Annotated in this window: 117 protein-coding genes, 3 tRNA genes, 4 pseudogenes and 1 riboswitch; of the genes and pseudogenes, 92 read left to right on the top strand and 32 right to left on the bottom strand. The window is 40.3% G+C overall.

Features of this window, described 5'->3' with window-relative positions:
- Positions 1-34 precede the first annotated feature (34 nt).
- From cotE to mutL, 3 genes are all read left to right on the top strand, one after another.
- Positions 35-571 carry an outer spore coat protein CotE gene (cotE, locus tag LQ216_RS11615; RefSeq protein WP_230129463.1) on the top strand — a complete coding sequence of 179 codons (537 nt, stop codon included), beginning with the start codon at positions 35-37 and terminating at the stop codon, positions 569-571.
- A 244-nt stretch (positions 572-815) separates the two neighbouring features.
- Positions 816-3,449: a DNA mismatch repair protein MutS gene (mutS, locus tag LQ216_RS11610; RefSeq protein WP_230129462.1), complete on the top strand. Its 2,634-nt coding sequence runs from the start codon at positions 816-818 to the stop codon at positions 3,447-3,449.
- A 24-nt stretch (positions 3,450-3,473) separates the two neighbouring features.
- The gene (gene mutL, locus LQ216_RS11605; protein WP_230129461.1) at positions 3,474-5,372 is read left to right on the top strand and encodes a DNA mismatch repair endonuclease MutL; all 1,899 of its coding nucleotides are present in this window, start codon (positions 3,474-3,476) and stop codon (positions 5,370-5,372) included.
- Between the two features lie 781 nt (positions 5,373-6,153).
- Here mutL and LQ216_RS11600 read toward each other — a convergent pair.
- Positions 6,154-6,339 carry a DUF4083 family protein gene (locus LQ216_RS11600; protein WP_230129460.1) on the bottom strand — a complete coding sequence of 62 codons (186 nt, stop codon included), beginning with the start codon at positions 6,337-6,339 and terminating at the stop codon, positions 6,154-6,156.
- A 638-nt stretch (positions 6,340-6,977) separates the two neighbouring features.
- Here LQ216_RS11600 and LQ216_RS11595 point away from each other — a divergent pair.
- The 5 genes from LQ216_RS11595 to LQ216_RS11575 all read left to right on the top strand — a co-directional run bounded on the left by LQ216_RS11595 (position 6,978) and on the right by LQ216_RS11575 (position 11,002).
- Positions 6,978-7,961, top strand: a complete 984-nt coding sequence (locus tag LQ216_RS11595) for an HD domain-containing protein (RefSeq protein WP_230129459.1) — start codon at positions 6,978-6,980, stop codon at positions 7,959-7,961.
- A 103-nt stretch (positions 7,962-8,064) separates the two neighbouring features.
- A complete protein-coding gene (gene miaA / locus LQ216_RS11590) occupies positions 8,065-9,012 on the top strand; it encodes a tRNA (adenosine(37)-N6)-dimethylallyltransferase MiaA (RefSeq protein ID WP_230129589.1) in 948 nt (315 codons plus the stop codon).
- Between the two features lie 33 nt (positions 9,013-9,045).
- On the top strand, positions 9,046-9,279 hold the full coding sequence (hfq, locus tag LQ216_RS11585; protein WP_117305699.1) for an RNA chaperone Hfq: 234 nt from the start codon (positions 9,046-9,048) through the stop codon (positions 9,277-9,279).
- Between the two features lie 503 nt (positions 9,280-9,782).
- Positions 9,783-10,727 carry a stage V sporulation protein K gene (gene spoVK, locus LQ216_RS11580; protein ID WP_230129458.1) on the top strand — a complete coding sequence of 315 codons (945 nt, stop codon included), beginning with the start codon at positions 9,783-9,785 and terminating at the stop codon, positions 10,725-10,727.
- A gap of 26 nt (positions 10,728-10,753) precedes the next feature.
- Positions 10,754-11,002: a glutaredoxin family protein gene (locus LQ216_RS11575; protein ID WP_230129457.1), complete on the top strand. Its 249-nt coding sequence runs from the start codon at positions 10,754-10,756 to the stop codon at positions 11,000-11,002.
- 26 nt (positions 11,003-11,028) lie between these two features.
- Here the strand turns inward: LQ216_RS11575 and LQ216_RS11570 are convergent, their stop codons facing one another.
- A complete protein-coding gene (locus LQ216_RS11570) occupies positions 11,029-11,637 on the bottom strand; it encodes a trimeric intracellular cation channel family protein (protein WP_230129456.1) in 609 nt (202 codons plus the stop codon).
- Between the two features lie 186 nt (positions 11,638-11,823).
- Here LQ216_RS11570 and hflX point away from each other — a divergent pair, with 186 nt between their 5' ends.
- The 6 genes from hflX to zupT all read left to right on the top strand — a co-directional run bounded on the left by hflX (position 11,824) and on the right by zupT (position 18,527).
- Positions 11,824-13,077 carry a GTPase HflX gene (gene hflX / locus LQ216_RS11565; RefSeq protein ID WP_230129455.1) on the top strand — a complete coding sequence of 418 codons (1,254 nt, stop codon included), beginning with the start codon at positions 11,824-11,826 and terminating at the stop codon, positions 13,075-13,077.
- Between the two features lie 13 nt (positions 13,078-13,090).
- Positions 13,091-14,359 carry a methionine gamma-lyase family protein gene (locus tag LQ216_RS11560; protein WP_230129454.1) on the top strand — a complete coding sequence of 423 codons (1,269 nt, stop codon included), beginning with the start codon at positions 13,091-13,093 and terminating at the stop codon, positions 14,357-14,359.
- 141 nt (positions 14,360-14,500) lie between these two features.
- Complete coding sequence (locus LQ216_RS11555) at positions 14,501-14,905, top strand: MerR family transcriptional regulator (protein WP_230129453.1); 405 nt, start codon at positions 14,501-14,503, stop codon at positions 14,903-14,905.
- Between the two features lie 50 nt (positions 14,906-14,955).
- Positions 14,956-16,290 carry a type I glutamate--ammonia ligase gene (gene glnA / locus LQ216_RS11550; protein ID WP_230129452.1) on the top strand — a complete coding sequence of 445 codons (1,335 nt, stop codon included), beginning with the start codon at positions 14,956-14,958 and terminating at the stop codon, positions 16,288-16,290.
- A 143-nt stretch (positions 16,291-16,433) separates the two neighbouring features.
- Positions 16,434-17,249 carry a nucleotidyltransferase domain-containing protein gene (locus tag LQ216_RS11545; RefSeq protein ID WP_230129451.1) on the top strand — a complete coding sequence of 272 codons (816 nt, stop codon included), beginning with the start codon at positions 16,434-16,436 and terminating at the stop codon, positions 17,247-17,249.
- 468 nt (positions 17,250-17,717) lie between these two features.
- Positions 17,718-18,527, top strand: coding sequence for a zinc transporter ZupT (zupT, locus tag LQ216_RS11540; protein WP_230129450.1), 810 nt, complete (start codon positions 17,718-17,720; stop codon positions 18,525-18,527).
- A 134-nt stretch (positions 18,528-18,661) separates the two neighbouring features.
- Here zupT and LQ216_RS11535 read toward each other — a convergent pair whose 3' ends face one another.
- Entirely contained in the window at positions 18,662-18,802 is a 141-nt protein-coding gene (locus tag LQ216_RS11535; RefSeq protein WP_230129449.1) for a hypothetical protein, read from the bottom strand.
- A 266-nt stretch (positions 18,803-19,068) separates the two neighbouring features.
- Here LQ216_RS11535 and LQ216_RS20375 point away from each other — a divergent pair, with 266 nt between their 5' ends.
- Positions 19,069-19,203, top strand: a complete 135-nt coding sequence (locus LQ216_RS20375) for a hypothetical protein (protein ID WP_290369266.1) — start codon at positions 19,069-19,071, stop codon at positions 19,201-19,203.
- 564 nt (positions 19,204-19,767) lie between these two features.
- Here the strand turns inward: LQ216_RS20375 and LQ216_RS11530 are convergent.
- Together LQ216_RS11530 and LQ216_RS11525 are read right to left on the bottom strand one after the other, a co-directional pair.
- Complete coding sequence (locus tag LQ216_RS11530) at positions 19,768-19,956, bottom strand: hypothetical protein (protein ID WP_230129448.1); 189 nt, start codon at positions 19,954-19,956, stop codon at positions 19,768-19,770.
- Positions 19,957-20,091: 135 nt separating this feature from the next.
- On the bottom strand, positions 20,092-20,469 hold the full coding sequence (locus tag LQ216_RS11525) for a DUF2294 domain-containing protein (protein WP_230129587.1): 378 nt from the start codon (positions 20,467-20,469) through the stop codon (positions 20,092-20,094).
- A 235-nt stretch (positions 20,470-20,704) separates the two neighbouring features.
- Positions 20,705-20,845, top strand: a riboswitch (cyclic di-AMP (ydaO/yuaA leader).
- Positions 20,846-21,219: 374 nt separating this feature from the next.
- Between LQ216_RS11525 and LQ216_RS11520 the strand changes: the two are divergent.
- The 3 genes and pseudogenes from LQ216_RS11520 to LQ216_RS11510 form a co-directional block, all read left to right on the top strand.
- Positions 21,220-21,736: pseudogene (locus tag LQ216_RS11520) on the top strand (SLC13 family permease); the annotation flags it as partial.
- Positions 21,737-21,817: 81 nt separating this feature from the next.
- Positions 21,818-23,158, top strand: a complete 1,341-nt coding sequence (locus LQ216_RS11515) for a TrkH family potassium uptake protein (protein ID WP_230129447.1) — start codon at positions 21,818-21,820, stop codon at positions 23,156-23,158.
- Positions 23,159-23,185: 27 nt separating this feature from the next.
- Positions 23,186-23,842 carry a TrkA family potassium uptake protein gene (locus LQ216_RS11510; RefSeq protein ID WP_230129446.1) on the top strand — a complete coding sequence of 219 codons (657 nt, stop codon included), beginning with the start codon at positions 23,186-23,188 and terminating at the stop codon, positions 23,840-23,842.
- A gap of 195 nt (positions 23,843-24,037) precedes the next feature.
- On the opposite strand, the gene LQ216_RS11505 is transcribed toward LQ216_RS11510, so the two are convergent.
- Positions 24,038-24,111 (bottom strand) — tRNA-Arg (locus tag LQ216_RS11505).
- 206 nt (positions 24,112-24,317) lie between these two features.
- Between LQ216_RS11505 and LQ216_RS11500 the strand changes: the two genes are divergently transcribed.
- Positions 24,318-24,869, top strand: a complete 552-nt coding sequence (locus tag LQ216_RS11500) for a GNAT family protein (protein WP_230129445.1) — start codon at positions 24,318-24,320, stop codon at positions 24,867-24,869.
- A 123-nt stretch (positions 24,870-24,992) separates the two neighbouring features.
- Here LQ216_RS11500 and LQ216_RS11495 read toward each other — a convergent pair whose 3' ends face one another.
- The gene (locus LQ216_RS11495; RefSeq protein ID WP_230129444.1) at positions 24,993-25,211 is read right to left on the bottom strand and encodes a DUF378 domain-containing protein; all 219 of its coding nucleotides are present in this window, start codon (positions 25,209-25,211) and stop codon (positions 24,993-24,995) included.
- A gap of 199 nt (positions 25,212-25,410) precedes the next feature.
- On the opposite strand from LQ216_RS11495, the gene LQ216_RS11490 reads away from it, so the two are divergent.
- Positions 25,411-25,833: a hypothetical protein gene (locus tag LQ216_RS11490; RefSeq protein WP_230129443.1), complete on the top strand. Its 423-nt coding sequence runs from the start codon at positions 25,411-25,413 to the stop codon at positions 25,831-25,833.
- A 76-nt stretch (positions 25,834-25,909) separates the two neighbouring features.
- Here the strand turns inward: LQ216_RS11490 and lexA are convergent, their stop codons facing one another.
- Positions 25,910-26,533, bottom strand: a complete 624-nt coding sequence (gene lexA, locus LQ216_RS11485; protein WP_230129442.1) for a transcriptional repressor LexA — start codon at positions 26,531-26,533, stop codon at positions 25,910-25,912.
- Between the two features lie 160 nt (positions 26,534-26,693).
- Between lexA and LQ216_RS11480 the strand changes: the two genes are divergently transcribed.
- From LQ216_RS11480 to LQ216_RS11430, 11 genes are all read left to right on the top strand, one after another.
- Positions 26,694-27,002: a LysM peptidoglycan-binding domain-containing protein gene (locus LQ216_RS11480; RefSeq protein ID WP_230129441.1), complete on the top strand. Its 309-nt coding sequence runs from the start codon at positions 26,694-26,696 to the stop codon at positions 27,000-27,002.
- Positions 27,003-27,020: 18 nt separating this feature from the next.
- Positions 27,021-27,677 carry a recombinase family protein gene (locus tag LQ216_RS11475; protein ID WP_230129440.1) on the top strand — a complete coding sequence of 219 codons (657 nt, stop codon included), beginning with the start codon at positions 27,021-27,023 and terminating at the stop codon, positions 27,675-27,677.
- A gap of 66 nt (positions 27,678-27,743) precedes the next feature.
- Positions 27,744-27,980: a DUF896 domain-containing protein gene (locus LQ216_RS11470; RefSeq protein WP_117305737.1), complete on the top strand. Its 237-nt coding sequence runs from the start codon at positions 27,744-27,746 to the stop codon at positions 27,978-27,980.
- A 188-nt stretch (positions 27,981-28,168) separates the two neighbouring features.
- Positions 28,169-30,175 carry a transketolase gene (tkt, locus tag LQ216_RS11465; RefSeq protein WP_230129439.1) on the top strand — a complete coding sequence of 669 codons (2,007 nt, stop codon included), beginning with the start codon at positions 28,169-28,171 and terminating at the stop codon, positions 30,173-30,175.
- Positions 30,176-30,425: 250 nt separating this feature from the next.
- A complete protein-coding gene (sirA, locus tag LQ216_RS11460) occupies positions 30,426-30,866 on the top strand; it encodes a sporulation inhibitor of replication protein SirA (RefSeq protein ID WP_230129438.1) in 441 nt (146 codons plus the stop codon).
- A gap of 79 nt (positions 30,867-30,945) precedes the next feature.
- Positions 30,946-31,167 carry a YneF family protein gene (locus LQ216_RS11455; protein ID WP_230129585.1) on the top strand — a complete coding sequence of 74 codons (222 nt, stop codon included), beginning with the start codon at positions 30,946-30,948 and terminating at the stop codon, positions 31,165-31,167.
- Between the two features lie 356 nt (positions 31,168-31,523).
- The gene (locus LQ216_RS11450; protein ID WP_230129437.1) at positions 31,524-31,736 is read left to right on the top strand and encodes a hypothetical protein; all 213 of its coding nucleotides are present in this window, start codon (positions 31,524-31,526) and stop codon (positions 31,734-31,736) included.
- Between the two features lie 162 nt (positions 31,737-31,898).
- Positions 31,899-32,111, top strand: a complete 213-nt coding sequence (locus LQ216_RS11445) for a hypothetical protein (RefSeq protein ID WP_230129436.1) — start codon at positions 31,899-31,901, stop codon at positions 32,109-32,111.
- Positions 32,112-32,153: 42 nt separating this feature from the next.
- Positions 32,154-32,336 (top strand): hypothetical protein, encoded by a 183-nt coding sequence (locus LQ216_RS11440; RefSeq protein ID WP_230129435.1) that lies wholly within the window; start codon positions 32,154-32,156, stop codon positions 32,334-32,336.
- 297 nt (positions 32,337-32,633) lie between these two features.
- Entirely contained in the window at positions 32,634-33,581 is a 948-nt protein-coding gene (locus LQ216_RS11435; RefSeq protein WP_230129434.1) for an MBL fold metallo-hydrolase, read from the top strand.
- A 127-nt stretch (positions 33,582-33,708) separates the two neighbouring features.
- On the top strand, positions 33,709-35,241 hold the full coding sequence (locus LQ216_RS11430) for a long-chain fatty acid--CoA ligase (protein WP_230129433.1): 1,533 nt from the start codon (positions 33,709-33,711) through the stop codon (positions 35,239-35,241).
- Between the two features lie 221 nt (positions 35,242-35,462).
- Here LQ216_RS11430 and LQ216_RS11425 read toward each other — a convergent pair whose 3' ends face one another.
- A complete protein-coding gene (locus LQ216_RS11425; RefSeq protein ID WP_230129583.1) occupies positions 35,463-35,636 on the bottom strand; it encodes an aspartyl-phosphate phosphatase Spo0E family protein in 174 nt (57 codons plus the stop codon).
- Positions 35,637-35,831: 195 nt separating this feature from the next.
- Between LQ216_RS11425 and LQ216_RS11420 the strand changes: the two genes are divergently transcribed.
- The 5 genes from LQ216_RS11420 to psiE all read left to right on the top strand — a co-directional run bounded on the left by LQ216_RS11420 (position 35,832) and on the right by psiE (position 39,283).
- Complete coding sequence (locus LQ216_RS11420; protein ID WP_230129432.1) at positions 35,832-36,539, top strand: cytochrome c biogenesis protein CcdA; 708 nt, start codon at positions 35,832-35,834, stop codon at positions 36,537-36,539.
- A gap of 190 nt (positions 36,540-36,729) precedes the next feature.
- Complete coding sequence (locus tag LQ216_RS11415; protein ID WP_230129431.1) at positions 36,730-37,089, top strand: response regulator; 360 nt, start codon at positions 36,730-36,732, stop codon at positions 37,087-37,089.
- Between the two features lie 178 nt (positions 37,090-37,267).
- Positions 37,268-37,747, top strand: a complete 480-nt coding sequence (locus tag LQ216_RS11410; RefSeq protein ID WP_290369265.1) for a cytochrome c biogenesis protein CcdC — start codon at positions 37,268-37,270, stop codon at positions 37,745-37,747.
- A gap of 323 nt (positions 37,748-38,070) precedes the next feature.
- Positions 38,071-38,271, top strand: a complete 201-nt coding sequence (locus LQ216_RS11405) for a cold-shock protein (RefSeq protein ID WP_230129430.1) — start codon at positions 38,071-38,073, stop codon at positions 38,269-38,271.
- Between the two features lie 586 nt (positions 38,272-38,857).
- Complete coding sequence (psiE, locus tag LQ216_RS11400; protein ID WP_230129429.1) at positions 38,858-39,283, top strand: phosphate-starvation-inducible protein PsiE; 426 nt, start codon at positions 38,858-38,860, stop codon at positions 39,281-39,283.
- Between the two features lie 84 nt (positions 39,284-39,367).
- On the opposite strand, the gene LQ216_RS11395 is transcribed toward psiE, so the two are convergent.
- Complete coding sequence (locus LQ216_RS11395) at positions 39,368-39,922, bottom strand: XRE family transcriptional regulator (protein WP_230129428.1); 555 nt, start codon at positions 39,920-39,922, stop codon at positions 39,368-39,370.
- Positions 39,923-40,186: 264 nt separating this feature from the next.
- Here LQ216_RS11395 and LQ216_RS11390 point away from each other — a divergent pair, with 264 nt between their 5' ends.
- Together LQ216_RS11390 and LQ216_RS11385 are read left to right on the top strand one after the other, a co-directional pair.
- Positions 40,187-40,927, top strand: a complete 741-nt coding sequence (locus tag LQ216_RS11390) for a MerR family transcriptional regulator (RefSeq protein WP_230129427.1) — start codon at positions 40,187-40,189, stop codon at positions 40,925-40,927.
- 425 nt (positions 40,928-41,352) lie between these two features.
- Positions 41,353-41,793, top strand: a complete 441-nt coding sequence (locus tag LQ216_RS11385; protein WP_230129426.1) for a peptidylprolyl isomerase — start codon at positions 41,353-41,355, stop codon at positions 41,791-41,793.
- Between the two features lie 94 nt (positions 41,794-41,887).
- Here the strand turns inward: LQ216_RS11385 and LQ216_RS11380 are convergent, their stop codons facing one another.
- Positions 41,888-42,328, bottom strand: coding sequence for a hypothetical protein (locus tag LQ216_RS11380; protein ID WP_230129425.1), 441 nt, complete (start codon positions 42,326-42,328; stop codon positions 41,888-41,890).
- Positions 42,329-42,340: 12 nt separating this feature from the next.
- Positions 42,341-42,679: an ASCH domain-containing protein gene (locus LQ216_RS11375; RefSeq protein WP_230129424.1), complete on the bottom strand. Its 339-nt coding sequence runs from the start codon at positions 42,677-42,679 to the stop codon at positions 42,341-42,343.
- A gap of 179 nt (positions 42,680-42,858) precedes the next feature.
- Here LQ216_RS11375 and LQ216_RS11370 point away from each other — a divergent pair, with 179 nt between their 5' ends.
- A complete protein-coding gene (locus LQ216_RS11370) occupies positions 42,859-43,383 on the top strand; it encodes a type 1 glutamine amidotransferase domain-containing protein (protein ID WP_230129423.1) in 525 nt (174 codons plus the stop codon).
- A gap of 24 nt (positions 43,384-43,407) precedes the next feature.
- On the opposite strand, the gene LQ216_RS11365 is transcribed toward LQ216_RS11370, so the two are convergent.
- Positions 43,408-44,220, bottom strand: a complete 813-nt coding sequence (locus LQ216_RS11365) for an exonuclease domain-containing protein (RefSeq protein ID WP_230129422.1) — start codon at positions 44,218-44,220, stop codon at positions 43,408-43,410.
- A gap of 140 nt (positions 44,221-44,360) precedes the next feature.
- Between LQ216_RS11365 and LQ216_RS11360 the strand changes: the two genes are divergently transcribed.
- A complete protein-coding gene (locus LQ216_RS11360; RefSeq protein ID WP_230129421.1) occupies positions 44,361-44,510 on the top strand; it encodes a hypothetical protein in 150 nt (49 codons plus the stop codon).
- A gap of 51 nt (positions 44,511-44,561) precedes the next feature.
- Positions 44,562-44,947 (top strand): annotated as a pseudogene (locus LQ216_RS11355) (VOC family protein).
- Between the two features lie 136 nt (positions 44,948-45,083).
- On the opposite strand, the gene LQ216_RS11350 reads toward LQ216_RS11355, so the two are convergent.
- Positions 45,084-47,477, bottom strand: coding sequence for a PBP1A family penicillin-binding protein (locus LQ216_RS11350; RefSeq protein WP_230129420.1), 2,394 nt, complete (start codon positions 47,475-47,477; stop codon positions 45,084-45,086).
- A 490-nt stretch (positions 47,478-47,967) separates the two neighbouring features.
- Between LQ216_RS11350 and LQ216_RS11345 the strand changes: the two genes are divergently transcribed.
- The 6 genes from LQ216_RS11345 (at position 47,968) to LQ216_RS11320 (ending at position 54,318) form a co-directional block, all read left to right on the top strand.
- The gene (locus LQ216_RS11345; RefSeq protein WP_230129419.1) at positions 47,968-48,723 is read left to right on the top strand and encodes a sugar phosphate isomerase/epimerase; all 756 of its coding nucleotides are present in this window, start codon (positions 47,968-47,970) and stop codon (positions 48,721-48,723) included.
- Positions 48,724-48,732: 9 nt separating this feature from the next.
- Positions 48,733-49,236 carry a hypothetical protein gene (locus LQ216_RS11340; RefSeq protein ID WP_230129418.1) on the top strand — a complete coding sequence of 168 codons (504 nt, stop codon included), beginning with the start codon at positions 48,733-48,735 and terminating at the stop codon, positions 49,234-49,236.
- Positions 49,237-49,516: 280 nt separating this feature from the next.
- Positions 49,517-50,731, top strand: a complete 1,215-nt coding sequence (locus LQ216_RS11335; protein WP_230129417.1) for a D-alanyl-D-alanine carboxypeptidase family protein — start codon at positions 49,517-49,519, stop codon at positions 50,729-50,731.
- A gap of 608 nt (positions 50,732-51,339) precedes the next feature.
- The gene (locus tag LQ216_RS11330) at positions 51,340-52,149 is read left to right on the top strand and encodes a YwqG family protein (RefSeq protein ID WP_230129416.1); all 810 of its coding nucleotides are present in this window, start codon (positions 51,340-51,342) and stop codon (positions 52,147-52,149) included.
- A 75-nt stretch (positions 52,150-52,224) separates the two neighbouring features.
- Complete coding sequence (locus LQ216_RS11325; protein ID WP_230129415.1) at positions 52,225-52,578, top strand: VOC family protein; 354 nt, start codon at positions 52,225-52,227, stop codon at positions 52,576-52,578.
- 210 nt (positions 52,579-52,788) lie between these two features.
- Positions 52,789-54,318 carry a long-chain fatty acid--CoA ligase gene (locus LQ216_RS11320; RefSeq protein WP_230129414.1) on the top strand — a complete coding sequence of 510 codons (1,530 nt, stop codon included), beginning with the start codon at positions 52,789-52,791 and terminating at the stop codon, positions 54,316-54,318.
- A gap of 259 nt (positions 54,319-54,577) precedes the next feature.
- Here LQ216_RS11320 and LQ216_RS11315 read toward each other — a convergent pair whose 3' ends face one another.
- Complete coding sequence (locus tag LQ216_RS11315; RefSeq protein WP_230129413.1) at positions 54,578-55,486, bottom strand: LysR family transcriptional regulator; 909 nt, start codon at positions 55,484-55,486, stop codon at positions 54,578-54,580.
- A 202-nt stretch (positions 55,487-55,688) separates the two neighbouring features.
- On the opposite strand from LQ216_RS11315, the gene LQ216_RS11310 reads away from it, so the two are divergent.
- Positions 55,689-57,506 (top strand): assimilatory sulfite reductase (NADPH) flavoprotein subunit, encoded by a 1,818-nt coding sequence (locus tag LQ216_RS11310; RefSeq protein ID WP_230129412.1) that lies wholly within the window; start codon positions 55,689-55,691, stop codon positions 57,504-57,506.
- Positions 57,507-57,533: 27 nt separating this feature from the next.
- Positions 57,534-59,252 carry an assimilatory sulfite reductase (NADPH) hemoprotein subunit gene (gene cysI, locus LQ216_RS11305; RefSeq protein WP_230129411.1) on the top strand — a complete coding sequence of 573 codons (1,719 nt, stop codon included), beginning with the start codon at positions 57,534-57,536 and terminating at the stop codon, positions 59,250-59,252.
- 711 nt (positions 59,253-59,963) lie between these two features.
- Here cysI and LQ216_RS11300 read toward each other — a convergent pair.
- Positions 59,964-60,809, bottom strand: coding sequence for a YihY/virulence factor BrkB family protein (locus LQ216_RS11300; protein ID WP_230129410.1), 846 nt, complete (start codon positions 60,807-60,809; stop codon positions 59,964-59,966).
- Between the two features lie 374 nt (positions 60,810-61,183).
- On the opposite strand from LQ216_RS11300, the gene LQ216_RS11295 reads away from it, so the two are divergent.
- The 7 genes from LQ216_RS11295 to LQ216_RS11265 all read left to right on the top strand — a co-directional run bounded on the left by LQ216_RS11295 (position 61,184) and on the right by LQ216_RS11265 (position 67,423).
- A complete protein-coding gene (locus LQ216_RS11295; protein WP_230129409.1) occupies positions 61,184-61,465 on the top strand; it encodes a hypothetical protein in 282 nt (93 codons plus the stop codon).
- A 214-nt stretch (positions 61,466-61,679) separates the two neighbouring features.
- On the top strand, positions 61,680-62,069 hold the full coding sequence (locus tag LQ216_RS11290; RefSeq protein ID WP_230129408.1) for a hypothetical protein: 390 nt from the start codon (positions 61,680-61,682) through the stop codon (positions 62,067-62,069).
- 343 nt (positions 62,070-62,412) lie between these two features.
- Positions 62,413-62,661, top strand: coding sequence for a GlsB/YeaQ/YmgE family stress response membrane protein (locus LQ216_RS11285; protein WP_230129407.1), 249 nt, complete (start codon positions 62,413-62,415; stop codon positions 62,659-62,661).
- 250 nt (positions 62,662-62,911) lie between these two features.
- Positions 62,912-63,451, top strand: coding sequence for a general stress protein (locus LQ216_RS11280; RefSeq protein ID WP_230129406.1), 540 nt, complete (start codon positions 62,912-62,914; stop codon positions 63,449-63,451).
- Positions 63,452-63,868: 417 nt separating this feature from the next.
- Positions 63,869-64,957, top strand: coding sequence for a DUF1611 domain-containing protein (locus tag LQ216_RS11275; protein ID WP_230129405.1), 1,089 nt, complete (start codon positions 63,869-63,871; stop codon positions 64,955-64,957).
- Positions 64,954-66,036: an alanine/ornithine racemase family PLP-dependent enzyme gene (locus LQ216_RS11270; RefSeq protein WP_230129404.1), complete on the top strand. Its 1,083-nt coding sequence runs from the start codon at positions 64,954-64,956 to the stop codon at positions 66,034-66,036. Before LQ216_RS11275 ends, LQ216_RS11270 begins: the two co-directional genes overlap by 4 nt.
- 259 nt (positions 66,037-66,295) lie before the next feature.
- Positions 66,296-67,423, top strand: a complete 1,128-nt coding sequence (locus LQ216_RS11265; protein ID WP_230129403.1) for an FAD-binding oxidoreductase — start codon at positions 66,296-66,298, stop codon at positions 67,421-67,423.
- 23 nt (positions 67,424-67,446) lie between these two features.
- On the opposite strand, the gene LQ216_RS11260 is transcribed toward LQ216_RS11265, so the two are convergent.
- The 3 genes from LQ216_RS11260 to LQ216_RS11250 form a co-directional block, all read right to left on the bottom strand.
- A complete protein-coding gene (locus LQ216_RS11260) occupies positions 67,447-68,355 on the bottom strand; it encodes an NAD(P)-dependent oxidoreductase (protein ID WP_230129402.1) in 909 nt (302 codons plus the stop codon).
- A gap of 1,105 nt (positions 68,356-69,460) precedes the next feature.
- Positions 69,461-69,661, bottom strand: coding sequence for a cold-shock protein (locus tag LQ216_RS11255; protein WP_230129401.1), 201 nt, complete (start codon positions 69,659-69,661; stop codon positions 69,461-69,463).
- Positions 69,662-70,102: 441 nt separating this feature from the next.
- A tRNA-Sec gene (locus LQ216_RS11250) sits at positions 70,103-70,199 on the bottom strand.
- Between the two features lie 212 nt (positions 70,200-70,411).
- Between LQ216_RS11250 and LQ216_RS11245 the strand changes: the two genes are divergently transcribed.
- The 5 genes from LQ216_RS11245 to selB all read left to right on the top strand — a co-directional run bounded on the left by LQ216_RS11245 (position 70,412) and on the right by selB (position 78,029).
- Complete coding sequence (locus LQ216_RS11245) at positions 70,412-70,840, top strand: DUF2621 domain-containing protein (protein ID WP_230129400.1); 429 nt, start codon at positions 70,412-70,414, stop codon at positions 70,838-70,840.
- 114 nt (positions 70,841-70,954) lie between these two features.
- Complete coding sequence (locus LQ216_RS11240) at positions 70,955-72,100, top strand: exonuclease SbcCD subunit D (protein WP_230129399.1); 1,146 nt, start codon at positions 70,955-70,957, stop codon at positions 72,098-72,100.
- Complete coding sequence (locus LQ216_RS11235) at positions 72,097-75,234, top strand: AAA family ATPase (protein ID WP_230129398.1); 3,138 nt, start codon at positions 72,097-72,099, stop codon at positions 75,232-75,234. Before LQ216_RS11240 ends, LQ216_RS11235 begins: the two co-directional genes overlap by 4 nt.
- Before the next feature lie 84 nt (positions 75,235-75,318).
- Positions 75,319-76,131, top strand: coding sequence for a type II pantothenate kinase (gene coaW, locus LQ216_RS11230; protein WP_230129397.1), 813 nt, complete (start codon positions 75,319-75,321; stop codon positions 76,129-76,131).
- A 17-nt stretch (positions 76,132-76,148) separates the two neighbouring features.
- Entirely contained in the window at positions 76,149-78,029 is a 1,881-nt protein-coding gene (selB, locus tag LQ216_RS11225) for a selenocysteine-specific translation elongation factor (protein WP_230129396.1), read from the top strand.
- Between the two features lie 127 nt (positions 78,030-78,156).
- Here selB and selD read toward each other — a convergent pair whose 3' ends face one another.
- Positions 78,157-79,209, bottom strand: a complete 1,053-nt coding sequence (gene selD / locus LQ216_RS11220) for a selenide, water dikinase SelD (RefSeq protein ID WP_230129395.1) — start codon at positions 79,207-79,209, stop codon at positions 78,157-78,159.
- Positions 79,210-79,343: 134 nt separating this feature from the next.
- Between selD and LQ216_RS20370 the strand changes: the two genes are divergently transcribed.
- Positions 79,344-79,583, top strand: a complete 240-nt coding sequence (locus tag LQ216_RS20370) for a SelT/SelW/SelH family (seleno)protein (RefSeq protein ID WP_290369264.1) — start codon at positions 79,344-79,346, stop codon at positions 79,581-79,583.
- Positions 79,584-79,609: 26 nt separating this feature from the next.
- Here LQ216_RS20370 and LQ216_RS11210 read toward each other — a convergent pair whose 3' ends face one another.
- Positions 79,610-80,011 carry an Hsp20/alpha crystallin family protein gene (locus LQ216_RS11210; protein WP_230129394.1) on the bottom strand — a complete coding sequence of 134 codons (402 nt, stop codon included), beginning with the start codon at positions 80,009-80,011 and terminating at the stop codon, positions 79,610-79,612.
- Positions 80,012-80,110: 99 nt separating this feature from the next.
- Between LQ216_RS11210 and selA the strand changes: the two genes are divergently transcribed.
- Positions 80,111-81,523: an L-seryl-tRNA(Sec) selenium transferase gene (selA, locus tag LQ216_RS11205; protein ID WP_230129393.1), complete on the top strand. Its 1,413-nt coding sequence runs from the start codon at positions 80,111-80,113 to the stop codon at positions 81,521-81,523.
- Between the two features lie 113 nt (positions 81,524-81,636).
- Here selA and LQ216_RS11200 read toward each other — a convergent pair whose 3' ends face one another.
- A complete protein-coding gene (locus LQ216_RS11200; RefSeq protein WP_117305847.1) occupies positions 81,637-81,795 on the bottom strand; it encodes a small acid-soluble spore protein P in 159 nt (52 codons plus the stop codon).
- 158 nt (positions 81,796-81,953) lie between these two features.
- Here LQ216_RS11200 and LQ216_RS11195 point away from each other — a divergent pair, with 158 nt between their 5' ends.
- Complete coding sequence (locus tag LQ216_RS11195; RefSeq protein WP_230129392.1) at positions 81,954-82,205, top strand: hypothetical protein; 252 nt, start codon at positions 81,954-81,956, stop codon at positions 82,203-82,205.
- Between the two features lie 55 nt (positions 82,206-82,260).
- Here the strand turns inward: LQ216_RS11195 and LQ216_RS11190 are convergent.
- Positions 82,261-82,650: pseudogene (locus tag LQ216_RS11190) on the bottom strand (VOC family protein).
- 101 nt (positions 82,651-82,751) lie between these two features.
- On the bottom strand, positions 82,752-82,901 hold the full coding sequence (gene sspO / locus LQ216_RS11185) for a small acid-soluble spore protein O (RefSeq protein ID WP_230129579.1): 150 nt from the start codon (positions 82,899-82,901) through the stop codon (positions 82,752-82,754).
- 123 nt (positions 82,902-83,024) lie between these two features.
- Between sspO and LQ216_RS11180 the strand changes: the two genes are divergently transcribed.
- Positions 83,025-83,885 carry an STAS domain-containing protein gene (locus LQ216_RS11180; RefSeq protein ID WP_230129391.1) on the top strand — a complete coding sequence of 287 codons (861 nt, stop codon included), beginning with the start codon at positions 83,025-83,027 and terminating at the stop codon, positions 83,883-83,885.
- 378 nt (positions 83,886-84,263) lie between these two features.
- On the opposite strand, the gene LQ216_RS11175 is transcribed toward LQ216_RS11180, so the two are convergent.
- From LQ216_RS11175 to LQ216_RS11160, 4 genes are all read right to left on the bottom strand, one after another.
- Positions 84,264-84,431: a hypothetical protein gene (locus tag LQ216_RS11175; protein WP_230129390.1), complete on the bottom strand. Its 168-nt coding sequence runs from the start codon at positions 84,429-84,431 to the stop codon at positions 84,264-84,266.
- A 436-nt stretch (positions 84,432-84,867) separates the two neighbouring features.
- Positions 84,868-84,955: transfer RNA gene (locus tag LQ216_RS11170), tRNA-OTHER, on the bottom strand.
- Between the two features lie 458 nt (positions 84,956-85,413).
- Positions 85,414-85,518, bottom strand: a complete 105-nt coding sequence (locus LQ216_RS11165) for a YjcZ family sporulation protein (RefSeq protein WP_230129389.1) — start codon at positions 85,516-85,518, stop codon at positions 85,414-85,416.
- 417 nt (positions 85,519-85,935) lie between these two features.
- On the bottom strand, positions 85,936-86,448 hold the full coding sequence (locus LQ216_RS11160) for a DUF3231 family protein (protein WP_230129388.1): 513 nt from the start codon (positions 86,446-86,448) through the stop codon (positions 85,936-85,938).
- 211 nt (positions 86,449-86,659) lie between these two features.
- On the opposite strand from LQ216_RS11160, the gene LQ216_RS11155 reads away from it, so the two are divergent.
- Positions 86,660-86,836 (top strand): hypothetical protein, encoded by a 177-nt coding sequence (locus LQ216_RS11155; protein ID WP_230129387.1) that lies wholly within the window; start codon positions 86,660-86,662, stop codon positions 86,834-86,836.
- Positions 86,837-86,907: 71 nt separating this feature from the next.
- Here LQ216_RS11155 and LQ216_RS11150 read toward each other — a convergent pair whose 3' ends face one another.
- Positions 86,908-87,525 carry a hypothetical protein gene (locus tag LQ216_RS11150; RefSeq protein WP_230129386.1) on the bottom strand — a complete coding sequence of 206 codons (618 nt, stop codon included), beginning with the start codon at positions 87,523-87,525 and terminating at the stop codon, positions 86,908-86,910.
- 420 nt (positions 87,526-87,945) lie between these two features.
- On the opposite strand from LQ216_RS11150, the gene acnA reads away from it, so the two are divergent.
- The 13 genes from acnA (at position 87,946) to LQ216_RS11085 (ending at position 101,931) form a co-directional block, all read left to right on the top strand.
- Positions 87,946-90,657: an aconitate hydratase AcnA gene (gene acnA, locus LQ216_RS11145; protein WP_230129385.1), complete on the top strand. Its 2,712-nt coding sequence runs from the start codon at positions 87,946-87,948 to the stop codon at positions 90,655-90,657.
- A gap of 227 nt (positions 90,658-90,884) precedes the next feature.
- Complete coding sequence (locus tag LQ216_RS11140; protein WP_230129384.1) at positions 90,885-91,400, top strand: redoxin domain-containing protein; 516 nt, start codon at positions 90,885-90,887, stop codon at positions 91,398-91,400.
- Between the two features lie 125 nt (positions 91,401-91,525).
- Positions 91,526-91,654, top strand: a complete 129-nt coding sequence (locus LQ216_RS11135) for an FbpB family small basic protein (RefSeq protein WP_230129383.1) — start codon at positions 91,526-91,528, stop codon at positions 91,652-91,654.
- A 70-nt stretch (positions 91,655-91,724) separates the two neighbouring features.
- A complete protein-coding gene (locus LQ216_RS11130; RefSeq protein WP_117305864.1) occupies positions 91,725-91,868 on the top strand; it encodes an acid-soluble spore protein N in 144 nt (47 codons plus the stop codon).
- Between the two features lie 110 nt (positions 91,869-91,978).
- The gene (gene tlp / locus LQ216_RS11125; RefSeq protein ID WP_230129382.1) at positions 91,979-92,218 is read left to right on the top strand and encodes a small acid-soluble spore protein Tlp; all 240 of its coding nucleotides are present in this window, start codon (positions 91,979-91,981) and stop codon (positions 92,216-92,218) included.
- Positions 92,219-92,353: 135 nt separating this feature from the next.
- Positions 92,354-94,723, top strand: a complete 2,370-nt coding sequence (locus LQ216_RS11120; protein WP_230129381.1) for an AAA family ATPase — start codon at positions 92,354-92,356, stop codon at positions 94,721-94,723.
- Positions 94,723-95,142, top strand: coding sequence for a thioesterase family protein (locus tag LQ216_RS11115; RefSeq protein WP_230129380.1), 420 nt, complete (start codon positions 94,723-94,725; stop codon positions 95,140-95,142). The genes LQ216_RS11120 and LQ216_RS11115 overlap by 1 nt, the downstream gene beginning before the upstream one ends.
- Positions 95,143-95,201: 59 nt before the next feature.
- The gene (locus LQ216_RS11110) at positions 95,202-95,495 is read left to right on the top strand and encodes a hypothetical protein (RefSeq protein ID WP_230129379.1); all 294 of its coding nucleotides are present in this window, start codon (positions 95,202-95,204) and stop codon (positions 95,493-95,495) included.
- A gap of 264 nt (positions 95,496-95,759) precedes the next feature.
- On the top strand, positions 95,760-96,749 hold the full coding sequence (locus tag LQ216_RS11105; RefSeq protein ID WP_230129378.1) for a LacI family DNA-binding transcriptional regulator: 990 nt from the start codon (positions 95,760-95,762) through the stop codon (positions 96,747-96,749).
- Positions 96,750-96,776: 27 nt separating this feature from the next.
- Positions 96,777-98,081 carry an ABC transporter substrate-binding protein gene (locus LQ216_RS11100; protein WP_230129377.1) on the top strand — a complete coding sequence of 435 codons (1,305 nt, stop codon included), beginning with the start codon at positions 96,777-96,779 and terminating at the stop codon, positions 98,079-98,081.
- A 162-nt stretch (positions 98,082-98,243) separates the two neighbouring features.
- The gene (locus LQ216_RS11095; protein WP_230129577.1) at positions 98,244-99,524 is read left to right on the top strand and encodes a sugar ABC transporter permease; all 1,281 of its coding nucleotides are present in this window, start codon (positions 98,244-98,246) and stop codon (positions 99,522-99,524) included.
- Positions 99,525-99,540: 16 nt separating this feature from the next.
- Positions 99,541-100,368 (top strand): carbohydrate ABC transporter permease, encoded by an 828-nt coding sequence (locus LQ216_RS11090; protein ID WP_230129376.1) that lies wholly within the window; start codon positions 99,541-99,543, stop codon positions 100,366-100,368.
- A gap of 630 nt (positions 100,369-100,998) precedes the next feature.
- Entirely contained in the window at positions 100,999-101,931 is a 933-nt protein-coding gene (locus tag LQ216_RS11085) for an LD-carboxypeptidase (protein WP_230129375.1), read from the top strand.
- 210 nt (positions 101,932-102,141) lie between these two features.
- Here LQ216_RS11085 and LQ216_RS11080 read toward each other — a convergent pair whose 3' ends face one another.
- On the bottom strand, positions 102,142-102,747 hold the full coding sequence (locus LQ216_RS11080) for a TetR/AcrR family transcriptional regulator (protein ID WP_230129374.1): 606 nt from the start codon (positions 102,745-102,747) through the stop codon (positions 102,142-102,144).
- 194 nt (positions 102,748-102,941) lie between these two features.
- Between LQ216_RS11080 and LQ216_RS11075 the strand changes: the two genes are divergently transcribed.
- The 5 genes from LQ216_RS11075 (at position 102,942) to LQ216_RS11055 (ending at position 106,750) form a co-directional block, all read left to right on the top strand.
- The gene (locus LQ216_RS11075; protein ID WP_230129373.1) at positions 102,942-103,700 is read left to right on the top strand and encodes an SDR family oxidoreductase; all 759 of its coding nucleotides are present in this window, start codon (positions 102,942-102,944) and stop codon (positions 103,698-103,700) included.
- 339 nt (positions 103,701-104,039) lie between these two features.
- The gene (locus tag LQ216_RS11070; RefSeq protein ID WP_230129372.1) at positions 104,040-104,489 is read left to right on the top strand and encodes a LytTR family DNA-binding domain-containing protein; all 450 of its coding nucleotides are present in this window, start codon (positions 104,040-104,042) and stop codon (positions 104,487-104,489) included.
- Positions 104,486-104,908, top strand: a complete 423-nt coding sequence (locus LQ216_RS11065; protein WP_230129371.1) for a DUF3021 domain-containing protein — start codon at positions 104,486-104,488, stop codon at positions 104,906-104,908. The genes LQ216_RS11070 and LQ216_RS11065 overlap by 4 nt, the downstream gene beginning before the upstream one ends.
- Positions 104,909-104,942: 34 nt before the next feature.
- The gene (locus LQ216_RS11060; protein WP_230129370.1) at positions 104,943-105,878 is read left to right on the top strand and encodes an ABC transporter ATP-binding protein; all 936 of its coding nucleotides are present in this window, start codon (positions 104,943-104,945) and stop codon (positions 105,876-105,878) included.
- A complete protein-coding gene (locus LQ216_RS11055; protein WP_230129369.1) occupies positions 105,875-106,750 on the top strand; it encodes an ABC transporter permease in 876 nt (291 codons plus the stop codon). Before LQ216_RS11060 ends, LQ216_RS11055 begins: the two co-directional genes overlap by 4 nt.
- A gap of 146 nt (positions 106,751-106,896) precedes the next feature.
- On the opposite strand, the gene LQ216_RS11050 is transcribed toward LQ216_RS11055, so the two are convergent.
- Positions 106,897-107,229, bottom strand: coding sequence for a helix-turn-helix domain-containing protein (locus LQ216_RS11050; protein WP_230129368.1), 333 nt, complete (start codon positions 107,227-107,229; stop codon positions 106,897-106,899).
- 132 nt (positions 107,230-107,361) lie between these two features.
- On the opposite strand from LQ216_RS11050, the gene LQ216_RS11045 reads away from it, so the two are divergent.
- The 7 genes and pseudogenes from LQ216_RS11045 (at position 107,362) to LQ216_RS11015 (ending at position 113,263) form a co-directional block, all read left to right on the top strand.
- Entirely contained in the window at positions 107,362-108,420 is a 1,059-nt protein-coding gene (locus LQ216_RS11045; RefSeq protein WP_230129367.1) for an LLM class flavin-dependent oxidoreductase, read from the top strand.
- A 12-nt stretch (positions 108,421-108,432) separates the two neighbouring features.
- Positions 108,433-108,999 (top strand): NADPH-dependent FMN reductase, encoded by a 567-nt coding sequence (locus LQ216_RS11040; RefSeq protein WP_230129366.1) that lies wholly within the window; start codon positions 108,433-108,435, stop codon positions 108,997-108,999.
- A gap of 333 nt (positions 109,000-109,332) precedes the next feature.
- Complete coding sequence (locus LQ216_RS11035; RefSeq protein ID WP_230129365.1) at positions 109,333-109,812, top strand: DinB family protein; 480 nt, start codon at positions 109,333-109,335, stop codon at positions 109,810-109,812.
- A gap of 437 nt (positions 109,813-110,249) precedes the next feature.
- On the top strand, positions 110,250-110,396 hold the full coding sequence (locus LQ216_RS11030; protein WP_230129364.1) for a hypothetical protein: 147 nt from the start codon (positions 110,250-110,252) through the stop codon (positions 110,394-110,396).
- Between the two features lie 648 nt (positions 110,397-111,044).
- Entirely contained in the window at positions 111,045-111,821 is a 777-nt protein-coding gene (locus LQ216_RS11025; RefSeq protein WP_290369263.1) for a potassium channel family protein, read from the top strand.
- A 237-nt stretch (positions 111,822-112,058) separates the two neighbouring features.
- Positions 112,059-112,849, top strand: a pseudogene (locus LQ216_RS11020) (phosphotransferase).
- Positions 112,850-113,053: 204 nt separating this feature from the next.
- Positions 113,054-113,263 carry a hypothetical protein gene (locus tag LQ216_RS11015; protein ID WP_230129362.1) on the top strand — a complete coding sequence of 70 codons (210 nt, stop codon included), beginning with the start codon at positions 113,054-113,056 and terminating at the stop codon, positions 113,261-113,263.
- A 298-nt stretch (positions 113,264-113,561) separates the two neighbouring features.
- Here the strand turns inward: LQ216_RS11015 and LQ216_RS11010 are convergent, their stop codons facing one another.
- Positions 113,562-114,410 (bottom strand): DUF1206 domain-containing protein, encoded by an 849-nt coding sequence (locus LQ216_RS11010; RefSeq protein WP_230129361.1) that lies wholly within the window; start codon positions 114,408-114,410, stop codon positions 113,562-113,564.
- Positions 114,411-114,850: 440 nt separating this feature from the next.
- Here LQ216_RS11010 and LQ216_RS11005 point away from each other — a divergent pair, with 440 nt between their 5' ends.
- Positions 114,851-115,045 (top strand): hypothetical protein, encoded by a 195-nt coding sequence (locus LQ216_RS11005; protein WP_230129360.1) that lies wholly within the window; start codon positions 114,851-114,853, stop codon positions 115,043-115,045.
- Positions 115,046-115,343: the final 298 nt, after the last annotated feature.

Raw genomic sequence — 115,343 nt, 5'->3', positions numbered from 1 at the left:
ATGAATGGAAACTGTATGAGGAGGGTTCGCTAGCATGTCACAGTACAGAGAGATAATTACAAAAGCGGTGGTTGCGAAAGGACGAAAATATACAAAGTCCCAAAACACCATTAGCCCGGCTCATCGTCCTTCGAGCATTCTAGGTTGCTGGATCATCAACCACAAGTACGAAGCAAAAAAAGTCGGCAAGAAAGTGGAAATCCGCGGGACATTCGAGATTAACGTCTGGTATTCTTCCCAACAAAATACAAAAACTGAACTTGTATGTGAAAAAGTTCAATATTCAGATGTTGTTTCATTGAAGTACCGCGATCCAGACTGCGAGGATGATGAAGATATCGTCGCAAAAGCAGTCCAACAGCCGAACTGTATTGAAGCCAGCATCTCGCCATGTGGCCAAAAAATCATGGTACATGTGGAAAGAGAGTTCTTTGTAGAAGTGGTCGGTGAAACGAAGATTTGCGTCGCCATTAATCCGGATGGATGCGATGACGATGACTGGGATCTCGACTCGGATGATGAATTCGAAGATTTGAATCCAGATTTCCTTGTTGATTTTGAAGACGAGTGAGAAGCTTACAGTACCTTAGCTTCGATTTGGAGAGCAGCCTAAACTCCGGACCGGGTAATGAATGGACTCGAATATGTTTTTAATCACCGGATGAGACCCGTCTTCATCCGGCTTTATTATTTTGTTCCGCACTTTACTTTCACCAAGGTAAGGGCAGTAACAGGCATGAAACTATACTTCTGAATATGTTATAATGGATACCAATTACATAGATTTTATTTTTGCAAGAAAGGTTTTGGAAACTATGGCTGCATATACACCAATGATACAACAATACTTAAAAATCAAGGCAGAGTATCAGGATGCCTTTTTATTTTTTCGTTTAGGCGATTTTTATGAAATGTTCTTCGAGGATGCTTTAAATGCTTCACAGGAGCTTGAAATTACCCTGACCAGCCGGGAAGGCGGCAGTGAAGAACGGATACCGATGTGCGGGATTCCCTATCATGCCGCAGCAGGCTATATTGATACTTTAATAGAAAAAGGGTATAAAGTAGCGATTTGTGAACAGACGGAGGATCCGAAACAAGCAGTAGGAGTCGTGCGGCGCGAGGTGGTCCAACTGATTACCCCAGGTACCAAGATGGAAGGCAAAGGCTTGGATGAAAAGGAGAATAATTTCATCGCCTCGCTTACCGATTTTGCGGATGGAACATTCGGTCTTGCCTATAATGATTTATCAACAGGCGAAAACAAGGTCACCATCCTTGAGGGAAGCTTTGATGACCTGTACAATGAGCTTTCCATTCTTGGGGCGAAAGAGGTCGTGATCGCTCAAGACTTTCCTGCTGATTGGCAGCAGAAAATGAAGGAACGGGGAGTCGCTGCACTTTCCTATGAAGATTCAGTGGATGCAGATGTGCAGTTTGAATCTGTGCTCAAATTGTTGCAGGAGCAAAAGCAACGTGCCGCTGTCTCCAAGCTGCTGCATTATCTGTTCAGGACGCAAAAACGCAGCCTGGATCACCTGCAACCCGCTCAACCTTATGAAACAAACTCCTATATGAAAATCGATTATTATTCCAAGCGTAATCTCGAGCTGACGGAAACGATCCGTTCAAAGGGAAAAAAAGGTTCCCTGCTTTGGTTGCTTGATGAAACCAAAACAGCGATGGGCGGAAGGCTATTAAAACAGTGGATCGAAAGGCCGCTGATTGATAAAAAAACGATTGAAAAAAGACAGTTGCTTGTCGAGACATTGAAAAACCATTATTTCGAGCGCCAGGACCTTCGGGAACGCTTGAAAGAGGTATATGATTTAGAGAGGCTTGCAGGCCGGGTCGCATTCGGAAATGTGAATGCCCGGGATTTAATCCAACTGAAACGATCGCTGCAACAAATTCCCACAATTCGGGAGATCGTCTCATCCTTGGATGTGGCTGCATTAGCCGAAAAGCTCGATCCATGCATGGATGTAACTGACTTGCTGGAACAGTCATTAATTGAAAACCCGCCGCTTTCTGTCAAAGAAGGGAACATCATTCAAGATGGTTACCATCCCGACCTGGATACATACCGGGATGCCAGCCGCAACGGAAAAACGTGGATCGCCCAACTGGAACGCCAGGAGCGGGACAGAACAGGGATCAAGTCATTGAAAATCGGCTACAACCGCGTGTTTGGCTATTATATCGAAGTGACAAGGGCGAATCTCCACCTCCTTGAAGAGGGCAGATACGAGCGGAAACAGACGCTCACAAACGCCGAACGCTACATCACGCCTGAATTAAAGGAGAAAGAAGCACTCATCCTCCAGGCAGAAGAAAAAAGCATCGGCCTTGAATATGATTTGTTCCAGGAACTCCGTGAACAGGTGAAGTCGCACATTCCACGACTGCAAGCTCTCGCAAAGGCAGTCAGTGAGCTTGATGTGCTGCAATGCTTTGCGACCATCAGTGAGGAGCGGCATTATGTAAAACCGCTCTTTTCTAATGAACGAAAAATCGTTTTAAAGGATGGGCGCCATCCGGTTGTCGAAAAAGTGCTGCAAACGCAGGAATACGTTCCGAATGATTGCGATATGGATAGCGAACGGGAAATGCTGCTTATTACCGGTCCGAATATGTCAGGAAAAAGCACCTATATGCGCCAAATTGCACTCACTTCTATTCTCGCTCAAATTGGCTGTTTTGTTTCGGCAAGCGAAGCCGTTCTGCCTATTTTCGATAAAGTGTTCACAAGAATCGGGGCCGCGGACGATTTAATTTCCGGCCAAAGTACGTTCATGGTCGAAATGCTCGAAGCAAAGAACGCCATCGTGAATGCCACGGAAAACAGCCTAATTCTGTTCGATGAAATCGGACGCGGGACTTCCACTTATGATGGTATGGCTTTGGCTCAGGCGATCATCGAGCATATCCATGAAAAAATCGGTGCTAAAACACTTTTCTCGACTCACTATCATGAGCTGACTGTTTTAGCGGATGAGCTCGCCTGCTTGCAAAATGTCCATGTCAGTGCCGTTGAGCAAAACGGGAACGTCGTTTTTCTTCATAAAATCAAGGAAGGCTCCGCCGATAAGAGTTACGGCATCCATGTTGCCCAGCTTGCAGAATTGCCAACGTCGTTAATCAACCGGGCGAATGCCATTTTAACTGAGCTAGAGAAGGATAGAGTCACTGTAAATGCAGATTCAACCAGTCCATTGGCTCAAACCGAATATACAGAACAGAAGTCATTACACCAGAATGTGGAGACGGCTGCAGCAGCAAGCGACTCCCAACTGTCATTCTTTGGAGAAACCGCCAATCCTGATAGAAGAGCGCCTGCATCGAAAGAGAAAAAAGTGCTCGATGAGTTAAAGGGGTTAGAGGTGCTTGAGCTGACACCGCTTGATGCACTGAATCTTTTATATAAACTGCAAAAAAAGTTGAAATAAGCAAGTAAAGCGAGGCGACAGACCGTGGGGAAAATTGTTCAGCTTGATGAAGCATTATCCAATAAAATAGCAGCCGGAGAAGTGGTTGAACGACCAGCCTCGGTTGTAAAGGAGCTTGTTGAAAATGCCATCGATGCCAACAGCTCCATTGTAGAAATTGAAATTGAGGAGGCCGGACTGACCAAAATCCGCATCATCGATAATGGCGACGGAATCATGCCCGAAGATGTCGAAACGGCTTTTCTGCGGCATGCGACGAGCAAGATTAAAGACGAAAATGATTTATTCAGAATCCGTACCCTTGGATTTCGGGGAGAAGCGTTGCCAAGTATAGCTTCCGTTTCGCGGTTCGAGCTCAAAACGAGCACCGGAGATGCTGGGACGAGGATTGAGCTTGAAGGCGGTAGAATCAAAGAGCACGAACCGGCTTCAAGCCGCAAGGGGACAGATATCACTGTATCGGATTTATTTTTCAATACACCGGCCCGGCTGAAATATATGAAAACGATTCATACGGAACTTGGAAAAATCACCGATTTGGTTAATCGGCTTGCCCTTGCTCACCCGGAGGTATCCTTCAGGCTAACGCATAATGAAAGAAAGCTGCTTCATACGAACGGAAACGGCGATGTACGCCAAGTGCTCGCCGCGATCTATGGAATCAACATCGCGAAGAAAATGGTGCCGGTCGAGGGAAGCTCGCTTGATTATACGGTCAAAGGATTTATTGCTTTGCCCGAAATCACAAGAACATCACGCAATTATATGTCAACGATGATTAACGGACGATTTATCAAAAATTTTGCTTTGACTAATTCGATTTTAGATGGATATCACACACTTCTTCCGATTGGACGATTTCCGATTGCTTTGCTTTCCATCGAAATGGATCCGATCCTGGTGGATGTGAATGTCCATCCGTCTAAATTGGAAGTGCGGATAAGCAAGGAGCAGGAACTGACCCAGCTTGTCACAGAGGCCATTAAAACTTCGTTTAAGACGCGTGAACTGATTCCAAGCGGAGCGGGAGCTGTCCGAAAAGAACAAGCCAGGACGGAACAGGCATCCTTTGAACTCGATCATGTCGTCAGGGAAGAGAGTACTGTTCGGGCAGACGCTGAACAACAAGCTTCCTGGTTCATCGAGAATTTGGTTAGGGAGCCTCAGGTTCAGGATTTGGAACATTCCCAAGTGATCAATAGTAGCAGGGATACGGACATACCTGATAAGGAAAATCAGAATTTCCAACCATCGATCACTGTACCAGTAGTGAAACAGGAGGACCCGTTCGCTTTTAGTACGGTTCATGCAGAGACTCCGGTTTCCGGTCATGTCACGACAAGAGTACCGCCCATGTATCCAATCGGCCAAATGCATGGAACGTATATTTTTGCGCAGAACGAAAAAGGGTTGTATATCATTGATCAGCATGCGGCACAGGAGCGAATCAAATACGAATACTTCTCTGAAAAAGTGGGCCGGGTGGAAAACGAACTCCAGGAAATGCTCGTTCCGATCACGCTTGAATATTCAACAGATGAATGCATCAGAATCAACGAATATAAAGAAGAGCTGGAGAAGGTCGGAGTCTACCTCGAGGAGTTTGGCCTCAATTCCTATATCGTTAGGGCCCATCCGCAATGGTTCCCGAAAGGCATCGAGCAGGAGGTCATGGAGGAAATGATTGAACAGCTTCTGTCGATGAAAAAGGTTGATATCAAGAAGCTCCGGGAAGAAGCTGCCATCCTCATGAGCTGCAAGGGCTCAATCAAAGCCAACCACCATTTGCGAAACGATGAAATCCAGGCCCTGCTTGATAAGCTACGGCAAACAACCGACCCCTTCACCTGCCCGCACGGCCGTCCGATCATCATTTCCTACTCGATTTATGAAATGGAAAAGATGTTTAAGCGGGTGATGTAAGTGGAGAGCTTAGAATGGGCTCTTTTTAATAATAATGTTGATAGATCATTTATAAACAAAAGGACTTCAAATTGAAGTCCTTTTGTTTAATTTCTTGTTCAACTAAAGCTACTTACTATTTTGCAGTTTTAAATACTTTTTGAGCGAGAAAATAGGCAGTTGTAGCAATAAGCAATGATACAAGTAATGGTATTGAAGAAGTCTCACCTAACACTACTTCTTGACTAAGATTACCCGTTATTGTATATAGATCTGGAGTATAAAAAGCAGTTATAATGGCACCTGAAAGTATTTGAAATACCGTATAGAGCAATATAAAACTAATAATAAATACGAAGTACTTTTTCAAAATCATCACCCTTTTGGATTTTTTTGTAATTTAGCATACCCTAAGAGCCTTCGTTAGTTGAAAAATGGAAATCCTAATATTGATACGTTCTTAATGAGTGATAGGTTTCATTAAATGGAAATAAACAATGTTCTATAATCATTTTACTAATAGAAATGTGGTTGTGTGTGTCGAATTATAAGAGATATTGTCGAGAAATCGATATATGAGCTAAGTTGATAATATATGTGCCAAAGTTGATAATAAAACCGAAAACTTGATAATAAATATGCCAAAGTTGATTATAAAACCGAAAACTCGAAAATAAATGAATTAGTCTAAAAATTGGACACGGGAAAAGTGGTATTTTTGTGTACTTTATTTAGTACGCTATTTTTATCACTCAAAAACAACAACGTATACAAAAATCCCTTATTAAAAACAGTATTAATGTTAGTGTTTTTTATCTTTCTCAAGTAAGTCTATGACCCTATCAAGTTTTTGTTCGATTCGTACCGAATGATCGGGCTTTCTCTTAATTAGATATTTTATAAATAAGAAAATAGCAATAACAATTCCAATCAATACAATGAAACAAATGATTTGAAAAATGATATCTCCAATATTGAAACTGCCCATGTGCTCTTCCACCTTTTAGATTAAATATTCCTCGATTTTTGATTATGTAGCTAATAGGGATTGCCACTATGTTTAAACAATAAAAGTAAGAGTTGAGGAGAACTCTTTCGTTCAAAAAATCTAAGAAGCATGATTATTCTTCGTATCCATTTTATCAGATATTTTTTTAAGGATGGCATTCTGTTCAGTTTGGATTTTCAGGAACCTTAGTGCAAACCAAACTGAAAATACTAAGGGAGCTAACGCAAATAACATAGTTAAAATCGGAATAAAAGCAGCGAATACCTCCAAAGATAAAAACTACTAGCACAATGGTTAATAGTAACAAAATATAAAGCTATAAAAAGTATAGACTATCTAGTTGATAATTGAAATATGGACGAAAAAGAATCTCTATCCGATCTTTCAAACTTATCATCAGCTTAGAATAATGGATGTAAAGAAGCCTAAAACACCTCGGTATAGCGAGTATTTTAGGCTTTTTACTATCTGGGAAATATGAGTTTTAGTCACCTAATAGATTTTTAGTCTATAATGCGATACCATTTTATCATAACCATATTTAGAGAGAAAAAGATTAAGCTGAAGAATTTGGAAATAGTCCTTTTTCTAAAGCATTATCATTGGAGGTAATCACCTTGTTTCTACTAGACCCGATTTACGGAGAACATCAAGTTGAGGGAATACTGGAAGAGTTAGTAAATAGTCAGTCAGTTCAAAGATTGAAAGGAATACATCAAGGAGGGGCAAGTTTCTTAGTTAATCCGAAATGGAGCGTTACACGGTATGAGCACTCAATTGGTGTGATGCTATTAATAAAAAAACTTGGGGGCTCCCTTGAGGAACAGATTGCGGGATTGCTTCATGACGTATCGCACACTGCCTTTTCACATGTTGTTGACTTCGTTTTTGATAATAAAGAAGAAGACTACCATGAAAAAATAGTACATTCCTTTCTGAGAAAATCTGAAATTCCCGGCATTCTGAATAAGCATGGGTACGATTATGAAGAAATCCTTTTCAAAGATGATCAGTGGACATTACTGGAGCAGCCGGCACCGGAATTATGTACGGATCGAGTGGATTATACACTGCGAGACATGTATCATTATGGAAAAATTACGCTTGATGAAGCCCATGAATTTTTAAGCCATTTACATGTAGTCGAAGGGAAAATGTACCCAACTACGATCGAAGCTGCCGAATGGTTTACAGAAATTTATTATAAAGAAGTGATCGATTTCTTCATGCATCCTCTAAATATTTATGGATATGATCAGTTGTCAAAAGCATTAAAACTTGCTTTGGAGAATTGCATGATCACTCAAGACGACCTGCTTGGTACTGATGAAGAGGTATTATCCATGCTGAGTACATCCAATAATCAACAAATCCAAAGTATCCTCAAGTCCATTCATGAAAACGTGAAGGTTATGGAAGATAGCGATCAATATGATCTGCATCGCAAAAACAAACTTCGACTTATAGATCCTTCCGTATTGTGTGAAAGCAAGCTCGTAAAATCATCTTCGCTATCAAGAAAGATTAAGATGATGGGCGAGGAAGCTTCGAAGAAATCTTCCAAGGGTGTGTATGTGAAAGTTATTTCCAATAGCAGGTGAATAAAACGATTCGGTTTTGTTTATAATGAGTAGAGTTTAGCTGCTTTAGAGAAAATTATGGTAAGATAGGAAAAAAAGAAATAAGGCAGTGAACGTATTGAATATAAATAAGGCGAATCTTTTGGTGATTATTGGCCCTACAGCTGTTGGGAAAACCAAGCTGAGCATCGAGCTTGCAAAAAGGTTCAATGGTGAGATTATCAGCGGGGATTCCATGCAAGTATACAAGGAGATGGATATAGGTACCGCAAAGATTACGGAAGCCGAAAAAGAAGGCATCCCTCATTATCTGATTGATATTAAGGAACCAGATGAACCCTTCAATGCCGCTGAATTTCAAGAAAAAGCGGATGCAATCATTCGGGACATACATAATAGAGGAAAACTTCCCGTCATCGTCGGTGGAACCGGTTTGTACATCCAATCTGTCATTTATGATTACCACTTTTCTGAAGCGCCATCAGACCCTGGCTACAGGGAAAAGCTTGAAAGACAGGTTAAGGAAGAAGGAATAGCGCCTGTTTACGCAAAGCTGATGTCCATTGATCCGGAAAGTGCGGAGCGGATACATCCTAACAATGTCCGACGTGTCATCCGTGCCCTTGAAATCCATCATTGCACAGGTGCAACCATGAGTGAGCAGCTGGCAGAGCAGCCAACAGAATTGAAATATAATACCGCGTTAATCGGGCTGACAATGGAACGGGAGAAGTTATACGAAAGAATCAATCAGCGGGTTGAGATGATGACCTCGCTTGGTCTGGTTGAGGAAGTCCGTTCATTTTACGATAAGGGATTAAGGAACTGTCAATCGATACAGGCGATCGGCTACAAAGAGCTTTATGACTATTTTGATGGCAAGAAAACCATGGAAGAGGCACTGGACTCCTTAAAGCAAAATTCACGCAGGTATGCAAAACGTCAGCTTACCTGGTTCCGCAATAAAATGGACGTTACGTGGTTCGATATGACAGAGGTTGGAAATTTTCCAAAAAAACTTGAGGAAATATCCGTTTTTATTGCAGGAAAGCTCTTGGGTAAAAGCGAATAAATAACAAATAGAGAGATTAGAGGAGGATTTAGAATGAAGCAATCCGTAAATATTCAAGATCAATTTTTAAACCAATTAAGAAAAGATGGGACGTATGTCACCGTGTTTTTATTAAACGGCTTTCAAATAAGGGGACAGATTAAAGGTTTTGACAACTTTACGGTTCTTTTTGAAACAGAAGGGAAGCAGCAGTTAGTCTTCAAACACGCCATTTCTACATTCGCGCCGCAGCGAAATGTTCAAATTGATTTTGAGGCAAAAGAATAAGACGAAAAACAGGCATGAGTATGAACTGCACCCCAATTGTTAGACACAACTAACAATTGGGGTGCAGTTCAGTAAGCCATGCCTGTTTTTTTAAATGAAGATTTGTTTTTTTCATCGCTTCTGCAGGTAGTGCAGGTTAAAATACTGCCGAAAGCAACCTCTCTATCTGCCCTTACAATATGGAATCCCTCCAAATAGTTTCATACATTCACTTTCCAATATATAACCAGAGATCATCCCGTAAGTATACAAATTTTTCACACCATACTTTTTTCAACAAAGTATACTGACTTCCGGCTTTTTTGAATATACATAAACTTAGGAATTATTTCTTGGGAAAGCGCAGGATATGACAACACAAAGGTTTCCTTTGTAGAAATAATGAAATATTTGTCAGAAAATTGCGTGAAGTTTAAAATTTATGTCTAGTTATGTAGTCAATCTATAGCCTCCATACAGGCTTATAAACAGAGCAGATTGTTTTGAATGGAGAGGTGGATGCTTTGGAACAGCCGATCCGTATGAAAAATAACGGACAAATTAATGTGGTTTTACACGGACAAAAAAGCAGAACTATCAAAAAAGATCTTCCAAGGGAAATTCAAGAGAAAGAAATTCCTCTCCAGCACATCGCCTTAAAGGAAATCGAAGAGGAATTAGGAACCCTTGTCGGCATGGAAGAAATGAAACGGATGATAAAAGAAATATACGCGTGGATCTACATTAACAAAAAGCGTGAAGACCAGGGCCTCAAGGCAGGCAGGCAAGCTTTGCATATGATGTTTAAAGGAAACCCGGGCACGGGTAAAACAACAGTAGCAAGACTCATAGGTAAGCTATTTCTCAAGATGAATGTTCTCTCTAAAGGGCATTTGATCGAAGCCGAAAGAGCGGATTTAGTCGGGGAATATATCGGCCACACCGCACAGAAAACGCGCGATTTAATTAAAAAGGCAATCGGCGGAATTCTATTCATTGACGAAGCTTACTCCCTTGGCAGGGGAGGCGAGAAAGATTTTGGAAAAGAAGCCATCGATACTCTCGTTAAGCATATGGAGGACAGACAGCACGAATTTATCCTGATATTAGCCGGTTATTCCCGGGAGATGGAACACTTCCTGACCCTTAATCCGGGATTATACTCGCGTTTTCCTATTGTCGTGGATTTTCCCGATTACTCGATTGACCAGCTCCTCGAGATTGCCGGAATGATGCTTGATGAACGGGAGTATGTCATGAGTAGGGATGCCGAGAGAAAGCTAAGGGATCACCTCACGTTTCTGAAAAATGTGATCGGGCCTTTGTCCTTTTCGAATGGCCGCTATATCCGCAATATCATCGAAAAATCGATTCGCTCCCAGGCGATGAGGCTATTGATTGAAGATGCTTATGAAAGAAACGACTTGATCACTCTAAGAAGCCAGGATTTAGTTTTTGAAGAAGACTAAAAATTGCTGTCCAAGGAGGTTTAAAAATGGAAGACAATCAGATTACCGTTTATACAACCAACACATGTCCTTATTGCGTTCAGGCGAAAAACTTTCTTGAAGAACAAGGGTTGGATTATGAGGAAGTCAACGTTCAGGAGGATTACGGGGCAGCCGAACGGCTCATTCAGGAAACCGGTCAAATGGGAGTGCCCCAAATCAATGTGAATGGAAACTGGGTACTTGGTTTTGATCGTGAAGCTATCTTGACGTTTGCCCGACAAGATATAGGTTAAGAAAAAACGGCTTTTGGCCGTTTTTTCTAATGGTTGATTTTAAGCTGTTTGTGTGGAAGCTTCCATTTATATGTGTAGGATAGGATGCGCATCGCTGTAATGAGAATGAACAAAGCATATAGCTGCCAGGCATCCGTGGCTATTTCCATACCGACGGCAAGTCCGCACAATATCGCCCAGACCGCATAGATTTCTTCCTTAAAAACGAGCGGCTTTCTCCCAGCAAGCAAGTCGCGGATAATGCCGCCTCCGCTTCCTGTCAGAACAGCCGCCACGATGACAGCGCTGAGTGGCAGCTCCATGCTCATTGCATATAAAGACCCCTGAATTGCAAAAGCCGTAAGGCCGATCGCATCTGAAAAGTTTCCCCATATCTTCCAATGTCTAAGCAAATTATTTGGAAAAAGAAACACGGCCGTAATCGATAAAAGGGCAATCGTAAAGTAAAGACCCTGATTCCAAAGAGCTGAAACAGGTACGCCAATCAGCAAATTCCGTAAGGCTCCTCCGCCAAATGCCGTAACGATTCCCAAAATATAAACTCCTAATATATCATATTCCTCTTCCATGGCGACGATCGCTCCGCTGACAGCGAAGGCAATTGTACCAATAATCGTTAGTACTTCCCACGTCATTGTCCATACCCCGTTGTAATATAATAAAGTTATCAAGCCAAATTTGATTCTAGCATGTTTACTAAAAGATTCAACTCTTTTTCTTTTAGTCGGAGTTTATGTGGAAAACAAGACAGGAATCATTTTGGAAACCGCTCCTTATTTGGTATCATGTGTGATAGAGAACTCTAAAGGATGGTGCGTTTTTTGGAACATAAGGAAAAAGAAAGCGTCATTTTGGTCGGCTGCCAAACATCAGATGATGACCTGCGCTATGAATACTCATTGGATGAGCTTGCGTCGCTTACAAAAACAGCAAATGGAGAAGTATTGATTACAGTTACCCAGAAAAGGGACCGGGTTCATCCCTCTACATATATCGGAAAAGGAAAAGTCGAAGAGCTGAAAAATCTTGAAGAGGAACTCGAACCTGATTTACTAATCTTCAATGATGAACTATCTCCAAGTCAAATTCGGAATCTTTCCCAGCATTTCAACGCGAGGGTGATTGACAGGACCCAGCTTATTCTCGATATTTTTGCCCAGCGCGCCCAGTCAAAGGAAGGAAAGCTTCAGGTGGAACTAGCCCAGTTGCAGTATTTACTGCCGCGGTTAATGGGGCAGGGTACCGCTCTCTCTAGACTGGGAGCGGGAATCGGAACTAGGGGGCCGGGGGAAACGAAGCTTGAGAGCGACAGACGCCATATTCGCCGCCGGATTGATGATTTCAAGAATCAGCTGAATGTTGTAGTCAAGCACCGGGAAAGGTATCGCGATAGAAGAAAACGCAACAAAACCTTCCAGGTAGCTCTCGTAGGCTATACGAATGCTGGGAAATCGACCTTGTTCAATCGTTTGACAGAGGCGGCAACATTTGAAGAAAACCTGCTGTTTGCGACCCTTGATCCAATGACAAAAAAATCGATCCTTCCGAGCGGTTTTACCGTCCTGTTGACGGATACGGTTGGATTCATCCAGGACCTGCCTACGACACTGATCGCGGCATTCAGGTCCACTCTTGAAGAGGTAAGGGAAGCGGATCTCCTGCTTCACGTCGTTGATTCTTCAAGTCCCGATTATTTTAATCATGAAAGGACGGTTCGCGAACTGCTTTCAGACCTTGACGTGACCCACATTCCACAGCTTACGTTATATAATAAGAAGGATTTGAAGCACGTAGACTTCATGCCTGCCTCAAGCGAGAAATCAATGTTGATCAGTGCCTTTGAGGAAAACGATCTTGAAGCGGTTCTGGCGCAAGTCGAAGAGAATGTCATCAGTGAAATGCAGGCTTACCATGTTTTCCTTCCCGCTAATGAAGGAAGGCTCCTGTCCCAGCTGAAAAATGAAACCATTTTGCGCTCATTATCCTTTGACGAAGAAAAGGAACAGTATGAGTGCAAGGGCTTTTCCTTAATTGACCATCATTTAACCGGACAGCTAGAGAAATATACCAATTAAAAGGAGAAACAAGATGTACGAGAATTTAACGAACGGAGATCAATTAAAGGTTCTCGCCAGTTCCGTCGAGGATATGATTGCACCGTTACATAAAGAAATAGATGAGAGAATCGAAGCTAATCAATACCGGGTATTGCAGAGCTTCCAGAACTATAAAGTGAGCGACTCTCATTTTATCCCAACAACTGGGTACGGATACGACGATATCGGCAGAGATACGCTCGAGATGATCTATGCTGATGTACTCGGCGGGGAAGCGGGGCTTGTCAGGCCGCAAATCATTTCGGGGACGCATGCGATTTCCATCGCGCTGTTCGGGATTTTGCGCCCGGGCGATGAGCTTTTATACATAACCGGCAAACCCTATGATACGCTTGAGGAAATTGTCGGGATCCGCGGAAGTGGGGTCGGCTCGTTAAAGGAATTCCAGATCGGATACGGAACCGTGTTACTCACTGACGAAGGAAAAGTAGATTATAAGGCTGTGGAAAAAGCAATCACACCAAAAACGAAAATGATCGGGATTCAGCGCTCTAAAGGCTATGCAACAAGACCATCCTTTACGATTGTTGAAATCAAGGAAATGATTGCTTTTGTAAAGGAGATTAATCCCAAAATTGTTGTATTCGTAGACAATTGTTATGGGGAATTCGTTGAAACGCTGGAACCATGCCATGTCGGGGCCGATTTAATAGCCGGGTCGCTTATTAAAAATCCAGGCGGGGGTCTGGCCAAGACAGGCGGCTATATCGTCGGGAAGAAAGAATATGTCGAAGCATGCTCGTTCAGATTGACCTCACCTGGAATTGGCGCAGAAGCGGGTGCTTCCCTATACAGCCTCCAGGAAATGTATCAGGGTTTTTTCCTTGCTCCCCATGTCGTCGGACAAGCTTTGAAGGGTGCCATCTTTACTTCAGCGCTTCTCGAAAAACTAGGGATGAACACCTATCCAAAGTGGTATGCCGAAAGAACCGATTTGATTCAGTCCGTGCAATTTGATGACCGTGATAAGATGGTCGCTTTCTGCCAGGCGGTTCAGTTCGCCTCTCCAGTCAATTCCCATGTTACCCCGTATCCTAGCTATATGCCGGGCTACGAAGATGATGTCATCATGGCGGCGGGGACATTCATTCAAGGGGCGAGCATCGAACTTACGGCAGATGGACCGACGCGAGCTCCATACGTGGCATATGTCCAAGGGGGGCTAACCTATTCGCATGTGAAAATAGCGGTGCTTACAGCGGTGAATTCGTTAATTGATAAAAAATTAATTACATTCTAAATGTAGATAAAACAGCTAGGAAACTAGTTGTCTCATTTATTTAAAAATATTTATGTTATAAAACCTAACGTTAATTTGACAACAAACATAACATGAGATATAGTTAAAACAGGATAAGAAAATAAAAGGAGGACGTTGCGGATGAGCGGCAACAATATTCGTCGTTCGATGCCTCTTTTCTCAATCGGAATCGTGATGCAGCTGACAGATTTGACAGCTCGCCAGATTCGATATTATGAAGAGCATCAATTGATAACTCCTGAACGAACAGAAGGGAACCGCCGTCTTTTTTCATTAAACGATATCGACCGGCTCCTAGAAATTAAAGATCTGATCGAGCAAAGAGTCAATCTTGCAGGGATTAAGAAGCTTTTCTCCGTAAAACAAGAATCGCTCGAACCAGTCTCTGAGAATTTTGAAAAAAAACTAGAAAAACCTGATTTAAGTGATGTCGAGCTGCGAAAGCTACTAAGGAATGAACTTTTGCACGGCGGTAAAAACCGCGCATCGCTCCGTCAAGGAGATATGTCTCGTTTCTTTCATTAGTAAGCTTCAACAAATATATACTTAACTAATTTGGGGAGGAATTATCCACTATGGCAAAGTACACTCGTGAAGACATTACCCGTTTGGCTAAGGAGGAAAACGTTAAATATATTCGCCTTCAATTCACAGACATCCTAGGCACAATCAAAAACGTTGAAATCCCAGTAAGTCAGCTTGAAAAAGCACTTGATAACAAAATGATGTTCGACGGATCTTCAATTGAAGGCTTCGTTCGAATTGAAGAGTCTGATATGTATTTATATCCTGACTTAAATACATGGGTCATCTTCCCGTGGACATCTGAAAAGGGGAAAGTGGCGCGATTAATCTGTGATATCTACAACACAGACGGAACTGCGTTTGAAGGAGACCCACGCGCAAATCTTAAGCGTATCCTGGCTGAAGCGAAGGAACTAGGCTTTACAAGCTTCAATCTTGGGCCAGAACCTGAATTCTTCTTATTCAAGCTTGATGAAAAAGGAGAGCCGACATTAGAGTTAAATGATAGAGGCGGATACTTCGACCTTGCGCCGACTGACCTTGGCGAAAACTGCCGTCGCGACATCGTGCTTGAACTTGAGGAAATGGGCTTTGAAATCGAAGCTTCCCACCATGAGGTTGCTCCGGGCCAGCACGAAATTGATTTTAAGTATGCAGATGCTGTCACTGCGTGTGACAATATCCAGACTTTCAAACTAGTCGTTAAAACAATTGCCCGCAAACATGGTTTGCACGCAACATTCATGCCAAAGCCTTTGTTCGGTGTGAACGGATCTGGAATGCACTGTAACGTTTCCCTTTTCAAAGGAAGTGAGAATGCATTTTATGATAACAATGGGACATTAGAGCTTAGTGAAACAGCAGAGCAGTTTATTGCAGGTACGATCAAACATGCACGTGCTTTCACAGCAGTAACGAATCCGACTGTGAATTCTTACAAGCGCCTGGTTCCTGGCTATGAAGCACCATGTTACGTAGCGTGGTCTGCTAAAAACCGCAGCCCGTTGATCCGTATCCCGGCTTCCCGCGGTGTGAGCACCCGTGTTGAAGTCCGCAGCGTGGACCCTGCAGCTAACCCGTACCTTGCAATTGCGGTATTGTTAAAAGCAGGTCTGGATGGAATCAAGAACAAAATGACTCCGCCAAAACCAATTGACCGCAACATCTATGTGATGGACAAACAAGAAAGAGAAGAAGCAGGTATCAGCGATCTTCCGGCAACATTAGCCGCAGCCCTTGATGTTTTACAATCAAACGAAGTCATCTGTTCTGCTCTTGGAGACCACTTGCTGGAACACTTTATCGAAGCGAAAGAGATTGAGTGGGATATGTTCCGCACGCAAGTACATCCATGGGAGCGCGAGCAGTATATGACGATGTATTGATTTGGGAATAAATTAAGTCCCTGTTTTGGCAACAAAACGGAATTTCAGCCCCTGGACACTATTGGTGTCCAGGGGCTATTTGCATTACAATGAATGAAATGGCTGGGCCGGAAGAAGACCTTACAAGCATAGGAGAGATATGTATGAAAGTAAAGATCATGGAAGAATTGAAAAAGATTGAAAATACTTATCATGTTAAGGTTCTCTACGCATGCGAGTCAGGAAGCCGTGCCTGGGGATTCCCGTCAAAGGATAGTGATTATGACGTTCGCTTCATTTACATCCATCTAAGGGATTGGTATTTATCAATCGATCAAAAAAGAGATGTCATTGAACTGCCCATCAATGATTTGTTAGATATAAATGGCTGGGAATTAACAAAGGCATTGAGGCTGTATAGAAAATCCAATCCTCCACTGTTGGAATGGCTCCATTCAGGAATTGTCTATTATCAGGCCTTCTCCGTTATTAAAGAAATGAAGCAGCTTAGCGATAAGGTGTATAAACCAGCAGCTTGCCTTCACCATTATTTGAATATGGCGAAGGGGAATTATCGTGACTATCTGCAAAATGAACAAGTAAAGATCAAAAAATATTTCTATGTGCTTCGCCCAATTCTTGCATGTAAATGGATCAAAAAATTTAACACGATCCCGCCGTTGGAATTTCAATCTCTGTTAGAGGAGATTGTCCCGGACGGTTTATTAAAAAAAGAAATTCAAGAATTATTGGAGCGAAAGAAAAGGGGGGATGAGTTAGATTTTGAACCGAGGATAGATAGCATTAATCAATTTGTAGAAACGGAAATCGAACATTTAACACAATATGCGAAATCATTAGATATACAGTTAGAAGATCCTACCCAGTCGTTAGATCAGTTATTTAGAGACGCCCTCCATGAAGTTTGGGGGAATGAAGACGTTCAAAAAACAAAAATGAGGAAAGCTGCACCTAACTGAAAAGTGGGTGTATTTTTTTTGAGAAGGCTCTGTTAAATTCCATTGTTGATTTTCAAATGGTCATGGAATCTACTCGCTTTCCGCGGACGAACTGTCAAGCCTCCTCACTCGTACCTCGCTGCGGGGTCTTGCCAGCCCGTTTTTCCGCAGGAGTCTCGCAGATTCCCTTCCCAAAAACAACATTATCGTTTAACAGAGCCTTTGAGAAAGTAGTAAAAAAGATGTCCAATATTTCTTCCTTACTGTTTAATAGGAAAATTATCAAAACGATATGGACATTATAATGAAATCAAGTGTTTTTACCACACAGGATAGAATCGCCTTAAGCTGAAACTAATACATTGTGAATTAGTTTGCTTAGGTGTAAAATGTTTCTCATAGGAAACATTTATTGAGTTGGGCATAATGTGTAATTAGAGCTGATAAATGAAATTTTACGTTTCACGTTTATAGAGGAGGAGAGATATTTTGGATGAAAATCTGTTATTGGCATTTGGATTAACTTTATTTGCAGGTCTTGCCACGGGAATTGGAAGCATTCTGGCGTCTTTTACATCGAGGACAAATACAAAATTCCTGTCCATCTCCTTAGGGTTTTCTGCGGGTGTCATGATCTATGTATCCATGATTGAGATCTTTGTTAAGGCAAAGGACGCACTTACTGCTGCCAAAGGAGATGTAGTAGGAAACTGGCTAACGGTTGCCGGTTTTTTTGGCGGGATGCTTGTAATTGCGATGATTGACAAATTCATTCCTAAGCAAGGGAACCCTCATGAACTTAAGAAAGTAGAGGATATGAAGAAGGCGGGAAATGGAGGCAAAGAGGCTGATTTATTAAAGATGGGGACGTTCACAGCCCTAGCCATCGGTATCCATAACTTCCCTGAAGGAATTGCTACTTTCACTTCAGCTTTACAGGATCCCGCCCTTGGCATTGCCATTGCTGTAGCGATTGCCATCCATAATATTCCGGAGGGAATTGCCGTATCCGTACCCATCTATTTTGCAACTGGCGACAAGAAAAAAGCGTTTAAACTTTCCTTCCTGTCCGGATTATCCGAACCAGTCGGTGCGATTGTGGCCTATCTTTTCTTAATGCCTTACCTGAACGATTTAATGTTCGGCATCATCTTTGCAGGTGTCGCGGGAATTATGGTGTTTATCTCCCTTGACGAATTACTCCCAGCTGCCCAAAAGTACGACGAAGCCCATTTATCCATTTATGGGCTGATTGGCGGGATGGTCGTCATGGCGCTAAGTTTATTATTGTTTATTTAAAATTCGCTATCTAATTGAAGCATTCAAACACACAAAAGCCAGCAAATTGCTGGCTTTTGTGTGTTTGAATGCTCGAAAATATGAGGCAGTTACGTCAAAAAATGAAGAAGCAAAAAGCTAAGATCTTATTAAATTTAACTTTCTACTTGATCCATGTGTACCAAAATGATTTGATCCAGAATACCGTTTTGTTTCTTTTGAATTTCCCAAAAACCAGAATCATATTTATAAATTACGATATAGGGAGTGCCATTATAAAATACTTCTTCCTGCATATATGATCACCCTTTGTAGTTAGTATTACCTATTTTACATCGGAATTTAAAAGTATGCTTTTGAGCGGACGGGGGAAAAATAATCAATAACAACTATATTTTGAAGAAAAAGTATGAATTCTTTAGAAAATATAACTATAAGTATATTTTTTAAAACAGTGGACTAAGAACTAGGCGCATTTTTTATGATGGAGCAGCATAGATGAGTATTAGAGTAGGAAAGTACGCTAGAGAAATATGTAGCGTTTTGGAGGAGTAGAAGCATTATGCTAAGTGTTATACAGACACGGTATAGAGTTAAATATTGCATCGCCTTCTACGATTCATGGGTACATGAAGAACCTGAAAAGAAAGGGACACGTTACTTGGGAGGAAGAGGGGCGGCCGCGGACTTTACGTAAATTGGAAAAAAAGAAATCGACTGATTATGGCGGTTTTTTCTTTCAAAGTTCCTTTTTAATACGAAGCAAAAAAATACTCAATTGTTCTACTAACTCCCTAACAATTGCCGACAGAAAGGTGGAATGTTACACATGATATAGGGAAAGACAATACTTTTGAAATTTATTACAGGAAATAGTGTGGGAAAGCATAAGAATCCTTTCTTAAAAGGGTGGGAGAGACTATGGGTATTCCACATTGTTCAGTTTGCATGAAAGAACTCAAAATAGGTGAGCAAGTAATCATGGAGGGTATATTTAATGGAATCTTACATGCCGATTGCAATTACCTGACAGAAGAATACATTGAAGTTCGAGGCAGATATGAGGATGTAGTAATCAGGAACCAAAAATGGTTTAGTGGTTTTATTTCTACATTGAGTAGGAAATGACTCAGAAAAGGAATATCATACATACACTTTAACATTAGAGTTTCTTCAATCTGGCGCTTTAGTTAGGAGTAACAAATGAAATAAAAATACGCCCTTTCAATTGAAAATGACGTACAAATGCGAAGAAATTATATCATTTGAAAAACCAATTTAAAAACGGATTTTTTTTCCTATCAATTACTTTTAACTCATTCATAATTAATTTATCCTCATGATCTGCTATCCATTTATTTAGCGCATGTTTATCTTCAAAATGGTTTAAGTAAATTTGTCCACTTTTTCCTATAGCGTTAATTACGTATCTACAAGAGGAATTCCCCATAATTGTCCACCCTTACAAAATAGTTAACTTACAAAAGGGATGATATCCCGACCTATTAAAATATATTCATATCTTATCTTAATATATTACTCCTTTATAAATGATAAAGTTGTTTCATTATATCTAACAAATTATTTATTTGATAGTTTCTAAACATTTTTCTAGGTCTTTATCAACAATGAAGACCTCAATTCTTTCCCCAGTTTTTGTGCTAATATCACTATGAGATGAAAGAACCTTACATCCAGTATATTGTTCTACAATATCTTCATATTCTTTGCTGTACATTTCACGAAGGACTTCACGCATTTGTTTTACAAGTTGTCTCCCGGTATCGCAATTAGCAAGATGCTTTTCTTCTACTGTGAGGACTCCTTTGAAACGAGTGATCAGCATGTCACTAATAATATAAGTTTTAGCCTCCTGTGGTCCCCGGCCTATTAATTCACGCTGGAACTTAATGAAAGCTGCACTAATTTCAGCCTCAAGTTTCTTTTTAGAATTTAACATAATGCCTCCATTGCATTACTGATTTATGGAACTTATCATAATTCCGAATCAAAGTTGTTGTCAATGATAATTTTAAACCTTTAGAAAAAAATAAGAAATTTAATAAAACAGTGTAATATTGAGTAATTGTATCAAAATATAAACATAATGAATGATTTTGGTTTATTTTGGGTGAAAACCGCTGTTTTTACTGTTTTACAATATTTGAAAGGCAGGCGTAGAATATCCTCATAAATCAATTTGATATCGGTCAAATCTCAAGCAATTGAGAACGGAGGACCCAATCTTTTGGGGTTAATTCTGCATTCGCAGAAGGGATGAGAAACTCTTTCGCCATCCTACCCGTCAGCTAACTTCGTCGACTAAAGCGAAGGAGGTCATAAGACCGCCTTATACAGGGGGCTTTTTTTGTTGCTTTCATACAGCAAAATAGCAGCCTGTCATTTCCGTAGGTCTTTTTGTTATGCCTATTATGAGAAGGTTTCTTGGAAGACAGAACGCAAAGGGAGCTTTATAGCTTGCTGGGCGTTAAGTAGACCAATGAGTACTTTTTCTCCATTTATGTATTTGTCTATTGCAGACTAGTTAAAGTTCAATTTTGGTGAATCGAATTGTTCACCTGTGGAACTTTGATAGTTATTGCATCACTGCATAAGGAGGAAAGTAAGCATTGGTCTTTTTGCGTCTTATGGGGTGAATGGAACTAAATCAAGGGTGAAACAATAATTTAGATTGTTCATGTTCAGGAGGGATATCATGTCGGAAGCTTTTATTGCTCTCAGTATTTTTATCATTGTGCATGCATCATTTCAGAAAAAAAAATCGGACAATCATTGCGTTGGCTGGTGGCGTACTAATGATTTGTTTTGGAGTCCTTAATCAAGAAGAGGCACTTCATCATATTGATTTTAATACTTTGGGTTTATTAATCGGAATGATGATTATTGTAAATATTACTTCTCTTACAGGAGTATTCGGGTACATAGCCATTTGGTCTGTAAAAAAAGTAAGAGGATATCCCATCCGGATACTTGTAGTTTTGAGTTTAGTAACCGCGTTTGCTTCTGCATTTTTAGATATTGTTACTACTGTTTTATTGGTTGTACCAGTAACTCTTAGCATCACTGCCCAACTGAAAGTTGACCCGATTCCATATTTAATTGCTGAGATATTTGCAGCGAATATAGGTGGAACAGCTACAATGATTGGGGATCCACCGAATATTATGATTGGCAGTGCCGTTGAAGAATTAACGTTTCTTTCATTTATCGAAAAATCCACAGTTTATGTTACATAAGATACCTTTAATGATGAAAATCCACAACAGACTTCTTTCAGTTAGGAGATAACTATGAAAAAGATAAGAGACTTCCTTGATCCTCCAAAAATCCTTGTATTGGGCTTCGCGACCTTGATCCTTCTAGGAGCCTGTTTGCTAACCCTTCCAATTGCAACACATGATGGAAATGGTCTCGTGTTTTTAGATGCGTTATTTACCGCGACATCGGCAACATGTGTAACAGGACTAGTCGTAGTGGATACCGCGGATACATTCACCACGTTTGGTGAAATAGTCATCTTAACCCTCATCCAGATTGGTGGATTGGGATTTATGACATTCGCTACGTTTTTCTTTTTCCTCTTGGGTAAGCGGATATCTTTAAGAGAAAGATTACTGCTCCAGGAGACTTTGAATAACGTTTCCTTCGCCGGAATCGTTAGGTTAGTAAAAAGAGTGCTGATATTTACTGCAATTATAGAGCTAACGGGTGCTACTATCTTAGCTATTCGATTCTCTTTTGATATGCCTATTGGAAAAGCGATTTATTGGGGAATATTTCACGCTATATCGAATTTCAATAATGCCGGGTTCGATTTAAACGGGGAATTCCGAAGCCTAACCCCGTTTGTTGACGATCCAACCGTAGTACTTACCGTCTGTGCGCTTATTACTTTAGGCGGAATTGGTTTCATAGTAATGAATGAACTGTATGAATACCATGATACCCGCCGTGTCTCAGTGCATACTAAGGTCGTTTTGCTAATGACGCTGATTCTAACGCTCGGTGCCACGATTTTGATTTTTACTTTTGAATTTGGAAATGAAAAAACTCTTGAGCCATTATCTTATACAGGAAAGGTATTGGGATCCTTATTCCAAGCGGTCACACCGAGGACTGCTGGTGCCAATACACTACCCATAGGGGACTTAACGCAATCAACCTTATTTCTAATCATTTTCCTTATGTATGTTGGAGCTGGTCCCGGTTCGACGGCAGGAGGCATTAAAATCACAACGTTTGCTGTTCTTTCAGCAACCTTATGGTCCCAAATTAAAGGGAAGGAAGATGTGGTGTTGTTCCGACGTCGAATAGTTATGGAAACTATTTTCAAGGCACTTACCGTGGCCGCAATGGGAATGTTTCTTGTGATGTTTATCACCATGTTGCTTACAATAACGGAAGGGGAACGACATAATTTCATCATGTACCTGTTCGAAGCCACCTCTGCGTTTGGCACGGTTGGACTTTCAATGGGATTAACTCCTGAATTGTCACCTATTGGGAAGGTACTCATTATCTTTACTATGTTTGCAGGACGATTAGGCCCGCTTACCCTTGCGTATGCTGTATCTATGAGAAGAAAACCTAATGCTTTCCATCATCCAAAAGGAAAAATTATGCTAGGTTAATTTGAAATATTAGGAGGGAATTGATAAATGGCCACACGTCAATATGCTGTTATTGGATTGGGCAGATTTGGAATAAGTGTTGCACGAAGATTACACGAAGCTGGGCAACAAGTCTTGGGCATTGATATCAATGAGGCACGGGTGGAAGATGCGGAATTATTCGTTACTCATGCGGTTGTTGCCGATTCGACTGAAGAGGACGCGCTTAAATCAGTTGGCATCCGTAATTTTGATCGTGTAATTGTTGCGATTGGCAATGATATGCAATCAAGTATTTTAACAGTCTTACTGTTAAAGGAACTTGGAGTTAAAAAAGTAATAGCAAAGGCTCTAGGAACACACCACGGCAAAGTTTTAGATAAAGTAGGAGCTGATTGGATCATTTATCCAGAAAGAGATATGGGTGAACGTGTTGCTAATCAACTTTTATCACCAAATATGTTGAACTATATAGAACTTTCAACAGAATACAACATAGAGGAGATAATAATCCCTGAGAGTATGGCGGAAAAAAGTCTGAGGGAGATTGATATCCGCGCCAAATATAATGTCAGTGCTATTGCCTTAGTTCGCGATGGAAATGTCGTTATATCTCCTTCTCCTGATGAAATCATAAACAAAGGAGATATGTTAGTATTAATTGGTAGCAGAGAAGATCTAACAGAGTTTTCTAATATAGAATAACAATCTGAGGACAATAGTAAGTCAAGCAGGGAAAAATCTTGAAGGAGATTGAAGGCGCATTTAAGTTACTTTTTTGAATCCGACCCCAATCCGACCCCAAAAATAATTTTTAATCGTCTATGTGGAGAATATTAATGAACGGAGCAAATAAGAAAACCCCTTGATACACAAGGGGTTTTCACTGTTTCATATAAGCGTCCCAGATAGGAATCGAACCTACGACCTACAGCTTAGGAGGCTGTCGCTCTATCCTGCTGAGCTACTGGGACATTATAAGTTTCACAGGGAGTGTATAGTTCCCTATAAAATATGATAGCAACTTTTATATAATAACAATGCGCGGGTTATTTATCAATCATTTTAGCCAAAAAAATTATGTCAGAGATGGTTGTATAGAAAACAAGAAGGAATAAATGAAGCGCATCTAGAAAAGATTAGCGATCGGCATATGTAATAATATTCAAAGGAGACTAACATGACGGTAACTACTTCAAATCTTTTTCAAGGGGAATTTGTTAAACTATCAGCGGTAAGAGAGGGAGACGCTGACATAATGGCTAGGTGGGGAGAGGATTCGGAATATCTCCGTAATGTGGATACAGATATTGCTCTGCCAATCTCTAAACAGCAATATGAAAATGAAGGCGAGTCTGATCCGAATGAGGCCTATTTTCGTTTAAGAACGATTGAGGATGATGAATTAATTGGGTTTGGTGTCATTCACAGCATTGAATGGAATAATCGTGCCGGGATTTTATCAATTGGGATCGGAGAAGCCACATACCGCAATAAGGGCTTTGGAACGGATGCCTTAAAGCTTATTCTTCGTTTTGCCTTTCATGAACTGAATTTGAACCGTGTGGGCCTTTATGTGATTGAATACAACAAACGAGGAATACATGTTTATGAGAAGTCGGGCTTTCAACATGAAGGCAGGAGAAGGGCAGCTGTCCATCGCGACGGGAAAATGTACGATGGAATCATGATGGGGATTTTGCGATCGGAGTGGGAAGCCACTCAGAAGTAATACAATAAAAAATATAGAAGAGAACGTGCAGGAAACCAGTCCATTCTAAGTTGATGGACTGGTTTCTTTTGATCAGATCACAGGGCTTCGTGCCGGTTTTGCTTTGAATCAAATGGCAATAATTCATTCTGACTTAACGAGATCCCGCTCTCCGACGGAATTAATAAAGGTTAAGGCATACAGGGCGCAAATTCCGACAACAACATAGACGATACGCGAAAGAATCGCGTCCTCTCCGCCGAAGATTGACGCAACCAGATCAAATTGGAATAATCCAACCATTAACCAGTTCAACCCGCCGACAATCAACAATATCATGGCAATCGTATTGAGTGTTCTCATCTGGAAATCCCCCTCCTTATTTGCAGACTTTGTTTAAATGATACCCTTCCTAAAATGCCCTAAACAAACCGAAAAAATAAAGGGAGAATCAAGATATTCATTTAAACAAATCATAATAATATTATGTAAACATACATCGAATTTTAAAAATATATATAAACGTAGTATGATAGAGGTGAGCAAAATCTAAGGAGGAAATATGAAGGCTATAAAAATTTTACTTTCTATTGTGGTTATCCTTGCCATTATAGGAGTCGGACTTTATTATTTCGGTACAAATATGGCGTCTGACAGGTTGGTTGATGAAGTTTCGAATCAGCTTGAGAATAGCGGCGAAATGGATGAAATTAAACAAGCCATCGAGAGTGACCCAGAGCTTATGGCATTTGTAGAGGATGGCAAAAATGTCGACGAAAGCAAATTGCCTTTCACAACGAAAGAAGAGGCTACTAGGGTTCTAATCAATAAATTTGGTATTAATGGTTTAATGGAAATTCAGGAAAAGGTCCAAGATGGAACGATTTCCAGAGCAGAGCTGATGCAAGATGCGGAGAGCAAGCTGACAGAAGAGGAAATCCTTGCCTTAAAGGTGATTACTTACAAAGAACTGTATGCGCAGTAGCATTAGCTGAGTGAAACCAAAACAAAAAGCCCGTTCTGGGCTTTTTGTTTTGGTTTGAGTAAAGACAACTTGTGCCTTAATGAATCGTCCTGTATAAGCCGACAACTTTCCCGAGGATCGATACATTTCTAAGGATAATCGGGTCCATATTTGAATTCTCCGGCTGGAGGCGTACATAATCTTTTTCTTTAAAGAACCTCTTAACAGTTGCTTCATCATCTTCGGTCATCGCAACAACTATATCCCCGTTATTAGCGGTTTTTTGCTGTTTAACGATTACATAGTCACCATCCAAAATCCCAGCTTCAATCATACTTTCCCCCATAATTTCCAGCATAAATATCTGCTCATCCTGAGGAGCCATGTTTTCAGGAAGCGGAAAATACTCTTCAATATTTTCAATCGCAGTGATCGGAATACCTGCTGTAACTTTACCTAATAAAGGTACATTAATGACACCGTTCTTCGGTATAGCTGAAGCTTCTTCAAGTTCCAAAATCTCGATGGCTCTCGGCTTCGTCGGGTCCCTTCTAATGAGGCCCTTGCTTTCCAATCTCGATAAATGTCCATGGACTGTTGAACTTGACGCAAGTCCGACAGCTTCTCCTATTTCACGCACGGAAGGAGGATATCCTTTTTTGCGAACTTCCTCTTTAATGAATCCTAGAATATCTTGTTGCCTTTTAGATATCTTTGTCATTTTTCACCCACCCCATCTCAAATTCCTTAGCTTCATTATAGCATGTACATCTACAAAATACAAACATAAGTTCGAATATTTTTGTTGACTTGAAACAAATGTTCGTATTATACTTAATGTATCAAAAGCGAACAAGTATTCGATAATGGAGGAAACATATATGAAAACATTGTTACAAAAACACTCTTATACCATTCTGCTTCTTAGCGTCGTATTTATATTCTCTCTTTTCTTTTCTTTGAAGTCTGATAAAGAAAATGTCGAGAACTATCTTTCGGTCACGGTGTCTTCGGGTGAAACTCTCTGGGAGTTGGCAGAGCGTTACGAAAACGGCGATATGACAAGAAGCCAATTCATTGATTGGATCGAAAAGCACAATGAATTGCAAGCCGAGTCCCTGAAACCGGGAGAGGAAATTGTCATTCCGATTGCAAAATCGGAAAATGTTAACCAGTTAGCCAGCGAATGATAAAGGGTTGGATAAAAAATGAAAGCTATTATTTATTGCCGGGTAAGCACTGAAAAAGAATCACAGGAAACCTCATTGGCAAGACAGGAAGCTGAATTAAAGCAGCTCGCTGCCAAAATGGGGCTTGGTGTAGCAGCGGTTATCAAAGAGCAGGCAAGCGGCTATGAACTGAATAGAGACGGTATTTTTGAAATGCTTGATCTATTGAAGGAAAAGCAGACTGAAGCTGTATTGATTCAGGATGAAACCAGATTGGGGCGCGGGAATGCCAAAATCGCGCTTTTTCATGTGATCCTCAAGAATGGTGCCAGAATTTACTCATTGTCACATGACGGAGAAATAGAGATATCCGAATCAGATTCAATGGTTCTGAAAATAGTCGGAATTGTCGAGGAATATCAGAGAAAGCTGCATAATCTGAAAATCAAAAGAGGCATGCTTCGGGCGGTTGATGATGGATATAAGCCGCAGAAAAACCTTAAAAATCAGGGAAACCCAGGAGGAAGAGAACGGAAGAAGATCCCGGTAGAAGAGATTGCCCGATTGAGAGCCAACGGCCTGACCTTTGAAGAAATAGCAGCTACCCTAAGGGGATTTGGTTATTCCGTATCAAAGGCAACCGTTCATCGGAGATACTTGGAGTACGAAAAAAGTGAACTTAACGGCGAATCCTAGAACTTGTCTTTTTTCTTGATTTTATATAATATTGGCAGTATCAAAAATGTTGGAAGGAGCGAAATGATGCTGTCGAAAGAAAAAATGGCCCGAATTAACGAACTTTCCAAGAAGTCCAAAGAAGCCGGACTGACTGAGAAAGAAGCGAAGGAACAAACAAAGCTGCGAAGCGAGTATTTAGCTACCTTTAGGAATTCCATGGCAGATACATTAGAAAATGTAACGATAATCGATCCCGAGGGTAACGATGTTACCCCGGACAAAATAAAAGAAATCAAAAAAAATAAAAAACATTTGCATTAATGATTTTCATTATGCCCATAACCACGAGAGAATGCATGAAGAATGTATTCTCTTTTTTTGGTTAAATATAAGAAAAGTCTGTGAAGCAAGTATGTAAAAATCTTGAGGAACAAAAAGGATTATAGTTGTCTTTATATAGAGCTACCTATAAAATATAAGAGTAATTATCAAGGAAGGGATGTTTTTGCATGTTTGATAAGATTGATGCACTTTCCATCAGTACCATTCGTACTTTATCGATTGATGCTATTGAAAAAGCTAAATCCGGCCATCCGGGGATGCCAATGGGGGCTGCTCCCATGGCTTATACATTATGGACACGGTACATGAACCATAATCCTAAGAATCCTGATTGGTTTAACAGAGACCGTTTTGTTTTATCCGCCGGTCATGGTTCGATGCTTCTTTATAGTTTATTGCATTTATCCGGATATGATTTATCCATGGATGACATAAAGAATTTCCGCCAGTGGGGAAGTAAAACTCCAGGGCATCCTGAACATGGCCATACGGCTGGAGTTGATGCCACAACCGGTCCCCTTGGACAAGGAATTGCAATGGGAGTCGGGATGGCAATGGCTGAGCGTCATTTAGCTGCTGCTTACAACCGTGATTCTTATAATGTCGTCGATCATTTTACATACGGGATTTGCGGTGACGGAGATCTAATGGAAGGTGTGTCTGCTGAAGCTGCTTCACTTGCGGCACATCTTAAGCTTGGAAAACTCGTGGTCTTATATGATTCCAACGATATTTCATTAGATGGAGATCTCCATAAATCCTTCAGTGAAAGTGTTGAAGGTCGATTTAAAGCTTACGGATGGCAGTATATCCGGGTAAACGACGGGAATGATTTAGAGGAAATCGCAAAAGCGATTGAAGAAGCGAAGACTGTTGATGACCGCCCTACACTGATTGAAGTCAAGACCATTATCGGCTTTGGTTCACCAAACCGATCAGGAAAATCAGCCGTTCATGGCGCTCCGCTCGGTGAGGACGAACGTAAGCTTACTAAGGAAGCCTATAAATGGACCTTCGAACAGGATTTCCATGTGCCAGATGAAGTGTACAAGCATTTCGAAGAGACTTGTGTTGGAAAAGGAAATAAAAAGGAAGAAGAATGGAATAGCCTTTTCAATGATTATAAAAAGGCATATCCTGAGCTTGCGGCACAGCTTGAGACCGCAATAAAAGGTGAGCTTGCAGATGGCTGGGATAAGGAGATTCCTGTATATGAAGAAGGGAAAAGCCTTGCATCCCGTGCTTCAAGCGGTGAAGTCCTTAATGCAATCGCCAAAAATCTGCCAAGCCTTATCGGAGGTTCCGCTGACCTGGCAGGTTCAAACAATACAATGCTTAAAGGCTACGCTGATTATATGCCTGGTGAATATGAAGGCAGAAACATTTGGTTTGGTGTGCGTGAATTCGCGATGGGCGCTGCACTGAACGGTATGGCTCTTCATGGGGGCATCAAAGTGTTCGGAGGAACATTCTTTGTCTTCTCTGATTATCTGCGTCCAGCTATCCGTCTGGCAGCATTAATGGGCTTGCCTGTCACTTACGTATTCACTCATGACAGTATCGCGGTAGGGGAAGATGGCCCAACACACGAACCGATTGAACAATTGCCTGCGCTTCGCGCCATGCCGAATCTTGGTGTGATCCGTCCGGCTGACGGAAATGAAACAGCCGCTGCATGGAGGCTCGCACTTGAATCAACGGATAAACCAACGGCCTTGGTATTAACCCGCCAAAATCTGCCGACACTCAACACTACAGCTGAACTGGCTTATGAAGGCGTATCAAAAGGTGCGTACATTGTTTCTTCATCAGGTAAAGACCAGGATGATGCGCTCCTGCTCGCGAGTGGATCTGAAGTCAATCTTGCAGTAGAAGCTCAAAAGGCTTTGGCTAATGAAGGAATTGCTGTTTCGGTTGTAAGCATGCCTTCATGGGATCGTTTTGAAGCTCAATCCAAGGAGTATAAGCAAAGTGTAATTAATCCTTCTGTTAAAAAGCGATTGGGGATCGAAATGGCTACACCATTCGGTTGGGATCGTTATACAGGGGATGAAGGCGAAATTCTTGCGATTAACCATTTTGGCGCGTCGGCACCAGGAGCGAAAATCATGGAAGAATTCGGCTTCACTGTAGAAAACGTAGTAGCACGTGTTAAAGCGATGCTTCAGAATTAATACTCAATACTACCAAACCTGCCCTAATTTTCGGGCAGGTTTTTTTGCATGAACCTCGGTTGCAAGCTGTCGAAAAACTTGAATCGAGAATCTTCAACAAGCAAATTAGTATAGAATCTAATAAAATCAAACAGCAAATTTCAGAAAATTGGTATTTCGACAAAAATAGAAGGGATTTTCACCATCAAACAACATAACTTTTTATTTTTCCAATATATAATGGCAAAAAGGAGTGCAGGAGGCAGCTGGCATGAGAAATTATCGAATTTATCTGATTGAGGATGAATTTGCACACCACTATTATGGAAGAGAGAAATTATTTTTCAATTTGTTTTTGGAGTATATTAATTCATCCGGAAAACAAAAAGGTATTTTGCAAAAACAAATCGAATATATCACAAAACCGGTTCCTATCGAAGCTTTGGTGAATATATTAGAAATCCAATCTTTGAAGAAGAAGGATTTCACCTGCAAAGATGGGGTATATTATTTAGAAAAGAGTCATGGAAGAAGTAGAGCGGCCCTAAAACTCGATCGTGAATATATGGTTTTACAGGCTAAGGGAGACTTCGAAGCGGAAACATCCTTTTTTGAGTGTATACGAAAATACGATTCCGACTTTCTCGCCATGGATTTGGAAAATAACCGTTACGGCTGGTTACAGCCTATTAAAGAAAGAAAGTTTGTGTAAAAGAGGGACAATTACAGCATGAATATTGTATAATATCCCTTGGTCTAGTACACTGTTGATAGACAACACGAAGGAGGAAATTAGTATGTGGCAGTTAATTCTAGTTGGTGTTCTGGCATTGCTCGCTGGGATAGCACTAGGATTTTTCATTGCTCGCCGTTATATGATGAGCTACTTAAAGAAAAATCCGCCGATTAATGAACAAATGTTAAAAATGATGATGATGCAAATGGGGATGAAGCCATCCCAAAAGAAAATCAATCAAATGATGGCAACCATGAACAAACAACAAATGAAATAAAAGCGTAGAGAACGCTTGTCATAATGAGTTTAAGCGATTGATTGGTAGCGATTAATGAGCAAGTTGACTAGGAAATAACTGTCTGAAATAATCGTGGGTTAATCTTTCCTAGTCATTGCTCTATAGTTGCATAGTTTTTTCAAATTTCCAAAACGAAACCGTTTTTTTTGCTGAATGATTTACATAAAAGGTGTTTTTTTGTTGGAGTTATAAGATGTGGTGTCAAGGAACGCTGCTGAACAGCGTAAGCTTGAGGATATTATTAAGGTAGAGTTGTAGGATGAAATTGTTAATGGCAGCAGGTAATCAACTCCTTTATGTAGAACATTATAGGTAACACAGAAGGGGATGACCCAATGAATAAAGATAAGTTATTAAAAAAGCTTCAGAATGCAAGTCGTGGTAATTTTTTTTCATTGGAGATTGCAAAGGCTACTGAGGATGATGAACATCAGATTGAAGAATTGGTGAAAGAATTAGAAAGAGAAGGAAAAATTAAATTAAGAGAATGTGTACAGCGAGAATACTCCGTTTATTTATATGGAATCATTAAGTATGCATCCGAATAATCGGGTGCTTTTATTTACATTGGACCATATAATAAGCTTAAATTTGGAGATAATGGTAAGATAGAAGTAGAAAATTAAATCCTTGGACAAAATTGCTAAAAGTGGACTAGAGGAAAGGTGTTCATTTTTGTCTAAATATAGATGTAAAAGGAGTGTTTATTAATGACTGAAATGACAACAATCACTTTCGCCAATAACCAGAAGGAATTAGATCGTAAAATTGAGCAAATTACGCAAAACCATGAACGTTGGAATCCTGAAAAAAGAGTCGAGATTTCTTACTTAGATCCAAAATTACACGATATTCATTTCATACCACACCAAACTACTCAATTACTCATCGGAATAAATATATTTGATAAACTGGATGACTGAAATAAGCACCATAAAACGTACTTTTATTTGGAAAGGAGTCTAATGTTGGCAGATAAAAACAAATACCACATTGGAGATATCGTAAGAATAAAAACAACGGATGAATTAGTAACAATCAATAAATGGCAGTATGTGAAGAACATGAAAAAGTATTCTTATACAATAAAAGAACAACCATCTACTTTTTATTTCGAAGATGAATTTCAAAGTAGAAATGATAAATAAACAGTTAAAGTAAAGCAGACAAGTACTCAGGTGACCAATGAGTGCTTTTTTCTTTTGCCATACAGTTTAAGAAAATTTATGGCATGAGTGGATGGGAGGACCCGTATATTTATAGTAACCAGAAAAAATGAACGTTCATTCAGTGGGGGATCTTCGTTCATCCATGAGATTATGAATAATAGCGAGATATGAAATTTATAGCAGGAATTCCCAAGACACTACAGAATATTGAATACTATAGACAGAAAAATCTGATTTTTTAACATAGCCAGTTTTCAAAAGAAAGGAGAAAAAGAGTTGGCCAATATTATCCCGATCACGGTTGAAACGCCTTTTGCAAATGGCTATGTTAACGCCTTTATAGTCGCCGGAAAAACCGCTACACTAGTTGATGCCAGCAATCCGGGGCAGGAATCTTTCAGACAGTTAAAAAGCGGCATTGAAATGAAAGGATTCCGTATCAGTGATCTTGATCAAATTGTCCTGACTCATATGCACACGGACCATAATGGTGGGGTCACATTTTTACAAGAAGAAGCAGGTCTGCCTGTATATGTGCATGAGAAGGGACAATTCATAATTGAAGTAGCTGAAACTGAATCGCGTAGAGTGGAGGAGTTTTTTAATCAGTTTGTCCATCAATGTGGTGCAGATTTACATAGTCATCAACCGATACGTGAATACATACCCGAGAATTGGAAGGATGTTCACTATTTAAGAGATGGAGACAACCTATCAATAGGCGGCGTGGACTTCGAAGTGATTTATGTTCCCGGTCACAGTCAAACAGATGTGCTTTTTTGGGATCCTGTAAGCAGGAATGCCATTGGTGGTGACCATATAATCGCTAATATGTCTATAAACGCTTTCGTGGAACCGCCTTCTCCTAATGAAAATCAGCGCCCCAAACCTTTGCTGCAATATCGGAAGTCGCTAAAAAGAGTCAAGGAGTTGCCGATCAAGACGATTTATCCAGGTCATGGGGAGGCATTTGGAGACCATGTTTCCTTAATAGATAAACGTCTGGAAGAGCAAGAGATACGCTGCCTCCAAATTCATGGAATACTCCAAAAGGGCGCGAAAACGATTTATGAAATTTCAATGGAAGTATTTCCGCGCTTACGAGATCGTACGGTTTTTCTCGGCCTGTCACAAATCCAAGGTCACCTGGACTTGATGGAGTCCAGAGGCCAGGTAGAGGTATCAGCACGAAATTCCATCCTTTTCTACAGGCTGGTTAAATAATAGGTTGTTAGAAAATAACGGAGGGAGTGGATGATCCCTAGGGAATCACATAAAGTGTATGGGCTTAAAGATCAATTTGAGGCATAGCTTTCTTTAACAAAATAAACGGGGAAAAGGAGAGGGGTCTATGAATCTTAAGCAGCTGCTGGAAACGAACATTGAAAACTTTGGTGAATATCCGTTTCTTTACTACAACGAAAAGCAGTATACCAATACGGAAACGAAAACCTATGCGGACCAGATTGCGAGAGGCTTAAAAGATCTTGGGATTCGAAGTGGTGACCGGGTTATGGTCTGCATGCCTAACTGTCCCGAGGTGATTTTTTCTTATCAGGGAATCGTGAGGGCAGGTGCGGTTATCGTGCCGGTCATGTTTACCCTGCATCCAAAAGAAATTCATTACATTGCCTTAAACTCAGGAGCTAAAGCGATCATCACATCATCACTTATGAAAGAAAAAGTAGGGGAAGCGCTTGACGGTTTACCCATTCGGCCGTATATCATTTCTGTTGATGATTCACGAAATGAAAGCGCATACAATTTATATGATTTAATGAAAACCAGTGAAAAAGAAAGCTATGAGGACGAGATGGAGGCAAAGGAGGACGATACCGCCGTCATCCTTTACACATCTGGAACGACGGGCAGACCAAAAGGTGTGTGTTTAACACATAAGAATTTGTATTCCAATGCCTTGAATTCATTCAAGCATAATGAAACGGAACGTAATACGACGTTGGGTGTCCTGCCCCTGGCCCATGTGTTCGGCCTGACTGTCTCTAATATTTGTTTTTTAACAGGAAGTTCAATCGTTGTTTTTCCAAAATTCGATCCAAAGGAAATATTAGCGGCGATAGAAAAGTATCAAGTAAAATCATTCTCTGGGGTTCCCGCGATGATTCACGCACTCGTTTCCTATCCGTTGGCTGATCAATATGATTACTCAAGCCTTGAATTTGTGGGATCCGGATCCGCACCACTTCCAGTAGCCTTGATGGAGGCTTTTAGGAAAAAGTTCAAAGCGGATGTATTTGAAGGGTATGGCTTATCGGAGGCGGCACCTGTTGTCACCTCACACCGCAGGGATCTAGCTTATAAACCTGGTTCAGTAGGAGTACCTATTCCAGGAGTAGAAATAAAGATTATCGATGAATCGGGGAAAGAACTTCCACGCGGGCAGGTTGGAGAGCTTTTAGTCAGGGGAGAGAATGTCACACCGGGTTATTTTCAAAATGAAGAGGAGTCAAAACGAGTCTTAAAAGAATCATGGCTTCATACAGGGGATTTGGCAAAGATTGACGAGGAGGGCTACTTATTTATCGTCGATCGAAAAAAAGATTTAATCATCCGGGGAGGCTTTAATGTATACCCACGGGATGTAGAGGAAGTTTTGAATGCCCATGAAAAAGTATCGGAAGTGGCGGTCGTCGGACTGCCGGATGAAAGCATGGGGGAAGAAGTAGTAGCGTGTATCGTCAAAAAACCCGGTGTTGAATTGAGCGAGAGTGAAGTCATTGAATACTGCCAGCAACATCTCGCCAAAAATAAGACCCCGAGAAGGGTATTATTTATAGAGGCACTGCCCAGAAATGGCGTCGGAAAGATTTTGAAAACGCATTTAAGAAAAGCGGCAGGAGATTTAATAGTTCAAGGAAAATAACTACTGGTGAGGAAATGTAATAAGAGACAGTAAAAATGATCGAGCACGATAGGAATGGATAATAGGCAGATTAATTCCCCATTGGTGAGTTAACTGCTTTTTTTTGCGGTTGTTAAAGATAGAAGAATGCAGAGAAAAGGGTTTTCCGATAGGATATCTAGGATTTAGGGGTAGAGATGGCGCAAGACGAATATAGACTTACGATAGCTTCAAGAATTCTTTTAATCGTACTGGTTGAGCAGTTGATCTAGCTCCTGACTTGTTTTAAGAGTTGCACTAGATGATAAACCGTACTTGGAAACGATTTGGACTAACTCTAATCTTTTCTTTTCAATTTGTGCAAGAAATTCGCCTTTTGTCACAACAACCTGTCCTTTCCCGTGGGACTTCTTCATAGAATGATAAAAAGGTGCATAGATATAGTAGAAGTGTAGGTATATCAAAATTATTATAAATGCTGATGGAAATTAATTCAAATACTTTTCTGCTGCATTTCAAGGCTTAAGAATAATCACAAATGATTCAATATCTTTTTCGTAGGCGGTTTGTTAAAATAATGATAGATTTTAGAAGCATAGGAGTTGGCTTACTTGAATGATGTGAACGTTTTTCTTGCTTTTGGGGCGGGGTTTTTAAGCTTCATTTCCCCGTGTTGTCTGCCGCTTTATCCGGCATTTCTTTCATACATAACCGGTATGAGCGTAGGAGATATTAAATCGGAAAATGTAATGCTTCAGAGACGAAGCTTGCTGCATACATTGTTTTTTCTACTGGGTTTTTCCATTATATTCATTGCCCTAGGTTTCAGCGCCTCTCTGTTAGGACGGTTTTTTGAAAACTATCAAGACTTAATCAGGCAGATCGGCGCTCTTCTTATTATCTTTTTCGGTTTGGTCATTATCGGTGTGTTCCAACCGAAATTCTTAATGCAGGACAAACGCTTCGAATTTAAAAACCGTCCAGGCGGATATTTCGGCTCGGTGCTAATAGGTCTGGCATTTGCTGCAGGATGGACTCCGTGTATGGGGCCAATTCTTGGTGCCGTGGTTGCTATGGCAAGCACGAATCCGGAATCTTCGATTGTTTATATGATCGCGTATATATTGGGATTTGCCATCCCGTTTTTTATCCTTTCCTTCTTTATCGGTAAATTAAAATGGATTAAGAAATACAGTCATAAAATTGTCAAAGTTGGCGGGTATTTGATGATTGTGATGGGTGTCGTTTTGTTCTTTGGCTGGATGGAGAAGATCATTTCTGTTTTCATGAAACTTACTGGAGGCTTTACCGGATTTTAGGCATGTCAGTATTCCCAAGTGTTTCTCAGCTAAAAGGCGAATTAGCACGAAATTTGTCTTACGCTTTTGTTTGATATCACGACTTAAGTCCGATATATTTAAAAATGCGTCTAGCGTTCTTACAATAATTGAAAGAGTTATAGGATAAATCTCTCAATTAAGTATTGTTTGGTGCGAGGAGGACTGGGAAATGGCGAGAATACTGATTGTCGATGATGCAAAATTTATGAGAGTCACCCTTTCTTCAATTTTGCAAAATGCGGAGCATGAAATTGTCGGTGAAGCAACAAATGGAAAAGAAGCGGTAGAGCAGTTCCGTAAATTACAGCCAGATCTGGTTACGATGGATATCACGATGCCGGTCATGAACGGGCTGGATGCGATAAGAGAGATTAAGCATGAGTTTCCCAATGCTAAGGTGGTTATGTGCTCGGCGATGGGCCAGCAGAAAATGGTAGTGGAAGCCATTGAAGCGGGAGCAAAGGATTTTATCGTAAAGCCTTTTGACGAAAACACTGTCTTAGAAGCGATAAACAGAGTACTTGATTGACCGTTTAGCATAGCTAAACGGTTTTACTTTTCTTTGAGAAGTATTTGCTATATAAGTTGAACTAAAGATTACGCATTAATTCAACTTATATAGTAAGATTAAGAAATCTTTTTATTAGCACTGTGATAGGGTATAATTGGGATAGAAATTTACCTTATGGATTAAGGAATGGTTATAGGTGGTATATATTTCATCAGCTTTTGCGATATTAATGGCAATCATGGCGCTGATCATTAGGATGAAAGCCTCTGCACGGCCAGTCAGCACAAAGAAAATCATTTTACCACCTCTTTTTATGAGTACGGGAGCGTTGATGTTTTTGTTTCCAGTTTTTCGGGTAACTCCGTTGGAATTGCTTGAAGCAGTAACTGTAGGTCTAATATTCTCGATCTTTCTAATCAAAACTTCTAATTTTGAAGTACGTGATGATCAAATATATTTAAGGCGTTCGAAGGCTTTTGCCTTTATTTTGATTGGTTTGTTAATCATTCGTATTGCAGCGAAATTAATGTTGAGCTCATCCATTGATTTAGGGGAGCTGAGCGGAATGTTCTTCCTGCTCGCGTTCGCAATGATCATTCCATGGCGCATCTCGATGCTTTTGAAATACCGTAAACTAAAAAACGAGTGTAGCGATGTGAATTTCAAACACATATAAACATCCGACAAGCTTGCTCTCCTTTTTAAGGAGAGTTTTTTTTGGTAGAAAAGAAATTATAAGCATTCCTTTCTGCATGAGTGCAACTTCGTCTAATCTCCGTCTTAAAAGGTTCGTCAATCGACGTGTTTTCTTTAACTGTAATAATAATGTAACAAGCCAGAGTCCCTATTTTACTTGCTTCTTGCAGGAAAAGCTGTTATTCTAAGAAAGAATTATTTTTGTTCGGGATAAACGATAGTAAATGCTTTTTACCGTCTTCATATCACTTAGAGCAAGGATAGTAATACATTGTGTGTTTACACACTGGGAGGCAATTTTAAATGGAACAAGGTAAAGTAAAATGGTTCAACGCAGAAAAAGGTTTTGGCTTCATCGAACGTGAAGGTGGAGACGATGTATTCGTACACTTCTCAGCTATTCAAGGCGACGGATTCAAATCTCTTGAAGAAGGCCAGGACGTGACTTTTGAAGTAGAACAAGGCCAACGCGGACCACAAGCTTCTAACGTTCAAAAAGCATAATTACTACTCGTTTTAAAAACAGATCCGATGAATATCGGGTCTGTTTTTATTTTGGCTGATATTATAGTACATACTTCCTTATCTGCATAAGTACTCCGTCTCCTGAGGCTCGCCAAGTCGGCGAGTTTTCTTTAAAAGATAAGAAATTATATAATTTTCAACATGTATTGATGTCTAGCGTAAGCAGCCCAGCCCCGACGCACAGGACGTGCTAGTGCCGACGTCGCCACAGGACGTGGCGGTTTTAGTCGGCCTCGAGGTCATAAGAGGCAGGTGTTCTTCCTGCCCCTCTCCGGATTCCACAGGATGTGGTGACGTCAGCGTTCGTCACAGGACGTGACGGATTTTAGCTGATGGTCCTTACTTGGCCCTCCTACGAGGTGCGCCTTATGCTTGTCGGAGGTCCACAGGATGTGGGTCAGAACGACGAAGACATAACGATGTGGCGGTCTTAGTCGTTCTTCTTTACTTGCAGGACGCTTGCGCTTTTCTTATGTAAAAATGACAATTTTCAGCAGGTCTTCTTATTTTCTTAGTCATCTGGGTAGGATAAAGGGGATGGTAATCGGAAGTCTGGAGGATTTTTATGAGATTGAAAAATAAAAAGAAATCGTTGAATGTGCAAGTTTCCGTAATTCTTCAGTATGCTCTTAATACTGCCTTGATTCTACAAGCAATTATTTTGTGCATATTGCTTGGTGAGGAAATTGGATACTTCATTCATTTTGCTTTTAACCATGAAGGAATCGAAGTTCATTATGAGCATTTGGAACGCATCCTTGTTTTTTTCTTGTATTTTGAATTCATTGCCATGATCGTGAAATATTTTCAAGAGAATTATCACTTTCCAATTCGTTACTTTCTTTATATTGGTATTACAGCTTTGATCCGTTTAATTATCGTATATCATGAGAATCCGATCCATACATTTTTATTCACATGCGCAGTACTCGTGTTAGTCATCAGCTTTTATATTATGAACTCCGTGACTGCACGAAGGGGAAAGCTGTGAGTAGCCAATTATCAATTACAGTAAAGCGGATAAGAATTAAACATGGAGCGTTTTTAATTTATCTCTGAACTCTCAGGAACCGATCTATACTTTATATGAATCAATAATCAGGTAGTAATGACAGTCATAATCGCTCAAATTTACAAAACGACTTTCGGTGTCGGCTTCAAAGAATATTGAATCTCCTTCATTCAATACATGGACATCCTGACCACTGCCCAACTCAATTTTCAGTTTGCCTTGTGCTACAAATATGTATTCCTCTATCCCTTGTCTTTGAGAAGGAAGAGGCCCGGACTCCTTTAGTGGGGGTAAAACATGAAAAATAAACTCGATTCCGTTTCCAGAAAGCGAGGGTGACAGGAGATGTCGTTCAAACCCTGATACTTGGTTTCTTTGAAATGGCCTTTGATTTTTCCGGATAACGATAACCTCTTGCTTCTTATGTTCCCCCAACAATTGAGACAGCGTTACACCTAATCCTGCCGCTATTTGAGCGGCTATTTGAATAGTGGGGTTTTTTTCCTCTCGCTCAATCTGAGATAACATCGATTTGCTCACATTGCTCCGCTTTGAAAGTTCCTCTAAAGTTAAATTCTTTTCCTTACGCACTTTTTTCAAACGCTGGCCAAATTCCATGTCGCAAACCTCCAGATTATCTTACAATTCACTATAGAGAAACTTTTATCTTATATTTTATTTTATCAAAAAATAGCATGGAATTAAATTCTATAATAAAAGGAATGCAAGTTATCGGAATTGTAATTGAATTTCCCCTGTTGCTAAGTAGGCCCAGTATATGATTTTATATGGTAAAAAGCTTTATAAAAAAATTATATTTTTTTATTGACTCTGACGTTACGTGATACTTTAAAGTGATCATTAAGGGGAGGCGAGTAAATTTTGAAAGTGAAAGAAGTTGCGGATTTAGTTGGCATTAGTGTGCGCACACTGCATCATTATGATGAAATCGGGTTATTAACCCCTGAGGAGACAACTGAGTCTGGATATCGGCTTTATTCAGATGTAAATCTCGAAATGCTGCAGCAAATTTTATTTTTTAGAGAACTTGGCTTCCCTTTAAAGAAAATAAAAGAAATCATCAGCAGTCCCGCGTTTAATCGACAGGAGGCGATGGAGCTGCACCGGCAAATGTTGCTTGAAAAACGCAACCGGCTCGAAAAGATGATTACGACTATTGATAAGACGATTCAACACTCGAAAGGAGAAATTATCATGACAAATCAAGAAAAATTCGAAGGGTTTGACTTCAGCCATAATCCGTATGAACAAGAAGCGCGAGAACGTTGGGGAGACGAAGCCGTCGACCGCTCGAACGCCAAAATTGGGAAGATGTCCAAAGCGGAACAAGAAGCGATGTCACAGGAAATGAATGCAATTTATAGAAAACTGGCGACCCTTCGCAATGACGCTCCTGAATCCCAAGAATCACAGGCCGCAATTAAAGAGTGGTATGACTTGTTGAACAAGATGGGTAATTACTCGCTCGATGCTTTCAAAGGATTGGGGCAAATGTACGTGGATGATGAACGCTTCACGAAAAACATCGACAAATTTGGTGAAGGCTTGGCGAGGTTCATGCGTGACGCTATGGCCATCTATGCGGATAATCATAAAAAATAATGTGAGAATTTCATGAAAAGCTTTGGAGCCAGTCTCCAAGGCTTTTTTTAGATGGGCAAAGTTGAATACCTTTGGTAATAATTGAATAAACACGAAAGTCCATTAAATGAATCAAAAAGGCTCGTAAAGCGGCCTTACGATATCAGGGCATTTATTATAAGTAAAGAGGAGGTTGCGAACGTTTCAGAAGTACATTCGAAATCTGTTCGAAATCTGTTCGGAACCTGGCTCCGAACTCTTCGGAAGGCTTCGAATGATTCAGAAGTCAGTTCTGAACCTCTTCGGAAGTTGCGAATGAATCGGAACGGGGTTCTGAATGCAGACCTTTTGGAATCAAGTTATTAATATGAATGCAAAAGTTATTACTTAGATACAGTTTTGTGTTATTATAAGGTCTGTTTATCAAATAAAAGGAGATGTTTTACATGGCCAAAAAAGGATACATACTTATGCAAAATGGAGAAAGAATCGAGTTTGACCTTTTCCCTAACGAAGCTCCTAATACAGTAGCGAACTTCGAAAAATTAGCGAATTCAGGATTTTATAATGGTGTTATTTTTCATCGGATTATCCCTGGATTTGTAAGCCAAGGTGGCGATCCAACCGGAACAGGAGCGGGTGGCAGCGGTACGACTATTAAATGTGAAACTGAGGGCAATCCTCATAAGCATGAAGCTGGCAGCTTATCAATGGCCCATGCCGGCAAAGATACAGGCTCTAGTCAGTTTTTCATTGTACATGCGCCTCAACCACATCTTAATGGAGTTCATACTGTGTTTGGACAGGTCACTTCAGGCCTTGAAACAGCTAAAGCAATGGAAACCGGTGATGTCATGGAGAAAGTAGAAGTATTTGATGCTGAGTAATGTAAATGGAGGGAGCAGTAGTGCTCTCTCTTTTTTTGTGTAGATTGGAATTTAAGAACCCCAGCCATTCATCGAATAAGGCTGAGGCACTTTCTTACCATAAAGCCGGTTTAACCACCATAAACCAAAGCATAGCCAATAATAGGACGATGTAAATCCAAATGGATCGATTTAGTTTAGCAGCGAGCTCTTCTTTATTCTGGCCGTCTTCTTGAAACTTTCTGAGGGTTGGCGAAAACGCCCGAGCCAGAAACAGCAATGAACAAAACAGGATAATTAGGGTCGTTACAATCCACGGAGTACTCCAAGTCCAAGGACCTGAGATAACGAGCAAGATACCTGTAACGACCAGCACATGACCTGAATGCTTTGCAAATCGGACGGCAAACCGAAATGTCTCCAGGTACGCATTCATTTCAGCTTCTGTTGCCATCCTAAGTTTTTTTACAACTGGCAATAAAATAAAAAACGGTCCAATTGAGGCGATCACACTGAGAACATGTATGTATATGATGATGCGGTACAAATAATCCATCTCTTCTGCCTGTTAACCGTTAACCGGGCTGAACTCATGCACCCAAACCTTCATGTGAGGAAGCCAAGGCATTCCCGGATGATAGGACAATATAGATTGTTTATATGCCTCTACTGTGTCATAACCCTCCTGCCTTGCATGTTCATCTGTTAATTCGCCCAGAGATTGAGAGTAGACCCGGTCTACAACGTATTTTTTATCCTTTAATATCATGACTTCGCCAACATCAGCATATCTTCCATTTCGGCGTGTCGCGGTTTTTTTGCCTTCGATTACTTTATTAACATCTTCCGCCATCGTTACGAGCCGGTCAATGGTACATGTCTTTGCCGGCAGATCCTTGTTAGTCATTAAAAAAGCCCCCTTCAAAACGTATCTTCTTTAAATGTATCATATTTCGAAATAGACTACGAAGATAGATTTTTTGTCAGGGCATTAATCTTGCATGTCACAATAGTAAGTGCTAAATAATGTAGAATAGAAACATAACGAAAAGTCTGAGTTGAAACTTAACAGAAGGAGGAACTTACATGCGTTTAAAAGGAAAAAAGATTGTCAGTCTTGTTCACCATGACTTTGAAGACCTTGAGCTTTGGTATCCCATTTTACGATTGCAGGAAGAGGGGGCAGTTGTTCACCTTGCCGGTGAGAAAGCGAAAGAAAAGTATATCGGAAAATACGGGGTACCGGCCGAATCTGATGTTGCTTATGGCGATATAAATGCCGAAGAATACGATGCTATTCTTGTGCCGGGCGGTTGGGCCCCTGATAAAATCAGACGCTTCCCAGAGGTTATCTCACTTGTGCAACATATGGAAGAGAACAAGAAGCCGATCGGGCAAATTTGCCATGCAGGCTGGGTTTTAATATCAGCAAAAGTATTACAAGGGAAAAAGGTGACAAGTACACCGGGTATAAAAGATGATATGGAAAATGCGGGTGCGACCTGGTTTGATGAGCCGGTTGTTGTGGATGGTCATCTTGTATCAAGCAGACGGCCGCCGGATCTGCCAGATTATTTACGAGAGCTGATAAAGGTTATCGAACAAAAATAATACACTCAAAAACAGGTGAAGTCATTAAACGGACTTCACCTGTTTTTGTATAATGCTGTTTATTATATTGGTTTTGTATTTCTCGAACTGTTTTTCATAATTTTTTTCAAGTACGCTGTCGATTTGAAAATCGTCTTTGAATTCGACCCATTTAGGATGCGATTTAAATTCAAACCAGGAAAGATGCAAATTTCCGGTTTTTTTCATGACAGAATTAATTAGTTTCACATATTTCTTTTTTCCAGAACGATTGATATTCCCATCGATAAAATAAAGTACTTTAGCATCCCGCTTTGGTTTTTGAACCGAATGAATATCGAGCATATTGTTTAATGCGATAAAAATTTTCGCCGTACTTTCAGCATCACTAAGTGCTCTGTGGGAATTCGCGTTTTCATCTATCTCTAACGCCGTAAGTGCTGATGAAAGACTTGGTGTATTGAACGTCTTGAGAACACCATACATAAGCACTTCCTGGATATCCATAAAGCTAGCGGGAATAAAGATATCTGTATCGTTTCGAATGCAATCGACCTCAAAAAAACGGTAATCTTCTTTGCCCCAAGAGACAAAAATATAATCTTCCCCTAAAAAGGTAACAAAATCGCGATAACATTCTTTAAAAGTCGGGGCGTCTTTGATCATATCTTCATTGATTTGCGTAAGTTTAATGGTGAAACGTGAAAGGGCACAGGAAGGTTTAATAAACGAGGAAAAAGAGTCTATCATTTCGCCATCTTGGTTTAATTTAACGGCGCCAATTTCAATTATCTCACTGGGCTTGTCCGTTTCATAATTGAAGCTATTTCTCTCGACATCCACAATAATATAATTCATTATCATCACCTTTTTCTATATAAGTTTAAATTATACCAGAAAAAGGTGAGTTTGTTTTGAGAAAATAACATTGCTGGCTAACAAATAAAGGAAATTAAGTGAGCTTATAGAATTTAATAAATCAATAAGGAGTGTTTATTATGATCTATGAAATAACTATACAAGTTCGAGTTTCTAATATAAAGGCTCTGTTAAACGATAATGTTGTTTTTGGGAAGGGAATCTGCGAGACTCCTGCGGAAAAACGGGCTGGCAAGACCCCGCAGCGAGGTACGAGTGAGGAGGCTTGACAGTTCGTCCGCGGAAAGCGAGTAGATTCCATGACCATTTGAAAATCAACAATGGAATTTAACAGAGCCAATATAAAAGAAGGACAAAAATGGTATCAAACACTACTTCAGAGAGAGCCGGATTTTATTCCTCATGAAGGATTCATAGAATGGGAGCTAATACCAGGCAGCTGGTTGCAAGTCGCAGAAGGAACGCCGTCAGAGGGGAGCGGCCCGTTACGTTTCGGTGTTACTGATGTAGAAGCAGAAAGGGATAGAATGATAAAAGAATTAAACATAGAAAGTTTTTAAATTTATTCAAGAGAAGAAGTTCCAGTCAAATGGGCACCTTCACCGACCCTTGAGGAAATCAAATTGGTTTTTTTGAATATTTAAGTGAGACTGAAATGAACGAAAGAATAAAAACGATTTTAGGAGATGTTGAAAAAGAGATATAAAACATGGCAAATAAATAAACGAAGAATTTTGTTAAAATTTTAGGTTATTAATTTTATATAGCATCGAAAACAGCTATCACTCTGATTCAATACAAATAAAGAAAACTCGTCAATCGGCGAGTTTTCTTTATTCTTTTTACTGCTTCGGCTTGTCATTCCCTTGTCCCGGAGGAGGCTGTTGCTTTTCTTTGTTCCGCGGAACACTGCTTTCGCCCATAGTCCCGGCTCCATCCGTGTCGTCATCTTGACCATCATCCGGTGAATCTTCATCTGGTGGATTATCATCTGGCTCTTCAACTGGCTCTTCATCTGAGCCATCACCGTCATCACCTGCATCACTATCGTCATCATCATTTTTGTTTCCATCGCCTTTATTTGGATCGTTCTTTTGTCCAGGAGGTTTAATATCGGGTTTATTGGCTTTTTTATCATCTTTTTCTTCTTCTTCTTTGGTTGCTTTAGGTGCTTCTTCTGGCTTTGAAACCGGTTCACTTCTTTTTTTGACTGGCTTATCATTTTTCTGGGCGACCATGACCGGCTGATGCCCTTTTACATAATACTCACCGGAACTGGCAACTACACTGTCTGGCTTTTTGAAGTCCGCGGTTGCTACGTCCTTTGATACGTATTCCATTAGATTCTTAAATAGATATTTAGGAATTGTCTGGGATTCCTTTCCTAAATATTCTTTCTTGCCATCCTCGGGATCATAACCAGCCCAGATGGCAACAGTGTAATTCGTTGTATACCCGGCCATCCAGCTATCTGGCACTCCTTCCGCAGGGATATTGTGCTGTATCCTGACTTTTTCCTCAAAATTCGACGAACCAGTTTTGCCGGCAATAGGCAGCGCTGATACATTTGCAAGACGTCCGGTCCCGTAGCTTTCTTTAAGAACGCTCTTTAGCATATCGGAGACGATGAACGCGGTTGAATCCTTCATCACTCTTTTTGAAGCTACTTGATTATTAAAAGCAGTCCCGTCTCTTAGCACAATTTTTTTGACTGTATGAGGCTTCGTATACGTACCGCCATTTCCAAAGGCGCTGTAGGCACCCGCAAGCTGCATGGTTGAAAAGCCGTCACCAAAACCGCCGATTGCATAAGATTCATAGATTTGTTTAGGCAAAGGAATGCCAAGATTTACCGCGAAATTTCGTGCTTTATCAAGTCCCACTGCCTGAATCGTTTTCACAGCAGGAATATTCAAAGAGCGGCCAAGCGCTTCGCGGATTGACATCGTCCCGTAATAGCGGTTGGCTGCATTATTTAAAGGGACTCCATTGGTATACTGATATTCTTCATCTTTTATAGGATGAGAGGATCCCCAATTCAAATATTCAACGGCTGGACCGTAATCAAGAATCGGCTTGATTGTCGATCCGGGCTGGCGTTTTGAATCGACGGCGTAATTAAAACCACGGGATACCTTTGTATTCCGGCCGCCGCCAATGGCCCGGATTTCGCCGGTTTTAGTATCCAGCAACGTAATGCCGGCCTGGAGCTTTTCACTTGGATACTTAACGATTTCATCGGTATTCAGCATTTTGTAGATATATTCCTGCGCATCACGGTCAAGTGTCGTATGGATCTCCAATCCATCGGTATATACATTGTAATCGCCGATGCTCTCGACTTCTTCAATCACGGTATCGACGAAAGCGTCATACGGGCTCATATCCTTTTTTGTTTCCTTTTTCACAAGTCCTTGGACAATCGGCACGTTTTGTGAGTTTTCCATTTCCACTTTACTGATAAAACCATGTTTATTCATCAGATGAAGAACGACATCACGTCTTTCCTTGGCCTGTTCTGGATTATCATAGGGATTAAAGCGGTTGGGGCTTTGCGGCAAACCGACGAGCATCGCTATCTCATTCGTCTTTAAATCCTTTAATTCTTTTCCGTAATAGACATTTGAAGCTGTGGCAATACCGTTTGCACGTTCCGAAAAGAAAATTTTATTCACATACATTTCGAAAATTTCTTTTTTCGTATATTTCTGTTCAAGCTGGAAAGCAAGCCACATTTCCTGTACTTTTCGTTTCACCGTTTTATCTGCACTCAAATAGGAACGCTTTACCACTTGCTGGGTCAGCGTACTGGCACCCTGGGAACCAAATCCGTCCGTGAAGTTGGCCATCACTGCTTTTCCGAGGCGGAGCGGATCTATCCCGTGATGTTCATAAAAACGGACATCCTCGGTTGCGAGCACGGCGTCTTCCACATGTTTAGGTATGTCCTCATAAGCGACAAAATCACGTTTTTCTAATTCGACCCGTGTCAAAAGCTCGCCATCGCCATAAAAAATCTTTGAGGAGACGGGGTCTTTTAACAGTTTTTCATCCAGCCTGGGAGCATCACTGATAAAATAGGCAAACGTTGCCCCGCCAGCAATTATACCGATAATACCGAACGCCAAAACAATAAGAGCAATCCGTTTGATAAGTCCGCCTTTGTTGCTCTTTCGTTTTTTTTGAGTTTCTTTTTGTTTGCGGCGTTCCTCTCTCGTTGTATAGTTTTCAGCCATTTTTAATAGACCTACCTTTCTTGAAGATAAACTTACAGTGAAGATTAGAATTAAGAATGCTCGTTTTCAATGAATCAAGAGTAGAAGGAAACTAATGGTTATAGCTGAAAGTCATGTGTAGAAGAAGTAATGGATATCCATGTATTAATGAAAATCTAGAGGATTAAAACTAAGTGATGAAAAATGCGATATAGTGGGTCAAAAAGATACTATTGTTTTAAAATAATTCGATACTTAATGTTGTTTTACCTTTTTTCTGAGAGTGATCTGTATGATAATAAATATATTAGTAGTGAACCATACCCGAATTTACGGTTTGTAATGCCTATTTTTAAAAATAATCTTGATTTGTATGATAGCAGGATTTCCAGATTACTTCCATTCATTTAGTTTTATTTTTTAAAAATAAACTTGGTCTTAAACGGCTATACCGATAATCCATGTTAAAATTATTTTATATAGGTCAAATCCGGAAAAGGAGCTTGCTGTCATGAATCAAATTTCGATTGCCGTACAAATGTATACCCTTCGAGACGAAAGTAACAAAGACTTCGTAGGGACTTTGGAAAAAGTAGCCGAACTTGGATTCCAGGGAGTGGAGTTTGCAGGATACGGTGACATTCATCCAGGTGAATTAAGGAAACGGATGGATGAGTTCGGTTTACGCACTGCGTCCAGCCATGTTCCCATTCATGACCTGGCATCAGATATTGAACAGGTCATCCATGATCAGCAAATATTGGGTAGCAACTATGTCGTTTGTCCTTATATTGAGGAGCGATCAGAAGCTGATTATGTTAGCCTCATCCACACATTAAATGCAGCAGGCGAAAAATGCTATAGGGCAGGAATTTCTCTATGTTACCACAATCATGATTTCGAACTGGAACGATTGGGCGACGGACGTACGGCATTGCAAACGATTTTGGACGAAACCAATCCCAAATGGGTGAAAGCTGAATTTGATATTTACTGGCTGACATATGCCGGAGAAAATCCTGTGGAATGGATGAATCGATACAAAGGAAGAACACCGGTCGTTCATTTGAAAGATATGACTACGGATGGTGAGAAGTTTTTTGCTGAACTAGGGACGGGGGGAGTCGATATTTATTCTGTACTTGCTTTGGGAGAAAGCTCCGGTGTAGACTGGTGGATTGTCGAACAGGACGAATGTAGAAAAGATCCTTTTATAAGTGTCAGCGAAAGCATGAATTTCTTAAAAAAACATAGGGAATCAATCTAGGGCGGTTTAATGATGGCAAAGGTTAAATCCGTAAAAATCGATGGTGAACGTATTTATATATTTAATAGTGCGATTTATATTTTTCAGTCAACGGCAGGATGCATGTTAGAACTGGATATGATTGTAAGTGAAATTATTCTGAACAAATATGGCCATGAGGAAAATTTAATACTAGAGATCGAACTAGAGGACGGCGCAGTGATACATACAATTATGCATCCGCAGAGTTTGCCGGGTGGGTTGCCACAACTACATTTGTATTGTGAACTTGGTGATATTGAAGAGTATCAAAATATAAACATCGTACATGAAAACGATTCTTTTCCGAAAATAGGTGAAGGCATCACGATACAGGATATTAGAAAAGTTGAGATGCCCAATGAAAAGGTGGTCTTGAAATTAAAACTGCCGATCGACCAGGCTGAGTGGCTGCGAAAGAATAAAGCAAAGCTAAATGAGATTTGTAAAGAAGCGATATATGATTATTGGAGAAAAAAGGATGGCGGAGAATGATAATTTTTGTATAATCGCATCGTTTACGGCGATTGTCTTGTTAGCAGCCACTCCGGAAAATTAATACCAGAAAATTCATCCTCCTGAAATACCTATTTTCATGGTAACATTAAATGAATTAGTGGATGTTCACAACTCAAATATAAAAAGTATGGCAAAGAAAATGGAGATTACGTATGTTAGGTACTTAAAAACTCTCTCTTCTGCGGGAGTCTTTTTTAATGCATGAATCCTGCACTAACAACAATTTTCAGTTTTGTTTATTTATGGGGGTACATAAATGAGGAAGTTAGTAAAAATAATTATAGGAATTTCAATATCGCTGGGCGTTGCCCTTCCTCCCGCAGAAACGGAAGCAGCAACGGTACAGCCCGATATTAAAGGCGAATTTGGGGTGGCAATTGACGCGACTACCGGTGAAATACTTTATGATAAGAAGGCAAACCAGCAAGGGTATCCCGCCAGTATTACCAAAGTGTTAACGGCTATCGTATTAGATGAGAACATAAAAGCAGATGAAAAAATTACAGCATCAGCAACTGCAGTGAAACAAGATCCCAGTAATCAGGCATTTTTACTGAAAGAAGGAGAACAATTCTCTAAAGAAGATGCCTTAAATGCGATGATGATCAAAAGTTCAAATGATGTTACTTATGCGGCTGCGGAAAAAGTGGCTGGCAGCGTAGAAGGCTTCGCTGTATTAATGAATAAAAGAGCGAAGGAAATAGGAGCAGTAAACAGTCATTTTGTCACTCCCAATGGTTTGCACGATGACCGTCATGTAACTACACCATACGATATTGCTCTCATTACCAAAGAAGCGATGAAATATCCTACTGTTATTCAAGCAATGGGAACCAAGGAAGATGTCATTCACACGAATCAACGTGAAGTGAGAATTGTGAATAGAAGTGAAATTCACGATAATCCACTGGCCCTGGGCGGAAAAACAGGGTTTACAAATAAAGCCCGAAACACACTTGTAGAAATCCTTCAAAAGGATGGAAAGACTGTCATAGCGGTTGTCATGAAAACCTCAAGGGCTGAAGAATATAATGATATAGCGATTATGGGGAATTATGCCTTTGATAAGCTGCTTACAAAGCAGATTATTACGACTGATCAAGTTATGGATACGAAGGAAGTAGAAGGTCAAAAAGTATCTTTATTAGCTGCAGAAGATTTCGTGCTTACTTATGGAAAAGATGAAGAACCTGAGTATGAAACAAAAATTGAAACGATTGATTTAAAACAAGGATTCAAAGAAGGGGACTTTATCGGTAATTTAAATATCTTAAAAGATGGCAAAGTTATTAAACTAATTCCTCTTAAATCTGATACGACGATTACTGTTGTCAAAAGTACGAATATGAACGAAAAAGAAGATGAGTCAGGGAGTAAGGTCGTTTTTATGGTACTGGTTGGATTTTGCTTATTGTTAGCCGTGTATCCTAAAAAAAGAAACAGAAAGTCTGGAAAAAGGTATTTGGGTTAGTGGCAATTCGTTAACTTATTTAAATGAATTTGGTGCGCCTCTATAGTTAGAATATGTGAATATTTTTATCATCATACATATTGCTACATTCGGCTATCTTTTTGAAATGAACAAGTTGACAAAAAGGAAAGCTTTCTAAAGCTGTCATAAACGTTTCGGAAGTTCTGAATCATTCGGAAGGTTGTTCTGAAGGTAAGTGACGAAAAACTAAAGCCCAGGGGGATCCCTGGGCTTTAGTTTTGATAAGATCCGAGGCTCTACAGGATTTTACCAAGAGGGAGAACTATATATTTTGTCCAATCTAATTTTCCTCCACCTAATAATACGAGTAATAATCAACACATATTCCCAATGAGTTAATAACAATATCGAATATAAATAGTTATATAGCTTAAATCAGCTACTATTTATAAATCTAAAGAAATAAAGAACAGTAATCATGTTGAAAGAAATAATAGGCACTCTTTTCCGCATTAATCATGTATTTTTATAAATCGAATAATTGGGGGAAGGAAAAAATAATTGTGTAGAGAATCTAGTTAATATATATCGATCATTTGGCTAGCGTGAGTTATAGAATCGTTTAACCTAATAATGAGGAGGTTTCCATGGATCATTACAGGAAGATTGCATTGCCTAAAGAATTAGAAGCGTATCGGAATGAGATCGAGAAACAGGTCAAGCCTTTCATCAGGATAACAGGAAACAAAGGAGATACATCTTTATTACAGAGCAAGTTCGGAGGTGCCCCTTATTTGCCTAAAACAATGGACCATCCAAAAGATGAATCAGGACGGGCAATGAAACTTTTAGCGCAAATCAACTTCGAAGAGGTGCCAACATTGCAGAGTTTTCCTCCAAAAGGCATGTTACAGTTCTACTTATCCATAGATGACGACGGGTACGGTCTTGATTTTGATAATCCGACGAAACAAAAGAACTACAGAATCATGTATCACCCGGAAATTCTTACTGATGATGATCTGTTAGTTACCGATTTTTCCTATATGGACGATTTTGATGAAGACTATTTTCCATTAGAAGAAACGGCATTATCCTTTGAACAAGATTATGAAACGGTATCGGTCGCTGACTATCGTTTTGAAAATGTTGATATCGACCTGGAGCAGGTTGTCGGTGAAGGGGAAGACGGAGAAATCACTCTTTGGGAAGTATATGCTGAGGAGCTATCAAATGAAGGCCATAAAATGGGCGGGTATGCTTTTTTTACCCAGGTTGACCCAAGGGAAGATGAAAAAAAGTATAGAAACCATACGATTACTCTTCTGCAGATTGATACGGACGACGATTTGGATATCATGTGGGGTGATGCCGGGGTGGCGAACTTTTTCATCAAGGAAGAAGACCTGTTAAAATTGGATTTCTCTAATGTTCTTTACAACTGGGACTGTCATTAAATCATCAGCAGCTGCATGGGGAGTGGAGCCGCTTTTTCAATGGAATATTAGAATTAGTGTCAGGAGGTGGACAAAATGAAGATTAAGGGTTTTGGAGGCATATTCTGGAGAACGAAAAACATTAAAGCTTTAAAAAAATGGTACTTCGAGGTTTTCGGAATATCGATGGAGGATGCTTGGAATGGTACCGTGATCAGACCTGAACAGGGCAATGAAACCATCTTTTCATTCTTTACAGAGGAGAGCAGCTATTTTCCGAAAGAACAGGCAGTAATGCTTAATTTCCAGGTGGAAAACATGGAGGATTGTTTAGCTCATCTGCAAAAGATAGGAGTTCCACTTCTTAAGGAGCCTGAAAAACGTCAATACGGTACATTTATTTGGATTTCTGATCCGGATGGCAGATGGATAGAAATATGGGAGAAATGAAATTTTCATCCAAAAAATGTTGAGTTATTTCACGAAAGACAGTAAATTCCAGTCGTATGAAGAGAATTCTGTATCGCTCGTAAATTAATTACCTGCTCGTTTCTACACAGATTCTCTTTTTATAGAGTTATTATTGAAAACGCTTTCAAAATAATTCGGAATAATGATTAATGCTAAAAAATAATAACGAAAGAAAGGGAGGAAAAAGCTGTGAATTTGTTTGAAGGATTAGAACGAAACGCACGAAATAATGGGAGGAAACCAGCAATTATCTTTAACGAAGGGATGCATACGTATGCAGAGTTCAATGGAGAAGTGAATCATATTGCAAATGCTTTAATTAATTATGGCGTAAAAAAAGGCGACAAAATTGCCATCATGATGAAAAATTCTAACCAATTTCCTTTTGTTTATTATGGAATCTTGAAAGCTGGCGGGGTTGCCGTTCCCATTAACTTTCGGTTAACGGCCCATGAAGTAGGTTATATTTTAAATGATTCTGATTCCATGATTGTTTTTGCTGATGACAATCTATCGGAGACGATTAATAAAGCATCTGAAGGAATCGAAAAGCTTCGATTGCAAGTCATGATCGGTTCGGATAAAAAAGATCATCAATTACTATTATCCGAGTTTCGTAGTTCAATATCACAAAACCCCGATATCGGTGTCTTAGAATCTGATGATGCTGAAATCCTTTATACATCTGGTACAACGGGCTTACCTAAAGGAGTAGTTCTGGATCATCATCGTATTCTCCACGTTGCTCTTGGAACCATTATGACGATGAAGATGGGCACTGAGGATCAATTGCTACATATCGCACCATTATTTCATTCAGCCCAACTGAATTTATTTATGGTCTCTGGTACTATACTCGGTTGTACACAAGTGGTACATCAAGAGTTTAACCCTGTACAAACCTTAAAAGATATTAACCACTATAAGATAAGCCTGTTTTTCGCTGTTCCGACAATGTATAACTTTTTGCTTCAGGTTCCTGATAGGAATCAGTATGATTTATCGAGTGTGAAGCGATGTGGATATGGAGCGGCACCTATGCCTGTTGCCTTGCTAAAACAGGCAATGGATCTGTTTGGAACCGATCAATTTTATAATATGTGCGGACTGACAGAAGGCGGTCCTGGTGGAGTCTTTTTAATGCCGGAAGATCATAAAATAAAGCTCGGAGCCAGCGGTAGAGCCTCCCATTTAACGGATGCGAGAGTCGTCGATGGAAACGGAGATACCGTAAAGCCTGGGGAGGTTGGGGAGTTTATTATCCGCGGTGAAACGATCATGAAGGAATATTATAAAAAACCGGAAGAAACGAAAAAAGCCCTAAAGGACGGCTGGCTCTATACAGGTGACTTAGCCACAATAGACGAAGACTGTTATATTACACTAGTGGATAGGAAAAAAGACATGATCATTTCTGGTGGGGAGAACGTCTACTCAACCGAAGTCGAACAGGTCCTTTATAAACACCCAGATATTTTAGAAGTAGCCGTCATTGGAGTTCCCCATGAGGTTTGGGGTGAGATAGTAGCAGCTGTCATCGTATCGAAACCAGGGAAACAGGTCAATCTTGAAGAGTTACAACAATTTTGCCGGCAAGAACTGGCTGGCTACAAAATTCCGAGAGTTTTCCATGAACAAGACCAACTACCAAGGAACGCATCTGGGAAAGTATTGAAGTATCAGTTGCGTAAGGGATATAAGGAAATGCCTGCAAGGTAGAAAAGCAAACCCTCAATTAATAAATTTATTGAGGGTTTGCTTTTTTACGTTTATGGAGTTCCGAGTCAAAAGACATACAGGTAGTTTTGAGTTTGACTGCTACGGTAACGAGGTAGTTATCACGCTCCTGAGCCCGGTTTGGATCATTCATACAGAAAGAGCGGAGATCCTATATGTATAAGGATTTCCGCTCTCTTTTTGATTGTAACAGTGCTTGTTAAATGACTTATACAGGGAATTGGAACAATAAATAACAAGCTTAATTTTGGTTTATATTCCTACTGTCAGGCCACTTTTTGTTCAATGCACTTATAAAAGTCTTCACGTTCTTTTTATCTTGCATAATCGGCGAATATACATAAGAAAGCGTTCTGTTAAAGGACTGATTTTTTAACGGAATAATAGAGAGATTTCCATGCTGTATGTCTCTTTCAATGACACTACGGGAGAGGAGAGATAGCCCCATACCATTTATAATAGTTTCTTTAATTCCTTGATTGCTGCTTATGGTAAGAAATGATTTCACTTTCAAACCATTTGAACGAATGACGTGGTTAAGATATTCACGGGTACCTGATCCAACTTCTCTGGTTACCCAAGCTTGATTCTGCAGGTCAGCAATCGTCACTTCATCTTTACAAGCAAGTTCATGATTGTTTGAAGAAACAATAAATAACTCATCTTCCATAAAAGCGTGGACGGAAAGCTCCTTTTCATTTGTTTGACCTTCAATTAAGCCGATATCCACTTGAAACAACCGGACGGCTTGAACGATTTCTTCAGTATTTCCAATCACAACTTGAAGTTCAAGTTCAGGGTAGTCTTTCTGAAGGTCGTAAAGTAAAGAAGGCAAAATATACTCGCCGATTGTAAAACTTGCGCCTATCTTTAATTCGCCTTTTATGGAGTTATGGTGCTCGAGAATGTCTTGTCTAGTCTGTTCGTAAATCGTGATCATTTGCTTTGCACGATCGTATAAAATCTCACCGGTTGGGGTGATTTTTAAGATTTTAGGAGAACGTACAAATAATTGCGTTTGGAATTCTTTTTCTAAATTTTTAATATGCAAACTAACACTCGGTTGGGACATGAGAAGAATTTCGGCTGTCTTTGTAAAGTTTTTAACTTCTGCTAAGGTCACAAATGTTTTTAACGCATCATAGTACAAAAGAATCCCGCCTTATTATTAGAAATCTTAATAGCTGTAATCATTTATATATATTTTACTAATGCTTTGTCTTCAGGTAAAGTTCTTATAGAAACTTTTTTAATCGCTTATATCTTTAAAACCGACTTGATTTATAAGAATAATAGAGATATAACATAATTAATGAATGTAAAGTTTATAGTCCTTTGTGAGGTGGATATTGTTGCAACTTCAGGTAATGAACAGTCCGTTTAATCAGGAGCAGGCAGAGCTCCTTAATCGCCTTCTGCCAGCTTTGACAGAATCACAAAAAGTCTGGCTGAGCGGCTATCTGGCAGCAAGCCAGTCCGCTTCTGTTCAGGGAACACCAGAAGCGCCGGTGGCAGAACTTCCTGCCGGGAGCACTGGGCAGACAATTTCAAAAGAAGTGACCATTCTTTTCGGATCACAGACCGGCAACGCCCAAGGGCTTGCGAAAAATGCGGGCAAGATGCTTGAGGGACGTGGTTTTCAAGTAACCGTCTCATCGATGAGCGATTTTAAGCCAAATAATTTGAAGAAAGTCCAAAACATACTTATCATTGTTAGCACACATGGAGAAGGAGACCCGCCAGATACCGCGCTGTCTTTCCATGAGTTTCTTCATGGCAGACGAGCGCCGAAGCTTGAAGATCTCCGCTTTTCTGTTTTGTCGCTGGGAGACAGTTCGTATGAGTTTTTCTGCCAGACGGGAAAAGAATTTGATGAGAAGCTGGAAGAACTCGGTGGCACTCGGCTTTATCCGCGCGTTGACTGCGACCTTGACTATGATGAGCCAGCGGCCGAATGGCTTGAAGGAGTTCTTGGAGGCTTAGGTGAAGCGCAGGGTGGAAATGCTCCAGCTCCGGTCTCAGCAACTCAAGCGGGTGAATCGGTGTATTCTAGAACAAATCCGTTTAAAGCGGAAGTGCTTGAAAATTTAGATTTGAACGGACGCGGTTCGAATAAAGAAACGCGCCACCTCGAGTTGTCGCTTGAAGGATCTGGTCTCACATTTGAACCGGGAGACAGCCTTGGCATATATCCGGAAAACGATCCGGCTCTTGTAGGCATGCTTCTTGAGGAAATGAAATGGGATCCTGAAGAAATTGTAACGGTCAATAAACAAGGAGACGTTCGACCGCTTAAAGAAGCGCTCACCTTTCACTTTGAAATTACCGTTTTAACAAAACCGCTTCTTGAGCAGGCAGTGCAGCTTTCAGCGAATGAAGATCTACGCGAGCTTTTATCGCCGGACAATAAAGAAAAATTAAAAGCGTATCTTGAAGGGCGCGATATACTTGATTTGCTCCGTGATTTTGGTCCGTGGGGTGTATCGGCGCAAGAGTTTATCTCCATTCTCCGGAAAATGCCGGCCCGACTTTACTCGATTGCGAGCAGCTTATCCGCAAATCCGGATGAAGTGCATTTAACAATCGGCTCCGTGCGGTACAATACACATGGACGCGATCGTAGTGGCGTTTGCTCCATTCTATGCGCGGAGCGTTTGCAACCGGGGGATACGTTGCCGGTTTATATTCAGAGTAACCAAAACTTTAAGCTGCCACAGAATCCGGATACACCGGTCATCATGGTTGGACCGGGGACAGGGATTGCGCCGTTCCGCTCGTTTATGCAGGAGCGCGAAGAAACCGGGGCGGAAGGAAAGTCATGGCTGTTCTTCGGCGACCAGCATTTCGTGACGGATTTCCTTTACCAGACCGAATGGCAGAAGTGGATCAAAGATGGCGCACTGACGAAAATGGATGTCGCATTTTCGCGTGATACGGATGAAAAGGTGTATGTGCAGCATCGCATGCTTGAACACAGCAAGGAATTGTTCGAGTGGCTCCAAGAAGGAGCGGCGCTATACATTTGCGGCGATGAGAAAAACATGGCCCATGATGTCCATAACACATTACTTGAGATTATCGCAAAAGAAGGCGGCTTGAGCCGTGAAAAAGCGGAAGAATATATAGGTGAAATGCAACAGCAAAAACGATACCAGCGCGATGTATACTGAGTTTGGATTGAAAGGAGTTTTTTCAACATGGTGAACCCAATTTTAAAAGCGCCGGATGGCCCGCCCAGCGACGTTGAGCGTATAAAAAAAGAAAGTAACTATTTACGCGGTACACTGAAGGAAGTAATGCTGGAACCGATCAGCGCCGGAATACCCGATGATGATAATCGCCTGATGAAGCATCACGGCAGCTACTTGCAGGACGATCGGGATCTCCGCAATGAGCGCCAAAAGCAAAAACTTGAACCTGCCTATCAGTTCATGCTGCGCGTCCGTATGCCTGGCGGTGTAGCAAAAGCTGATCAATGGCTTGTCATGGATGAGCTTGCCGAAAAGTACGGCAACGGGACCTTAAAACTGACTACACGAGAAACATTTCAAATGCATGGCATTTTAAAATGGAATATGAAAAAAACGATCCAGGAAATCCATGCGTCCATGTTGGATACGATTGCGGCATGCGGCGATGTGAACCGGAATGTTATGTGCGCATCAAATCCGGATCAATCTGAAATCCATTCAGAAGTATATGAATGGTCGAAAAAATTGAGTGATTATTTATTGCCACGCACAAGAGCGTATCACGAAATTTGGCTGGATGAAGAAAAAGTGGCCGGGACGCCGGAAGTGGAAGAAATCGAACCAATGTACGGACCAATTTATTTGCCACGAAAATTTAAGATTGGTATCGCTGTCCCGCCATCAAACGACATTGATGTCTTCTCGCAGGATCTCGGCTTCATCGCTGTTGTTGAAGATAGCAAACTTGTCGGTTTTAATGTGGCAATTGGCGGCGGCATGGGCATGTCGCATGGTGACAAAGCGACGTACCCGCAGCTCTCCAAAGTAATCGGCTTCTGTACGCCGGATCAGATTCTGGAATTAGCGGAAAAAGTCATTACGATTCAGCGTGATTATGGAAACCGTTCCGAACGCAGTAATGCCCGGTTCAAGTACACAGTTGACCGGCTCGGGCTGGAAACAGTAAAGGCAGAACTCGAAAATCGCCTCGGCTGGAGCCTGGATGAAGCGAGAGCCTATCATTTCGAAAGCAACGGTGACCGCTACGGTTGGGTAAAAGGCGTTCAAGGCAAATGGCATTTTACGCTGTTTGTCGAAGGCGGCCGCATCGCGGACTTTGATGATTACAAGCTGAAGACCGGCTTGCGTGAAATCGCCAAGATCCATAACGGCGATTTCCGCCTGACGGCAAATCAAAACCTGATCATTGGCAATGTATCAAGCCAGACAAAGAAAAAGATTAGCGAACTGATGGAACAATACGGTTTGACAGATGGTAAGCATTATTCAGCACTCCGCCGCAGCTCAATGTCGTGCGTCGCGCTTCCGACTTGCGGACTTGCGATGGCGGAAGCAGAACGCTATCTACCGGTTCTCATTGATAAAATAGACGCCATTGTTGACGAAAACGGCCTGCGTAACGAAGAAATTACGATTCGCATGACCGGCTGCCCGAACGGCTGTGCTCGCCATGCGCTTGGGGAAATCGGCTTTATCGGCAAGGGACCCGGCAAATACAATATGTATCTCGGCGCAGCCTTTGACGGCAGCCGCCTAAGCAAAATGCACCGCGAAAATATCGGTGAAGAAGAAATTTTGAACGAACTGCGCGTGCTTTTACCGCGCTATGCGAAAGAACGGCAGGAAGGCGAGCACTTCGGTGACTTTGTCGTCCGCGCAGGCGTAGTCCAAGCGACGACAGACGGCATGAATTTTCATGAATGATTAAGAAGTATCAGAGGCAGGGAAGGATCCCTGTCTTTTTTTTATGGTTGAAAATAAAAAATACAGCTTGATTATTCATTATAATGTGAAATAATTTTCTGAAACATATTTAAGTGAAAAAGAAAAGGCTTGCCCAGATTCTCCCGAAACGGACAGGCCCAAAATATAAAACTTTGATGTATATGTGTGCAGTTGATTTTCCGAACTAAATTGCTTCGTCATACTTGTAAAGCTGAACAAATGGACCGCGATACCGGCTAGGCTCACTGATACAACCTTTCTTTTAGGCTCAGCGATACAACCTGCTTTAAAGAGAATAGTTAGGGATTCTGATGGACAAGGGTAAGAAAAGGCATGGAAAGTTCCAGGTCTTACGAAACCCTTTCGAATATCAGAAATGCTGATAGACTTTCAAGAAGCCGCTACTCTATTTTGCACTCTGTGCTTCGCAATCAGCAGAAGATGTGACTGATCTGAAATAAAGAATAAGAAGCAATAAATTGTAACGATTTGGCTAGGTTCACCGATACAACCTTCTCTTAGGCTCGGTGATACAGCCTGCCTTGTGACATTTTAAAGATTTGGCCTAGCTGTGCGGATACACGGCTAGGTCTTGTTTATAGTTATATATTAACATTTAGAACGTGCGTTCGCAACAATAGTATACTAAAAATATATCAAAACATTTCGACATTATTACCTAAGAAAAACCTATTTTTTCACAAATGATAATGTGTTTTTCGGACCATGGGAGCCCCTATAAAACAGGGAGTTCACTTCTCCGCCTAGAACTAAAGCAAGCCCGGTAAAGTACAACCAGAGCATAAGTACAATGACCGCTCCTAAACTTCCATATGTCGCAGAGTAATGGGCATAATGATTTACATAATAAGAAAAGCCCACAGTTATGATCAGCCAGACAACCGTGGCGGCAAATGCACCGGGAATCACTTGTTTGAGGCGATAAGCTTTATTAGGGGCAAAACGGTACAGAATACTGATCACCACTGCGATAACTGCCACGGAAACAAGCCATCTTATGATATGAAGAATTACAACCACTCCATCAGGGATCGTTATTACTTCTCTTACTGCTGACAAAATCATATTTCCAAATATAAGGAGCAACAATCCTATAAGAAAAGCAAAAATCAAGCAAAAGGTTAGTAAAATTGAAATGCATTTCGTTTTAATGAAACCCCTTGTTTCCTCCACATCAAAGGCAATATTCATCGAGTGCATAAAGGCATCCATCCCACTCGAGGCAGACCAAACCGTCCCGATAATCCCAAAAGTCAGCAAGCCTTCATGCTGCTTCCTGAATATCTCCAAGATATTGTCATGAATGACAGTGGCTGTTTCGGAAGGAAGAAAGGTATTCATAATCTCCAGTGCCCTCGATGATTCAATCGATAAATAAGGGAGAATGGAGAGTAACAGAATCAACAGAGGAAAGAGGGCGAGCAGATAATAATAGGCCTGTTCTGAAGCTAGACCCGTTGCTCTGTCTCTTTTTACTTTCTTGTTCAGCTCTATTCCAAAGAAAATTACATTCATCTTATTTCACTTTCACACCCATTTTAGATATTATGCAACTTAGACCATTTTCCCCAATGTTCTGATCATTCATTCCAATAATCACCTTGATTGCAAGTTAGGCCAGCCTTCCACGTTGCTTAGGACATTATATTAGACAGGCTATTTTTAGAGAACAAGTATTAGAGGGTATGTCATGAAAATTCGGTCTCCTGTTTAAATTACTTCTGAATAATTAATGGAAATAGCCGGAGGAATAATTATTAGAATTTACAATAAATATAGGCAATACATTTGAATTTATCTAAACGAATTAGTAATTGGGCTAATTACCCAGTTTTACCATTTTGAATGGGTATTTAACAGACATAACCTTATTTAAGGAGATGGTAACGATGACAAGAGTTAAAAACGTTACACCTTATGTATTCTTCGGAGTCGGAATTGCCGGAGTTACATTTTTGACTAAGGACAGCCATAAAGAAAAAATCATTACCACCTTTCACACTCTTAAGGAAAAAGCAATGAAGTATAGAGAAAAGAAACAGCAGAAAGTATGCCAGGATGTATTGATAAAAGCGGGTCATCCGGACCCATATGATATCGAAGATTCCCGTATGGTGGATGAAGGGGGAATATACTGCGTTCATTATTATAATCAAAAGATGCATGGATAGCTGAATAATTTATCTAGATGTCCATCCTGAAACTAAATGAATCCTTATCAATTCTGTTTTTAAATATGCAGAATATATGAGATTGACCATACTGTTTGTAGCTTCAGGAAAAGGCTGTAATGGATACGGCCGGTGTATTTCAAAAATAAAATGTTAAGTGAAGTCACGAAAGGAAATAGTGAATTTCGTGACTAATTTGAAGGAGGCAACAAATATGAATACTAAAAGCAAAGTGATCGGCACAATAGCACTGGGAGCAACCGCATATTTCATGCGAAATAAAGAATCACGCGAAAAAGTGGTGAAGGGAATACAATCCTATACAAAGCCGGAAACGATTGGTAAAGTCCAGTCTCGGGTTCAAACCTTTGTTTCTCCAGAGACAGTAAATAAAGTAAAGGACGGGGTTCAAACGTATATAAAGCCTGAAACAGTAGATAAAATAAAGAACAGTGTGCAATCGTATGTAAAGCCGGACACGGTTGATAAAATCAAGAATGGCGTACAATCCTTCATCACGTCGAAAACGAGCAGCGATTCAAAAGATCAGGATTCATCGATGGAAACCAGCGATAGCATGGAAAACAATACAAAACCTCTTTAGGAAATAGACCGCCAAAAAACCAGGATGATGATCATTCTTTTGGGCGAACAAAAAAAGAAGAACCATAAATTGAGATTATTAGGGTTAGAGTACTCTAAAAGAAACTTTAGTGGATGCATTTCGATGTGTCCGCTTTTATTTTGGATTACATTAGTGCCAATATTTTGAACTGTGTCCCCAAAAAACATTTGTAATAAAGGAATCCTACGATGAATAAGATGTAAAGGGTTGTACTGTAAGCCAAATGGTGGTTTTCCAGCATAATCTCTAAGAAAGCATTATCCTGCACTACCTCGTTAGGTTTTATTCTTTACAAATTTAATCTAGAAAGGGGCAGAGGTAAATGGAATTTATTTGGATGTTGATTGTTGGCGGGATTATCGGATGGCTTGGCGGTTTGATTATTGGGCGTGATGTACCAGGTGGGATCATTGGTAATATCATTGCTGGTTTTGTTGGGGCCTGGCTCGGTTCAGCACTATTGGGATCTTTTGGACCTGTCATTGGTGGCTTTTATATTTTCCCGGCATTAATCGGTGCAATCATTGTCGTTTTTCTAGTAGGTTTGATCTTGAGAAACATAAGGCGATAATCTGAAATTGTTCTTTACAGGGACTCATTACATCATTTAGTAAATTGATAACCATTTTGGGGGAGCCGGCAGTAGTGAACTTGTCAGATTTCTATAGTGGTGCCAGGCTCTCCATTTAGTCGTCTTGTAGCATATGAATTCCCAGCCATCTATTTTCATAACGAATGATTATTGCTTCAAGTAACCGGCACTCTGCCACAACGGGAAAACATGCATCGTCTAAACCTTAACTGAGTGGAGGTATTCAGCTATGGAAAAGAAAGTAGTTGGAGTATATAACAATGTGGATGAGGTAATCCGTTCCATTAACGATTTGAAAGATCAGGGCTATACTTCCGATGACATTTCGCTTATAAGCAAGAACAGAAAGGAAAATGAATATATCGCGGAAGAAACAGAAACAAAAATGGAAAAAGCCGGAATCACGGGAGCAGCCGCTGGTGGGTTTGTCGGTGCGGCCGTAGGACTGCTCGCCGGCATCGGTGCTTTTGCCGTCCCAGGAATAGGCCCAATTATTGCGGCTGGACCTATAATTGCCACTCTTGGGGGAGCGACAGCCGGAGCAGGTGTCGGCCGTCTAATTGGGGCATTGATTGGAATGGGTTTATCTGAGAAAGAAGCAAATGAATACGTAGAAAATATAAAAGAAGGCAAAATTCTCTTACTCGTTAATCGAGACGAGAATAAGCAGCCAGGTATTCAGGTAACCCTCCGCCCTAACAAGGCATTAAATACCTCTGAAAATGTTAGTGAAGCAACTGTCAGGCAGGGCAAAAACTTTGATTCGTGATAAACCAAATCTTTAGTTAAATAATTGCCTACCAGAGGGAGTCTCAAAAGGTCATAGATCAAGCCTTTAAAGAGACGCCTCTTTTTTATATCGTTTTCTTTTGGATATTTGTGGATAATGTGAACGGTAAGAAGTCTTTTTTTATGGCTTCTTTCCTTATTTATTATCTTCTATCTTTCAAGAGAAGAATATGCCAGTTTCATTGTATTTGTGGATTGTTATATAAAAAAATGGTATACTGAAAGACAAGGCATGGGAAAAATTTCATATTTTAAAAAAACACCTTACATGATTAGTGTCCTGGCCGTAAGCCTGCTTTCTTCTATAATTGGTTAAGGTGTTTTTTTGTGTTTATAAATGTAGAATTTCCTCTAGACTGATTGCATGAATGCAAAAAAATTAGGATGGGGAGTTATTATGAAAAAAACGGCAATTATTTATTGTGAAGATCATTTTGGAACGATGGACGGGAAGACCGCAAACGGACTTATTAGAAGCTCAAGAAAATATCAGATTGCCGGAGTAATTGACAGTACGAAGGCTGGGCTGGATGCAGGTGAATATCTTGAGGGCAAAAAAAATGGAATCCCGATATTTGAAAGCCTTGATCAAGCGATTGAAAAATTGTCCTTTTTACCCAATCATTTTATTTATGGAATTGCTCCTGCGGAAGCATTTTTAAAAAAAGATGAAAGAAAGATCATTATGAAAGCAATGGAACTGAAGATGAATATCATCAATCCACTTCATGAATTCTTTACGGAAGACGAGGAATTTTTAAATCAATCCATTCAATGTGAAGTTACCATTCATGATATTAGAAAGCCACCACAAAGTAAGGATTTACACCTTTTTTCAGGAAGAATTTTAGACATTGAAACCCCGATTGTAGCGGTTCTTGGAACAGATAGCGCAGTGGGCAAGAGAACGACCTCTGTTATTCTTGAAACCGCTTTATTAGAACAGGGATTAAAGGTAGCTTTTGTGGCGACGGGACAAACGGGTCTTATTCAAGGAGCTAAATATGGGGTGGCGATAGATGCGATGCCATTGCAATTTATGATTGGTGAAATTGAAAATGAAATTATGAAAGCCTATAACGATGAAAATCCCGACATTATTATTGTTGAAGGTCAAGGAGCTTTAAGTCATCCTGCGTATATAAGTTCCTGTGGAATTTTAAGAGGTTCAAGACCTGGAGCGGTTATCATTCAACATCCTCCAAAACGAAAGAAATTAGGAGATTTTAGTTTTATGAAAATGCCAACGATTAAAAGTGAGATTGAACTGGTCGAAAGCTTTTCAAGCTCAAAGGTAATTGCTATAACCATCAACCATGAAAACATGTCAGATGAAGAAGTTGTGGATGTTGTTACGGAGTATGAAGACCAATTTAAACTTCCAACGACCGATGTTTTAAAGCATGGAAGTGATAAGCTAGTCTCTAGCATTTTTGAGGCATTCCCGGAAATAAGGAATAAAAAATATAAAGTGCGTACGAATTGATTGATCTTATAACACCAAGGGTTGAAATTAATCTAGTAAAGCTTGCACACAATGCAGAAAAACTCTTCAATTTCTATGCTTCAAAAAAAGTTGGAATTATGGGTGTTACAAAAGTGATTTGCGGACAGCCAGAGATTGCAAAAGTTCTCGTGAATAAGGGCATTCGTATTTTGGCAGATTCAAAGTTAATAAATCTTAAGAAAATGCGTGATGCGGGGATTAAGGCAGAATTTGTTTTATTACGAACACCAGCTTTAAGTGAAATCGACTTAGTTATAAAATATGCTGATATCAGTATGAATACCGAGATAGCGGTTATTAAGAGTCTTTCAGAAACCGCGACGAAAAACAAAACTCTGCATAAAATTATCCTCATGATCGAAATGGGTGATTTAAGAGAAGGTATCAGGCCACTCGATCTCGATGGGTATGTTCAAGAAACATTGAAACTTCCGGGAATTAAAATTGTTGGGATTGGAGCCAATTTCTCCTGCTTTGGAGGAGTCAAACCGACTGAAGAGAAGATGAGATCTCTATCTTCACTAGCTATCCAAGTTGAGAAGAAATTTGCTTTACCACTTATCTATGTTTCAGGGGGAAATTCAGCAAATTACAATTGGTTTAAGACTGCTGCAGAGATAGGGAGTATCAACAATTTAAGATTAGGAGAATCCATATTTTTAGGAAGGGAAACTCTTGGTGGTAAGAGAATACCAGAATTATTTACAGACGTCTTCACATTCATATCTGAGGTCATAGAATCAAAGATAAAATCATCCGTACCTGATGGAGAATTAGGCCGAAATGCATTTGGAATCTCTCCAAAATGGCAAGATCGTGGCCAAATTAGAAGAGCCATCCTTGGAGTTGGAATTCAGGATGTGCTAGTTGGTGGACTAACGCCAAAATTAGATATTGAAATTCTTGGATCCAGCAGTGACCATACTATTCTTGATGCAAAAAAAGTAGATTTGAAAGTAGGAGATGAAGTCGCGTTCAATCTGGACTATGGAGCACTTCTCTCGGTCATGACCTCCCCATATGTCACGAAAAAACATATTCATACAAATCCAGACTAGTGTTCCTCGATTTTCAGCTTTTCTTTCGTTCCAGTGTGTAACAGCATGCTTCCTATAAAAAATACACCCTTCTATGGTATGGTTGAACTATACGACATAGTGGGTGTTTTTTGATTGTTAAGTTTAGGGTCAGTTCATTCGTTCGGGAGAGGTCTTTTTTTCGGTCTAATTTTACTGGCGCTAATCATATTCCTGCACTATTAGTTATAATATATAATAGAAATTTATAAGATAATGGATTTTGGAAAGGGTACGGATTATGAAAAAGGTTATAGTAGTTGGGGCTGGAATTCTTGGGGCATCGACAGCCTATCAGTTAGCAAAAATGGGTGCTGAGGTTCTGATTATAGATCGCAAAGATAAAGGACAGGCTACGGATGCAGCTGCAGGCATTATTTGCCCGTGGCTATCACAACGGCGCAATCAGGCTTGGTACCAGCTAGCAAAGGCAGGGGCACGCTTTTACCCGGCTTTGATAGAAGAACTTAAAAGCGAAGGGGAGACAGAAACGGGTTATGCTCGAGTGGGTGCTCTCAGTATTCATGACGACATAGAAAAAATTAGAAATTTGGAAAACCGTCTACAAGCACGAAAACCTGATGCTCCAGAAATCGGTGAGATTGCCCGGCTTGCTGAAAAAGAAACCCGTGATCTATTTCCTCTGCTAACTGAAGGGCACCATTCTGTTCATATTAGCGGAGCCGCCCGTGTGGATGGCCGTGCGCTGCGCGATGCGTTATTGCGATCTGCACAAAGAAACGGGGCAACCCTTTTAACCGGGGATGCCACGCTTCAATTTAATTCGAACCGGGTCACAGGAGTAACAGTCGGTGATGAAAGCTATTCGTCTGATGAGGTAATTGTTTGTGCAGGTGCATGGGCAAATCAGTTATTGGAGCCTTTAGGCATTCATTTCAAAGTAAGCTTCCAAAAAGGACAAATTATGCATGTACAGGTTCCGAACGAAAATAAAACAGACGGGTGGCCTGTAGTCATAACGCCTTCTGATAAATACCTTTTAGCGTTTCATAACCAGAGGATCTTAATAGGGTCGACTCACGAAGATGATACAGACGGTTATGATGCACGGATCACAGCAGGTGGTGTACAAGAACTCCTGAATAAAGGCTTAGAAATGGCTCCTGGTTTATCGAATAGCACTTTTCTGGAAGCACGAGTTGGGTTACGTCCCTTCACACCAGGTTTTGTTCCGGTGATAGGTTCTCTGCCAGGCTGGGATGGCATTATAGTGGCAAATGGGCTTGGTGCGTCCGGTTTGACGACGGGGCCATATATCGGGAACCAATTAGCAAAGATGGCACTCGAAATGGATATGGATATAGATGTAAACGATTATGATATTCAAAAAGCAATCGGGGATAGTTGATCCCCCATTGCTTTTTTTAGACTTTATATATTTGTTTTTGATAAGGCAAGCTCGTCCTCTGGCAATGCTTTGGTTTTCCCATCGTCATTTAGAACATCACGCCATGTATGACGCGGTTCATAGCCAAGAATCTTCTTGGCCTTATCGAACGACATTAGAGTCTCATGGCCTTCCACGGGTCTCTTTAAAGTCACATTTGGGAAAAAACGATCCACTAACTCCTTACTAGTCTCTGGAAAAATTGTATCCGGGGCCGTTATATGGAAAATTTCAAATCCCAAATTATCCTTTTCTATTGCAAGAAGACAGGCCCTGGCAGCATCACGGACGTCGCAGTAGGCCCATGCATTTTTCTTTTGGATTTCTCTTTGTCCTTCTTCACTCCAATGCATGATAGGAATTTTTTCATATTCATCCGGCTCATACATATTGGCAAAGCGAAGCGCCACCACCTGTGTGTTAGCAAGCTTGTTAAACATTTCTGAGAGGATTTCAGTCAACCGCTTCGCCATTGCGTATGAAGACTTAACGATTGTTGGGTGTTCTTCGTCCACAGGCAGGTAACTAAGCTCTTCTGGATCAAAAGGATATCCCAAAACTGTTTCACTGGATGCCCAGACAAGCTTAGGGATTTGAAGATCTTTACAAGCTTCAAGGATATTAAAATTAACGAGCATATTATTTTCAAATATAGCCTGGGATGTATTCCGAACGTCGGTAGGAATATTCCCTAAATGGACCACTGCGTCACTGCCTTTCAAAAGCTGAAAGACCTGACCATAATCACGTAATTCAGCTTGAATAAACTGTTTTGATGCAGATTCCTCTCTTAATTTTCGATCTGAAGCTATAACTTCATGACCGGCTTCTAAGATTGTCCTTACAGTCCATCGGCCGATTTTACCCGCTGCTCCCGTAACCACTACTTTCACCGTTTCCCGCTCCTTTATTCATATTTTTCATATTAGGGTAACCCCTCTTGAGAATCATTTAGTTTATGAATATTAGTTGATTCTGATAAGCCGTACTAGTTCACTAATCCATTTAGTCATCGGTTGAAAAATGCGCAAATATACATCAAAAAAACCGAAAAACAAATGTCTTCTCTGCAAGTTACGCCTAATATCTTTGTTAGAATCCCCCTTTGCTAATGTTTTATTAGTAGGGGTCCAAAAGAAAATATGGTGAAAGGGTAATATCGGTGTGGATCTTTACAGCCAAAATATAATTTGATGACGATATGTAGAAGAATGGTGCTTTAAGAATGAAGAATAATGAGGAGTTAGCTGTTGAGATAAGTGTGTTAGTTAATAATACTTCCCAGTGGAGGTAACTAAATAATTTTTACTTAGTGGCTTGATGAATAATAAAAACCTCTACCGTATGGTTCGGCAGAGGCTCGAAAAAGGGGGAGAACACTAGGTACATTACTTAATATTCCTTTTTGAAATAGGTAGTAAACTCAAATTATTACTTATACTATTTTAAAATATTCACAACCTGTTTCACATTTCATCCGCATATTGTATTCGCCTGTAATCTTTACATGCTTAAAACCTTCTGTAGCTTTTGGATTATTAATGTTTCTTCCTTTATAGGCTTTGCCCTTTTTAAAATATATGACTCCTTTCATTTCCCAGTCTTGCAAGCAGATATATTCCATTAAATTCACTTCCTAACTATAAAATGTATTTAATTTTTCAAACAGATTGTTTACTTGGAGATGCACATTAACTAAAATGTACAAAGTGGGGAGGAATGGACCCAATGATGAAGGAGGTACTTTAAAGATGATTGAATAAAAAAGACTGATTACAAAACTGAATTCTAAAAGAATAATAAATTACCTTATAAAATTAGCATATTTGTGAACCAGTATGTTATAGTGTAAACAAACCTTTGAAGCTTTAAATCTTTTTACAATACCTTGCACCAGATCCCTGCTCGCACGTTGAGTAGGGTTTTTTATTGAATATTATGTTAAAAATAAAAAAAACAGGCCCTTTAGAAGAGCCTGTTTTTTTATATCATTTAAGATTAAGCTTTTTCTACATTTGTAGCTTGTGGTCCGCGTTGACCTTGTTCCACTTCAAATGTTACTTTTTGACCTTCGTCTAATGATTTAAAACCTTCACTTTGGATAGCAGAGAAGTGTACGAATACGTCGTCTCCATTTTCACGTTCGATAAATCCAAAACCTTTTTCTGCGTTAAACCATTTTACTGAACCTTGTTCCATTTTTGTTGCCTCCTAGTGCGTTAAACGCACAATGTAATACTACCCTTGCCCAAAGTGATCATCAAGACGAAAAGTCAAACTTATACAATCCTTTACACCGAACAAAAATAATTCTTTATTAGCATAACAGGAAACGGAAGAAATTGCAACCATTGGTTTTGGTCTGGTTCATAATGAAACCCTGTTGCAAAACAAAAACCACTGAGATTATTCAGTGGTTTCTTTGCTGTTTTAATCTATTTTATTAAAACGTGAAGGAACCTTTCAAACATTTCAGCAATGGTCACTCACTGAAAGTTAACTTTACCAATCTAGCCTTTGTTCTCGGCACATTCGTTTTGCATTCATAAAAACCGACAAAAAATCGGTAGATGAAATTAAGTATTATTGACATTAATGTTTTAAAAAAGATTCCATCTAACCCTTGGGTTATTGGTTTTTTGGCGGGACCGTGTGGGAATCGAACCCACCAGAGACGACACGCGCCTCTCAGGCGGTTTTGAAGACCGAGGAGCGCACCAGCTACCCTTCCGGCCCCGTACTGTATTCAGACTTTCCTATTATATAAGCGAGAAAAACAAATATCAACATGCACGCTTGAAAAAAGGTTGTCCTCACCCTTTAGGGTTGAATCATTTCAGCCATAGTGCCCGCAAGTATAAGATGTCTCCCGATAATTCCCTTGTAAAGGAAATCTATCAAGACTATAATAAACGTAACTATTAAACATATTATATTGGGGTGAACGCCGTGCTGAGCGGATGGTTTTTGTGGTTTATCCTGTTTTGGATAGTCGTATTGATTTCCCTGTTTGCCATTGGTGGCTTTTTCATGTTCCGGAAGTTTCTGAAGCGGTTCCCTAAGGAAGATGGCAAATCCGATATGGACTGGGAAGAATATTATGTAGGGGAAACCAGGCATTTATGGAAAGCGGACCAGAAGGAACTGCTGGAAGATCTGGTGGAGCCTGTTCCAGAATTGTTCCGGGATATTGCCCGCCAGAAAATTGCCGGTAAGATTGGTGAACTGGCCGTGAAAGAAAAGGTATCTGCAATCACGGAAGATTTGGTCATCAGGGGCTATATTTTGGCAACCCCGAAACGTGACCATAAGTTTTTGCGGAAAAAGCTTAACGAAAGACAAGTGAATATGACACCGTATGAACATCTTTTTAGTTAAAGGCAGATCAGAATATGATCTGTCTTTTTTTATAACAATTCTTGGAACATATGTACGGAGTCTTATTGAAAGAGTTATAATACTTAAAGAGATGAATAGAGCGGAGTGATAGAAATGAAGTTTATCCATACGGCCGATTGGCATTTGGGAAAAATCGTCCACGGTGTACATATGACGGCGGACCAGAGGCAGGCACTACTACAATTTATTGAAATCGTAGAGGAAGAGAAGCCGGATGCGGTGGTGATTGCCGGGGATTTATATGATCGATCTGTTCCGCCGACTGAGGCAGTAGAATTGCTCGATGAAATTTTATATACGATAAATGTAGAGATGAAGACGCCGGTTGTGGCGATTTCTGGAAATCACGACAGTGCCGAACGCTTATCCTTCGGTTCTTCGTGGTACCGGCACAGCCACTTATATATGCAGGGGAAACTGGCCAACAGCTTTGAGCCGGTGAATATCGATGGCGTTAATTTTTATCTTGTACCTTATGCAGAGCCTGGCGTTGTTCGCCAGCTTCTTGAAGATGACAGCATTCACACCCACCAGGATGCGATGAAAGCCATTGCCGGAAAGATTGAAAAAACGCTGAACCACAATGAGCCGAATGTATTTGTCGGACATGCCTTTGTAATTGGAGGGAAAACGTCGGATTCAGAGAGAGCTCTTTCTGTAGGAGGATCCGGAGTTGTTTCGCATGATTGCTTTGATGCTTTCAATTACACGGCTCTTGGGCATTTGCATAGTCCTGATGCGATTAAAAACCCAACCGTCTATTATTCGGGCTCCCTTTTGAAATATTCATTTTCAGAGGCGAAGCAAAAAAAATCAATTTCGATTGTGGATATGAAGGCGGATGGAAGTTTCGATGTTTCATACCGCTCACTATCGCCAAAGCAGGATATGCGCGAAATCGAAGGCTTCATGGAAGAGCTGCTGGATCCGGGGTTCTACCAGTCTCAAAATATAGAGGATTATTTAAAGATCACATTGACGGATGAAGGTTCATTGATCGATCCAATCAACCGTTTACGCCAGGTGTATCCAAATGTTCTTCATCTGGAACGGAAATGGGATCTTATCGACCTCAAACGAAAGCAGTCTTTTTCGTCTATCAAGGATGAAAAGAAGTCCGAGCTAGACCTTTTTGAAACGTTTTATAAGGAAATGACAGAAAGACAGTTTGATAGGCAAAAGCGCGATGTCATGACTTCGGTTATTGAGGCTGTCAAAAAGGAGGAAGCTGTGAAATGAAACCTCTTATATTGACGATGCAAGCTTTTGGACCCTATGCAAATAAGGAAAAGATTGATTTTACGGCATTGGGCAACCGGACGATGTTTGTGATTTCCGGGAAGACCGGCTCGGGGAAAACGACTATTTTCGATGGCATCAGCTTTGCGATTTACGGGAAAGCAAGCGGTGAAGACCGGAACGGACAGGAGCTCCGAAGCCAGTTTGCCGACGATGACCTGTCTACAGAAGTGACGCTTGAATTTACCCTGCGCGGAAAAACCTATTCGATTTGGCGGGCTCCCCAACAGGAAAGAAAGAAAAAGACTGGCGAAGGATACGTCACCGTGACCTCTAAAGCTGAACTCTATGAAATCGATGCTGCAGGAGAGAAAAAGCTGCTTGGCGCCAATGTCCGGGAAGTCGACGAGAAAATAAAAACAATCATGCAGATCGATGCCAACCAGTTCCGGCAAATTTTGATGATACCGCAGGGTGAATTCAGAAAACTGCTCACTTCGGAAAGCAAGGATAAAGAACAAATTTTGCAGAAGCTATTCCATACGGAATTGTATAAAAGAATCGAAGAGAAGTTAAAAGAAGAAGCGGCTGAACTCCGTAAACTCAGCGAGAAAAGCCGAAACGATAGGATCCATCTGATGAAGGAAATACAGGCGGGCGACAACGAGGAACTGATCACTGCAATCAATGCCGATGAACCCAATGAACAATTGGTGCTCCCGATACTCGCAGAAGAAATCCAGCGCAGTGAGGAGAAAATCACTAGACTTGAAGCGGAAATGAAACAAAAACAAGCGGCAAGAGATCAAGTGCAAGCAGAAGTCGTCAAAGCGGAAGAGCTGCTGAAGCGCTTTGCTGAACAGGAGAAATTGAAGCTGGAAAAGGCAGCGCTGGAAGAGAAGAAAACAGAGATTGATCAATTCAAATCACAGATTTCCCTTGCTCAAAAGGCAACGGTGTTGGAAAAGCAGGAACAGTTATACTTGAGAGTCGGCAAACAGGTTAAACTGGTAACGGGCGAGCTCGTGGAATTGAAGGGGAAAGCAGTTGCTTTGGCAACTGAAAGGGCACAGAACGAAAAGAGCTACGAAGCTGAAGTTGCTAAAGCACCAGAGAGGGATCAAGCATTATCCGAGATCCATCGCCTGCAACAGCTGAGTGAAGCGGTGCAGACTTTTTCAACGATAAACGAAAAGACAAGCTTGTTAGAAAGACAATGGAAGGAAAGCAGCCACAAGAGAGAACTCACTGAAGCCAATCTTACCGAAATGGAAAAAGAGGCTGAGCGGCTGCTGCTTGAAAAGAACAATAGTGAGAAAGCAGCTGTTTTATATGCGGAAAAAGAAAGAGAACTGGAAAAAAACGAAGAACTATTAAACAAGTTAAGTAAGGTGAATGCAACGAATCAAGAAATGCTTAGGCTGCAAGAAACGGTGAAGGAAAAGCAGGAGCGTCTTGAGGCTGCCAAGCAAAGATTCTCAATCGAAAAAGAAAAGATGGGTCAGCTCGAATTGGACTGGCGGAAGAGTCAGGCAGGGATGCTTGCAGCAATGCTTGAACATGGTCATCCCTGTCCGGTTTGCGGCTCGCATGAGCATACATCACCGGCGCATCCTCCCGTTGATATGCCAAGCGAAGAGGCATTAAACAAGCAAAAAGCTGCCCTTACTGCGATGGAAACAGAAAAAGGAAGTGCAGAATCTCAATATTATCAGGCTGATTCCCAATGTAACACAGTAAAAAAGGTGGTTACAGAAAAAACCGAAGAAATTCAGGGTTTCCTTAGAGACTTTGATATTTCCAGGATTCAGGATTACCAAAACAAGCACCAACAGCAAAAAAACGATCTGGCGCGAGAATTATCTGATTTAAAGTCAAAAAAAGACTCCCTGGTCAAGCTAGATGAAAAGCTGAGCGTCTTGAAAGAAAAATCTTCAACAGCAAAGTCTTCACTGGAAACCTTGAAAAAAACCGAAGATACCGTGAAGGCGCAGTTTATTGAGGAAAACGCCAGGCTTACAGGCTTGAAAGAATCTGTCCCTGAAGAAATCCGTACTCAAGAGGCCTACCAGCTTGTGTTAAATAAAGCAATGGCAGCCCATCAAAAGCTGCAGAATGCTTTGGAGAAATCCCAAGCGCAGCTTCAGAAATCCAAGGAAGCAGAGTCAGCTGTTTTGGCTAATCAACAGTCAAGCGTAAACCAACTGGAGAAGCTGAACGAGGAGCTGGAAAAAGAACGGAATAGCTTCAAGGAAGATATGACCAAGCAAGGATTTGATACTTACCAGGCATACACCTCATCTAAAAAAAGTGACAATGAAATCAACTCGCTTGAAAAACACATTGGTGAGTACGAACAGAAATTTCATAGCGTGACTGGGCTGTACCATGATCTTGAACTAAGATTAAACGGTGTCGAGAAGCCGGATGTAGAGGGGCTGCAAAGTAAGTTCCGGCAAGTCGATAGTGATTTGGAAGGTGTTAGAAATCTTCAAAACCTGGTAGTCACTGCGAAAAGTAAAAATGCAGAAATCGCTGGCAAGATTGAAGAAATCATCGTAGAACAAAAATCGCTTGATGAGAAATATGCGATGATCGGACATCTGCATGAAATATCAAAAGGGCAGAACCCTTTCAAGATCACATTCGAACGGTATGTCTTGGCCGCCTTTCTTGATGACATTTTAAAGGAAGCCAATACAAGGCTGCTTAAAATGACAAGCGGGCGCTATCAGCTTCTGCGAAAAATTGACCCGACCCGCATGAATATTCAAAGCGGCTTGGAACTGTCTGTTTACGACCAGTATACCGGACAGGAACGCCATGTGAAGACCCTGTCAGGAGGAGAGAGCTTTAAGGCTGCTCTCGCTCTGGCGCTCGGGCTAGCGGATGTCGTCCAACAATACGCGGGCGGCATTTCGCTTGAAACGATGTTCATTGATGAAGGATTTGGGACGCTCGATCCCGAATCCCTGGATAACGCAATTGAAGCATTAATGGATATCCAAAGCAGTGGAAGGCTCGTTGGGATCATCTCCCACGTACCGGAGCTAAAGGAACGGATTGATGCCCGGCTTGAAGTGATCTCGACACAAAAAGGAAGCTCGACTGAATTTCAATTTTTCGGTGTGTAAGGCGAAGTTCAATTGTTCCTCAAACCAGTGGTCAAGGTGCTATAATCAATTCATAGTAATTATAATAGATGAAGAGAGGGACTCATGATGACAGTGAAAAGGATTGGGATAGATGCTGGCGGTTCGCTTATCAAGTTGGCTTATTTTGAAGAAGAAAAGCTACATGTGAAAATTTATTCCTATCATGATTTGTCATCGCTTGTCCAATGGCTCTCAATTATTGCCCCGGAAGCTAGAATTTGTATCACCGGAGGAAAAAGCGGGCGCGTTCAGGAAAAACTGGCTTTGCCTGCTAAGGTAATCGATGAATTTGAAGCAACTGTGGAAGGGGCAGCTTTTCTGTTGAAACAGGAAGCTAAACATTCATTGAACAACTGTATTGTTGTGAATGTTGGAACGGGCACATCGCTCCATTTACTTACAGAGAATTCTTCCGAACGGATTATTGGAACCGGCGTTGGAGGCGGGACATTTCTTGGCTTGGCTTTTTTGTTGTCAGGAACGAATGATTTCAGGGAGATCGTTTCCCTTGCAGAAAAGGGAAGTCGTTCTGAAATGGACCTGCTAGTGAAAGACATCTATGCACCACTAGAACCTCCCATTCCCGGACACTTTACAGCAAGCAATTTCGGAAAAGCTTCAGGCTTGAGCAGTGCTAAGAAAGAAGATGCCATTGCCGCTTTAACCGGCATGATAGCCCAAACGATCATGCTGTTGGCCGTGCAGGCAGCAAGTATCCACCAGGTGAAGGATATCGTCTATATCGGCGGAACGGTTGCTGGCAATAAACCACTTCAACAGATGCTATCAGAGGCTACAACAGCTTTCGGCTGCCATCCGCTTTTTCTGGAAAAAGGGGAATACAGCGGGGCAATCGGAGCTCTTCTATATCAGTAAAAAAAAGGATGTCCGTGATGAAAAAGCATTTTACAATCGGAATGGCCGGGCATATTGACCATGGGAAGACGTCGCTTACAAAAGCGCTGACCAATGTGGATACCGACCGCTTAAAAGAAGAAAAAGAACGGCAAATATCGATTGAACTGGGATTTGCACCTCTTTATGAAAATGAAGAGATACAGGTTTCGGTCATCGATGTTCCGGGTCATGAACGATTTATTCGGCAAATGATCGCGGGAGTGGCGGGGATTGATTTAGTCGTTCTTGTGGTTGCCGCTGACGAAGGGGTTATGCCGCAAACGAAGGAACACTTGGAGATCTTGGACTTTTTAGGTATCAAAAGAGGGATTGTCGCAATTTCGAAAAGTGACAAGGTGGAAGCGGACTTCATTGACTTGGTTAAGGAAGAGATTGTGCTTGAGCTGGAAGAGAGCATCTTTCAAGATGCCCCGGTAATTATGGTGGACAGTTTATCGAAAAAAGGAATAGAAGAGCTGAGACAGCTTATCCTCACAGAACTGGGAACCCTGGAATCCAGGGATACCAAAGGGCCGTTTAGGCTTCCAATCGATCAGGTGTTTACTGTGAAAGGGCAAGGAACCGTTGTCCGAGGAACCGTCTATGAAGGGTCCCTGGAAGAGGGTCAGTCTTTGCTCATTCTTCCCAAAAACCTTGATACGAAAGCCCGCCAGTTGCAGGTCCATCATAAATCAGCTGAACGAGCATTCGCAGGCCAGAGAGCAGCGGTTAATCTTTCCGGTGTCGCAAAAGAGGAGATCGAACGCGGAGATGTCCTCGTATCCTCGGAGCATTTCATCGTCACTAAAACTTTGGATGTTTCGTTGAGAACAGCCGGTGATCTAGAGCATATCGTCAAACAAAGAATGCCGATTAAATGCCATATTGGCACTTCCGAGGTGATGGGGCGGATTGTCTTTTTTGACAGAAATGAAACCGGTTCAGAACATGGAGAGATTCTCTGTCAGCTTCGGCTGGAAGAAGAAATCGTCACAAAGAGGGGCGACCGTTTTATCCTGCGCCGTCCAAGCCCGCAGGAAACGATAGGCGGCGGCTGGGTCATTGATCCAAGAGGTGATAAATACCGATTTGGTATGAAGACGATTGATGAGCTGGCCAGGAAAAAAGAAGGTAAGCCGGAGGAGCGGATCGTTTCAGCTTTGATGGTATCAAAAGGGTTATCCATTAATGAATTAATCACGCGTACTTCCCTCCCTGAAGCAGAAATCATCCAGGTATTATTGAATCAACCGGAATTTAGCGAATATGGACAGGGACTGTACACGACCAAGCGGGTAATCGAAAACCTTACTGAGGAAATATATGATCGGCTGAGGGAATATGAGCATGCAAACCCAATGAGGAAGGGCATCAACAAAGCAGAGGTCATCCAAGGGCTTCAAGCTGTTTCCCCAAAAGTACTGCTTGAATTTGTGTTAACGCTCGGTGAAGAAAAAGGCATTTGGAAAAGAGCTGGCCAATTTTTCTTCACCGCTGACTTTGCACCCCATATTCCGAAAAATTGGAGCAAACGGGTGGAAGGTATGTTAGAGGCAATAAAGCAGGATGGCTTGCAAGTGCGTTATCTGGAAAATTATCTCCAGGATGCCGGCATTCCAGAAACCATTAGACCGGAATTAACCCACTTTCTTCAGGAAAAAAATTGGCTAGTGCCACTGGATGATAAATTCTATCTTTCCGGTGATATTTTCACGGAAGCCGTCAACAAGCTCAAGGAACATACAGGGACTTCCTTTGAAGTAGGAGAAGCTAAAGAGATTCTTGGCTTATCGCGAAAATACATGATTCCTTTCCTTGAAAGACTGGACAGCGGAAGGTTTACCCGACGCGAAGGAAACAACAGAATATGGCTATAAAAAAATCCGTTTGAGTCGCTCAAACGGATTTTTCTCTTAGCAGAAAGGAAAGTTATCAACTTCCTTTCTGCATAAGTGCAACTTCGTCTAATCTCCGCCTTACGGCTCGTCAATCGACGAGTTTTCTTTATAATACGTATATTGCTTTTTCTCGTTTTTCCGATACAGTACCCACGATAGCTGCATTCGACAGACCCGCTTCATGCAGGTGAGCGATAAACTGGTGAGCTTCGTTCTCAGGGATGCTTACAAGCAAACCACCGGAAGTAATCGCATCACATAAAACTAATTGTTCTTCTAAAGGCATGCTTTCCGGATACAAAACATTACCGGCTAGCCAGGAATGATTGGATTTTGAGCCGCCCGGAATGATTCCTTCGGCCGCAAGCTTACGGGCACCATCCAATACTGGGACTTTATCGCTGAAAATGTCAAAGCTAACGTCGCTGCCTCCGGCCATTTCACTGGCATGTCCCAATAAACCGAATCCTGTTACATCAGTCACGGCATTAGGATGGAATGGCTTTAACGTTTCGGCCGCAAGCTTATTCAGCATGGCCATCGTTTCGGTAACAGCTTTTTCCTGCTCCGCAGTTACGGCATTACGCTTAATTCCGGTAGTCAAGATCCCGACACCGATCGGCTTAGTCAATACTAACAGGTCACCTGGTTTGGAGCCGACGTTTTTCCAAATCTTGTCTGGATGGACGATTCCGGTAACCGATAAACCGAATTTCGGTTCCTGGTCATCAATCGAATGGCCGCCCGCAGTGATAGCGCCTGCTTCTGCCACTTTATCCTGCGCACCCTTCAGGATTTCGGCAAGCATTTCGCCTCCGAGTTTTTTGATTGGATAGCCGACGATATTCAGCACCGTCTTAGGCTCACCGCCCATGGCATAGACGTCGCTCAGGGAATTCGCAGCGGCGATCTGGCCGAACATATACGGATCATCGACAATCGGCGTAAAAAAGTCCACCGTCTGGATGAGGGCGATTTCATCGGTCAGTTTATAAACTCCTGCATCGTCTGATGTTTCGTTGCCTACAATCAGTTCAGGAATTGGATTTTGTTTTGGTAAAAGACGCAAAACTTGCGCCAGGTCCGCGGGACCAATTTTACAGCCTCAGCCAGCTTTGGTTGACATGGCTGTAAGCCGGATCTTTTCATGTTCTGTCATCAGTTCATCCACCTCCATCTTTCCTAGTATAATTCATTATTTCATTTATACGCTATGGATAAGCTTCGAATTTGTTTAAAGAAATGATTTATACTAAAATAACAATGAAAATGACTTACAGGGAGGTGTGTTGTATGAAATATGAGGTGCAAATTGAATTCTGCATGATGTGAAACTACGCTCCGAAAGCTGCGGGTCTCGCAGAAGAACTGTTCAACCAGTATCGCGGAAACATTACAAAGCTGGAAATGATTCCATCTTCAGGTGGGGTTTTTGAAGTAACCATTAACGGCAATTTAGTTTTTTCAAAGAAAGAAACGGGCAAGTTCCCGAAAAACCAGGAAATCGCAGCATCCATGGAAGCGATGCAATAGAAAAAGGATGATTACGGTCATCCTTTTTAACAGTGAATGATGATTTCCTTTTGCGAAGAAAAAACGTCGTCTTTTTTGGATATCCTGATTTCTAAAATATCATTACCGAAAGCGGCAGTGATTTTTTTACTGCTGATGGAAAAAGGAAAGGGAACCGTGCGTTCGATAGGCTTTTCAACTGGATCAGGCTTAGTTTTAACAAAGGCAGTGATAACCAGTTTCTCGCCGTTCGCTTTTACCCTTATTTTTCCAGGCTTCTTTTCGTCAAACAAAGCTTCCACGACATATTCTTCATTGCACTCAAATATATCCACTCTATAGGTGTACTGATCGAGTAAATTCGTATTTGGGTCAAGGAAATACTCTTCCATCATTTTGTCAAATTGGCCCGCCTTTACATTGTTGTCATCGCGATGATCCTTCGACATTGCCATTCCTCCACGTACCTTTGCTTCATTATATGTATTTCTTACCATTTCGTGAAAAATGATATAATAGGTAAATCAAAATATAGGAGGGACCCCTCTGTGGTTCAACAGCTTTTACGATTGATCCCGCCGGTACATGAACTGCAGAAGCATGACCGGTTTTTGGATTTGATAAATAATGACGGATATAATGAAAAAACGCTAACGGCCATTTTAAAAGAAACACTGCAAGAGGTACGACAGCTCATTCAAAAAGAGGAATGGAAAGAAGCTGAACCGGGTACAGCTGCTTTTGTGATGAGCCTGTTTGATCGTGTTCGACGAACTATAGACGAAAAATTTTCTTATCGACTAAACAGAGTGATTAACGCGACGGGTACCGTTATACATACAAATCTCGGCCGTTCTCGGTTAAGTGAGGCAGCGATCCAGCATGTAGTGGATGTCGCCAGAAATTATTCCAATCTCGAATACAAGCTGGAAGATGGGGAGAGGGGTTCGCGGCATAGCCATATCGAAAGCTGGATTATGGAAATTACCGGAGCTGAAGCGGCGATGGTCGTGAATAACAATGCTGCTGCTGTGTTTCTCGTTCTCCGAGCGCTTGCTAACCAAAAAGAAGTGATTGTTTCCCGCGGCCAGTTGGTGGAAATCGGCGGATCTTTTCGGGTTTCATCGATCATGGAAGAAAGCGGGGCTAGCCTGGTTGAAGTCGGTACGACCAATAAAACGCATTTGCATGATTATGAGCAAGCGATTACCGGTGAGACAGCTATATTGATGAAAGTCCATACATCCAACTTTAAAATGATCGGCTTTACCAAAACGGTGGAAGCACCGGAGTTGATTGATTTAGCAGCCAGGCATGACCATGTTCTTTTCTATGAAGATCTTGGTAGCGGAGTGTTATACGACCTAGAAAAAGAGGGAATCGGGGAAGAGCCCATCGTAAAAGCGGTAATGGAAGCCGGGTCAGACTTAGTCACATTCAGTGGGGATAAATTGCTCGGCGGGCCCCAGGCAGGGATCATTGCCGGTAAAAAGAAATATATCGACATCCTGAAAAAGCATCAGCTGGCAAGAGTGCTTCGCGTTGATAAAATGACGCTTGCTGCACTAGAGGCTACTTTAGCGGATTATATGAAGGGGCAATCAGCGGTAGACAGCATTCCAACGATCAGGGATATCATGCAAAGTGAAGATGTATTGCGGAAGAAAGCCAATCTTTTCGAAAAGCTTGTAAAAGAGAGCGAACGCGGCTTTGCGGCAGAAGTTGTCCAAGAAACAAGCGCTATTGGCGGCGGTACGATGCCAGGGGTAGAAATTCCGACATTTGCCGTAGCTATAAGTCACGAGCTTATCTCGGCAAATAATCTTCACGAGAAACTGCGAATGGCGAATCCGCCAGTGATTACAAGAATCAAGCAGGATGAGCTTTTGTTTGATATGAGAACAGTAACGAGCGAGGAAATTTATGAAATGGCAACGGTTCTCCAGAAGATAAACATCTAATTGGAGCAGGAAGTCCTATGATAGGACTCCTGCTTTTTTTAGCTGTTAGGAAAGTAAGTGCAACCACGCCGCTGTCTTTGCCTTAAATAGGCTTTCCAATCGGCGAGTTTACTTTACATATCGTGACTGCTGTTATGTTTTTGGCGGCTGTGGTTGCGGTTTTTTACTTTTTTGGATCCACTTAGCGGTTCAGGCTGTCCGGAATGTGGTACCTTGCCAGCATTGTTGCGTATATCCTTCGCATCGTTTTTATTCAATCTGATCCCCTCCATTAGCCAAAGAAGCATCATTCAAACTGTAAGCACATATTGGCTTACATTAGTAAGATGCGTAGGATGGTCTCATTATATTCTGGTTGGGATTGGTGGTTGTACATAAAATTATGTGAGATGTAAATCCTAACAAAACAATCATTAAGGAGTTGAGTATCATGCCATACCACAAAAACAAACAGCAGGCATTTCAAGCCGCGCAACAAGGCGTAAAGGAAGCGGTTGATGTGTATTCGGATATCGTACGTGACGACGCTGAGTATGGAGTCCAAGTATCACATTTGAAACAGGAAGTTAACGAAGCCTTCCAGCAAATCGAAAATGCCCTAGAAAACGCTTCTGAGCATCAGCGGGAACAATTAGAGCAATATTTAGAGGGACTGAAGAACATCTTAAAAGACTCTGAATGATCTAACATAAATATAAAAAGGGAGTTGCGATGATAACTCCCTTATGTCGATTCTTTTATTTCCATACGGTCATTCGCTCAGCAAGGGTAGAAGTGTGTAATTCTAACTGAGTCCCGTCAGGATCACGAAAATAAACGGATGAACCGATACCTCTCTTTTCAGGGCCACGGATTATCCGAATCCCATTATTTTGTAAATGCCGGGCAGCTTGATCGAACTCAGCCTCGTCAATGAAAAATGCCACATGATCTACACCCAGGCTGTCGCTCTGTTCTGCTTTTTCAGGCCTTTCCAAAAGACAAACTCAAGCATCGCCCCATTCAAGATAGGCATCTTTATTGCCTTCATGGACAATTTTCATTCCAAGCATCTCACCGTAAAAGTCCAAGGCTTTCTCCAGGGATGAGACATTAATGGTCACATGGCTAAACCCTTTTACAATCATGATAACCTCCGCAAATAAAAAAGATTTGAGTTCATTATAACAATAAATGAAATGCGAAAAGTAAAAAGGCGGCCTTGATATTCAAGACCAGCCCAGATTAATTATTGATTTTTCTTGCGTTTTTTATTGTTTTGCTTCTGCTCTTCTGTCAGGGGCTCGTTGGAGAACTCTTCATTATATCCTGCGCCAATTCCCTGGGCACTTGCTGCATTCATGCCTGGAATCACATGGTTCGCTTTACGTTTTGCCATCATCCAACACCTCCACAATTAGCTTGTGAGCAGCGAAGTATATTTATGCAATCAATTTGTGGCAATTACCCACTATCATATATAATAGAAAATATAGAAAGCTGAGTGAAGAGGGGAAGTCCATTGAATTCTATAGATCAACAACTGTATGAGTACATAGTAGAAAACACAAAATTTATTACCGAGAAATGGTCCCGTCAGAGGAGGGAGCTATCCGGCCCTTTTTATAATAATAATACGAATCGTGTTATAGAAGAGGAGTTAAATGAACAGCATGCTTTGACGATAAAAACGCTTGCCACTGCTTTTCTAGAAGATAGCGATGTATTTATCAGTTACCTGGATAAATGGGCGAATACCGTTGCTCAAAGCAGAGTCGACAACCATATTCCGATCCATGAGGTTTTAGAGGCTCTTAGCAAGACAAGGCAGACTGTTTGGGAGTTTATTGAGACATTTATTTTTGAAAATAACGAATCTGTAACAACAGTGAAGATTACTAGTTGGAGTGCTACATATAACACTGCTTTTGATAAACTGAATTATATGTTTTCCAAGAAATATAATGATATTAACCATAGCAGGCTAATGGACCAGCAAACATTAATCAATGAATTGGGCTCGCCGCTGATCCCTATTTTAGAAGAAGTCGCAGTTTTACCTTTGGTTGGGGACATAGATACAAATCGGGCCCGGTCCATCCTTGAAATCACGCCGCAAAAATGTGTGGAAAGCAAAATAAACAAAATTTTCATCGATGTATCCGCTGTACCAATCATAGACATGATGGTAGCGAATGAATTATTCAAGTTGACCGAAGTACTCGGTTTATTAGGAATCAAAACCTATATTTCCGGAGTCCGCCCGGAAGTAGCACAAACCGCTATCCAATTAGGCTTGGACTTCAGTGGTCTCCCGACTTTTAGCTCATTGAAGCAGGCATTGGCAAAAATCGGTGTTAAGAAACCGACTGATTCATTTTAGTTTTATGTATCAATGTAGCTTTCAGTAAATAACTACTAAACCCGACCTTTAGCTTTATTAAAAGTCGGGTTTATTTTTTATTGCCATAAAATGCCTCTAACGGGATTTGAACCCGCACTCATAAATGTTAAGCATAGGCTAGGGGAGAACACGCTTCCCTACGGACTTTCACCTGCCTCAGCTTATTTGCTTTTCGGTGCTTCTGAAACCCTTGCCTTGCGACCCGGTGCTTTAATGTTTTCCTGCGCTCTTCCCTTCAAGCCGCTACAGAGGCACATATAAAATTATATGGAGAAAAAATGGACGAATCACACTATGTTCAACAAATAAAAAACTCCTTCTCTGGAGAAGGAGTAGATATGCGTTTAGCTTATTTTTCTATTTTTCTTTATTAGATTCTATAAACCTTTTCATTTTTTCTTCATCTGAGATATTATCTGATTCAGATGGTTTATCTTTCTCTTCTGCTTTAGAGAGCGTGGCTATATTCTCCTGGGCATCCGCAATCCGCGTAAGCTGTTTTACGATCTCTTTCTCATTGGACATAATAATTCCCCTTTTCCCCCATCTATTTAAAAAATGATCTCTCATTATATTGCTATTAGCTACTATATTATATAAGATTCTCTCATTTTCAACAACTTACAATGTGAGTTTGATATATAAAAGTTTCTTGGTATCAGGGACTTTAATTATCCCAGATTTAATCTAATTCCTTCAACTTAATGGATTAGCTTAATAAGAAGATATTCATGGATGACACGAAGCAAAATTTATATTTGAGAGACTCATAGGAATACGAAAAGTTCGTGGGAATGTAATTCTTATGATTCGTGATTTAGGTAAGCTTGGATTGGATAGGAAACCGGTGGAGTGTTTCATTAAGATATTAAACGGAGTGGGCTATCTCAGTCTATGGTTAATAAGGATTATGTAAGGACGGTAGATAACTGATTTTGTATTGTGTTTCTCAAAAATAAAGAGGACCTGGTGGGACTTTAACCCACAAACTACTCAACAGATTACGAAATAAAACTGTTGGTCGCTCCTGTTCTTTGAGCTACAGGTCCTGATTTTATTATGGTATGAATCCATCATTTTATACTTCTTTTGTTTAAAGAAAGAGGCATATGGATTCGAGATATTTTCGACTATCTCCGAATTAATTCGTCAAGTTTGTTTTCAATCTGTTTAAACTTTTTGTCGTAATGTTGTAAGTAATGTACCCAGCAGCTGCTTTTAATAAGAAAAACAAAATAGCCGCAATTGCTATGAGCAAATAATTATGTTCCAGGTGGCTTATGAAGTGATTAATTTTATCCATATTTTATCTCAATCTTTTTACTTAGCTGTTCCACAACAATAAGCCATTTATTCTGATTGTAATTAAAATCAGGCAACAAAAGAATTATTAAGTTTCCATAAAAAAGAGAAGAAGGAAGCACTTTGCGAGCGTAGTCCCTTCCTACGATAGGAAATTCACATGTTTTTTGGACTAATTTAAAACAAAACTTATTCAGGGATGGTTTTAATATCCGCCCCAGAAAGAAGCACCAATAATGACAAGCAGAATAAATAAAACAACGAGTAGCGCAAAACTACTGCCATGGCCATATTCTCTATACTCACCCATGCCCCGTATTCATTAATACAGTTTATGAGATTCAATGCTTTTTGAAATGGACAGAGGTGTAATTGACAAAAAAATAAAAATAAAGATACATGTGTTTTAAAAAAAGCCTGGCATAAGCCAGGACTGAATTAAATAGCAGACGAGTACTTCATAGTATGCGAAATGGAGATTCATTCTTGGACAAGAATGAAAATTATAAAAAAGGTATATCAACGTAAAAAAAATGTAGTGAATGAAATCCGGTCCATTCACTACATCTGGATAAGAGGTTATCATGTGGCGTCGCGTTCCACTTTATAAGATATGGTGGATTTTTATCTTTGTACAATGATCTAGCCTATTGTGAGTTCAGTTTTTTTCAGAGAACAAAAGAGTAATAAGATTCGCGGGCAACTCAAAAGAATTGCCCCTGTCTAGTTAGTTTTCGTCTGGTACTCTAACATGAAGTGGTGGGGGAATTAACCATCCTTTATCCTTACTAAGCCTTAACAGTTTTGCTCCAAATTGTGCTTTATTCATATGAAACTGTCCGTACATCATTGCTATGTCTTCTCGAATACATTGACCCATGGTACTACTATAGGCCAATAATCCTCCTGAAACATCCAGAGCGAGTGAAGCACTGATTTCTGGATCAGTAATTCTGGCACCAACAGGGATTTCTTCTAATGTTGCTAATGGTCTTTCAGGGGGAGCTGGAGGAAGTCCTACACCATTGGCCTTTAACAACTCAGTTAGTTGTTCGTTCTCTTCTTTTGCTTTTTCTACAGATTCTTCCAGAAGTTTTTTTAAATCACCATCGCCACAATGATTAATAAATGTTTGGTATCCAGCTATTTTTCCGTTGTTCATAAGAAGATGCGACCAAGTTGCATATACTTCACCGTAATGCATTGGTTCATCTTGAGGATTGCCACTTAAGATTCCCATTACTACACTCCTTATTGTCTTATTCAAGTTCATCAGATTGCTCCTTTTTAAAAGGATGTTCAGGAGTTATTATGTGGTATTAATTTTGGTTTATTCATTTTTATAAGTTATTAATTATTGAACCAATTTCCATTGCCTAGTCATGGATTAGTGGAAACAAAATAAGCAGGGAGTTTCGTAATAGCTTATATTATGAAAAAAGGAGGAGTAGATGATAAAGTGTCCCTATTGTAATGAAGAAAAGAATATTTTATTTCGAATGCCAGTTGAGGTTATTACAGATAGAGGTGAAGGTGAAGAGTATTACAAAAGAAGTGCTTTAAAAATTGGTGGGCTTGATAAAATTTGCTTTGATTGCTTGAAATCTGAAACAGAAGAAGATTTGTAGTATTACACTACGTAGACAATGAAACACAATACAGCAATTAAGTGATTTTCCAGAATTAAAAGGGATAAGTCCTATAAACTTACCCCGGAGACTTTTTCATCTAATAGAGAAGGTAGATCTGAAATTGGTCTTAAATTATTGATTTCTTCATAAGGAAGGATGTCTATATCGCCTATTTTAGTTGCAACATCATATTCACCAGCAATGGTATCTAAAAGTATTAAGGCTGCTTCATCCCATTGTTCATGATCAATATCTTCGTCATTAGTGTACCCATTAATATATAAAAAAATGTCTATGGTATCACTATTTCTAGTAAAGGTAAAAAAAATGTCATCTGGTTCTAAGGTGATGTCATCATATTCAATACTAGCGGCATCACCTCTTTGGCGAAATGCAGTGATTTTAAAATGTTCATGCATTGGAGCTTCTTTAACAAGTTTTATTACATCTGGAAAGGCGGCTAAAATACCATCAGCACTAATAATAAACTCGCGCTTACCATCAATAAGATCTGCACTAAATTCAAATGTTAAATCACGATGTATCTTAGATAACTGTTTATCAAGTTTGTTAAAGAGAGAATTGTAATTCTCTTCTTTGAAATGAAAGTAATCTTGAGAGTTTTGTTCAAACCAATTCCAAAAGTCAGAATATGTATAGCCCTTCCCAAAAAGTCTTTTGAACATGTTGACCACCAACCTTTTTGTATTTTTCATAATTATACCTAAAGGTGAATTCAAAAGGTAACAAAAATAAGAAACAAAATGATAGGAAACAGCTAAAATACTATGTTGAAAAATTAATAATTTGAGCCTCTGCAAATCAAAACGTTTATATAATAAGGAAATAAAAGCAGATGAAAGCTTGCGTATAAGATAAACTTATCAAATATAATAACTTTCTTGTTATTTACTTATATCTAATCTTATATTAATATTAAATTGTGAGAAAAGTGAGGATGGGAGAAAATTCGAACTTTTCGACAAGAAGCTTGATTTTATTTATATTTAGTTTAGTAGACTTGGTTTTTTGTGCGGTAGCACACACCACGTTTTACTTCTTATGTGCAAAATTTTTCTGACAATTTAATAGGGGGTAGTAAATCAATGACAAAAAATGATGTGTACCAAGCGCGTTCTTCCTTTGAGATTAACGGAAAACGCTACAACTACTACAGTTTGGATGCTTTAGAAAAAGCGGGGGCAGGCAAGGTTTCTCGTTTGCCATATTCCATCAAGGTTTTGCTTGAGGCTGTGCTTCGCCAGGTTGACGGGCGAGTAATCACGAAAGAGCATGTTGAAAACCTTGCTAAATGGGGTACAAGCGAACAAAAAGAAATTGACGTACCATTCAAGCCTTCTCGTATTATCCTGCAAGACTTTACAGGTGTGCCTGCGGTGGTAGACCTTGCTTCTTTACGTAATGCAATGGCAGCTCTTGGCGGAGATCCGGATAAAATTAATCCTGATATTCCGGTTGATCTTGTTATTGACCACTCTGTACAGGTAGATAAAGCAGGAACTATGGATTCATTAGCAATAAATATGGATCTTGAATTCGAACGTAACGCGGAACGTTACCAATTCTTAAGCTGGGCTCAAAAATCATTCAATAACTATCGTGCCGTTCCTCCTGCAACTGGTATCGTTCACCAGGTCAACCTGGAATACCTTGCAAATGTCGTGCACGCAATCGAAACGCCAAACGGCGATCACGAAGTATTCCCTGACACATTGTTCGGTACAGATTCACATACGACAATGATCAACGGTATCGGTGTTCTCGGTTGGGGCGTCGGCGGTATTGAAGCGGAAGCAGGTATGCTTGGACAGCCTTCATATTTCCCGGTTCCTGAAGTTATCGGCGTTAAGTTGACTGGCAAGCTTCCTAATGGAACAACTGCAACGGACCTTGCCTTGAAAGTAACTCAAGTTCTAAGAGCAAAAGGTGTTGTCGGCAAGTTTGTAGAATTCTTCGGACCAGGCGTAGGTTACCTTCCACTTGCTGACCGTGCGACAATCGCGAACATGGCACCTGAATACGGCGCGACTTGCGGATTCTTCCCGGTTGATAGTGAAGCAATCGCTTACTTGCGTCTAACTGGCCGTGATGAAGAGCAAATCAAGATTGTTGAAACGTACAGCAAAGAAAACGGTTTATTCTACACAGCGGATAAAGAAGACCCAACTTATACAGATGTGGTTGAAATCAACCTTTCTGAAATTGAACCAAACCTTTCAGGACCTAAGCGTCCGCAAGATTTGATTCCGCTTTCCCAAATGAAAACATCCTTCAAGAATGCACTCGATGCTCCTATGGGCAACCAGGGATTCGGCTTGAAGCCTGAAGAAATCAATAAAGAAGTGACAGTGAAATTCGCTGACGGCCGCAAGACAAGTATGAAAACAGGGGCTATCGCGATCGCTGCGATCACAAGCTGTACAAACACTTCAAACCCATATGTAATGCTTGGCGCAGGTCTTGTTGCCAAGAAAGCAGTGGAAAAAGGGCTTACTGTTCCTGATTATGTAAAAACATCTTTAGCTCCTGGTTCCAAAGTTGTTACTGGTTATCTTCGCGATTCTGGGCTGCTTCCATACATGGAAAAACTAGGTTTCAACCTTGTTGGTTACGGATGTACAACATGTATCGGTAACTCCGGTCCATTGGCTGAAGAAATCGAAGCAGCTGTTGCTGAAGCGGATCTTCTTGTAACATCGGTCCTTTCCGGTAACCGTAACTTTGAAGGGCGTATCCATCCGCTAGTTAAGGCTAACTATCTTGCATCTCCACCATTAGTAGTTGCGTATGCACTTGCTGGTACTGTAGATGTTGACTTTCAAAAAGAAGCACTTGGTAAGGATAAAGACGGCAACGATGTTTTCTTTAAAGATATTTGGCCAACACATGAAGAAATCAACGAAGCTGTTAAACAAACAGTAACTCCTGACTTGTTCCGTAAAGAATATGATACAGTATTCAACAGCAACCAACGCTGGAATGAAATCCAAACAAGCAATGAGGCGCTTTATCAGTTTGATGACCAATCAACTTATATCCAAAACCCTCCTTTCTTTGAAGGATTAACTCCGGATGCTGGTACAGTTAATGCCCTTTCAGGCTTACGCGTAGTCGGTAAGTTCGGCGATTCCGTAACAACTGACCACATTTCACCGGCTGGTGCAATCGGTAAAGATACTCCGGCGGGCAAATACTTGCGTGAAAATGGTGTTCAGCCACGTGACTTCAACTCATACGGTTCCCGCCGTGGTAACCATGAAGTCATGATGCGCGGTACGTTCGCTAACATCCGTATCCGTAACCAAATCGCACCTGGCACAGAAGGCGGCTTTACAACTCACTGGCCAACTGGCGAAGTGATGGCGATCTATGATGCATGCATGAAATACAAAGCGGACGGAACTGGACTTGCGGTTCTAGCCGGTAAAGATTACGGTATGGGAAGCTCTCGTGACTGGGCTGCCAAAGGCACAAACCTTCTTGGCATCAAAACAGTTATCGCAGAAAGCTTCGAGCGTATCCACCGTTCTAACCTTGTACTTATGGGTGTTCTTCCTCTTCAATTCAAAGAAGGCGAAAACGCTGAAGTACTTGGCCTAACTGGTAAAGAAGCCATTGATGTTCACGTCGATGAAACCGTAAAACCGCGTGATATCGTCAAAGTTACAGTGACTTCCGAAAAGGGCAATAAGAAAGAATTTGAAGTACTTGTCCGTTTCGACAGCGATGTTGAGATTGACTACTACCGTCACGGCGGAATCTTGCCAATGGTATTGCGCAACAAATTAAAAGCGTAATTTTTTGGAAAAGGCAAACTCTATGGGGTTTGCCTTTTCTTTTTTTTACGGTCGGATTTTGAAGTCGGGTCAATACATGCTATATTATTTTTAATGAATTTCCTGAAGTCCTTTATTCGCTTACGAATCCTTGTTATCATGGAAATCGATGTACTTATCACTTATTCTTACCCATATACATAAACTGGTTACATAATACTCATCGCATCAAGCTAGGAGGACCATATATGATTAAAAAAGTAATCGGCGCGGCCGTGCTTATTATTTTATTAACGGTTGCGATTGTACAAGCCATGAACCCGGAAGAAAAAGAAGTCAGCAGTGATAATCTAGGCGGTCTTAGAGTAGGCATCAAAGCGCCGGATTTTGAGTTGAAGACACTTGAAGGAGAAACGGTTAAGCTCTCCGATTATCGTGGTAAAAAAGTTATGTTGAATTTCTGGGCTACCTGGTGTACGCCATGTCAGAGAGAGATGCTCGAAATGGAAAAATTTTATCAAAATATAGGCAGTGATACGGTAGTGCTTGCAGTCAACATCGATCCCGAAAATGATGTAAAAGCTTTTGCTGACCGCGTGGGTGCGACGTTTCCGATCCTTTTAGACAGCAAGCCGAAAAAAGTTAATGATACGTATCAGATATTGGCTATGCCAACGACTTATTTTATAGATCAAAGCGGTAAAATAAAAAATAAGTACGTCGGCGAAATGAATTTAACCATCATGGAAAGCAATATGAAGTGACGAAAATGGCGGCTCCTTCTCAGGGCCGTTATTTTTATTGGAAAAATTTTTATAAGGTAATGTCATAATTTTACGTCAATTTGGCAAGGATATGAATAAAATAGGAAATTGGGAAGGTGAACGCCATGAAGAAACGAAAACGGTCTTTTGAAGATCTGGTCAATGAAAATAAGCAGGAATTGCTAAAGGATGTAAAGTTAATGGAAAAGATTGAAGAACGCTTGGAAAACAGACATCTAAAGAAGGCAGATTAATGATTATCAAAAATTGACAAACATGTTTATCCGCTTTTCTGCAGAAGTTATGCATAGGAGGGGATATAACATGGGAAATCCAAAGAAAGACTCTAAACATTTTGTCCCAAGCCATCTAGGTACGCAGCCACGTGGATTCAGCGGCAATAAAGGAAAACAAATGGGAGATAAGTCAGGTCAACATCCTCAAGTCATTCAAACTAAAGGTGAATAATAAATGTTCACATAACTTTATTATGTAAACAAAAATAGATTTTTCCTTTTATTATTTGAAGAAATTCAAGGCAAAATAAGAGGGAACCACACATTTGAGGAGGTATGATCATGGCCAATTTCAAACCAAATCCGGATGACCGATCCGATAATGTTGAAAAGCTGCAGGATATGGTTCAAAACACCGCTGTTAATATCGAGGAAGCGAATGAATCTCTTGAGTTTGCAACCGGTGAACAACGCGAGCAGATTAAAGAAAAGAACCACAGAAGAGAAGAAAGCATTGAGGCTTTCCGCAGTGAAATCAAGGATGAAGCAGCTGCCCGGACAAACGGTTTCAGAAATGAATGATAATTGAAGGAAAAGAAGAGCGGGAAACGGATTCATGTTCCCGCTCTTCTTTTTTTATGAAACACGATTTCATGATTAATAATGGTTTTATGATAAAATAAAGGGGAAACGTGTGAATGGATGAGGACTGAATACATGAAATCTAAAGAGAATTCCCATACAAATTTGACTATTAAAGAACAACTCGACGCGTATGCGGCTGAGCTAGAGATAAATGGTTATATAGAAAAAACCAATGAATTATTGAGAATGATCGCGAAGTTGGGAGAGGTGCCTAAAACAGATTTAGAGACGCTGGGAATGAAGAGTGAATTGTTCAGTATCCTTGCCGAATCGCGAAAGGAAACCAATGGTGAGGATTCATTATATGATTCTTGGCTTCAAGAAGCCCTGAAAGCCGAACCCACGAACGAAAGAGCAAACGGCCTTTTGGCCTCTTCAAATTGGAAGAAGAACCGGACATTACTAGATAAATTACTCTTTCCGTTAATCCGTGAAACCGATAACCGGACCGCAAAGAAGAAAATAGCAGAAGAATATATCGATATATGTGAAGAAAATATCGACCTTCTTGAGGAAAAGATCGCGGATTTGAAGAAAGGCCAGCTTACTGCTAAACGTTATTCCGATGAGGAAATGGCAGAAAAGTATGATAAGGCCGTCCAATATCTATTCGAAATCCAGATAGAGCTCATCGCAATGCTTAGGGCCTCCAGAGAATACGAAGAGTCGATATCGGGTGTTTTCCATACATCGACTCATTTTCAGGATATGAAGGGCTATCTGGATCGCATCGCGGAATTAAAAGCAGAATGGGACTCCCTCTTTTATGTCGAGGATGCCGATGTCAGCAGCCAAAGTGCGAGTCCGCTTGCCCAGCTGCATTCGATGGTCGGGATGAAGGAAGTGAAGACGCGGATTGATGACTTTTACCGTTTTCTGCAGTACCAAAAGAAGCGGAAAGAACTTGGACTGCAATCGAGAGATGAGCAGAGCCTGAATATGGTCCTTACCGGGAATCCGGGAACCGGAAAAACTACGCTTGCACGTCTGCTTGCCAGGATCTATCACGAACTCGGTGTTTTGCCGCATGATGAAGTATTGGAGGTCGACCGTTCCCAGCTCGTTGGCGCGTATCTTGGCCAAACGGAGGAAAATGTTAAAAGCATTGTTGAGCGGGCCTTAGGCGGCGTTTTGTTCATCGATGAAGCTTATAGCTTGAAAAGAGAGGGTCAGTCGGGAAATGATTATGGGCAGACAGCGATTGATACGCTGGTTTCTTTAATGACGAGCCAAAAGTATGCGGGCAAGTTTGCGGTCATATTGGCAGGCTATCCCGAAGAAATGCGCCAATTTTTGGACGCCAACCCGGGCTTAAGAAGCAGATTTCCCAATGCGAATCACGTTTTTTTGCCGGATTATACAACTGAGGAGTTGCTCATGATAGCCGAGCGCACCGCTGCTGAAAATGATTATATCCTATCCGATGGCGCGGCGACAGAATTAGAAGCGCGCATTGAGAAAGAAAAGGTGGACGATACATTCGGAAATGCCCGTACAGTCCGTTCAATCGTCATGGATGCTATCTTCAAAAAAGGCGCTCATGCTCTCCTTGAAGACGAAGAAATCCTCACCTTCACACTGCTAAAGACTGAGGACTTTCAAATAAGCGAGACACGGCCTGAGGTGCCTCCCGAAGAAAGATTGGACAAGCTTGTTGGATTATCGGAAATCAAAGATGAGGTGAAAGCGCTCGTTTCCTTTGTCAAAATGCAACAGATTCGTCGCCATCAAGGTCTGCCTGCGGTACCGGTACAACTTCATTCCGTATTTACCGGAAATCCGGGGACGGGGAAGACGACGGTCGCAAATATTTACTCGGAATTGTTAAAGGAAACGGGGATGCTGAAGCGCGGCCATCTTATCGTTGCTAGTCGCGCCGACTTTGTGGCCGGTTATGTCGGGCAAACGGCAATCAAGACGAAGAAAAAAATCCGCGAAGCGCTCGGCGGTGTGCTGTTCATCGATGAAGCCTATTCGCTATTAAGCCCTTCGGCTGGTGATTATGGGAAAGAAGTCGTAAATACTCTCGTCGACGAAATGACGAAGCATAATGAAAACTTAATCGTAATACTGGCAGGATATCCAAACGAAATGAATTTGTTATTAGAAAGCAATCCGGGCCTTCGTTCCAGATTCAAGAAATTTGTTCATTTTAAAGACTATTCAAATGACGAGCTCATTGAAATTATCCAAAGATATGCCTCTCGTTTTCAATATTCAATCGAGGGGGACGCCTTGTCTTATTTAAAAACTTATCTTGAAGAGAACACGGTTAGCGGAAATGGCCGGTATGCGACCAATCTGGTTGATGAAGCGATCCAGGTACAGGCGATGAGATTAATGTCGAAGCCTGGCGCTGCATTTAATCAGCAAGATTTAACCGTCATCTCAGCTGAAGATATAAAAAAAGCTGCCGGGAAGATGGAAAGAGGAGAACTATAGTGCATATTTCAGAAAAAAAGATCGAAGTCCGCTACGCGGAAACAGACCAGATGGGCGTGGTCTACCATGCTAATTATTTCATCTGGATGGAGATCGGGCGTACAAAGCTGATTGAAGACCTTGGCTTTAAATACGCCGAAATGGAAGCCGATGGAGTCATCGCACCCGTAATCGACATTCAGGCCTCCTATAAAAGATCAGTGCTGTACGGAGAAACAGTGACCATCAAAACATGGATTGAAAAATATGACGGCCTGAGGATAACGTATGGATACGAAATCCTGAAGGAAACAGGAGAAGTGTCTGTTACCGGAACGTCTGTGCACGTTTGTGTTAAGAAAGATAGTTTCCGTCCTATTTCGATAAAGCGCCTTTTTCCGGAATGGCATGAAGCGTATGAAAAAAATAAAAATAAATGATTGTTTTGGTGGGCGTTTAGCTAGCGCCCTATTTTTTTTTGAGAGAAGAGGGAGAAGGAATGGCATTTGGAATTAACAGAAGACAGCTTGCTGAATGGAAGCAGAAGATAGACAACGGGGAAATTGCATTCTTGACTCATTATTGGCTGGATGACCGCTTTCCCGACTGCAAGACCGTCACCAAGGTCGGATGCCGCGATCTTGAACGATTAGCGGAATGGGGAGAGAAATACGGACTTAAGAAAGAATGGATCGACCATCGCAACGATGGCTATTCCCATTTTGACTTACTTGGAGAGAAACAGAAGGAAATCCTTCAAAAAGAGGGGATAGAGGAGAAGTTGTTACAATAATAAGTAATTGTTTCCCCATTCCTATAATATAGTATCGTTTTCCACGGAAGGATCCAAGCTGCATGTCCACAATGGCCTTTATACACTTTTCAAAGACTCTTTAAAAACGAAAATGCTTTGGAAAAATAGCATTTTGAAATAATAAATCAGAAAATTCCAAATTATTTATTTTTTGTCTTGCCTTCCACTTAGTTTGCCAGTAAGATAATTTTGTAACCGTTTTCATGAAATCGATTTCAGGTTTTTAAAAAGGGGGGAGGTTGATTGGCGACCATTGCAGATGTAGCAAGGGAAGCAGGGCTTTCCAGAGCAACGGTTTCAAGGGTAATTAATAATTACCCATACGTCTCAGAAGAGAAGAAGAATCTTGTCCTTAAAGCGATGGAAACGCTGAATTACATTCCCAATGCATCTGCCCAAAAGCTTCGAAGTCAAAAAACACATACAATCGGTGTATTGATTCCTCGTCTTACAAACCCATTCTTTGCTTACTTACTTGAAGGTATTGACACAATTGCAACGAAACATGAGTTTCAGCTGTTAGTATGTCAAACAAAAAACAGTAAACAAAAAGAAATCCATTTCCTGAATTATTTAAAATCAAAACAAGTAGACGGCATTATCTTAACTTCTATCGAAAACAGTTGGGAAACGATCGCTGCCTACATTTCATACGGTCCGATTGTATTATGCAACGAATACTCTTTTCAATCGCAGGTTCCAATGGTCAGGCTAAATCAGTATGAAGGAGGCTATATCGGCACGCGCCATCTGATCGAAAAAGGCCATCTAAAAATCGGTTATTGCTACGGAGAGCAAATGACCCAGTTAACCAAAGACCGTCATGATGGTTATAAAAAAGCGCTATCAGATTTCGGCATAGCATTTAAAGGAGATTGGGTTTTTAAAAGAGCCTATGATCTGAAAGATGGCCAAACGGTTTTCCAAAATTCAGTGGCCATGGAAGACCCGCCAACCGCTTTTTTCACAGGGAGTGACCAGGTAGCTGCCGGGATTATCAAAGAGGCCCGAATCCAAGGTTTATCTGTACCACGGGATATTGCGGTTATTGGTTTTGATGACCAACCGATCGCTAGCTTAATCGAACCGGGGATTACAACCATCATGCAGCCAGCAGAGGAAATAGGCAATCAAGCGATGAAATTGATGATGAAGTCGATAAATAACGATCTGTCGCATAACGATATGGATATTCAATTGCCGTTACAACTGGTCTTACGCCATTCAACATAAAACCAAAAAGGAACAGGGGGATTTCTAATGAAAGCAAAAAAAGGGAAGTTATTAACGGGTTTCATGGCACTTTCGATGATTTTAGCGGCATGCAGCTCGAGCGAAACAAGCACAGATGATAAGGGCGATGGTGAAAAATCAGGAGAAGACGAAAAGGTTACGATTGTCTACGCAAATGGTAAGGATGTTACCAAAGGAACAACAAAAGTAATCGAAGCCTTCGAGAAAGCACACCCTCATATTGATATTAAATTACAGGAAATGCCTTCAGACACCGGGCAGCAGCATGATGCATACGTAACAGCGTTCAACGCGGAATCCTCTGAAATTGATGTTGTTTCCATGGATGTAATCTGGCCGGCGGAATTCGCCCAGGCAGGGTACGTTCAGCCTCTGGACCGTTTTCTTCAGCAGGATGGCATTGATTTAAGCAGTTACAATCAAGGGGCATTAGGAGCGGCACAGTTCAATGGTAAGCAATGGGCAATGCCGAAGTTTATCGATGGCGGTCTCCTGTTTTACCGTAAAGACCTTGTAAAGGAAGACGAGATTCCAAAGACATGGGATGAATTGCTGGCAACGGCCAGCGAGAAGAAAGGGGAAGGCGGCACAAAGTTCGGGTATGTGATGCAATCAAAGCAATATGAAGGGCTTGTCTGTAATGTGATTGAATTCGTTGCTTCCTACGGCGGGAAATTCATTGATGAAAACGGAAACGTCGTCGTCAACTCCCCTGAAACGATTAAAGGACTGGAAAAGCTTGTGGAAATAGCGAAGTCCGACGCCGTTCCGGATAATGTGACGAACTTTACAGAAATTGAATCCGATCAAGCGTTCATTGAAGGGCAAACCGTCTTTCTTCGGAACTGGCCGTACGAATACGCCAGCGCGAATGATAAAGAAAAGTCGAAAATCGTTGGCAAGGTCGGAATCGCTCCGCTTCCTGCCGGGGATAAAGGATCTGCGGCGGCACTGGGCGGCTGGCAGGCAGGAATCAGCAAATTTTCCAAGCATCCAAAAGAAGCATGGGAATTCCTGAAGTTCTTGACTGGGCCTGAAGGACAGAAAATCGATGCGATCTATGGCGGGCATGCGCCAACGATTACAGATCTTTATAATGACAAAGAAATCTTGGAAGCCAATCCGACATTTGGGGAAAAAGGATTTGTCGACGGCCTGAATGCAGCAGTGTCACGTCCGGTGGCGCCAAACTATCCTGAAATTTCCGAGATCATCCAAATTGAAGTATCCAAAGCTATAGCGGGACAACAGACGGTTGAACAAGCCGTACAAAACATGGATAAAGAAATCAAAGCAAAGCTTGTGAAGTAATGTTTTGAAAAAATTTGTGATTAGCCTTCATCCTGTGAAGGCTAATCCACTTTTTAGAAAAAAGGAGGGCAAGCTTTGGATATTCAACCCGGACAAAACGGTGTAAGGTCTGAGACAAATAGGAAGGTTGTTCCGCGAAAGACGAAGAAAGAAAAACGCAAGCTGTCCGAAAGTTCGTTTGCTTATCTACTAATTGCGCCGGCTCTGATTTTAATACTAGTAGTCGCCATCTGGCCGGTAGTGCAATCTTTTTACTATAGCCTTTTCGACTTAAGGCTGAACAACCCGACTAAATCGGAAGTTCACTTAAGCTATCATATCGACCTCGATCGTTATTTGAACAATTACCCTTTTTTACTCAGCGGAATTGATAATGAAATCAATGCCGGAAATGCCCCGGAACAATTACAAGAGATAAAACAGAAATTAAATGAGACAGATGAAAAAATTCAATCTTCAGATGGAGCAAAAAATCAGTATGAACAAGTAAATGATAAGCTAATGAATTTCGAACCAGTTAGTTCAGAGCTTAGCTTAGCTAAATTAGACAAGGATACAGCCCAAACGGTTCTGGAAGATATGAAACAAGTGAACACTGAATTGCGGCAAGTGGCATCCAGTACACAGCTGGGCCAGGAAGAAAAGCTGTTGGGGCTTTCATCTGGGTTAGCGGATTCTATCATTAATCCGAATTTTATCGGGCTTAAACATTATCAGGACAATTTTTCGGACAGCCGTATGTGGAGGGCAATTGGCAATACCGTTCTGTTCACGGTCATATCCGTAGGTGTAGAACTTGTTTTAGGGCTTGGAATAGCGCTGTTAATTAATAAGGTTTTTCTCGGGCGTGGCTTGATACGTGCGACAATCTTGATACCATGGGCCATCCCGACAGCGGTTTCCGCATTAATGTGGAAATTTTTATATGACGGCCAAAATGGGATTGTCGCTAAAATATTTGAAGATATCGGCTTTGTCAGCAGCATGTCCACGCTCCTGACCACAGACACCGGGGCCTTTTTCTCCGTCATCTTTGCGGATGTTTGGAAAACAACCCCTTATATGGCCCTTTTGCTTTTGGCCGGCCTGCAAACGATACCGGGCTCGCTTTATGAAGCCGCATCGATTGACGGGGCTGGCAAGTGGAAACAATTTGTGACCATTACCCTGCCATTATTAAAATCCAGTCTCTTAGTTGCCTTACTTTTCCGGACGCTTGATGCCTTCAGGGTATTCGACCTGATCTATGTATTAACAGGTGGCGGACCGGCTAACTCAACGGAAACGATTTCGATCCTTGCCTATAAGGTGATGTTCTCCCAAACAAATTTCGGTGAAGGATCGGCACTCTCAGTAATTGTCTTTATCTGTGTGGCGATTATCTCAATGATCTACATTAGTTTTTTAGGGAAAGACCTGTTGAACGATAGTTCCGGAAAATAAGGAAGGAGAGAAAAGGATGCAGAAAAAAGCGGGACCATTGTTTTATCTATTCCTCATAGCTTTTGTCATCATAGTCATGTTTCCTTTTTTATGGATGCTTATCAGCTCCATTAAGCCATTAACTGAACTGTTCGGTGATAAGGCCTTTACTCCATATACAAAGGATCCTACGCTTAATAGCTATGTTTCCGTATTTGTGGATTACCCGTTTTTAAAATATTTATGGAACAGTTTCGTCGTTTCTTCGATTACAACGATTTATACCGTATTTGTGGCATCATTTGCGGCATATGCGATTGCAAGATTGAGATTCAAAGGGAAAACGGTCATTCTCGGGCTCATCTTATCGGTGACGATGTTCCCGCAGATCGCTATCATTTCCCCGATTTACATCTTCCTGAAGAACATCGGTCTAACCAATTCATATCTCGGGCTGATCATTCCTTACACAACGATCGCGCTGCCGTTATCAATCTGGCTCCTCGTTGCTTTCTTTCGGAAAATTCCGTTTGATCTGGAAGAAGCGGCCAAAATTGACGGGGCTTCGATGATGCAGACGTACTGGAAGGTGATTTTACCGCTCGCGGTACCTGGAATCTTTACAACCGCGATCCTTGTTTTTATTGCCGCCTGGAATGAATTCCTGTTTGCCCTGACAATCAATACCGATGAAGCATATAAGACGGTACCGATTGGGATTTCCATGTTTCAGGGGCAATACTCCATTCCGTATGGTGAAATTGCCGCTGCTACGGTTGTCGTGACGGTGCCACTTGTCGTCATGGTGCTTTTGTTTCAGCGGCGCATCGTGTCTGGACTTACATCAGGTTCGGTTAAAGAGTGATGAAACTCAAAAAAACCAATTATAAAAACCTTATATCAAAGTTTGATCTTAAGCCTGATAACGTATATTAATATGCTTCTTGCAGGCACAAACATCTTTTAAGCTAAAAGATGAGACAGATGCTGTAACGAAAGGTATTGAAGAATATAAGGTTATCCACTCGATCCTTGGTATCGGAGAAAATTCCCTGCTATTATGATTATTTCTGAAGTTGGGGAAATTGACGGTTTAAACCGGTGACTTTTTCAATGGAAATAGACACTGTTAAAAGCCAAGGAAACTTTCAAAGATCTAGCCTAGGTAAGAAAGAAAACTAACTAAACAAAACCTTCCAAATAAAAAATAAGGAAGGTTTTTTAGCGTTCTTATAGAATCGCATGAAATAGTAATTATTTGTAGATAAAATAAGTTATCTTTCATATATATCATAACATACTCTGCAGTTTCGAATGGGAAGAGTACCAAGTCAAACCAGGGTTTGAGAAGCATTGAAAAACATATTATCTGAGGCGTGTGAACAGCCATACGGCAAGGTGTTTGCATGTATTTGATCTAAGAATGATCGCGAGATCTAATACTGTCACAGTAGAGCCAAGAAAATAAAATTGAAGAAAATAGGGAGAGGAATAAATGGCGATAAGACCACCGATGTTGCAAAGAGGTGATACGATAGGATTGGTTACCCCTGGAAGTCCTCTTGATGCTAATATTATTAATGCCAGAGTACAAACTTTAAGAGATATGGGCTTTAATATAGTTTTTGGCAGCCATGTTTATTCTTATGAGGGCGTCGTAGCTGCACCTGCTAGGCAAAGGGCAGAGGATGTAATGGATATGTTCAGAAATCCGGGAGTGAAAATGATACTCCCAACAAGAGGAGGGACTGGGGTTCAGTCCATACTTCCTTATTTAGATTATGCAGTCATCAAAGACAACCCTAAAATTTTATCGGGTTATAGTGATATAACAGTTTTACTAAATATTTTGTATCAATTTAGCAATTTAATTACGTTCCACAGTCTAATGCTTGTTGATTTTAAAATAGACACAACTGCTTACAACTTAAATCAATTCTTTGAAGCGAGCTCTACTCTAATTTCTCCTAGGGTTATTCAAAATCCAGGGGATATGCCTGTTTGGAGTTTAGTATCAGGAAATGTAACCGGTCCAATAGTGGGTGGAAATATGACTTCGTTAGTCAATACCATTGGTACTCCATATGAAATTGATACACGAGGAAAAATACTCTTTTTAGAAGAAATCCATGCACCTTCTACAACGGTTTTTCGTTATTTTACCCAACTAATAATGTCAGGGAAATTCCAAGATTGTCTTGGAATTATCATGGGACAATGTACGGATTGTCTAGTATCTTATCGGACAACGTATGAAGACTTAATTCAAGAATTGTTAGTCCCGCTAGGAAAACCTTTGATGGTCAACCTTGCTACAGGGCATGGTGTGTATAAAGCTGCTATTCCAATAGGTGCTACTGTTAATCTTAATACGGTAAGTAATACATTGACTGTGCTTGAACCAACTGTTAAAAAAACCAATCAATAATCGGGTTGTATGAAAAAAATTTTTCTTCATTTGGTCTTATACGATACATCATTTTTTTCTTGTTGACCTTTCATACGTTAGTTATGTTCGGAGGTGACTTTTTTTACCTGGGGAGGATAATGGACATGAACAAAGGAAGACATGAAAAAAATGGCGGTAAAAGGACCAAAGGGAGGTTTAAACATAATCATGAATTGTAGGGACTGCTAATCATTGTATATTTGGTTTATAAACAGCATTAGCCTTACTATTCTTGATTATTACTAATAATTGTTCCGCCATATAGCTCGGCCTGTATGAAAATCCGTTATTGATCCATTCAATAATCATTCCCAAAATAGCATAAGCATGATAGCTAGCATGTAACTCTCGATTGATCTCTGGATTAGGTAAATCATCTATTAAATCTTGAAGAGTTAGCTCTTTTAGTACATTGGATATTTTATTTTGAAAACCAGATAAAGTATTCGATTGCACGATTAAAGTGTAAAAGTTTGAGTGTTTTTCAACATGCTCAAACACTTTGATCGTAGAAGATGTTAACTTACTCACCTCAAAAATATCACTTCCGTTATACGGTTCGCGGTAAGCGGCAATCAAATCTGTGATGACATCATCAATGATTTCCTCCAAAAGTTCCTCTTTATATTGATAATGTTTATAAAATGTCCCTCTGTTCAGGTCCGCTAAATGTACAATGTCAGTAATAGAGATCTTCTTGAAATCTTTCTTTTGCATTAAAGATATAATGGCACCCTTTAAAGCCTGTTTGGATTTAAAAATCCTTCTATCAATATTATTAGTTTTACTATTCATATAGAACCTCCATTGTGCAAGAACCTGCATTAATAAATAGAAAAGGGGTAAGGTGTTCATTACTAGATAAATCAGGCTTAATTTGCTGATTGAATAGTTTGTACTTCATTAATTATACTATAATCAGATGTTAGTTAATGAACAATTGTTGATTAAATTAGTGTGAAACGAATCAAATATGGAGGGGATGTATAATGAGACTTCAAAACAATGTGGCAGTGGTGACTGGAGCAGCTTCAGGAATGGGGAAAGCAATTGCTATTCTTTATGCAAAGGAAGGTGCTAATGTAGTAGTTTCTGATATTAATTTAGATGCAGCTAATTCAACTGTAAAAGAAATCCAATCTAATGGCGGGGAAGCAATAGCTGTAATGGCAAATGTTGCAAAAGAGGAAGATATACAAAACTTAATCGATACGGCTGTAAGTAAGTATGGCACTTTAGATATCCTGGTAAACAACGCTGGAATTATGGATAACTTTGAGCCTGCTGGCGATGTAGAAGATGATCAATGGGAGCGAATCTTTGCTATCAATACAACGAGCGTGATGCGTGCTACACGTAAAGCATTACCAATCTTCTTAGAAAAGCAAAAAGGGGTCATCGTAAATGTTGCTTCTGCTGGAGGATTATATGGAGCTCGTGCAGGTGCAGCTTACACAGCCTCTAAGCATGCAGTGGTTGGATTCACAAAAAATACAGGGTTTATGTATGCCAAGCAGGGCATTCGCTGTAATGCAATTGCACCAGGCGCAGTTGAGACGAATATCAGTTCTTCTATGACAAACATTAATAAATTCGGTGCAGGACGCACACAACCCGGAATGGGAGTTAACCCGCGAATCGGTAAGTCAGAAGATATCGCAAACGTTGCTCTGTTCTTGGCTTCGGATGAATCAAGTTTTGTTAATGGAACAGTTTTTACAGCGGATGCTGGTTGGACTGCATATTGACAGAATGCCCCATTTAAAACCTACCAAAAAAATCTTTTTGGGTAGGTTTTTTTAATCATATACTTCAATTTACAGTTAGGTGCATTTCTTTAATAAGGAATGCATCTTTTCACAATTGGGCCCGATTGTGGACCATTTTATCTAAGCATTGATAGACCTTTAGGTGATCAAATGGTTTTTAAAAGAGGGGCGGAGTCAAGTTGTCTTATTTATTAAGGGTGAAATGTATTTTTATGGTCTGTTTCCAGTCACTTACCGTTTGTTTTTAACCACTTACCGTTTAATTGTAAACTTTTCCAATTTTCATGGTATATTTTGTTTAAGAAGCGGAGGGAGCGTATGCAAATTAAGCTAATAATCGATGAAAAATATACCGAGACAGAAGTGCATATTCATGCAAATAACTATAGCGATCAAGTAGAACAGCTTATGAAGTACTTAAAGTCTACGGGTACGGATGTCATTGATGGGTATTTACAGCAGGAAATTTATATGCTGAAGATTGAGGATATTTACTTTGTGTATTCAGAAGGAGCGAAGGTTTATTTTCAAACAGATGAACATGAATATGAGTCAAAACGTAAGTTATATGAGCTTGAGGCGTTGTTAGAGAAAAGTTTTGTGCGAGTGAATAAATCGACGCTTGTTAATATGTCGAAAATTTCCTCAATGAAGGTAGAGAAAACGGGTATGATGCAGCTCGTGATGGATAATGAGGCGACAGCACATGTTAGTCGAATGTATTTAAAAGGGTTGAAGAAGCGGTTAGGTATCGGGAGGGATGCATGATGAAAAAAGTGGTGCAGACCGCACTTTTAGGAGCACTAATTGGTTTAAGTACTTCGTATATGATCATTACAATCATTTTAGTATTAAATCCCGCCAAAGTGATTAACGGGCAGCGACTTCTTTTGGAGTGCATATTAGCTATTTTTCTTGGTGCTGGTTGCGGATTGATTTCACTTATTTTTCGCACGGAGCGATGGTCGATTGCAGTTAAGCTAGTCGTCCATTATGTCGTTATTTTAATGCTTGTGCTTGTTTGTGGTGCAATCGGTGATTGGTATGAAAGTCCAGTGGTCCAACCATTCGCGTTTATTGTGTTTCTTGCTATTCAGTCAGCGATTTATCTTGTGATATTTAGTGTTATTCATTGGGTAAATGTTCGAGAAGTAGAGAGAATTAATGAAAAATTAAAAGGGCGATAGGGAGCCTAATCCTATCACAATCGAGGTGGAATGAATGCTAGAACAACAAGTTATCATTAAAGTAACTAACTTACAGAAAAGATATGCTGGATTTGAAGCTCTAAAAGGAATATCGTTTTCCGTAAAAAAAGGGGAGTTGTTTGCTTTTCTCGGGACAAATGGGGCGGGGAAATCGACAACAATTGATATCTTATGTACACTGCTTAAAAAAACTTCAGGGGGAGTCTATATAGATGGTTATGAACTAGGTGAAAGAAACGGGAACAATCATATAAGAAAACAAATTGGTGTTGTATTCCAAGAGAGTGTATTAGATGAACGGTTAACAGTTTATGAAAATATTATTAACCGTAGCCACTATTATCATTTAAGCAAAAATCAAATTCAGGAAAACTATCATTTTGTTTCAGAATATTTAAAACTAGATGATATTCAAGCTAAAAAATACAATACTTTATCTGGTGGTCAAAGAAGACGAGCAGATATTGCACGTGCTATTATCCATAAACCACATCTATTATTCTTAGATGAACCCACAACGGGTCTAGATCCACAAACAAGACTATTTGTTTGGAATGCCATTAAGAGATTGCAAGAAGAAACAAATATGACCATTTTTTTAACAACACATTATATGGAGGAAGCTGCGGTGGCTGATAATGTCGTGGTTATTAAGGAAGGACGTTTGATTGCGGAAGGTACACCTCATCAATTAAAAGATAGATATGCTTCTGATCGTTTGCATTTATTATTTAACCATACATTTAATCCGGAGATTTGGTTAAGAGAGAAAGAATTATCGTACACGTTAAAAAATTCAATTTATACCGTTCGCGTAACATCTACTTTAGAGGCATATGACATTCTTAAAGAATTAGAGGGGAAATTAGAATCTTTTGAGGTGATTAAAGGGAGCATGGATGACGTCTTTATTAATATTATTGAGGAAAAAAGGAGGATCGTCCAGTGAAATCTCTATTCTATTTAATTAGTAGGAATAACAAAATATACCGTCGCGATCGCACATTATTACTTCTTTCCCTATTGTCAGTGTTCATTTTAATTATATTGTATGCAGTGTTTTTACGACAAACTCAAATCAATGCAATTGAACAAATTATGGATACAACAGATGCATCTAAAGCAATGATAAACGAGTGGATGGTCTCAGGATTATTATCTATTACTGGTGTAACGACAACGTTAGGTGCGTTTGGCATCATGGTTAAAGATAAAGAAAGTAAAAAAACGGATGATTTTTTAACAGCACCATTATCAAGAGCTACGATCCAGTTAAGTTATGTCATTCATTCATTTTTGATTGGCCTCTTTTTCTCAGTGATCGCCTTCCTTGGCTGTGAACTATTCCTTGTCTTATCAGGTAGCGAAATATTGAGTGTTGCTAGCTTTTTAAAAGTTTTGGGCATTATTATTCTTACTGCTGCTTTATCTAGTGCAATTAACTTATTTTTGATCCTTTTTATTAACACGCAAAATGCTTTCTCAACACTGAGTACCATTGTTGGAACGGCCATTGGGTTTTTATGTGGTGTTTATATTCCTATTGGGAGTGTTCCTAATTTTGTTCAAAACATCATTATGTACTTTCCTGTCAGTCATACGGCAGTTCTGCTGAGACAAACATTCATGACAGATTCCATTCGCACTGTTTTTAAACACGCGACACCAGAACAAATACTGGAATATAAGAAACAGTACGGTATAGTCTATGAATTAAACGATAAACTTGTTAGTACAACATATAGTTTATGGATGATTGTCCTTACGATCATTGTGTTTACTTCTGTATCCATTATGCTATTCAAAAGACACAATAAATAACTATATAAGTGGAACTAAAGAATAACGCACAAATATGTGGCTCAGGCAGCTTTCATTCATAGATTCCACTTATAGATAGGTAAAATTCTATATTAAAAAGGGCAGTCATCAAAGGCAGCCTTTTTTAGGTTACAAGCTTGTTTGATTCAATTTTTGCATCTTGTGTGCAATGTGTGCTTAGTTCCCCATTCATGCATGGCTTCTAAAATGGGTTCCAAGCTCCTACCATATTCAGTAATCGAATATTCAACTTTAGGAGGAACCTGTGGATATACTACGCGCAGAATAATATCTTCATTTTCCAATTCTCGTAACTGATTTGTCAGCATCTTCTGCGTGATTCCAGGAACACTTCTTTTTAGTTCGCTGAATCTTTGCGTACCTTCCTTCAATAAATGCAATATGATAATCGGTTTCCATTTCCCAACTAATATACCTAGAGCATCTTCTACACGACATAATTCCGGTTCTATTTTCATCTTAATTCACCCCGTTAGTATCCTTTTGTATACTATACCACTTTTAAGTGCGTACTTTATTAAATGGGGATTGTGAGTAATAATAGCATTGTTAGTTGAAAAACAAATTTATTTACAGGATGGTTGAATCATATGGAAAAATATCGAATCGACCCAAGCAAGGGTCTTGAATTTGGACTTTATACATTAGGAGATCATATCCCAAATCCGATCACTGGAAAGCGCATTTCAGCGAAGCAAAGGATAAATGAAATCATTGAATTGGCTAAGCTTGCTGACCAGGCAGGAATTGATTTTTTTAGTGTAGGTGAAAGCCATCAGGAGTATTTTACCACTCAGGCACATGCGATCGTTTTGTCAGCCATTGCCCAAACTACACAAAAAATTAAAATCGGAAGTTCCTCAACAATCATCAGTACATCAGATCCCGTACGCGTGTATGAGGATTTTGCGACCATAGATTTGATCTCTGATGGTCGTGCAGAGATTATTGCTGGCCGTGCATCCCGTGTTGGGCTATATGAACTGTTAGGCTATAACCTAAGTGATTATGAAGCGTTATTTGAGGAAAAATTCGATTTATTACTTAAGCTTAATGAAGAAGAAATAGTTAATTGGAGCGGAAATTTCCGTGAGCCGTTAAGGAATGCTGAAATTCTTCCGCGACCTAAAGACGGATCACTTCCTATTTGGCGTGCGGTTGGCGGTACGCGTGCAAGTGCGATGAAGGCTGGTTATGCCGGAGTCCCAATGATGTTGGCTGCACTGGGAGGTCCTGCTAGTATCTTTAAACATTCCATTGACGCTTACCGGGAGGTTGCCGAGAGTAACGGTTTTGACCCGGCCACTCTGCCAGTTGGGACAACAGGGTTTTTCTTTGCTGCAGAAACAACACAAGAAGCAATGAGAGCGATGTATCCTTATATTAATGAAGGAATGAAGCTGACAAACGGACAAGGTTTTCCAAAACAGGCATTCGCTCAGGCAGCAGATAAACGCAGTGTCATAAATGTCGGTAGTCCTCAGGAGATTATTGAAAAAATCCTGTATCAGCATGAGCTATTCGGTCATCAGCGTTATCTAGCACAAATGGATTTTGGAGGCATGCCATTTGATAGATTAGCAAAGAATATTGAAATTATCGGAACTGAAATTTTACCAGCCATAAGAAAATATACTGGAACAAAATAGGAGGCAATCATCATGAAAATCGTTGGGATTTCTGGCTCGATCGTAGGCTCTAAAACACGGGCTGCAATGGACTACACATTAAAAACAGTCAAAGAAAAGTATCCAGACGCAGAAGTAACATTAATAGACTTAGCTGATTATGACGTTCAATTTAGTGATGGACGAAACTACATGGAATATGAGGGTGATACAGGATTTATCACAAAAACCGTTATGGAAGCGGATGCCATTATCATAGGTACACCTATTTTCCAGGCATCCATTCCAGCGACGTTAAAAAACATTTTTGATTTACTGCCTGTTAATGCTTTTCGTGATAAAGTCGTGAGTATGCTTGTAACAGCAGGCACACCAAAGCACTACTTAATAGTCGAGCAAAATTTAAAGCCGATTTTAGCTTATATGAAAGCACAGATTGTTCAAACTTATGTATTTATCGAGGAAAAGGACTTTCATCGTAAAGAAATTGTCAATGATGATGTGCTCTTTCGAATTGAACGTTTAGTAGAAGATACTGTTATGTTAACTGAAACTTATACAAAAATTCGTGAAAAAAAAGAAGAGCAATATGAATTTTAAAACAAGTAAGCATCAACCCTTTTGGGAAATTGATTGCTTTTTTGTTTTAATTTTACAATAAAAGGATGTGAGGGTTTACACATAAATTAACGGGAACTTTCTTATATAAAATATCAGCAATGGTCTTTCACAATAGGCGCATTTCTTTAATAAGGAATGCGTCTTTTCAGAATAGGGCCAGATTGTACGGACTAAGCCAGCGCTCTCAACGACACTGTGAAATCTGCCCTAATATATTGTATTCAGTTCTTTTACTCTAAAAAAAAGGGTTTATAAACTTTTTGCCGAAGAGATTTGGAATGCTAAACAATTATAAAGCTGGAGGCTGTCGTGATGTTGAAACTGTTTCAATATAACTGGCAAGTTCGTGACGATTGGTTTACATGGTGCGAATCCGTACCGGAAGAAGAATTATTAAAGAAACGAGTTGGTGGGGTCGGCAGTATCCTATACACTCTGTTTCATATCGTGGATGTTGAATACAGTTGGATTTTAGGTTTGCAAGGGAAACCTGAGCCTAAGGAGCCACCGTTTGAGGCTTATGCCAGCTTAGAAAAAGTGAAAGATCTTTCAAGACAATTTCACAGGGAAGTGGAGCCATTTGTGACATCTTGGACAAGCGAAATGGAATCCCAGACGCTCTCAGAAACCGATTCCAATGGGGAAACAGTCAGCTTCAGGCACGGAGAGATCATGCGTCATGTCATTGCTCACGAAATACACCATATAGGACAGTTATCTATATGGGCACGTGAAATAGGAAGGAAGCCTGTTACCGCGAACATGATTGGAAGAGGATTATTCAACAATTAAAACAAAGAATCTCTGAAAAAAAAGCGTAAATCTGAAAAGTTTGCCCACAGTATACAGACTTTACTTACATGAGTATGGCTTAGTTAATGACGAATAATTAAATATTAATCCAAACGTAATAACTGATTTCGATCATAAATCAGTACCCGAAAAATGTAGATATTGTATAGTTCTTGTCTTCCCAACAAATAATATGAAAGTTAGAAAGGGGAGATAGAATGACCAAAAAAGAAAAAGCCCAAGATCTCGTAGAACAGCCTTTAATGTCAACAGGCACTAATGAAGCTGGATTGAAAAGGGTACTAAGAAGTCAAAACTAGCGAGTAAACCTAAAGTTGGAAGACAATCGTAGGAGTTTCGGAATAACTGGTCGAATTTAGATAATCCATCCTACTGACCACCAACCATAGACTACCTTTATTCAGGAGATGAAAAGAATGAAAAAAAAGGATGATTTTTCAGAGGGAGCCAAAGTGACAAAAGATAATCAAATATTTGGAACACCTAATAGCAAGAGCAAGAATGGAACTGGGGATTCTCCAAATGATAATGTTAGTAAGAATAAAGATCAACGTAACCGTTAGACTAGCAGCCAAGAAATTCTTGGCTGTTTTTTCATTATTGTATACCTATTTAGGCTACCGAGTTGCATTAATAAAATAACTGAGGTTCCATTTTTGAAGCTCTTTCACATTTTTTTCTTCAACCAGGCGCATTTTTGGTAAATCATCTGAATCTAATATACACTCCCCTTGAGTTTTTCAGCCATTTAAGCCTCCCAATAACCCTTTTTGTCTACATTATATTCAGATTCAGGAAATTCCAATTTAATTTCCTGAAATTACTTTGACATATGAAAGTAATAGACGGGATGGGATTTCTTTGAGAGTATGAATATATACCCATATGAAAAAGGGAATATTATGATTTTCGATGTGATTATTATTGGAGCGGGTTAAGCTGGTTTATCTATGGGATGCCAACCTTCCAAAAACTAGCAAACGATTTGTCATCCTTGATCAAGGAAAAAGGGTTGGGATGTTGGAGTTATCGTTACGATTCCTTAATTTTATTTACATCACGATCCTAAAGTACTCTGCCTGGATGGAAATGGGACGGAAATCCAAGCGGGTTGCTATCCAAAGACGGGGTAGCCGATTACCTTGAACAGTATGATTATACATTTGATTTACTATTTCAATTGTATAGAGAGGTATTTTAAAGATTAATTAATGGAAGGAAGGTTATTGTTTTTGTTAATATTTCGTAGGCTAGTAAATAGGATAAGTAAGGTTAATAATACATTTATTTTCGTTTTGACTATTTTAGTTATAACCGTTAGCACTTTTGTAATGAAAAAAATAGAACCCGATACATTTCCAAGTTTATTTGATTCTTTGTGGTGGGTTATGACAACGATGACTACTGTTGGTTATGGAGATTTTTATCCAACAAGTGTCGGCGGCCGGATTTTTGCCATGGCATTATACATAATAGGGATCGGTATCTTAGGAGTTGTAATAGGAAAAATCGTTGATTCGTTTGGTACTTTCAAACGTTTGAAAGGGGAAGGTAAATTGAGATATAAGGGAAAAAATCATATTGTAATTGTTGGTTGGTCAAAGAAAGCAGAGTATGCGGTGAAGGGAATTCTATCTACGAAGGACTCTGAAGTTGTGATCATTGATGAATTGGATAAAGAGCCTTTTGAACACGACAAAGTTCATTTCGTTGCTGGTGATGCTGCTACAGAGAATACAATAGATTTGGCGAATATTAAGGAAGCCAAATCTGTAATTATTTTTGCTGATGATAAAATTGATAATCCATTATTGGTTGATGGGAAGAGTATGTTGTTAGCAGCCTCTATTGAACAATACGCACCAAATGTAAAAACAATTATAGAAGTAATAAAGGAAGAACATCTTAGAGGTTTTACTCACGTTAAAGTGGATGAATTTATATTATCTAACGAACTTGTTTCTAGGAAAGCTGTTGACTCTTTATAAAATAAAAAGAGCCTTGGCAATGAATTATTAATAATGCATCATTAAGTGTTGTATTGATTACGGGAAAATACAACACTTATGCAAGCCACATTCGATAATAGACCCTCATCATAAATGAAAGTGTCCTTAATTATAGGCTCTGTTAAGTAATACTGTTTATTTTTCTATTTTAACTAATGGGACAGATTAGTTGAACAAACAGGATTTGTTTTACGGTTTATAAGGAGGAATATTTAGATGTCAAACCATGAAAACGAAGAAATGCTAGCAGGAGGGAATGTCTCTAACGTTTATCGTTCGGGAGATACTGTGCGACGTGAATTAAAGCCAGATAGTCCCAAAATTCATACTCTATTAAAGCATTTGGAGAACAAAGGTTTCAGTTATGCACCAAAGTTTTTAGGTATTGATGAAAAAGGAAGAGAGATATTATCATTTATTGAAGGAGAAGCTGGTAATTATCCTTTAAAAGAATGCATGTGGTCTGATGATGTCTTAATAGAAATAGCGAAGATGCTCCGTCTTTATCATGATTCTGTGAGTGATTTTTCATTTGATGATAGCTGGCAATTGATAGATAACACCCCCCAACAATTTGAGGTACTATGCCATAATGATTTTGCAATATACAACATTATTTTTAATCATGAAAGACCAATAGGTATTATTGATTTTGATGTTGCTGGACTGGTCCAAGACTATGGGACATAGCTTATACTCTTTATACTTGCGTCCCCTTAAGTAGATTTTATCTTTCTGAAACAGGTGAGAAAATTTATTATAATACATTACAGCATGCTAACAGTCTAAAACAAAGAGTTAGACTGTTTTTTGAATCTTACGGTGAGGGAATAGAAAAAGATTATTTGGAAAAGGTATTGCTACGATTAGAAGGGTTATGTAAAACAATTACAAGAAAAGCCAGTGAAGGTGACATTGCTTTTCAAAAGATGATAGATGAAGGGCATCTTGAACATTATCAAAACGATATAAAATTCATTCGTGAACATGGAAAAGAGTGGATTTAAGGGTAGGTTTTTGTTGTATGGGGTAAATCCTTTTTCTTATTCAAGTAACGGGGTAGATTAGTTTAATAAGATGCCTTCATCTGTTTAATTGAGTGCCAGCTCATGTTATAATGAGAAACTTAGGATGTTTACGACTTTTACTTATAATTGAACGGATGCCAAGAAAAGCCTCCGCATAGCGATAAAATATGGAGGTGTAAGAGAATGAATAAAAGATGGACAATTGGTAAAATTAAAAAATTTGTTGAGAACAATTCGGAAAGTAAGTTGCTAACAACGGAATATCACGGTTTTTCTCAAAAGTTACTATTTAAATGTGCATGTGGTAGCAACTTTGAAAAAACATTTACGAAATTTAAAAATAATAACCAACGTAAATGTGACGTATGCCAACCGCCACAAGCGACACGATAACGTATAGCGAATAAACGAAGTGCCGATTTCTATTAAAGAGAAGTTGGCACTATTTTTATTTTATAGGGGGAATAAAAGTGGATTTCACTAAAGGCGAGGTTTATACGAATATTCATTCTAAATTCCCATGAAAATTTAAAAAGCTCAAAATCTAAAGGAGTGCATAATAAAACAGACCCAGTAAAAAGCTTTTAAAAAACCGATAATGTGGCGAATCCCACCAAATTGCATTTCTAAACAACAAAAGGCTACCACGACAATCATAATCGTGGTAGCTCCATCATCACTTACCTCTATACTATTTTCCATCATATCCAAAATTCATATGCTGATAGCGTCCTCGAATAATTTGGTAGACGCCATATAAAATTAGTCCAACTGCCACTATAGCCAGTAAAAACTGGCCGAATGGTTGGCTTGCTAATTCTGTTAAAGCACCGCCAAGCCCTTTTGATTCATCGGGGTTATGCGTGTATGCTGTGCGAATGAAGAAAAATCCGACCATACATAGAACAATCCCTCGTGAAATCAGACCTAGTTTACCTGACAATCGTGCGATTTTACGTTCCTTATCATTCATTTCATAGGTTTTGAATTTAGACATGAATTTCTCTTTTACACCACTATAAAGTTCGTAAACACCATATCCAATAATAATTGCTCCTACTAATCCAACTAACCATTCGCCAAATGGCTGTTCCATTAACTTAGCCGAAATCGTTTTCTCAGAATTGCCACCACCAGCGTCCCCCGTGTGACTAGCTAATTTTATTGCACCAAATGCTAAATTCGTATAAATGACTCCACTGATGAAATAACCAGTTCTCCTAATCAGACCTTTAGCATCTGTTCCTTCATTTTCAGGATCCTTAATCGCTTTAATAAAATCCCATAAGATGTAACCGATTAAACAAATTCCGATGATCCATAATGCAACTTCACCAAATGGCATTTCGGCGATTGATTGAAGAACACCAGATGTCCCAGTCATGTCGCCTCCGGGTCCGAATGCTGCTAAAGCTGCGAGTACCCCAATCATTCCGTACACGAGACCTTTAGCCATATAACCTAAACGACCAAAACGACGCACCCATGGTTTCACTTCTCTCATTTTATCTTTTGCTTCTGCTTTTGACGGCGACTTCATATAATGTACACTTCCTCTACAATCTTATTATATGAAATTCCCGTTTCATCGTGAAAAGAAACAGCCATTATTTTCATGCTTGATAAATCCACCCACAAATAATGTTGTTAGGACCTGACGGCAAAAAGAATTATATGGTACTCTGCACATATAGGAGCTGTTTGTTGTGAAATAGTAAGAACGAGATGAGGAATATATGAGGATCTCCAAACATTTGTCTATCTAATCCTCGGTCCCGATAAACTTTGCCAATTGGGTACATGTTCTATTTGATGATGGGTACTCGTATGTGATGTTTACGGAACCTTTTGCGATAGGCCCAGTCATTCTTGGTATTGTAATATTGATATTTAGTGAAAGTTCGTTATTTAAATTGTATAATTAGTTTCAGAATAACATTTGGAAGGTACGACATTTCATTTTTAGTTGGAGAGATATGAATGAATATATTTAAAAAGAAAAAGAAAAGAGAGGAACGTAAATATTTTCACGTTAAATGGGATGAGGTTGAAAATGCTGAAGATCTAGAAAATATAATGAAACATGTATCAGGTTGTTCGAGGATTTATGCTTCAGAATCAGATATAAAAAGTTTAAAACTTGAGAAATATTTTTTACAATCAAATAAGTCATAGAACATCCATCTAAAGAATTTTAAGTTATAAGTTATAGTGAAGGTTAAAAGCATTCATTACGGGTGCTTTTTTATTTTGCCAATGTTGAAGCAAATTTTATCGTTAATGATTTGGCCGAATTACCTTTAATCATAGAGGATATTAGTAAACATAAATGTTGAGGTTTGTTCTACTAAACCAGCTAATAGTTTGTCAACATTTTTCAATAAAAAGATTAATAACGTCATGATATACTAAAAATGTTCATGCCAAATAACCTTCCTCTATGTTTTATTTGGAAGGTTTTGTTGTATTTAGT

Origin of the sequence: Bacillus sp. CECT 9360, from assembly GCF_918741275.1 — a bacterium.
Classification (GTDB): domain Bacteria; phylum Bacillota; class Bacilli; order Bacillales; family DSM-1321; genus Peribacillus.
Note: the sequence above shows the minus strand (reverse complement) of the source record. Positions and strands in the feature narration are given on the sequence as shown.

Excerpts from the sequence above, each read along its gene's own strand:
- LQ216_RS11165 (WP_230129389.1), bottom strand. The coding sequence starts at position 85,518 with ATGGGTGAGTATAGAGAATATGGCCATGGCAGTAGTTTTGCGCTACTC.
- LQ216_RS11040 (WP_230129366.1), top strand. The coding sequence starts at position 108,433 with ATGAAAATCGTTGGGATTTCTGGCTCGATCGTAGGCTCTAAAACACGG.
- LQ216_RS11175 (WP_230129390.1), bottom strand. The coding sequence starts at position 84,431 with ATGTCCAATGAGAAAGAGATCGTAAAACAGCTTACGCGGATTGCGGAT.
- LQ216_RS11560 (WP_230129454.1), top strand. The coding sequence starts at position 13,091 with ATGTACGAGAATTTAACGAACGGAGATCAATTAAAGGTTCTCGCCAGT.
- LQ216_RS11285 (WP_230129407.1), top strand. The coding sequence starts at position 62,413 with ATGGAATTTATTTGGATGTTGATTGTTGGCGGGATTATCGGATGGCTT.
- LQ216_RS11415 (WP_230129431.1), top strand. The coding sequence starts at position 36,730 with ATGGCGAGAATACTGATTGTCGATGATGCAAAATTTATGAGAGTCACC.
- LQ216_RS11440 (WP_230129435.1), top strand. The coding sequence starts at position 32,154 with ATGTTGGCAGATAAAAACAAATACCACATTGGAGATATCGTAAGAATA.
- LQ216_RS11570 (WP_230129456.1), bottom strand. The coding sequence starts at position 11,637 with ATGACGTGGGAAGTACTAACGATTATTGGTACAATTGCCTTCGCTGTC.
- LQ216_RS11150 (WP_230129386.1), bottom strand. The coding sequence starts at position 87,525 with ATGTTCAAAAGACTTTTTGGGAAGGGCTATACATATTCTGACTTTTGG.
- LQ216_RS11510 (WP_230129446.1), top strand. The coding sequence starts at position 23,186 with ATGGCCACACGTCAATATGCTGTTATTGGATTGGGCAGATTTGGAATA.
- LQ216_RS11340 (WP_230129418.1), top strand. The coding sequence starts at position 48,733 with ATGATGGCAAAGGTTAAATCCGTAAAAATCGATGGTGAACGTATTTAT.
- LQ216_RS11385 (WP_230129426.1), top strand. The coding sequence starts at position 41,353 with ATGGCCAAAAAAGGATACATACTTATGCAAAATGGAGAAAGAATCGAG.
- mutS (WP_230129462.1), top strand. The coding sequence starts at position 816 with ATGGCTGCATATACACCAATGATACAACAATACTTAAAAATCAAGGCA.
- LQ216_RS11290 (WP_230129408.1), top strand. The coding sequence starts at position 61,680 with ATGAATACTAAAAGCAAAGTGATCGGCACAATAGCACTGGGAGCAACC.
- LQ216_RS11235 (WP_230129398.1), top strand. The coding sequence starts at position 72,097 with ATGAAACCTCTTATATTGACGATGCAAGCTTTTGGACCCTATGCAAAT.
- LQ216_RS11470 (WP_117305737.1), top strand. The coding sequence starts at position 27,744 with ATGCTGTCGAAAGAAAAAATGGCCCGAATTAACGAACTTTCCAAGAAG.
- LQ216_RS11085 (WP_230129375.1), top strand. The coding sequence starts at position 100,999 with ATGGCGATAAGACCACCGATGTTGCAAAGAGGTGATACGATAGGATTG.
- LQ216_RS11090 (WP_230129376.1), top strand. The coding sequence starts at position 99,541 with ATGCAGAAAAAAGCGGGACCATTGTTTTATCTATTCCTCATAGCTTTT.
- LQ216_RS11405 (WP_230129430.1), top strand. The coding sequence starts at position 38,071 with ATGGAACAAGGTAAAGTAAAATGGTTCAACGCAGAAAAAGGTTTTGGC.
- selB (WP_230129396.1), top strand. The coding sequence starts at position 76,149 with ATGAAAAAGCATTTTACAATCGGAATGGCCGGGCATATTGACCATGGG.
- LQ216_RS11080 (WP_230129374.1), bottom strand. The coding sequence starts at position 102,747 with ATGAATAGTAAAACTAATAATATTGATAGAAGGATTTTTAAATCCAAA.
- LQ216_RS11480 (WP_230129441.1), top strand. The coding sequence starts at position 26,694 with ATGAAAACATTGTTACAAAAACACTCTTATACCATTCTGCTTCTTAGC.
- LQ216_RS11065 (WP_230129371.1), top strand. The coding sequence starts at position 104,486 with ATGATGAAAAAAGTGGTGCAGACCGCACTTTTAGGAGCACTAATTGGT.
- psiE (WP_230129429.1), top strand. The coding sequence starts at position 38,858 with ATGAGATTGAAAAATAAAAAGAAATCGTTGAATGTGCAAGTTTCCGTA.
- tkt (WP_230129439.1), top strand. The coding sequence starts at position 28,169 with ATGTTTGATAAGATTGATGCACTTTCCATCAGTACCATTCGTACTTTA.
- LQ216_RS11490 (WP_230129443.1), top strand. The coding sequence starts at position 25,411 with ATGAAGGCTATAAAAATTTTACTTTCTATTGTGGTTATCCTTGCCATT.
- LQ216_RS11450 (WP_230129437.1), top strand. The coding sequence starts at position 31,524 with ATGAATAAAGATAAGTTATTAAAAAAGCTTCAGAATGCAAGTCGTGGT.
- LQ216_RS11280 (WP_230129406.1), top strand. The coding sequence starts at position 62,912 with ATGGAAAAGAAAGTAGTTGGAGTATATAACAATGTGGATGAGGTAATC.
- LQ216_RS11240 (WP_230129399.1), top strand. The coding sequence starts at position 70,955 with ATGAAGTTTATCCATACGGCCGATTGGCATTTGGGAAAAATCGTCCAC.
- LQ216_RS11025 (WP_290369263.1), top strand. The coding sequence starts at position 111,045 with ATGGAAGGAAGGTTATTGTTTTTGTTAATATTTCGTAGGCTAGTAAAT.
- cotE (WP_230129463.1), top strand. The coding sequence starts at position 35 with ATGTCACAGTACAGAGAGATAATTACAAAAGCGGTGGTTGCGAAAGGA.
- LQ216_RS11515 (WP_230129447.1), top strand. The coding sequence starts at position 21,818 with ATGAAAAAGATAAGAGACTTCCTTGATCCTCCAAAAATCCTTGTATTG.
- LQ216_RS11535 (WP_230129449.1), bottom strand. The coding sequence starts at position 18,802 with ATGCAGGAAGAAGTATTTTATAATGGCACTCCCTATATCGTAATTTAT.
- LQ216_RS11265 (WP_230129403.1), top strand. The coding sequence starts at position 66,296 with ATGAAAAAGGTTATAGTAGTTGGGGCTGGAATTCTTGGGGCATCGACA.
- LQ216_RS11365 (WP_230129422.1), bottom strand. The coding sequence starts at position 44,220 with ATGAATTATATTATTGTGGATGTCGAGAGAAATAGCTTCAATTATGAA.
- LQ216_RS11100 (WP_230129377.1), top strand. The coding sequence starts at position 96,777 with ATGAAAGCAAAAAAAGGGAAGTTATTAACGGGTTTCATGGCACTTTCG.
- LQ216_RS11380 (WP_230129425.1), bottom strand. The coding sequence starts at position 42,328 with ATGGATTATTTGTACCGCATCATCATATACATACATGTTCTCAGTGTG.
- LQ216_RS11350 (WP_230129420.1), bottom strand. The coding sequence starts at position 47,477 with ATGGCTGAAAACTATACAACGAGAGAGGAACGCCGCAAACAAAAAGAA.
- LQ216_RS11375 (WP_230129424.1), bottom strand. The coding sequence starts at position 42,679 with ATGACTAACAAGGATCTGCCGGCAAAGACATGTACCATTGACCGGCTC.
- LQ216_RS11500 (WP_230129445.1), top strand. The coding sequence starts at position 24,318 with ATGACGGTAACTACTTCAAATCTTTTTCAAGGGGAATTTGTTAAACTA.
- LQ216_RS11345 (WP_230129419.1), top strand. The coding sequence starts at position 47,968 with ATGAATCAAATTTCGATTGCCGTACAAATGTATACCCTTCGAGACGAA.
- LQ216_RS11140 (WP_230129384.1), top strand. The coding sequence starts at position 90,885 with ATGATTAAAAAAGTAATCGGCGCGGCCGTGCTTATTATTTTATTAACG.
- LQ216_RS11300 (WP_230129410.1), bottom strand. The coding sequence starts at position 60,809 with ATGAATGTAATTTTCTTTGGAATAGAGCTGAACAAGAAAGTAAAAAGA.
- LQ216_RS11395 (WP_230129428.1), bottom strand. The coding sequence starts at position 39,922 with ATGGAATTTGGCCAGCGTTTGAAAAAAGTGCGTAAGGAAAAGAATTTA.
- LQ216_RS11475 (WP_230129440.1), top strand. The coding sequence starts at position 27,021 with ATGAAAGCTATTATTTATTGCCGGGTAAGCACTGAAAAAGAATCACAG.
- LQ216_RS11200 (WP_117305847.1), bottom strand. The coding sequence starts at position 81,795 with ATGGAGGGGATCAGATTGAATAAAAACGATGCGAAGGATATACGCAAC.
- LQ216_RS11030 (WP_230129364.1), top strand. The coding sequence starts at position 110,250 with ATGAAAAAAAAGGATGATTTTTCAGAGGGAGCCAAAGTGACAAAAGAT.
- LQ216_RS11555 (WP_230129453.1), top strand. The coding sequence starts at position 14,501 with ATGAGCGGCAACAATATTCGTCGTTCGATGCCTCTTTTCTCAATCGGA.
- LQ216_RS11010 (WP_230129361.1), bottom strand. The coding sequence starts at position 114,410 with ATGAAGTCGCCGTCAAAAGCAGAAGCAAAAGATAAAATGAGAGAAGTG.
- LQ216_RS11425 (WP_230129583.1), bottom strand. The coding sequence starts at position 35,636 with ATGAAGAAGTCCCACGGGAAAGGACAGGTTGTTGTGACAAAAGGCGAA.
- LQ216_RS20375 (WP_290369266.1), top strand. The coding sequence starts at position 19,069 with ATGCTAAGTGTTATACAGACACGGTATAGAGTTAAATATTGCATCGCC.
- LQ216_RS11275 (WP_230129405.1), top strand. The coding sequence starts at position 63,869 with ATGAAAAAAACGGCAATTATTTATTGTGAAGATCATTTTGGAACGATG.
- LQ216_RS11370 (WP_230129423.1), top strand. The coding sequence starts at position 42,859 with ATGCGTTTAAAAGGAAAAAAGATTGTCAGTCTTGTTCACCATGACTTT.
- LQ216_RS11015 (WP_230129362.1), top strand. The coding sequence starts at position 113,054 with ATGAATAAAAGATGGACAATTGGTAAAATTAAAAAATTTGTTGAGAAC.
- sirA (WP_230129438.1), top strand. The coding sequence starts at position 30,426 with ATGAGAAATTATCGAATTTATCTGATTGAGGATGAATTTGCACACCAC.
- LQ216_RS11330 (WP_230129416.1), top strand. The coding sequence starts at position 51,340 with ATGGATCATTACAGGAAGATTGCATTGCCTAAAGAATTAGAAGCGTAT.
- LQ216_RS11195 (WP_230129392.1), top strand. The coding sequence starts at position 81,954 with ATGCCATACCACAAAAACAAACAGCAGGCATTTCAAGCCGCGCAACAA.
- LQ216_RS11495 (WP_230129444.1), bottom strand. The coding sequence starts at position 25,211 with ATGAGAACACTCAATACGATTGCCATGATATTGTTGATTGTCGGCGGG.
- LQ216_RS11545 (WP_230129451.1), top strand. The coding sequence starts at position 16,434 with ATGAAAGTAAAGATCATGGAAGAATTGAAAAAGATTGAAAATACTTAT.
- LQ216_RS11050 (WP_230129368.1), bottom strand. The coding sequence starts at position 107,229 with ATGAAAATAGAACCGGAATTATGTCGTGTAGAAGATGCTCTAGGTATA.
- LQ216_RS11335 (WP_230129417.1), top strand. The coding sequence starts at position 49,517 with ATGAGGAAGTTAGTAAAAATAATTATAGGAATTTCAATATCGCTGGGC.
- lexA (WP_230129442.1), bottom strand. The coding sequence starts at position 26,533 with ATGACAAAGATATCTAAAAGGCAACAAGATATTCTAGGATTCATTAAA.
- coaW (WP_230129397.1), top strand. The coding sequence starts at position 75,319 with ATGATGACAGTGAAAAGGATTGGGATAGATGCTGGCGGTTCGCTTATC.
- LQ216_RS11120 (WP_230129381.1), top strand. The coding sequence starts at position 92,354 with ATGAAATCTAAAGAGAATTCCCATACAAATTTGACTATTAAAGAACAA.
- acnA (WP_230129385.1), top strand. The coding sequence starts at position 87,946 with ATGACAAAAAATGATGTGTACCAAGCGCGTTCTTCCTTTGAGATTAAC.
- tlp (WP_230129382.1), top strand. The coding sequence starts at position 91,979 with ATGGCCAATTTCAAACCAAATCCGGATGACCGATCCGATAATGTTGAA.
- LQ216_RS11575 (WP_230129457.1), top strand. The coding sequence starts at position 10,754 with ATGGAAGACAATCAGATTACCGTTTATACAACCAACACATGTCCTTAT.
- LQ216_RS11445 (WP_230129436.1), top strand. The coding sequence starts at position 31,899 with ATGACTGAAATGACAACAATCACTTTCGCCAATAACCAGAAGGAATTA.
- LQ216_RS11360 (WP_230129421.1), top strand. The coding sequence starts at position 44,361 with ATGATCTATGAAATAACTATACAAGTTCGAGTTTCTAATATAAAGGCT.
- cysI (WP_230129411.1), top strand. The coding sequence starts at position 57,534 with ATGGTGAACCCAATTTTAAAAGCGCCGGATGGCCCGCCCAGCGACGTT.
- LQ216_RS11075 (WP_230129373.1), top strand. The coding sequence starts at position 102,942 with ATGAGACTTCAAAACAATGTGGCAGTGGTGACTGGAGCAGCTTCAGGA.
- LQ216_RS11600 (WP_230129460.1), bottom strand. The coding sequence starts at position 6,339 with ATGGGCAGTTTCAATATTGGAGATATCATTTTTCAAATCATTTGTTTC.
- LQ216_RS11005 (WP_230129360.1), top strand. The coding sequence starts at position 114,851 with ATGAATATATTTAAAAAGAAAAAGAAAAGAGAGGAACGTAAATATTTT.
- LQ216_RS11130 (WP_117305864.1), top strand. The coding sequence starts at position 91,725 with ATGGGAAATCCAAAGAAAGACTCTAAACATTTTGTCCCAAGCCATCTA.
- LQ216_RS11210 (WP_230129394.1), bottom strand. The coding sequence starts at position 80,011 with ATGTCGAAGGATCATCGCGATGACAACAATGTAAAGGCGGGCCAATTT.
- LQ216_RS11045 (WP_230129367.1), top strand. The coding sequence starts at position 107,362 with ATGGAAAAATATCGAATCGACCCAAGCAAGGGTCTTGAATTTGGACTT.
- LQ216_RS11295 (WP_230129409.1), top strand. The coding sequence starts at position 61,184 with ATGACAAGAGTTAAAAACGTTACACCTTATGTATTCTTCGGAGTCGGA.
- hfq (WP_117305699.1), top strand. The coding sequence starts at position 9,046 with ATGAAGCAATCCGTAAATATTCAAGATCAATTTTTAAACCAATTAAGA.
- LQ216_RS11035 (WP_230129365.1), top strand. The coding sequence starts at position 109,333 with ATGTTGAAACTGTTTCAATATAACTGGCAAGTTCGTGACGATTGGTTT.
- LQ216_RS11070 (WP_230129372.1), top strand. The coding sequence starts at position 104,040 with ATGCAAATTAAGCTAATAATCGATGAAAAATATACCGAGACAGAAGTG.
- LQ216_RS11430 (WP_230129433.1), top strand. The coding sequence starts at position 33,709 with ATGAATCTTAAGCAGCTGCTGGAAACGAACATTGAAAACTTTGGTGAA.
- sspO (WP_230129579.1), bottom strand. The coding sequence starts at position 82,901 with ATGGCAAAACGTAAAGCGAACCATGTGATTCCAGGCATGAATGCAGCA.
- glnA (WP_230129452.1), top strand. The coding sequence starts at position 14,956 with ATGGCAAAGTACACTCGTGAAGACATTACCCGTTTGGCTAAGGAGGAA.
- LQ216_RS11060 (WP_230129370.1), top strand. The coding sequence starts at position 104,943 with ATGCTAGAACAACAAGTTATCATTAAAGTAACTAACTTACAGAAAAGA.
- LQ216_RS11135 (WP_230129383.1), top strand. The coding sequence starts at position 91,526 with ATGAAGAAACGAAAACGGTCTTTTGAAGATCTGGTCAATGAAAATAAG.
- LQ216_RS11110 (WP_230129379.1), top strand. The coding sequence starts at position 95,202 with ATGGCATTTGGAATTAACAGAAGACAGCTTGCTGAATGGAAGCAGAAG.
- LQ216_RS11155 (WP_230129387.1), top strand. The coding sequence starts at position 86,660 with ATGATAAAGTGTCCCTATTGTAATGAAGAAAAGAATATTTTATTTCGA.
- LQ216_RS11325 (WP_230129415.1), top strand. The coding sequence starts at position 52,225 with ATGAAGATTAAGGGTTTTGGAGGCATATTCTGGAGAACGAAAAACATT.
- LQ216_RS11160 (WP_230129388.1), bottom strand. The coding sequence starts at position 86,448 with ATGGGAATCTTAAGTGGCAATCCTCAAGATGAACCAATGCATTACGGT.
- LQ216_RS11255 (WP_230129401.1), bottom strand. The coding sequence starts at position 69,661 with ATGGAACAAGGTTCAGTAAAATGGTTTAACGCAGAAAAAGGTTTTGGA.
- LQ216_RS11530 (WP_230129448.1), bottom strand. The coding sequence starts at position 19,956 with ATGGGGAATTCCTCTTGTAGATACGTAATTAACGCTATAGGAAAAAGT.